At 61.8% G+C, this 114,905-nt stretch carries 96 protein-coding genes, 1 tRNA gene, 2 pseudogenes and 1 CRISPR repeat array (1 of these 100 cut by a window edge); of the genes and pseudogenes, 53 read left to right on the forward strand and 46 right to left on the reverse strand.

All coding sequences use genetic code 11. From position 1 onward, the window contains the following. On the forward strand, positions 1–875 hold the 3' end of the coding sequence (locus tag H2509_RS12685) for an acetyl-CoA carboxylase biotin carboxylase subunit (RefSeq protein ID WP_182165924.1). Its footprint begins 1,072 nt before the window's first position; only the last 875 of its 1,947 coding nucleotides appear in the window; its start codon lies beyond the left edge, outside the window; it ends in the stop codon at positions 873–875. Here the strand turns inward: H2509_RS12685 and H2509_RS12690 are convergent. Then, the gene (locus H2509_RS12690) at positions 872–1,798 is read right to left on the reverse strand and encodes an NAD-dependent epimerase/dehydratase family protein (RefSeq protein ID WP_182165926.1); all 927 of its coding nucleotides are present in this window, start codon (positions 1,796–1,798) and stop codon (positions 872–874) included. The two genes, H2509_RS12685 and H2509_RS12690, sit on opposite strands and share 4 nt — an antisense overlap. Before the next feature lie 137 nt (positions 1,799–1,935). Between H2509_RS12690 and H2509_RS12695 the strand changes: the two genes are divergently transcribed. Continuing rightward, positions 1,936–2,373, forward strand: coding sequence for a DUF1489 family protein (locus H2509_RS12695; RefSeq protein ID WP_182165928.1), 438 nt, complete (start codon positions 1,936–1,938; stop codon positions 2,371–2,373). Positions 2,374–2,498: 125 nt separating this feature from the next. Here H2509_RS12695 and panC read toward each other — a convergent pair whose 3' ends face one another. Continuing rightward, the gene (gene panC / locus H2509_RS12700; protein ID WP_182165930.1) at positions 2,499–3,341 is read right to left on the reverse strand and encodes a pantoate--beta-alanine ligase; all 843 of its coding nucleotides are present in this window, start codon (positions 3,339–3,341) and stop codon (positions 2,499–2,501) included. 127 nt (positions 3,342–3,468) lie between these two features. Beyond that, a complete protein-coding gene (locus tag H2509_RS12705) occupies positions 3,469–4,026 on the reverse strand; it encodes a hypothetical protein (protein WP_182165932.1) in 558 nt (185 codons plus the stop codon). Positions 4,027–4,370: 344 nt separating this feature from the next. On the opposite strand from H2509_RS12705, the gene H2509_RS12710 reads away from it, so the two are divergent. Both H2509_RS12710 and H2509_RS12715 read left to right on the forward strand, forming a co-directional pair. Then, positions 4,371–5,096: a VWA domain-containing protein gene (locus tag H2509_RS12710; protein WP_182165934.1), complete on the forward strand. Its 726-nt coding sequence runs from the start codon at positions 4,371–4,373 to the stop codon at positions 5,094–5,096. Between the two features lie 143 nt (positions 5,097–5,239). Further along, positions 5,240–5,947 (forward strand): DnaJ domain-containing protein, encoded by a 708-nt coding sequence (locus H2509_RS12715; protein ID WP_182165936.1) that lies wholly within the window; start codon positions 5,240–5,242, stop codon positions 5,945–5,947. Between the two features lie 17 nt (positions 5,948–5,964). Here the strand turns inward: H2509_RS12715 and H2509_RS12720 are convergent, their stop codons facing one another. Continuing rightward, positions 5,965–7,512 carry a D-alanyl-D-alanine carboxypeptidase gene (locus H2509_RS12720; RefSeq protein ID WP_235974911.1) on the reverse strand — a complete coding sequence of 516 codons (1,548 nt, stop codon included), beginning with the start codon at positions 7,510–7,512 and terminating at the stop codon, positions 5,965–5,967. An 810-nt stretch (positions 7,513–8,322) separates the two neighbouring features. Between H2509_RS12720 and H2509_RS12725 the strand changes: the two genes are divergently transcribed. From H2509_RS12725 to clpA, 3 genes are all read left to right on the forward strand, one after another. Beyond that, positions 8,323–8,655 (forward strand): phasin family protein, encoded by a 333-nt coding sequence (locus H2509_RS12725; protein ID WP_182165940.1) that lies wholly within the window; start codon positions 8,323–8,325, stop codon positions 8,653–8,655. A 487-nt stretch (positions 8,656–9,142) separates the two neighbouring features. Further along, positions 9,143–9,478 carry an ATP-dependent Clp protease adapter ClpS gene (gene clpS / locus H2509_RS12730; protein ID WP_182165943.1) on the forward strand — a complete coding sequence of 112 codons (336 nt, stop codon included), beginning with the start codon at positions 9,143–9,145 and terminating at the stop codon, positions 9,476–9,478. A 10-nt stretch (positions 9,479–9,488) separates the two neighbouring features. Then, on the forward strand, positions 9,489–11,921 hold the full coding sequence (clpA, locus tag H2509_RS12735) for an ATP-dependent Clp protease ATP-binding subunit ClpA (RefSeq protein WP_182165945.1): 2,433 nt from the start codon (positions 9,489–9,491) through the stop codon (positions 11,919–11,921). Positions 11,922–12,486: 565 nt separating this feature from the next. Here the strand turns inward: clpA and H2509_RS12740 are convergent. The 6 genes from H2509_RS12740 to H2509_RS12765 all read right to left on the reverse strand — a co-directional run bounded on the left by H2509_RS12740 (position 12,487) and on the right by H2509_RS12765 (position 17,720). Then, positions 12,487–12,894, reverse strand: a complete 408-nt coding sequence (locus tag H2509_RS12740; RefSeq protein ID WP_182165947.1) for a hypothetical protein — start codon at positions 12,892–12,894, stop codon at positions 12,487–12,489. 184 nt (positions 12,895–13,078) lie between these two features. Beyond that, positions 13,079–13,810 (reverse strand): ABC transporter ATP-binding protein, encoded by a 732-nt coding sequence (locus tag H2509_RS12745; RefSeq protein WP_182166103.1) that lies wholly within the window; start codon positions 13,808–13,810, stop codon positions 13,079–13,081. Beyond that, positions 13,801–14,532 carry an ATP-binding cassette domain-containing protein gene (locus tag H2509_RS12750; RefSeq protein ID WP_182165949.1) on the reverse strand — a complete coding sequence of 244 codons (732 nt, stop codon included), beginning with the start codon at positions 14,530–14,532 and terminating at the stop codon, positions 13,801–13,803. Before H2509_RS12750 ends, H2509_RS12745 begins: the two co-directional genes overlap by 10 nt. Next, the gene (locus H2509_RS12755; RefSeq protein ID WP_235974924.1) at positions 14,532–15,587 is read right to left on the reverse strand and encodes an ABC transporter permease subunit; all 1,056 of its coding nucleotides are present in this window, start codon (positions 15,585–15,587) and stop codon (positions 14,532–14,534) included. Before H2509_RS12755 ends, H2509_RS12750 begins: the two co-directional genes overlap by 1 nt. After that, positions 15,584–16,450, reverse strand: coding sequence for a branched-chain amino acid ABC transporter permease (locus H2509_RS12760; RefSeq protein WP_182165951.1), 867 nt, complete (start codon positions 16,448–16,450; stop codon positions 15,584–15,586). Before H2509_RS12760 ends, H2509_RS12755 begins: the two co-directional genes overlap by 4 nt. A gap of 31 nt (positions 16,451–16,481) precedes the next feature. Continuing rightward, positions 16,482–17,720 (reverse strand): urea ABC transporter substrate-binding protein, encoded by a 1,239-nt coding sequence (locus H2509_RS12765; RefSeq protein ID WP_182165953.1) that lies wholly within the window; start codon positions 17,718–17,720, stop codon positions 16,482–16,484. 264 nt (positions 17,721–17,984) lie between these two features. Between H2509_RS12765 and H2509_RS12770 the strand changes: the two genes are divergently transcribed. Continuing rightward, positions 17,985–18,731, forward strand: a complete 747-nt coding sequence (locus H2509_RS12770; RefSeq protein ID WP_182165955.1) for an AzlC family ABC transporter permease — start codon at positions 17,985–17,987, stop codon at positions 18,729–18,731. Between the two features lie 26 nt (positions 18,732–18,757). After that, positions 18,758–19,075: an AzlD domain-containing protein gene (locus H2509_RS12775; RefSeq protein ID WP_182166107.1), complete on the forward strand. Its 318-nt coding sequence runs from the start codon at positions 18,758–18,760 to the stop codon at positions 19,073–19,075. Between the two features lie 37 nt (positions 19,076–19,112). Here the strand turns inward: H2509_RS12775 and H2509_RS12780 are convergent, their stop codons facing one another. The 4 genes from H2509_RS12780 to H2509_RS12795 all read right to left on the reverse strand — a co-directional run bounded on the left by H2509_RS12780 (position 19,113) and on the right by H2509_RS12795 (position 22,455). Next, entirely contained in the window at positions 19,113–19,541 is a 429-nt protein-coding gene (locus H2509_RS12780; protein WP_182165957.1) for an HIT family protein, read from the reverse strand. 123 nt (positions 19,542–19,664) lie between these two features. After that, entirely contained in the window at positions 19,665–20,975 is a 1,311-nt protein-coding gene (locus tag H2509_RS12785; RefSeq protein WP_235974912.1) for a GNAT family N-acetyltransferase, read from the reverse strand. A gap of 120 nt (positions 20,976–21,095) precedes the next feature. Next, a complete protein-coding gene (locus H2509_RS12790) occupies positions 21,096–21,881 on the reverse strand; it encodes a glycerophosphodiester phosphodiesterase family protein (RefSeq protein ID WP_182165961.1) in 786 nt (261 codons plus the stop codon). A gap of 109 nt (positions 21,882–21,990) precedes the next feature. Continuing rightward, positions 21,991–22,455: a RidA family protein gene (locus H2509_RS12795; protein WP_182165963.1), complete on the reverse strand. Its 465-nt coding sequence runs from the start codon at positions 22,453–22,455 to the stop codon at positions 21,991–21,993. Positions 22,456–22,634: 179 nt separating this feature from the next. On the opposite strand from H2509_RS12795, the gene H2509_RS12800 reads away from it, so the two are divergent. After that, complete coding sequence (locus tag H2509_RS12800; protein WP_209001944.1) at positions 22,635–23,495, forward strand: cell envelope integrity EipB family protein; 861 nt, start codon at positions 22,635–22,637, stop codon at positions 23,493–23,495. A 30-nt stretch (positions 23,496–23,525) separates the two neighbouring features. On the opposite strand, the gene H2509_RS12805 is transcribed toward H2509_RS12800, so the two are convergent. Genes H2509_RS12805 through H2509_RS12815 form a run of 3 tightly spaced genes read right to left on the reverse strand, consistent with a single transcriptional unit; the run spans position 23,526 to position 25,865 of the window. Then, positions 23,526–24,857 (reverse strand): DNA polymerase IV, encoded by a 1,332-nt coding sequence (locus tag H2509_RS12805; RefSeq protein WP_182165965.1) that lies wholly within the window; start codon positions 24,855–24,857, stop codon positions 23,526–23,528. Positions 24,858–24,889: 32 nt separating this feature from the next. Further along, positions 24,890–25,555 carry a hypothetical protein gene (locus H2509_RS12810; protein WP_182165967.1) on the reverse strand — a complete coding sequence of 222 codons (666 nt, stop codon included), beginning with the start codon at positions 25,553–25,555 and terminating at the stop codon, positions 24,890–24,892. Between the two features lie 7 nt (positions 25,556–25,562). Next, positions 25,563–25,865, reverse strand: coding sequence for a DUF3572 domain-containing protein (locus H2509_RS12815; protein WP_182165969.1), 303 nt, complete (start codon positions 25,863–25,865; stop codon positions 25,563–25,565). Positions 25,866–26,118: 253 nt separating this feature from the next. Here H2509_RS12815 and H2509_RS12820 point away from each other — a divergent pair, with 253 nt between their 5' ends. After that, positions 26,119–26,487: a response regulator gene (locus H2509_RS12820; RefSeq protein ID WP_182166111.1), complete on the forward strand. Its 369-nt coding sequence runs from the start codon at positions 26,119–26,121 to the stop codon at positions 26,485–26,487. 22 nt (positions 26,488–26,509) lie between these two features. Further along, positions 26,510–27,877 carry a PleD family two-component system response regulator gene (locus H2509_RS12825; RefSeq protein ID WP_182165971.1) on the forward strand — a complete coding sequence of 456 codons (1,368 nt, stop codon included), beginning with the start codon at positions 26,510–26,512 and terminating at the stop codon, positions 27,875–27,877. Between the two features lie 473 nt (positions 27,878–28,350). On the opposite strand, the gene rpmG is transcribed toward H2509_RS12825, so the two are convergent. The 10 genes from rpmG to H2509_RS12875 all read right to left on the reverse strand — a co-directional run bounded on the left by rpmG (position 28,351) and on the right by H2509_RS12875 (position 40,356). Then, the gene (gene rpmG, locus H2509_RS12830) at positions 28,351–28,518 is read right to left on the reverse strand and encodes a 50S ribosomal protein L33 (protein ID WP_182165973.1); all 168 of its coding nucleotides are present in this window, start codon (positions 28,516–28,518) and stop codon (positions 28,351–28,353) included. A 143-nt stretch (positions 28,519–28,661) separates the two neighbouring features. Then, positions 28,662–29,849: an MFS transporter gene (locus H2509_RS12835; RefSeq protein WP_182165975.1), complete on the reverse strand. Its 1,188-nt coding sequence runs from the start codon at positions 29,847–29,849 to the stop codon at positions 28,662–28,664. Positions 29,850–29,917: 68 nt separating this feature from the next. Further along, on the reverse strand, positions 29,918–30,661 hold the full coding sequence (locus tag H2509_RS12840) for an NUDIX hydrolase (RefSeq protein WP_182165978.1): 744 nt from the start codon (positions 30,659–30,661) through the stop codon (positions 29,918–29,920). Beyond that, the gene (locus tag H2509_RS12845; protein WP_182165980.1) at positions 30,658–31,125 is read right to left on the reverse strand and encodes a DUF983 domain-containing protein; all 468 of its coding nucleotides are present in this window, start codon (positions 31,123–31,125) and stop codon (positions 30,658–30,660) included. The genes H2509_RS12840 and H2509_RS12845 overlap by 4 nt, the downstream gene beginning before the upstream one ends. After that, positions 31,122–33,443 carry a ribonuclease R gene (gene rnr, locus H2509_RS12850; protein ID WP_235974914.1) on the reverse strand — a complete coding sequence of 774 codons (2,322 nt, stop codon included), beginning with the start codon at positions 33,441–33,443 and terminating at the stop codon, positions 31,122–31,124. Before rnr ends, H2509_RS12845 begins: the two co-directional genes overlap by 4 nt. Further along, the gene (gene topA, locus H2509_RS12855; RefSeq protein WP_182165982.1) at positions 33,440–36,151 is read right to left on the reverse strand and encodes a type I DNA topoisomerase; all 2,712 of its coding nucleotides are present in this window, start codon (positions 36,149–36,151) and stop codon (positions 33,440–33,442) included. Before topA ends, rnr begins: the two co-directional genes overlap by 4 nt. Before the next feature lie 159 nt (positions 36,152–36,310). After that, positions 36,311–37,420: a DNA-processing protein DprA gene (dprA, locus tag H2509_RS12860; RefSeq protein WP_182165984.1), complete on the reverse strand. Its 1,110-nt coding sequence runs from the start codon at positions 37,418–37,420 to the stop codon at positions 36,311–36,313. Further along, positions 37,417–38,037 carry a glycerol-3-phosphate 1-O-acyltransferase PlsY gene (gene plsY / locus H2509_RS12865; RefSeq protein ID WP_182165986.1) on the reverse strand — a complete coding sequence of 207 codons (621 nt, stop codon included), beginning with the start codon at positions 38,035–38,037 and terminating at the stop codon, positions 37,417–37,419. Before plsY ends, dprA begins: the two co-directional genes overlap by 4 nt. Before the next feature lie 24 nt (positions 38,038–38,061). Continuing rightward, positions 38,062–39,366, reverse strand: a complete 1,305-nt coding sequence (locus H2509_RS12870; protein WP_182165988.1) for a dihydroorotase — start codon at positions 39,364–39,366, stop codon at positions 38,062–38,064. A 9-nt stretch (positions 39,367–39,375) separates the two neighbouring features. Beyond that, positions 39,376–40,356, reverse strand: coding sequence for an aspartate carbamoyltransferase catalytic subunit (locus H2509_RS12875; protein WP_235974916.1), 981 nt, complete (start codon positions 40,354–40,356; stop codon positions 39,376–39,378). Between the two features lie 75 nt (positions 40,357–40,431). Between H2509_RS12875 and H2509_RS12880 the strand changes: the two genes are divergently transcribed. Continuing rightward, positions 40,432–42,282 carry an acyl-CoA dehydrogenase family protein gene (locus H2509_RS12880; protein WP_235974918.1) on the forward strand — a complete coding sequence of 617 codons (1,851 nt, stop codon included), beginning with the start codon at positions 40,432–40,434 and terminating at the stop codon, positions 42,280–42,282. A 7-nt stretch (positions 42,283–42,289) separates the two neighbouring features. Here H2509_RS12880 and H2509_RS12885 read toward each other — a convergent pair whose 3' ends face one another. After that, positions 42,290–43,216 carry an AEC family transporter gene (locus tag H2509_RS12885; RefSeq protein ID WP_182165990.1) on the reverse strand — a complete coding sequence of 309 codons (927 nt, stop codon included), beginning with the start codon at positions 43,214–43,216 and terminating at the stop codon, positions 42,290–42,292. Between the two features lie 7 nt (positions 43,217–43,223). Further along, a complete protein-coding gene (ruvX, locus tag H2509_RS12890; protein WP_182165992.1) occupies positions 43,224–43,706 on the reverse strand; it encodes a Holliday junction resolvase RuvX in 483 nt (160 codons plus the stop codon). A 135-nt stretch (positions 43,707–43,841) separates the two neighbouring features. Here ruvX and H2509_RS12895 point away from each other — a divergent pair, with 135 nt between their 5' ends. The 5 genes from H2509_RS12895 to H2509_RS12915 all read left to right on the forward strand — a co-directional run bounded on the left by H2509_RS12895 (position 43,842) and on the right by H2509_RS12915 (position 47,268). Continuing rightward, on the forward strand, positions 43,842–44,549 hold the full coding sequence (locus H2509_RS12895) for a metal-dependent hydrolase (RefSeq protein ID WP_182165994.1): 708 nt from the start codon (positions 43,842–43,844) through the stop codon (positions 44,547–44,549). Between the two features lie 117 nt (positions 44,550–44,666). After that, positions 44,667–44,954 (forward strand): Asp-tRNA(Asn)/Glu-tRNA(Gln) amidotransferase subunit GatC, encoded by a 288-nt coding sequence (gene gatC / locus H2509_RS12900; RefSeq protein WP_182165996.1) that lies wholly within the window; start codon positions 44,667–44,669, stop codon positions 44,952–44,954. A 3-nt stretch (positions 44,955–44,957) separates the two neighbouring features. Further along, positions 44,958–45,419 carry a GNAT family N-acetyltransferase gene (locus tag H2509_RS12905; RefSeq protein WP_182165998.1) on the forward strand — a complete coding sequence of 154 codons (462 nt, stop codon included), beginning with the start codon at positions 44,958–44,960 and terminating at the stop codon, positions 45,417–45,419. An 18-nt stretch (positions 45,420–45,437) separates the two neighbouring features. Then, positions 45,438–46,919: an Asp-tRNA(Asn)/Glu-tRNA(Gln) amidotransferase subunit GatA gene (gene gatA, locus H2509_RS12910; protein ID WP_182166000.1), complete on the forward strand. Its 1,482-nt coding sequence runs from the start codon at positions 45,438–45,440 to the stop codon at positions 46,917–46,919. Positions 46,920–46,962: 43 nt separating this feature from the next. Then, positions 46,963–47,268 carry a phosphatidylglycerophosphatase gene (locus H2509_RS12915; RefSeq protein WP_182166002.1) on the forward strand — a complete coding sequence of 102 codons (306 nt, stop codon included), beginning with the start codon at positions 46,963–46,965 and terminating at the stop codon, positions 47,266–47,268. A 1-nt stretch (position 47,269) separates the two neighbouring features. Here the strand turns inward: H2509_RS12915 and H2509_RS12920 are convergent, their stop codons facing one another. After that, a complete protein-coding gene (locus H2509_RS12920) occupies positions 47,270–47,524 on the reverse strand; it encodes a DUF6455 family protein (protein ID WP_209001945.1) in 255 nt (84 codons plus the stop codon). Positions 47,525–47,712: 188 nt separating this feature from the next. Between H2509_RS12920 and fliK the strand changes: the two genes are divergently transcribed. From fliK to H2509_RS12960, 8 genes are all read left to right on the forward strand, one after another. Beyond that, the gene (gene fliK / locus H2509_RS12925; RefSeq protein WP_182166004.1) at positions 47,713–48,948 is read left to right on the forward strand and encodes a flagellar hook-length control protein FliK; all 1,236 of its coding nucleotides are present in this window, start codon (positions 47,713–47,715) and stop codon (positions 48,946–48,948) included. Next, positions 48,945–49,217, forward strand: a complete 273-nt coding sequence (locus H2509_RS12930; RefSeq protein WP_182166006.1) for an EscU/YscU/HrcU family type III secretion system export apparatus switch protein — start codon at positions 48,945–48,947, stop codon at positions 49,215–49,217. Before fliK ends, H2509_RS12930 begins: the two co-directional genes overlap by 4 nt. A 129-nt stretch (positions 49,218–49,346) precedes the next feature. Continuing rightward, on the forward strand, positions 49,347–50,828 hold the full coding sequence (gene gatB, locus H2509_RS12935) for an Asp-tRNA(Asn)/Glu-tRNA(Gln) amidotransferase subunit GatB (protein WP_182166008.1): 1,482 nt from the start codon (positions 49,347–49,349) through the stop codon (positions 50,826–50,828). A 339-nt stretch (positions 50,829–51,167) separates the two neighbouring features. Beyond that, positions 51,168–52,745: a glucan biosynthesis protein gene (locus tag H2509_RS12940; RefSeq protein WP_182166010.1), complete on the forward strand. Its 1,578-nt coding sequence runs from the start codon at positions 51,168–51,170 to the stop codon at positions 52,743–52,745. Then, a complete protein-coding gene (locus H2509_RS12945) occupies positions 52,742–53,080 on the forward strand; it encodes a hypothetical protein (RefSeq protein WP_182166012.1) in 339 nt (112 codons plus the stop codon). Before H2509_RS12940 ends, H2509_RS12945 begins: the two co-directional genes overlap by 4 nt. A 7-nt stretch (positions 53,081–53,087) precedes the next feature. After that, positions 53,088–54,902 (forward strand): glucans biosynthesis glucosyltransferase MdoH, encoded by a 1,815-nt coding sequence (gene mdoH, locus H2509_RS12950; RefSeq protein WP_209001946.1) that lies wholly within the window; start codon positions 53,088–53,090, stop codon positions 54,900–54,902. A gap of 75 nt (positions 54,903–54,977) precedes the next feature. Further along, on the forward strand, positions 54,978–55,427 hold the full coding sequence (locus H2509_RS12955) for a GNAT family N-acetyltransferase (RefSeq protein WP_328805079.1): 450 nt from the start codon (positions 54,978–54,980) through the stop codon (positions 55,425–55,427). A 175-nt stretch (positions 55,428–55,602) separates the two neighbouring features. Continuing rightward, positions 55,603–56,316: a glutathione S-transferase N-terminal domain-containing protein gene (locus tag H2509_RS12960; protein ID WP_182166014.1), complete on the forward strand. Its 714-nt coding sequence runs from the start codon at positions 55,603–55,605 to the stop codon at positions 56,314–56,316. A gap of 68 nt (positions 56,317–56,384) precedes the next feature. Here the strand turns inward: H2509_RS12960 and H2509_RS12965 are convergent, their stop codons facing one another. Beyond that, positions 56,385–56,831 (reverse strand): DUF2147 domain-containing protein, encoded by a 447-nt coding sequence (locus H2509_RS12965; RefSeq protein WP_182166016.1) that lies wholly within the window; start codon positions 56,829–56,831, stop codon positions 56,385–56,387. A 482-nt stretch (positions 56,832–57,313) separates the two neighbouring features. Between H2509_RS12965 and H2509_RS12970 the strand changes: the two genes are divergently transcribed. The 9 genes from H2509_RS12970 (at position 57,314) to cas2 (ending at position 65,864) form a co-directional block, all read left to right on the forward strand. Continuing rightward, positions 57,314–57,583, forward strand: coding sequence for a hypothetical protein (locus tag H2509_RS12970; protein WP_182166018.1), 270 nt, complete (start codon positions 57,314–57,316; stop codon positions 57,581–57,583). 262 nt (positions 57,584–57,845) lie between these two features. Then, positions 57,846–57,935: transfer RNA gene (locus tag H2509_RS12975), tRNA-Ser, on the forward strand. Between the two features lie 270 nt (positions 57,936–58,205). After that, positions 58,206–60,455 (forward strand): CRISPR-associated endonuclease Cas3'', encoded by a 2,250-nt coding sequence (locus tag H2509_RS12980; RefSeq protein WP_182166020.1) that lies wholly within the window; start codon positions 58,206–58,208, stop codon positions 60,453–60,455. 9 nt (positions 60,456–60,464) lie between these two features. Then, a complete protein-coding gene (gene cas5c, locus H2509_RS12985; protein WP_182166022.1) occupies positions 60,465–61,133 on the forward strand; it encodes a type I-C CRISPR-associated protein Cas5c in 669 nt (222 codons plus the stop codon). Continuing rightward, the gene (gene cas8c / locus H2509_RS12990; RefSeq protein WP_182166024.1) at positions 61,130–62,878 is read left to right on the forward strand and encodes a type I-C CRISPR-associated protein Cas8c/Csd1; all 1,749 of its coding nucleotides are present in this window, start codon (positions 61,130–61,132) and stop codon (positions 62,876–62,878) included. The genes cas5c and cas8c overlap by 4 nt, the downstream gene beginning before the upstream one ends. Then, positions 62,878–63,828, forward strand: coding sequence for a type I-C CRISPR-associated protein Cas7/Csd2 (gene cas7c / locus H2509_RS12995; RefSeq protein WP_182166027.1), 951 nt, complete (start codon positions 62,878–62,880; stop codon positions 63,826–63,828). The genes cas8c and cas7c overlap by 1 nt, the downstream gene beginning before the upstream one ends. Before the next feature lie 28 nt (positions 63,829–63,856). Beyond that, positions 63,857–64,534, forward strand: coding sequence for a CRISPR-associated protein Cas4 (cas4, locus tag H2509_RS13000; protein ID WP_328805078.1), 678 nt, complete (start codon positions 63,857–63,859; stop codon positions 64,532–64,534). Next, positions 64,531–65,565 carry a type I-C CRISPR-associated endonuclease Cas1c gene (cas1c, locus tag H2509_RS13005; RefSeq protein WP_182166031.1) on the forward strand — a complete coding sequence of 345 codons (1,035 nt, stop codon included), beginning with the start codon at positions 64,531–64,533 and terminating at the stop codon, positions 65,563–65,565. The genes cas4 and cas1c overlap by 4 nt, the downstream gene beginning before the upstream one ends. 8 nt (positions 65,566–65,573) lie before the next feature. After that, positions 65,574–65,864, forward strand: a complete 291-nt coding sequence (gene cas2 / locus H2509_RS13010) for a CRISPR-associated endonuclease Cas2 (protein WP_182166033.1) — start codon at positions 65,574–65,576, stop codon at positions 65,862–65,864. 318 nt (positions 65,865–66,182) lie between these two features. Further along, positions 66,183–68,141: direct repeats of the CRISPR family, unit length 32 nt; unit sequence GTCGCCCCCTGCGCGGGGGCGTGGATCGAAAC. A gap of 56 nt (positions 68,142–68,197) precedes the next feature. On the opposite strand, the gene H2509_RS13015 is transcribed toward cas2, so the two are convergent. The 6 genes and pseudogenes from H2509_RS13015 to H2509_RS13040 form a co-directional block, all read right to left on the reverse strand. Further along, positions 68,198–69,286 (reverse strand): tyrosine-type recombinase/integrase, encoded by a 1,089-nt coding sequence (locus H2509_RS13015; RefSeq protein ID WP_182166035.1) that lies wholly within the window; start codon positions 69,284–69,286, stop codon positions 68,198–68,200. A 65-nt stretch (positions 69,287–69,351) separates the two neighbouring features. After that, the gene (locus H2509_RS13020) at positions 69,352–69,768 is read right to left on the reverse strand and encodes a helix-turn-helix domain-containing protein (RefSeq protein WP_182166037.1); all 417 of its coding nucleotides are present in this window, start codon (positions 69,766–69,768) and stop codon (positions 69,352–69,354) included. Positions 69,769–69,772: 4 nt separating this feature from the next. Further along, positions 69,773–69,979 carry a helix-turn-helix transcriptional regulator gene (locus tag H2509_RS13025; protein ID WP_182166039.1) on the reverse strand — a complete coding sequence of 69 codons (207 nt, stop codon included), beginning with the start codon at positions 69,977–69,979 and terminating at the stop codon, positions 69,773–69,775. Between the two features lie 132 nt (positions 69,980–70,111). Further along, on the reverse strand, positions 70,112–71,062 hold the full coding sequence (locus tag H2509_RS13030) for a hypothetical protein (RefSeq protein ID WP_182166041.1): 951 nt from the start codon (positions 71,060–71,062) through the stop codon (positions 70,112–70,114). Between the two features lie 6 nt (positions 71,063–71,068). Then, a complete protein-coding gene (locus H2509_RS13035) occupies positions 71,069–72,229 on the reverse strand; it encodes a tyrosine-type recombinase/integrase (protein WP_328805080.1) in 1,161 nt (386 codons plus the stop codon). A 303-nt stretch (positions 72,230–72,532) separates the two neighbouring features. After that, positions 72,533–72,958 (reverse strand): annotated as a pseudogene (locus H2509_RS13040) (integrase core domain-containing protein); the annotation flags it as partial. A gap of 522 nt (positions 72,959–73,480) precedes the next feature. Here H2509_RS13040 and H2509_RS13045 point away from each other — a divergent pair. The 10 genes and pseudogenes from H2509_RS13045 to H2509_RS13085 form a co-directional block, all read left to right on the forward strand. Next, positions 73,481–74,128 (forward strand): annotated as a pseudogene (locus H2509_RS13045) (transposase); the annotation flags it as partial. Further along, positions 74,061–74,273 carry an IS3 family transposase gene (locus tag H2509_RS21330; protein ID WP_456243049.1) on the forward strand — a complete coding sequence of 71 codons (213 nt, stop codon included), beginning with the start codon at positions 74,061–74,063 and terminating at the stop codon, positions 74,271–74,273. The pseudogene H2509_RS13045 and the gene H2509_RS21330, both read left to right, overlap by 68 nt. A 349-nt stretch (positions 74,274–74,622) precedes the next feature. Beyond that, the gene (locus H2509_RS13050) at positions 74,623–77,055 is read left to right on the forward strand and encodes a glycosyltransferase family 2 protein (protein WP_182166045.1); all 2,433 of its coding nucleotides are present in this window, start codon (positions 74,623–74,625) and stop codon (positions 77,053–77,055) included. A gap of 86 nt (positions 77,056–77,141) precedes the next feature. Beyond that, positions 77,142–78,197, forward strand: a complete 1,056-nt coding sequence (locus H2509_RS13055) for a hypothetical protein (protein ID WP_209001948.1) — start codon at positions 77,142–77,144, stop codon at positions 78,195–78,197. A 70-nt stretch (positions 78,198–78,267) separates the two neighbouring features. Continuing rightward, positions 78,268–79,260: a glycosyltransferase gene (locus H2509_RS13060; RefSeq protein WP_182166049.1), complete on the forward strand. Its 993-nt coding sequence runs from the start codon at positions 78,268–78,270 to the stop codon at positions 79,258–79,260. A 41-nt stretch (positions 79,261–79,301) separates the two neighbouring features. Beyond that, entirely contained in the window at positions 79,302–79,991 is a 690-nt protein-coding gene (locus H2509_RS13065) for an acylneuraminate cytidylyltransferase family protein (protein ID WP_182166051.1), read from the forward strand. After that, positions 79,988–80,971, forward strand: coding sequence for a phosphoglycerate dehydrogenase (locus H2509_RS13070; protein ID WP_182166053.1), 984 nt, complete (start codon positions 79,988–79,990; stop codon positions 80,969–80,971). Before H2509_RS13065 ends, H2509_RS13070 begins: the two co-directional genes overlap by 4 nt. Positions 80,972–81,068: 97 nt before the next feature. Next, positions 81,069–85,820, forward strand: a complete 4,752-nt coding sequence (locus H2509_RS13075; RefSeq protein ID WP_182166055.1) for a 6-hydroxymethylpterin diphosphokinase MptE-like protein — start codon at positions 81,069–81,071, stop codon at positions 85,818–85,820. Beyond that, positions 85,817–86,629, forward strand: coding sequence for a sulfotransferase domain-containing protein (locus H2509_RS13080; RefSeq protein WP_182166057.1), 813 nt, complete (start codon positions 85,817–85,819; stop codon positions 86,627–86,629). The genes H2509_RS13075 and H2509_RS13080 overlap by 4 nt, the downstream gene beginning before the upstream one ends. Before the next feature lie 297 nt (positions 86,630–86,926). After that, positions 86,927–87,196: a hypothetical protein gene (locus H2509_RS13085; protein ID WP_182166059.1), complete on the forward strand. Its 270-nt coding sequence runs from the start codon at positions 86,927–86,929 to the stop codon at positions 87,194–87,196. 31 nt (positions 87,197–87,227) lie between these two features. On the opposite strand, the gene H2509_RS13090 is transcribed toward H2509_RS13085, so the two are convergent. The 9 genes from H2509_RS13090 to H2509_RS13130 form a co-directional block, all read right to left on the reverse strand. Beyond that, entirely contained in the window at positions 87,228–88,862 is a 1,635-nt protein-coding gene (locus H2509_RS13090; RefSeq protein ID WP_182166061.1) for an FGGY-family carbohydrate kinase, read from the reverse strand. 14 nt (positions 88,863–88,876) lie between these two features. Then, positions 88,877–89,551: an HAD family hydrolase gene (locus H2509_RS13095; protein ID WP_182166063.1), complete on the reverse strand. Its 675-nt coding sequence runs from the start codon at positions 89,549–89,551 to the stop codon at positions 88,877–88,879. Positions 89,552–89,555: 4 nt separating this feature from the next. Further along, positions 89,556–91,034, reverse strand: coding sequence for a mannitol dehydrogenase family protein (locus H2509_RS13100; protein ID WP_182166065.1), 1,479 nt, complete (start codon positions 91,032–91,034; stop codon positions 89,556–89,558). Between the two features lie 34 nt (positions 91,035–91,068). Then, positions 91,069–91,842 (reverse strand): L-iditol 2-dehydrogenase, encoded by a 774-nt coding sequence (locus tag H2509_RS13105; protein WP_182166067.1) that lies wholly within the window; start codon positions 91,840–91,842, stop codon positions 91,069–91,071. After that, on the reverse strand, positions 91,842–92,840 hold the full coding sequence (locus H2509_RS13110; RefSeq protein ID WP_182166069.1) for an ABC transporter ATP-binding protein: 999 nt from the start codon (positions 92,838–92,840) through the stop codon (positions 91,842–91,844). Before H2509_RS13110 ends, H2509_RS13105 begins: the two co-directional genes overlap by 1 nt. A gap of 11 nt (positions 92,841–92,851) precedes the next feature. Further along, positions 92,852–93,682: a carbohydrate ABC transporter permease gene (locus H2509_RS13115; RefSeq protein WP_182166071.1), complete on the reverse strand. Its 831-nt coding sequence runs from the start codon at positions 93,680–93,682 to the stop codon at positions 92,852–92,854. Between the two features lie 3 nt (positions 93,683–93,685). After that, positions 93,686–94,558, reverse strand: coding sequence for a carbohydrate ABC transporter permease (locus tag H2509_RS13120; protein WP_182166073.1), 873 nt, complete (start codon positions 94,556–94,558; stop codon positions 93,686–93,688). A gap of 320 nt (positions 94,559–94,878) precedes the next feature. Then, positions 94,879–96,186, reverse strand: coding sequence for an ABC transporter substrate-binding protein (locus H2509_RS13125; RefSeq protein WP_182166075.1), 1,308 nt, complete (start codon positions 96,184–96,186; stop codon positions 94,879–94,881). A gap of 132 nt (positions 96,187–96,318) precedes the next feature. Next, positions 96,319–97,263, reverse strand: a complete 945-nt coding sequence (locus tag H2509_RS13130; RefSeq protein WP_235974922.1) for a sugar-binding transcriptional regulator — start codon at positions 97,261–97,263, stop codon at positions 96,319–96,321. 269 nt (positions 97,264–97,532) lie between these two features. Here H2509_RS13130 and parA point away from each other — a divergent pair, with 269 nt between their 5' ends. The 8 genes from parA to H2509_RS13170 all read left to right on the forward strand — a co-directional run bounded on the left by parA (position 97,533) and on the right by H2509_RS13170 (position 114,852). Then, positions 97,533–98,177 (forward strand): ParA family partition ATPase, encoded by a 645-nt coding sequence (gene parA / locus H2509_RS13135; protein WP_182166079.1) that lies wholly within the window; start codon positions 97,533–97,535, stop codon positions 98,175–98,177. Positions 98,178–98,737: 560 nt separating this feature from the next. Beyond that, a complete protein-coding gene (locus tag H2509_RS13140) occupies positions 98,738–101,749 on the forward strand; it encodes a PAS domain S-box protein (protein WP_182166081.1) in 3,012 nt (1,003 codons plus the stop codon). Positions 101,750–101,853: 104 nt separating this feature from the next. Next, positions 101,854–102,873, forward strand: a complete 1,020-nt coding sequence (locus H2509_RS13145; protein WP_182166083.1) for an HlyD family secretion protein — start codon at positions 101,854–101,856, stop codon at positions 102,871–102,873. Then, positions 102,870–105,611 carry a ribosome-associated ATPase/putative transporter RbbA gene (gene rbbA, locus H2509_RS13150; RefSeq protein ID WP_182166085.1) on the forward strand — a complete coding sequence of 914 codons (2,742 nt, stop codon included), beginning with the start codon at positions 102,870–102,872 and terminating at the stop codon, positions 105,609–105,611. The genes H2509_RS13145 and rbbA overlap by 4 nt, the downstream gene beginning before the upstream one ends. A 3-nt stretch (positions 105,612–105,614) precedes the next feature. Beyond that, a complete protein-coding gene (locus tag H2509_RS13155; RefSeq protein WP_182166087.1) occupies positions 105,615–106,739 on the forward strand; it encodes an ABC transporter permease in 1,125 nt (374 codons plus the stop codon). Between the two features lie 81 nt (positions 106,740–106,820). Beyond that, entirely contained in the window at positions 106,821–112,307 is a 5,487-nt protein-coding gene (locus tag H2509_RS13160) for an alpha-2-macroglobulin family protein (RefSeq protein ID WP_182166089.1), read from the forward strand. A gap of 3 nt (positions 112,308–112,310) precedes the next feature. Next, positions 112,311–114,419, forward strand: coding sequence for a penicillin-binding protein 1C (gene pbpC / locus H2509_RS13165; RefSeq protein WP_182166091.1), 2,109 nt, complete (start codon positions 112,311–112,313; stop codon positions 114,417–114,419). Positions 114,420–114,708: 289 nt separating this feature from the next. Continuing rightward, positions 114,709–114,852 carry a hypothetical protein gene (locus H2509_RS13170; RefSeq protein ID WP_182166093.1) on the forward strand — a complete coding sequence of 48 codons (144 nt, stop codon included), beginning with the start codon at positions 114,709–114,711 and terminating at the stop codon, positions 114,850–114,852. Positions 114,853–114,905: the final 53 nt, after the last annotated feature.

The raw sequence follows: 114,905 nt of genomic DNA on the forward strand, positions 1-114,905 counted from the left end.
GCACGCTGGAGGTGCTGGACCTGCCCGAGGGCGGGGCCGTGCGCATCGATACGGGCGTTGTCGAAGGGGCGGCGGTCTCGCCATTCTATGATCCGATGATCGCCAAGGTGATAGCCTGGGGCGCGGATCGCAAGCAGGCCTTCGACGCCCTTTCCTCGGCGCTCGGCGCCAGCGCCGTGGCGGGGCCGCGCAGCAACCTCGCCTTCCTGAAGGCGCTGGTGGACCACGCGGAGGTGCGGGCCGGTGGCTTCGATACCGGATTGATAGACCGCGAAATCGGCGCGCTGACGCAAGGCGCCGTCAGCGATGCGGCAATCGAGGCGGCGGTTGCCGAACTGGTTGGTGGCGAAGCGACGCCCCAGCAAGTGGCCGGCTGGCGCGATCCGTGGACGCTCGCCGATGCCTTCCAGTTTTCCGGCGACCGCAGGATCGGCATGAGCGTCGAGATCGACGGCGAGCCGCGTCTCGTCGAGATCTGCTGGTCCGCCGGCAAGCTGCTGCGTCAGGGCGGCGCTTTGGCCGCGGAAGGCGTGCGGGTGCTGCGCCGGGGTGATGCGGTCTGGGCGATCGAGGGCGGCCGGGCACTCAAGGTCGCCCGTCTTGATCCGCTATCGCGCACGATCGAGGACGAGCACGGCACGGCCAGCATCAAGGCGCCGATGCATGGCAAGGTGATCGCCATCGACGTCAAGCCCGGCGACCATGTCGCCAAGGGTGACCGGCTTGCCGTGGTCGAGGCGATGAAGATGGAACATGCGGTCGTTGCGCCGCGCGACGGCGTGGTAATGTCGGTGCCGGTAACCGAAGGTGCGCAGGTGGGGCAGGGCGAGGCGATCGTCACCCTGGCTGAGGAAACCGGCGAAGCCGCGGTTTAAAGCGCCAGCGCGAACTGGGTGTTTCTCGGTACGCAGTCGCCGTCGCCCAGGATGCGGGCGACGAGGTCATCGGCACTCGTTGCCTGCGGGCGCCAACCGACGAGGCGTGTAGCCCTTTCGTGGCTGAAGCGCTGCGAACGTGCGTAGCCGGCGCGCCAGTCGGCGGCAGGGCTCACCCCCGCATCCGGCAACTGGGCTTTCAGGCGAACGGTCAGGCCGCTTTTCTCGGCAACGAGTGCGGCAAGCCTGCCAACCGCGACCCCTTCTACTCCGCAGCCGACGACGCTCAGCCGGTAACGTTTCTCCTCGACGACGCGCAGATAGAGGTCGGCAAGATCCTCGGCATCCACCAGCGGCCAGATCGTATCTTCCGATGCTCGTGTGGCGAAGGGCAGGCCTTCCTCGGCCAGCCGCTGCATGTCCGAGACGGGGCCCGCCACCTTCGAGCAGACAAGCGCGGGATGGATCACAGAAAGGGCGACCGTGCGCACGGCCTGCAGGGAGCGGATCGTTTCGGCCATGAAGGCGAAGGCCGGCAAGGGGCGGAACGAACTCGTCTCGGCCACCGGCGCATCGGGAGAGGGGCCGTAGAGCCAGATACCGCCGGTATAGACCACGTTGAAGGGGATTTCCCTCCGGTTGGTGGCGCGGCGCAGCGCATGGGCGAGCTTCTTTTCCGCCGGCGCCATCGTCTCGTCGAAGGAAGCACCAGCATGGACGAGGGTGTCGCAATAGACGGCGGCTTCAACCCAGGCATCCGGGTCGCAGAGGTCGCCGCGCACCACGTCCACCCCTTCGTCGCGCAGGATGACTTCGGTGCGTTCCGACCTGGCGAGCGCGGTCACCCGGTGCCCCGCCTTGACGAGGCGCCTGAGCACGTGCTGGCCGATCGTTCCGGTGCCGCCTGTCAGAAAAATGTCCATGCCGCAATGAAACGCCCGTACGGGCGAGTCGTGCAAGCCCCTTCGAATCATCTCGGGCGGCGGGATCGGCTGTGAAAAACGTGCGGCATTGCCGCCACATTGTTTCGGGCGGTGTCTTGGCCTGATAGAAGGGAACCATGACCCTTCATCTGGTGAAACTGTGCGTGGGCGCGGAGTCCGTCGAAGACCTGCAGGCCTGGATCGACGAGCGGCAGGCGGACCGTCGTGCCAAGGGCATGCCGGCCGAGCAGATCCACACCACCCGCATGGTGCCGACCCGGACGGAGGAACTGACCGATGGCGGCTCGCTCTACTGGGTGATCAAGGGCTTCGTGCAGGCCCGCCAGCGGCTGGTCGAGATCCGCCCCTTCACCGACGATGCGGGCATCAAGCGTTGCCATCTGGTGCTGGAGCCCAAGCTGACGCTGACCCAGCGCCAGCCGCGCCGGCCGTTCCAGGGCTGGCGTTACCTGAAAGCCAACGAAGCGCCGGCCGATATCGGCAGCCGCGCCGCGCGCCAGGGCGACATTCCCGAAGCCATGCGGCGCGATCTGGCGGAACTCTGCCTGATCTGACCGGGATCGCGAGAGCATATCCCGCCAAATCTGAATCGGATTTGGCGATAAGGATATGCTCAAAGCATTGATCCTGGAGCGATTTCTTGATCCACGAAAGCGATCCCGCTTTCGTGGAAAGCGCTCTAGACGGCGATATTGTCGATGAGGCGGGTTCGGCCGAGCCAGGCGGCGACAAGCAGGCGGCGGCTCGCTGTCCCTGCCGTGACGGCGGCCAGCGTATCGGCGTCGCGCAACTCCAGATAATCGACCCGGAAGCCGGCGGCGGCCAGGCGCTCGCGTCCGGCCGCGAGGATGGCTCCGGCATCGCCGCCGTCGCCGATCGCCGTGGCCGCTTCGGTCAGGACAGTCTGGATGAGGGCGGCTGTGCGGCGTTCGTCCGGCGACAGGTAGACATTGCGCGACGACATGGCGAGGCCATCCGCCTCGCGGACCGTTTCTGCGCCGACGATGCGTGTCGGCAGGTTGAGGTCGAGCGCCATGCGGCGGACGACGCAAAGCTGCTGGTAGTCCTTCTCACCGAATACCGCGACATCCGGCAGGGCGGCGAGCAAGAGCTTCGTCACGACCACCGCGACGCCGTTGAAAAAATGCGGACGAAAGTCGCTTTCAAGCCCCACGGAAGGACCGCCAACGCTGACGCCTGTGGCAAAGCCCGCCGGGTACATTTCGCCGACAGACGGCGCGAATACCGCCTCGACGCCGAGCGTGCGCAGAAGTTCCACGTCCCGTTCCTCGGTGCGTGGATAGGCGTCGAAATCCTCGGTGGGTGCGAATTGAGTCGGATTGACGAAGATCGAGACGACGACCCGATCCGCTTCCTGCCGCGCCCGGCGCACCAGCGACAGATGCCCCTCATGCAGCGCGCCCATGGTCGGCACCATGGCGATTCGCTCGTCCGCCATGCGGGCGGGCTTGAGGGTATCGCGCAAGGCAGCGATGGAGCGGCAGATCGCAGGCTCTGTCATGGACGTTTCCGGCTTCGCGTCTTCTTGGTTTCTTGCGGCAGCGCGTGCTGCACTGCAGCGTGTTCTAGCAGAAACCGAAAAGGCGCGCACCCCGATCATGGGAGCGTCCCCGGAAAGCGTTTCAGGCTCACACTCCGCCGAGTACCACGAGCGGCGGCGGGGGAACCTCACTGGCGATCGAGGGAGCCGTCGCCGGTCGCGGTGAGTGCGCCAAGTCGTCCCTACGGATTGGCGTGGTGCCATGTTCGGCGGCATAACGCCTGGAGAATTTATAGGCCAGTTCCGTCGCCAGCCTATCGAAGCTTGCACCCGCACGGTAATATCCCGAGAGGTTGAGATAGTCCCCGAGGCCGGACTGCCGCCGATTCCTGGCGCCGAACTCCAATGTCTGGCTGGCATGGGATGATTGAACGACGATCTGTCCCTCCAATTCCCCTTTCCCCAGCAGGAGCGGCCCGGTCGGGGGAACGTAGTCGACGCTTTCGACGCGCACGATCAGGTCGCGGGACTCTGCCGTTGCGGGGATCTGCCTGTTGATGTCATCGGCAACAGCTTGAAACCTGGATTTCAGCCTGGCCTTGATGATCGGTCCGTAGCTATGCGGGACCGGCTCGACGACCACCCGGTCGATTCTGTAAGCCGTGTCGGTGTTCAGCTCATGCTGGCAGGCAGTCAGAAGCGCCAACAACATGGCTCCAGCAAACAGTCGGAGCATTTTTACCCTCAAGTCAATAAGTTGCACAAACCTTGATAGCAACCTAGGATCAATTTCTTTGAAAAGCTGTTAAGCGGCGAAATACCATCACAGGTATGCGCGGAATGCTGGTGATATTGCCGCCTTTGCGCGAGAGCGAGGCCTGAAGCGGGGAAGCGCGCCCCTTGAAACGGCGACCCGGAAGAGGCCGCCCAACGAGAAATTAGCCTTGCCGTGACAGGATCCGGCCCATCTTTATGTAATGGAAGGCCGAAAAGGGCGATTGAAGCCCCTGTTGGCGGCCGGACCACAGCGGACCGGAGGAGACGAAACCCTTGCCGGACAGGAAGGACATAACGGACAGGCCGGAGCAGCAGGTCAAGGGCGAGGAATCGTCGTCCAGCTCGGATATCGCCGCCTTTCTGGAGGCTGCGAAGGCCATTCCCAAGACGACCGGGCTTGGCCGTCTGGTCATCGGCCTCGACGCCACCATGAGCCGTCAGCCGACCTGGGACCGCGCCTGCCAGCTTCAGGCCGAGATGTTCGAGGCGGCCGGCCGCGTCGGCCAGCTTGCCATGCAACTCGTCTATTTCCGCGGTTTCGGCGAATGCGCCGCATCGAAATGGGTGACGAAGGCGGATGACCTTGCCCGGATGATGAGCCGGATCGATTGCCGGGGCGGACATACGCAGATCGGCAAGGTGCTGCGCCATACGCTGGAAGAGACGCGGCGGGCCAAGGTGCAGGCGCTGGTCTATATCGGCGACTGCATGGAGGAGGATGTCGATCTCTTGTGCGCAAGGGCCGGGGAACTCGGACTGCTCGGCGTGCCCGGCTTCTTTTTCCAGGAGGGGCGCGATTCTCACGCGGAGAAGGCATTCAGGGAGATGGCGCGGCTGACCAAGGGCGCCTATTTCCGCTTCGACAGCGCCTCGGCCCGCGAACTGGCCGAGCTTCTGAAGGCAACCGCCGTCTATGCCTCCGGCGGCCTGACCGCGCTGGAAAACCTTACCCGCAGCGGCGACAGCGGCGCCCGCCTGCTGCTGCAGCACCTGCGCTGAGCCGTCACCGCCCCGGTGGCCGATTGCACCGGCCACCGCCGGGATGTTATCGCCATCTCGCTCTAAATAATCAGAATCGATCACGTTTCATGAGAGCGGGTCAGTCCGGCCCGATCCTGCCGTGATCTGGCGGAAAGGGATCGATGGGATATCTGGTGTTGGGGATCGCGGTACTTGCGATCTTCCTCCTGCTGGGGCAGGCATTTACCAAAGCCAATCCGGCCAGGCTGGCCGAGCGCATGAAGATGGCAACGGGCGTCGCCCTGCTGCTGATTGCCGGATTCCTGCTGCTCACCGGGCGTTGGGTGCTGGCGCTGCCGATCGGCGGTTTCGCCCTGACGCTGCTTGGACTACGGAAGATCCCCGGCTTTTCGCCGGCGGGAAGCAGTTCACCGTCGGGCGGGGGCGCATCGAGCGTGCGCTCGCGCTTCCTGGACATGCGTCTGGATCATTCGAGCGGAAAGATGGACGGCCTTGTGCTGGAAGGCCGCTTCCAAGGGCAAATGCTCTCCGGCCTTGCCCTGGGAGAGCTGAAAGAGCTTTGGCGCGACGTCATGGGAGACGACGACAGCCGGGCCTTACTCGAAGCTTATCTCGACCGCCGGCAGGCCGGCTGGCGTGTAGACTTCGAGGCGGATGCCGCAGGCCGGCAGAGTGGCCCGGCGCGCTCGGGCGCCATGACCGAGGAGGAAGCCTACCAGGTTCTGGGGCTTTCTCATGGAGCCGGCGAGACGGAAATCCGGGCGGCCCACCGGCGACTGATGAAGCGGCTGCACCCCGACCATGGCGGCACTTCTTTTCTCGCTGCCAAACTCAACGAGGCTAAGGACGTGCTTCTCCGAAGACATTGAATCCACCCGTTACGCAATTACTCATAGATGGCGTAGCACTTGAACTTCGCCTGTTTCAGGCTCTTGCACGCATTCCACGCCTCGGACTTGGTATCGAAGCCGACGAAGCGGGCGCGGTAGAGCGTGGCGCCGCCCGCAGCGACCGGCTCGGTGTAGGGATCCTTGCCGCGCAGCGCCCGGCCGACCGAGGTCTTGGCCTTCTTCAGCATGGAAACCGCGAGATCCTCGCTTTCCGCGGCCGCGATCTGCACCTGCCAGCCGGGCTGCGGATCGGCGGAGTTGTTTGAGGCAAGCGTCACCGTCTCGTCGCCGCTGGCGGCTTTCGCCACCGCCTTCGGCTTAACCGGCGCATTGTCGTTGGCAGCCTTCGCCGCAACCTGCTGAGAGGCGGGCGAGGGGATTGGCTGACCCGGGACGATCTTGATCGTCTTGACCACGCGGCGCTCGAAGACCGGCGAGCCGGCGATGCGGGCATTGACGTTAATGTCGGACTTGGCCGTCGGAATGCCGGCGCCTGTCGCGGATGCGACCTTGATGGGCGCAGTGTCGGCCTTTGCCGGGGCAGGCACCGGGATGGCGCCGGTCACGACGGGCTCCTCGAGGGCCGCTTCAATCGCCGCAATCTCCGGCTTCTGGTCCGGCACCGGCGCCTTGGCCAGCGCTAGCAGCGGATTTGCCGGCGTGCGCGCCGCACTTGCCACAAGGGCCGGAGCGGTTTTGCGGCCGCGCGATGCCTTGGGCAGATAGGTCTCGATCAGTTTGGTCATCTGGGCATTGCGGGAGGCGCCCGTGCGCCCTCCCATGACCACGGCAACCACTTCGCGCCCGTCGCGCTTGACGGAGGTGACGAGATTGAAGCCGGAGGCGCCGATATAGCCGGTCTTGATGCCGTCCACGCCCTTCACGCGGCCGAGAAGGCGGTTGTGATTGGCGTATTTGCGGCCCTTGTAGCTGAACACCCGCGTGCCGAAGTAGCGGTAGTATTTCGGGAAACGCTCCTGGATGGCGCGGCCGAGTTGCGCCATGTCGCGCGCCGTCGTTACCTGACCGGAGTCGGGCAGGCCGGAAGCGTTGCGGAACGTGGTGTTGCGCATGCCGATGCGGCGGGCGGTGTCGGTCATGCGGCGGGCAAAGGCCGCCTCCGAACCGGAAATGTTCTCCGCAACCGTGGCGGCGATATCGTTGGCCGACTTGGTCACCAGCGCGAGGATCGCATCCTTGGCGGCAATCGTCGAACCGGGCCGCAGGCCGAGCTTCGATGGCGCCTTGGCCGCGGCGGTGGAGGAGACCTTCAACGGGCTGTTGAGGCTGAGGCGACCGGCCTCCAGTTCCTCGAACAGGATGTAGAGGGTCATGATCTTGGTCAGCGAGGCCGGATAACGTTGCGTGTCGGCCTTGTAGGAATAGAGCGTCTCGCCGGTCTTGGCGTCGACGACGATGCCGGAATATTTCGGATTGGCCTCCGCGTCGGAAGCGATGGCAATAGTGGAGGCGAGAAAACCGATCGCAGCGCTCCACGCGATTGATTTGACGAAACGTACCGCGCGCCTGGCACCCTTACTCAACACGACCACACCCCGTTCTGGGACAAATTGCACTGGAAGACGGCGGAGAAAGCGTTGCCGAAGGACAGAAAAAGAGTGACCTGCGACGATTTCGACTACCCGCGCGTCTGATTTCCCCAACCATGATCGAAACGCGGTTACCATTGTGTAAATGGCCGGGATTCAATCTTCATGGAAAATGGCTGAAATCCGCGGAATATCGCCGGAAATACAGATATGAAAACCTTTTTGATCATGGTTAATACTTCGTTTATCTGCCGATAGCAGGCCGCGACTATCGGGTCGGCTACGGATGGACGGAGAGGGCGCTTATCGAGATAACGCAGGCATTGTTGGCCATAATTTGGTGAAGAGGTCGGGTCGGGTATTTTGCCGCTGCGTTGTGGCTTTCGGGTCAGGCCGGCGGAGGATTAGCGCCCGCGGCGGCGTGGAGAGGCGGCCGTCCGGCAAGCCAGGCTGTATTCCTCAAAGTTCCGTTCCCTCCATGGTTGTATCATGCTTTTGCATTGCAAAAAATGCCGCACCTATGGGCAAACACCGCCTGGGCGTAATGTAAATGGAGTTCAGATCTGCCGAATAGGTATATTTCCGGAGGCATGAGGCTGCCCATCGAACCGGCAATGGTGTCGGTGTTTCTCACATGAAGCTGCTCATGACGTGGCGTTATATTGCGTTGCAAAATGAATGTTGACTTTATTTTGTGCACTGCATATAGTCCGGACAGTGCAGCGCGGGCCTCGAACCGGCTTTCCCAATCTCATGACGGTCACGAGGCGAGTCGATGGATCGGCTTGTAAGAGGAAAACTGAAATGATGAATAACTTCGATGACCTTCAGAAGCTTGGCAAGGACAACATGGACGTCATGATGCAGAGCTTCGGCACTGTGACCAAGGGCTTCCAGGCGATTGCTTCCGAGGTTGCCGACTATCAGAAAAAGTCTTTCGAGGAAGGCTCCGCCGCCGTCGAGAAGTTTGCCGCCGCCAAGTCGCTCGACAAGGCCTTCGAGGTCCAGTCCGACTACGCGAAGTCGGCCTACGAGGGTTTCGTCGGTGAAGTCACGAAGCTTGGCGAGATGTTCTCCGACATCGCGCGCGAAGCCTACAAGCCCTACGAGAGCGCCTTTGCCAAGGTTGCCAAGTAAGAGGCTATCGGGTTTCAAACCCCGCTTCAGGAAGGCCCGGTGATGAACCGGGCCTTTTTTGTTGTTTCGAGCCATAAGCCGCGTGCGTCTCGCGGTTCATCCCTTTCCGGTTGTTCTTTGCAGCTCGCATTCGTTCAATTTGTTTTGTAGCCGCTTTTTCGCCCGAAACCGGGATTGAGGTGGGAGGCTGACGACATACATATCCTGCAGGGCCGGCAGGCGATCCCTGGCGTTGGAGCAGCAAGGCCCCGCCCTTCCCAACGGCGTGCAGACGAGGTCGCCGAAAGGGAAAAACGGGGCGAATTCCTGTGACCGAATGCGATGTTTGCGCCTTTGGGCAAAGAAAGTTGGCTTTCGCCGCGGGGACGGGATTGATAGACTCAAGTGATCCGGACGATCCTTCTAACCGAAGGGCAGGAAGCAAAATAGCCGGGAATTCGATGTAGGGCCGTCGCCCTTCGGGCAAGGCCACGATGAGTAAGCGGGAATGACGAACGGATCGCAAAAGGGCGGCGGCAACGGGTCGGGAACAGGCACGATCGTTGCGCCGAAATCCAAGACGGCGACGAAACGGCCGAGCCTTTATCGCGTTCTGCTTTTGAACGACGACTACACGCCCATGGAGTTTGTCGTGCACGTGCTGGAGAGGTTTTTCCAGAAGGGCAGGGACGAAGCCACCAGGATCATGCTTCACGTCCATCATCACGGCGTCGGGGAGTGCGGGATCTATACCTATGAAGTTGCCGAGACCAAGGTGACGCAGGTCATGGATTTTGCCCGCAAGCACCAGCACCCGCTGCAGTGCGTGATGGAAAAGAAATAAGGGGTCGCTTGTGCCATCATTTTCGCGCAGTCTCGAAAAAGCCTTGCACCGGGCGCTCGCTTACGCGAACGAACGGCAACAGGAATACGCGACGCTGGAGCACCTGCTTCTGGCGCTGATCGACGATCAGGACGCGGCCGCCGTCATGCGCGCCTGCAATGTCGACCTCGATCTGCTGCGCCGCAATCTCATCGAATATATCGACACCGAACTCGACAACCTGGTGACCGACGGCGACGAGGATTCCAAGCCGACGGCCGGGTTCCAGCGTGTCATCCAGCGCGCCGTCATCCATGTGCAGTCCTCCGGACGCGAAGAGGTGACCGGCGCCAACGTCCTGGTGGCGATCTTCGCCGAGCGCGAGAGCCACGCGGCCTATTTCCTGCAGGAGCAGGACATGACCCGTTACGACGCGGTCAACTATATCTCGCATGGCATCGCCAAGCGGGCAGGAATGTCGGATTCCCGCCCTGCACGCGGCGTTGAGGATGAGGCGGCCACCGTGGAAGACGATGACAAGGCGAAGAAGAAGAGCGACGCGCTCGAAGCCTATTGCGTCAACCTCAACGAAAAGGCGCGCTCCGGCAAGATCGATCCGCTGATCGGCCGCGACAAGGAAATCCAGCGCACGATCCAGATCCTCTGCCGCCGTTCGAAGAACAATCCGCTCTACGTGGGCGATCCGGGCGTCGGCAAGACGGCGATTGCCGAGGGACTGGCGCGCCGCATCATCAACGGCGACGTCCCGGAAGTGCTGAAAAAGGCGACGATTTTCTCCCTCGACATGGGCTCGCTGCTCGCCGGCACGCGCTATCGCGGCGATTTCGAGGAGCGGCTGAAGCAGGTCGTGAAGGAGATCGAGGAATATCCCGACGCGATCATGTTCATCGACGAGATCCATACGGTGATCGGCGCCGGTGCGACCTCGGGCGGCGCGATGGATGCGTCGAACCTGCTGAAGCCGGCGCTCGCCTCCGGCACGATCCGCTGCATCGGTTCGACGACCTACAAGGAATACCGCCAGTTCTTCGAAAAGGACCGGGCGCTGGTGCGCCGCTTCCAGAAGATCGACGTCAACGAACCGTCGATCCCGGATGCGATCGAGATCCTGAAGGGTTTGAAGCCCTATTTCGAGACCTTCCACAAAGTGCGTTACACCAACGAGGCGATCCGCTCGGCGGTGGAATTGTCGGCGCGCTACATTTCCGACCGCAAGCTGCCGGACAAGGCGATCGACGTGATCGACGAGACCGGCGCCTCGCAGATGCTGGTGCCGGAAGCCCGTCGCCGCAAGACGATCGGCGTGAAGGAGATCGAGAACACGATCGCCTCCATGGCGCGCATCCCGCCGAAGTCCGTTTCCAAGGACGACGCCACCGTGCTGTCGAACCTGGACGCGGAACTGAAGCGCGTCGTCTATGGCCAGGACGCTGCTATCGAGGCGCTCTCGTCGGCAATCAAGCTGGCGCGTGCCGGCCTGCGGGAGCCGGACAAGCCGATCGGCAGCTATCTCTTCTCCGGCCCGACCGGCGTCGGCAAGACGGAAGTCGCCCGCCAGCTCGCGTCCTCGCTTGGCGTGGAACTGTTGCGCTTCGACATGTCGGAATACATGGAGCGCCACACGGTATCGCGCCTGATCGGCGCGCCTCCGGGCTATGTCGGCTTCGACCAGGGCGGCCTCCTGACCGACGGCGTCGACCAGCATCCGCATTGCGTGCTGCTGCTTGACGAGATCGAGAAGGCGCATCCCGATCTCTTCAACATCCTCCTGCAGGTGATGGACCACGGCAAGCTGACCGACCACAACGGCAAGCAGGTCGATTTCCGGAACGTGATCCTGATCATGACCACCAATGCCGGCGCGTCGGATCTGGCCAAGGAACCGATCGGCTTCAACCGCTCCAAGCGGGAAGGCGACGACATGGAGGCGATCAACCGCCTGTTCACGCCGGAATTCCGCAACCGGCTCGACGCGGTGATCGCTTTCGGCAACCTGCCGATGGAAGTCGTCTACAAGGTCGTCGAGAAATTCGTCATCCAGCTCGAGGCCCAGCTTGCCGACCGTGGCGTAACCTTCGAACTGACCGAAGATGCCGTGAAGTGGCTGGCCGACAAGGGCTACGACGACCGGATGGGCGCTCGCCCGCTCGGCCGGATCATTCAAGAGCATATCAAGCGGCCGCTGGCCGACGAGGTGCTGTTCGGGCGCCTGCAGAAGGGCGGCACCGTGAAGGTGACCGTGTCGGAAGATGGCGCCGGCCTGTTGCTTGAAAGCGTCGAGGACAAGGTCGTCGCGCCGAAGCCCGAAAAGCCGAAGACTGCGGCAAAGCCCAAGCGTAGCCGCAAACAGGCCGCCGCGAAGGCCGCTGCCGCCGAAACCGGCAAGGGAGAGGGCTCCGGTCGCAAGCGCAGCAGCGTGCCGAAAGTGCCTCTGGCCGACTAGGGTCAGGACCATTCATTTGACTGGAATGGCGGTCGAGATGACGAGAGATGGAAGGAAAAGCTCGAAGAGCGGGGTTATTCCCCCGGTCGAGGGCTTTGACGCGACAGGTCGAAGTCAGCTCGATCGTCCTTTGGATCGGGCGGATCCGCACGGACTACTTTGTCGCAAACCCTTGAAAGGCTTTAGCCTTCCTGTGGGCTTGCTCCTTGTATCCGCACGAATCCGCTCCGACCATTCCAGCCAAATTAATGAGTCCTGACCCTAGATCACGATGAGGTTGGATCGAGCCGATCCAGTCTCATAAAATATGATCGGATCTATATATTTAGAGCGGGGATGCGAAAACCGCTCACGTTTGTCGCCTCCCCGCTCTAGATGTGAGAGCTTTCCACGAAAGCGGGATCGCTTTCGTGGATCAAGAAATCGCTCCCGGATCAATGCTTTGAGCATATCCTTATTGCCAAATCCGATTCGGATTTGACGGGATATGCTCCAGGTGAAAACGACCTGCCGGAAGAAGGAAAGGGCGATCATTCGCCCCTTTTGCATTTTTTCTGGCTAGTTACTAGATGCGCTCGGCTTCCGGGAATGGATGTAGTTTCAGGCCATGATTCACGAGCATCTGGCAAGAGTTCTGATCTTCCCAATACCAGATGATTCGGTTATATACCAAATTGAATTCGACCAATTTCCGACCGGCATAGGCGCCAAAGCTGTTTTTCGAGTTCAAGTAAACGCAAATCATCTTCCTTCCTTTAAGGCCAACTATAGTATCCGAAATTTCCGCATCTCGAATTGAATAGGGGTCGTTGTAGTTGTTGCGGAAATAATTAATTATTAGCTTTTTGTCTTCCTGCGTTGTTCTTTCTGCAAACGAAAGCAGAGTTCTCGCTCGTTCCGCTGTTATGCAGCCGGTCAAAACGGTGCAGGCGATGACAACGCCGAAGAGGCGTGACCAGTTTCCTGTTTTCATTGCCTATTCTCTGGTTGTAAATTTATTCAATGATAAATCTATAGTTGCATAGGCGCCCAGGTAAACTCAACCGGATTCTGGAACCGTGGCGTGCCGCGCATAAGTATCTGATTTATATCAGGTCCTGAAGCCGCTCCCACGAAAGGCCCGCAATGGTTGCAGGATATGGTGGGGCTTCCGCGACCTATGCCTGTTCAGCCGCGTGGCTGTCCATGCCGGCATAGGCGGCGATGGCGCTGGCGAAGTCGGCGCTTTTCGGGTCGAGCTCGCCTGTGATGCGGCCCTTCTGGATCGTCAGGATGCGATCCGAGAGCGCGGTGATGAATTCCAGGTTCTGCTCGACGAGGATCATCGACAGGCCGCCTCTGGCCTTGATGCGAAGCAGCGTCTCGATGATCTCCTCGATGATCGACGGCTGGATCCCTTCCGTTGGTTCATCGAGAAGAATGAGGCGCGGCCTGGAACACAGGCAGCGGGCAAGCGCGAGCAATTGCTGCTCGCCACCGGACAGCGCTCCGCCCTTGCGGTCCAGCAGCCGGTGGAGACGGGGGAACTCCTCAAGTACTTCATCAACAACCGCGGCGTCCTCGCGGGCTGCCGCGGCAAGCCCCATGCGCAGGTTTGCCATCACTGTCAGGTCCGGAAATATGTCGCGGCCCTGCGGTACAAGGCCAAGGCCGAGACGCGCCCGCCGGTAGACGGCGGCCTTCGAAATATCCGCGCCAGCCAGGATCACCTTTCCCGCAAGCAACGGCAGGCTGCCTGTCAGGGCGCGCATCAGCGTCGTCTTGCCCATGCCGTTGTGACCGAGGATGCCGAGAAACTCTCCCTCCGCCAGTTGAAAGTCGATGCCCGTCAGAATGGGGATGCGGCCATAAGCGACATGAAGACCGGATACCTCGAGCATCAGGCGTATTCCTTCTTGCCGAGATAGACGTCCCGTACCCTTTGGTCCTTTAACACCGTATCGGCCTTGTCCTCCATCAGGATGCCGCCCTGGTGAAAGACGGTCACCTTGTCGGCGATCATGCGGATGAACTGGATGTCGTGCTCGACGATGATGAGGGCGCGGGAAGCGTTGATCTCCCGGATGAGCTCGGCGGTGAGGCGTGTCTCCTCGTCGGTCATGCCGGCCGCCGGCTCATCGAGAAGCACCAGTTCCGGGTCGCCGGCCAGCACCATGCCGATCTCGACCCATTGCCGCTGGCCGTGGGACAGATGGCCGACGGGCACCATGGAACGATGCGACAGGCGGATGCGCTCGAGAATGTCCCGTGCGATCCTCCGCGCCGTGGACGGCGAATTGCGCCGTCTCGCCGCAAGCCAGATGTTTTCGTGGACATCGAGGCCGTTGAAGACGTTGGGAACCTGGGTCTTGATGCCGATGCCCAGGCGGGCGATCTCATGGGGGGCGGAGCCGGCAATGGAGCGGCTACGAAAGGTAATTTCGCCGGCAGTCGGAACATATTGGCCGGACAGCATCTTGAAGAATGTGCTCTTTCCGGCGCCGTTCGGGCCAATGAGGCAGCGCAGTTCCCCGGGAGCAAGCGAAAAGTCGACCGCGTCGACGGCGACGACACCGCCGAACAGCATGGTCAGCGAACGCGTGGAGAGGAGAGGGGCTGCGGTATCGGTCATCACTCCGCCCCTGCCGGCCGGTCGGCAATGGCGCGGCCGGCGTTGTCCCGGCTGAACATGTAAGCCAGGCGCGAGCCTGCCTGAGTGGCGATGTGCTGCAGAGTCGGCATCAAGCCGCGCGGCAGGAGAAGAACAAACCCGATCAGCACCGCGCCGAGGATGAGATTGGCGTTGAAGGTCTGCTGGGTGCCGATGCGACTGACGATGTACTGAACGAGAATGCAGCCGACCACCGGCCCGATCAACGTGCCGAGGCCGCCGATGGTGACCCAGATGATGATTTGCGCCGACAGCGCCAGGCCGAAGATCGTGGGATTCACAAAGGCGCCCCAGTTCACATAGAGGGCACCGGCAAGCCCGGCGACCGCGCCGCCAATGACAAACACGATCAGCTTGATGAGCCTCGGATCGTAGCCGAGCAGGGAGGCGCGGACTTCGTTCTCCTTCACCGCAACCGCAATACGGCCGAACGAGCTGGCAAGGAGCAGGCGCAGCAGCACATAGACGGCGACCAGCGTGCCGGCGGCGACATACCAGCTGGCCTCCGGTTCGAGCACGGCGGCGGGGTCGAACGGCATGTTGAAGGTCGGTACCGCCGGCATGCCGTTGAAGCCGCCAAGGGCAGCGTCGCCGATGCGGTATTCGTCACCGGCGGTGGAATTGACGACGTTGAAGAGGATCAGCGTCACCGTCAGGGTGATCACCGAGAAATAGACGTCGCTCACCCGGCCGTAGAACGTGAAATAGCCGAGCAGCGCGGCGAAGGCTGCCGGCAGCGCGATGGCGAGAAGGATCGCCGGGGTGGAATCGCCGAAGTTGATCGCCGCGACCGCATAGGCGTATCCGCCCAGCCCGAAGAATGCCGTCTGACCGAAAGAGAGGATACCGCCGAATCCCCAGATAAAGCCGAGACTGAGCGCCAGTACGGCCATGGAGGCGAAGAGGGTCAGCTCGATCAGATCGAAGAGATCGAGCAGCATCGGCGCCGCGGCGATGGCAACGACGGCGAGGATGAGGGCGGTCAGCTGCGCAGCGGTTTTTACGGCCAAGGTCAGAGGCTCCCTTTGAAAAACCTTGCGGAAATGCCCTGGGGCAGAAGACGGATCAGAACGATCGCCGACAGGAACACGATGACTTCGCCGAAGACGGGCGTGGTAAAATAGGAACCGGTTTGATTGATGAAGCCGAAGACGCTGGAGGATGAAGCGGTGCCGGCCAGGATTGCCGAGCCGCCGCCGACGACGGTGATGAAGGCTTTGGCGACAAAGGCGGCGCCCATTTCCGGTCCCACGCCGGACACAGGCGCCAGCACGCCGCCGGCGAGCCCGGTCAGGGCGGCTCCGATGCCGAAGGTCTGCATGTAGACACGGTTGGGATTGACGCCGAGCGCGGCGGTCATGCCGGGGTTCTGCATGGTGGCGCGCGAGACGAGGCCGAAGCGCGTCCGCCGCAGGAATATAAAGACCAGTCCGAGCAGCGTGGCCGACAGAACCACGAGAAAGAGCGTGTAGTAGCTCGACCGGTAGTCGCCGATCTCGAAACCGCCAAGCGGTGTGGGCACACCCTGGATCGTGTTGCCGAAGGCGGTGGTCACCGCGCCGGTGATGAAGAGGCTCAGCCCCCAGGTCGCCAGCATGGTATCCACCAGCCGGCCATAGAGAAAACGGATCAGGCAGCGCTCGATCACGATGCCGATCGCACCGACCGTGAGCGGTGCGATGACGAGCATGGCGATCCAGATATTGATGCCGGCATTGGCGGACAGGACCGTCGCGTAGGCGCCCAGCATGACGAATTCGCCATGGGCCAGGTTGATGATCCGCATCATGCCGAAGATCACCGCCAGCCCCAGCGACAGAAGCACCAGGGTGGCGATGCCGCTCAGCACGTCCAGGGTCAGGACCGCCGCAAGATCCATGCTTCGAGGGCTCCCTTCGATCCGGCCGACGTCAGATGTCGATGACGTATTGCTTGTTTTCCGAAGGGTTCTTGACGAGGTCGCATACACCGGCCGTGTCGAGCGGCTTCTGCTGCTCGTAGCGCTCGCGCACCGCCCACTTGCGGTCTTCCACCTCGGCGATATAGGCGTTGCGCGTCACGTGGTGCGTCGCGCGGTCGACGATCACCTTGCCGGTCGGCCCGTCGACGGAGAGGCCTTCCTCCAGCGCGGCGATGATCTTCTCCCGGTCGAGGCTGCCCACGGCCTTGACCGCTTCCGCCCACAGCATGAAGCTTTCATAGGAGACCGCCCCGGGCTCGCTGACATAGGGCACGTCCGGGAAAGCCTCCTTGAGTTTCGACAGGAAGGCGTTGTTGGCGGGGGAATCGAGTTCCTCGAAATAGCCGTAGGAGGCGACGACACCGGTGCTTTCGGCGTCGTCCAGCGTCGCCTGCTCGTTGACGATGCCGAATGTGGTCGAGGCGATGGGGATCTGCGTCTTCATGCCGGCGGCCGTCCACTGACGGTAGAACGACGTGTGATTGCCGCCGACCAGCGCCGAAAGGATGATGTCCGGCTTGGCCGCCTGGATCTTGCTGATGGTCGGGCCGAAATTGGTGACGTCGAGCGGGAAGAAATCGACCGCCAGCGTCTCGCCGCCATTGTCCTGCACGTATTTGCGCATCCATTTGGCGGTGATCTGGCCGTAATTGTAGTCCGCGGCGATGATATAGGCCTTCTTGCCCCACTTGTTCATCGCGAAGGGCACGAGCTTTTCCACCGTCTGGGCCGGCGTCGTGCCAAGGCTGAACGAATTGCGGTCGCAGACGCCGCCTTCGTAAAAGGTGCTGTAGAAATAGGGCACCTTGTAGCGGTTGAAGGTCGGCCGGATCGCTTCGCGAGAGGCGGAGGTGACGCCGCCGAAAACCACGGAAACCCTGTCCTTCAGCGCGAGCTGGCGCGCGAATTGCGAATAGAGCTGGATGTTCGACTGCGTATCGTAGTGGACAAGCCTGAGAGGCCTGCCGAGCAGGCCGCCGGCCGCATTCGCCTGGTCGATCGCCAGCGTCAGGCTGTCGACCATGGGAGTGCCGGTTGCGGCGATCGGTCCGGACTGGTCGTGCAGGCCACCGATGACGATCGGATCATCGGCGCCGAAGGCGCTGCGGGTGAAAAGAGCGGGAGCGGCGAGCGCGAGGCCTGTTCCCGACAGGGTTGTCTTCAGAAACGTGCGCCGTGAAAATGTCATCTCAGTGCTCCCTTCCGCATCTCCCTAACGGAATTGTATTTGAAAGCACGATATCTGAAAATGCAAATAAATTATTTGCGCTCAATTTTTGCGTGTATCTGGCGCGGTTTATCATACCAGCTATGCAGGCTTCGATATTGAGCGGGATGCGTAAGCTGATAGGGTCGTCGCGCTTGCCTCCGACGGGAGGATCGGGCGAGTTTCGTCCGACCGATCCGCTTCCCCCAACCAGACGCTCGACCGAGTGCACGAACTGAAGAATTCATGACCGCATTGAGCGAGCCACCGACCGAGGTCGGGCCTTCCTTTTTCCAATCCTTCTTTCGCGGCATGCAATCGATGGTGTCGATCCCGGCGCTTATTCTTACCGCCGCCTTCGTGGGGTATGCCGGACTTGCGCGCGAAAGCGGGCTGACACTCGGTCACACGCTCGTCCTCGCCGGTCTCGTCTGGGCGCTGCCGAGCGTGGTGGTTCTGACGGGAGCGCTGACATCCGGAGCTTCCATGCTGACGGCGGCGATCGCCGTCGCGCTCGCTTCCGTTCGCCTGATGCCGATGACGGTGGCGCTGATGCCGATGCTGCGGGTGGAAGGCAAGACCAAGCGCTGGCAGCTGCTGATCGCGTCCCATTTCGTGGCGGTGACGGCCTGGGTCTATGCGATGAAGCACATGCCCGACATGCCGCGGGAGGCGCGGCTGCCGTTTTTCCTGGGCTTTGCGGGCGGCCTTTCGAGCTTCGTTGTAATGATGACGGCCGTGTCCTACCTCGTCATCAGCGACATGCCACCGATGGTCGCCGGCGCGCTCTTCATGCTCACGCCCGTCTATTTCACCTGCTCGCTCTGGGGTGCATCGAGGCTTTCCTACGACAAGGCGGCCATGATCCTGGGGCTGTTTCTCGGCCCGTTCTTCCATGTCTACGCGCCGGGGCTGGATCTTCTCTGGACCGGGCTGGTGGGCGGCACGCTCGCCTATGCCGGCGTCAAGGCCTATCGGAGGGCGGTCCAGTGAGCGAGACCTGGTGGTGGCCTTACCTGATGATCATCGTGGCCGGATGGCTGGCCACGGATATCTGGCGCTGGCTCGGCGTCCTGGTGGGGGGCAGGCTGCGCGAAGACAGCGAAGCGCTGATGTGGGTGCGGGCGGTCGCGACCGCGCTAGTCGCCGGCGTCATTTCACGGCTGATCCTGTTCCCGACAGGTGCGCTCGCCGGCTCGCCGCTTGGCCTGCGCATTGCGGCGGCATCCATCGGCTTCGTTGCATTCCTGCTTTCCCGGCAGAAGGTCGTGGTCGGGGTGCTGACCGCCGAGGTGGTGCTCGTCGTCGGCTGGCTGGCAATCGGTGGGGTCCGGTAGGATGCGGGGGCAAGTTGCCCCCGTTGCCGCTTCCTGTTCAGCCGATGACTGCCCGGATCTTGGCCGTGTGCTCGGCCAGAAGCTCTTGCGGTGCCATTTCGCCGGTATGCGGCTTCAGCTTCACGCCCTCGAACCGGGGAATGACGTGGACATGGGTGTGGAAGACGATCTGCCCGCCTGCAGGCTCCGAAAACTGCTGGATCGTCGTGCCGTCGGCGTTGAACGCCTCGACCACTGCGCGGGCAAGCTTCTGCGCGGTCGCCATCACCGCGAACAGGTCCTCTTCCGCGATGTCCAGAATGTTGCGTGATGCTGCCTTGGGAATGACAAGGCAATGGCCGTCGCCGCGCGGCATGATGTCCATGAAGGCCAGTGTCTTGTCGTCCTCGTAGATCTTGTGGCAGGGCAGTTCGCCCCTGAGGATCTTGGCGAAAACATTCTGGTCGTCGTAGGCGGGTTTCGTCATCTCAGCGGTCTTTCCGTGATGCGCTCTTCAGGTCCCGGCGCTGCAAGGCCAGGGGCCTGTCTGTTGTTGAGGAATAGATTCAACGCCTTCCCAATTCGATTCAAGAATGCGGAAAAAGATGAATCATTGGAGTCCCTTATCCGGCGGTGTTTCAGTCTTTCGGAAAGGCGAATGTTCGGAGAGTACCTCGCTCTCCACCTGCACGGCCGCGCGCTCGTGTTCCAGATAGTCCGCAACCGCGCGCCGCAATCCGCCGTGGGCGATCCAGTGGGCTGAACGGGTGATGGTGGGAAGGTACCCGCGAGCCAGCTTGTGGGCACCCTGGGCGCCGGCTTCCACGCGCTTCAGTCCGCGCGAAATGGCGAATTCGATCGCCTGATAATAGCAGACCTCGAAATGCAGGAAGGGGTGGTCTTCGAGGCAACCCCAGTTGCGGCCGAACAGCGTATCCGAGCCGATGAGGTTCAGTGCGCCGGCAATCGGCCTGCCGTCCCGCTTCGCCATGATCAGGAGCACCCGGTCGGCGAGTTTCTCGCTGAGAAGAGAGAAGAACAGGCGATTGAGATAGGGGCGGCCCCATTTGCGGCTGCCCGTGTCCATGTAGAAGGCGTAGAAGGCGTCCCAGTGGGCTTCGGTCAGATCGGTGCCGGTTACCCACTCGATCTCGATGCCGGCCTCAAGCGCCTCCCGCCGCTCCTTGCGGATCTGCTTGCGCTTGCGCGAAGCGAGGGCCGCGAGGAAGTCGTCGAAGTTCCCGTAGCCTTCATTCTCCCAATGGAACTGCTGGTCGGTGCGAAGCAGATAATCTTCCTCGCCCAGGATCTCCCATTCTTCCTCGGTCATGAAGGTGATATGCGCCGAGGAAGCGTGCGTGTGGCGGCAGAGTTCGGCAAGGCCGCCAGACAGGGCGCGGATCGCCGCCTTGCGGTCGATCGTCGGGCCGGTGAGGAACCGGCGGCCGGTGGCCGGCGTGAAGGGGACCGAGCACTGCAGCTTCGGATAATAGTTGCCGCCGGCACGAAAGAAGGCGTCCGCCCAGCCGTGGTCGAAGACATATTCGCCCTGCGAATGGTTCTTCAAATAGCAGGGGAGCGCTGCATGAACAGGGCCGCCGATCTCCTCCAGAAGCAGATGCTGACCAAGCCACCCGGTTTTCTGCGTCGCGCAGCCGGATTCTTCCAGCGCGGATAGAAAGGCGTGCGAAATGAAAGGGTTGAATGCGGGTACTTGTCGAGGTGATTCAGCTCCTTCGCAATCCGATTCAAGAACTTCAGATCCTGATTCAGAAAGCGAACCGGCGGGTGCGAGCCTGCCGCGGGGCTCAAGCTTCCAGCCGGGATTGGCAAGGCCGTCCCAGACGTTGGCCGGAACCTCGGCAAGCGAACTGACGACCCTGAGCTGGAAATCCCGGGTATCCTCGGCTTGGGCGGTCAAGCGGGTGCCTCGTTGGATTGGTCTGGCGGTGGAGGGAGCATGGACGACCATCTACGCTCCCGCAAACGCCATTAAAACTAAGCCGCTCCGCGGGAACCGCAAGGCGGCATCAGTGCGTAACTATTGCGCAATCGTCTTTTCCGGCTGTCCGGCCTCCGGATCGAAGCCTTCGAAGACGATCTGATCGGCGAAGAGCTCAGCGCGTTGGCGGTCTGTCTGATTGCGCACCGTCCAGGTGATCAGCGGCTTGCCGAACCAGCGATTGAGGATCGCCGGGCCGGGGGCAGGCAGATCGCGGACGCTGTAGGAAACGAAATGCGGCCTCGTGCGCGGCGCGTGCAGCAGATGGCGCAGCATGAAGCGCTCTATCCGGCTGAACTGCCCCCAATCCTTGGGGTCGCGCGTGGAGTCGGCGACGATGCCCCGCGGCAGGTCCGGAGCAACCTCTCGCAATACGCTGAGCATGTCGGGATCGAAGGACTTCACCACTACCGGTCCGTCGTAGCGGGCGAGCCGCTCGGCAATCCGCGTGACGAAGGCGCGCTGCGAATCCCGCCGGTTATGCGACTTGATCTCGATGCAGAGCCCGACCTTGCCATCCACCAGGGCAAGCAGGTCGTCCAGGCGCCAGAGCTTGTCGGTAGTGCCGCGCATCGGCACGTCCTTCAACTCGTCGAACGTCCTGGCAATGACCGGTCCGGTTTCGAAGGTCAGCCGGTCGAGATCGTCGTCGTGAAAGACAAGCGCGTCGCCATCGGCCAATTCCTGCACATCGACCTCGATGTTGAAATTGCGCTCGATCGCCGCCGCAACGGCGGAAGGCGTATTCTCGATGCGGCCCTCGGCGGCATTGTGGTAGCCGCGATGCGCGATCGGGCGGGCGGTAAGCCAGGATATGTCAGGCATGGGTGCGGAACCGGAAAGGCAGGTTGTGAAAGGCGCGCCAATGAAGCGTCGCGCCGGGCTGGCCGGGCCAGAATGGGCCGGCGCCGGGAAAAGGGCGCCGGCCAGGAGGTCAGGAGACCTCGAAGATCGCCTCGACTTCAACGGCGACGCCGAATGGCAGGGCGGCAACGCCGACTGCGGAGCGGGCATGGCGGCCCTTTTCGCCGAGCGCCTCGACCATGAAGTCGGACGCGCCGTTGACGACCTTCGGCTGATCGCCGAAATCGGGCGTGCAATTCACGAAGCCGACAAGCTTGACCAGCCGTACGACCTTGTCGAGATCGCCGAGGGCGGCTTTGGCCTGGGCAAGCAGGTTGATGGCGCAAAGCCTGGCGGCCACCTGGCCCTGCTCGACACCGTAGTCGGCGCCAAGCTTGCCCTTGTGTTCAATACCGTTCGGCCCCATGGGAATCTGACCGGAAATGAAGAGCTGCGAGCCGGTGCGCACGAAAGGCACGTAATTGGCGGCAGGTGCCGCCGCCTGCGGCAGCGTGACCCCAAGGGCGGCCAGCCGTTGTTCGATTTCGCCGGACATTGTGTCCTCCTCGATAATTCAACCGGGGGCGACCTTGGCGCAGAATCGGGGGGGCTTCAAGCGGCTGCCGGAGGGCTTTTTCAACCGTTGTCCCGCCCATGAACGGAAGTGCTGGCCTGTCGCCCGTATTTGAGCGAAAATCGGCGGTAAATCGGGATTTCGGCGTTCAGGAGAAATTGATGGGAATTGGTGATCAGGCGTACCGGACACTTCTGGCGCTGGGCCTTGCGATCGGCGCGATGGCGGGTGCCGCTCCGAGCGCATTTGCCGGCATCGAATTGATGCCGCATCGGGCCATCTATGACATGGAACTGGGCCAGGCGGACGACGACGCGGGCATTGCCGGCCTTTCCGGCCGCATGGTCTACGAATTCACGGGCGGCGCCTGCGAGGGCTACAGCGTTTCATTCCGGTTCGTGACCGAGCTATCGAGCGCGGAAGGCGGCGTGCGGGTGACCGATCTGCAGACGACCTCGTTCGAGGAGCCGTCCGGCAAGGGCTACCAGTTCCTGACGAAGACCTTCATCGACCGCCAGTTAGCCGAGGAAACGCGCGGCCGCGCCGAACATGCGAATGGCGGCGTCGAGGTGGAACTGAAGAAGCCGTCCGAGAAGACCGTGGACCTCAGGAACAAGGTGCTTTTCCCCACGCAGCATCTGCAGGCACTGCTGGCGGCCGCCGAAAAGGGCGATGCGGTCTTCGTGGCGGATGTGTTCGATGGCTCGGAGACCGGCGAGAAGGTTTATTACACGACCTCGATCATCGGGCAGCAGCGCAAGGGCGCGGGCAAGCCACAGGAAGATGCGGAAGCCGCGGTCTCCAAGCTGGATGGGCTGACGCACTGGCCGGTGACGATTTCCTATTTCGAGGACGACACGGATGCGGGTGGCGAGAAGACGCCGGTCTATCAGCTCGGCTTCCTGCTCTACCAGAACGGTGTGAGCCGCCGTCTGGTCCTCGACTACGGCGAGTTCAAGATCCGCGGCCATCTGGTCGAGTTGGAGCCGCTCGAGCCGGCGGATTGCGCCAGGGCGAACTGAGCAGGTCCAAATCCGCAGGACACGGAAGCTTCAGGCCTGACCCGGATCGCGGCGGCGTTTCTGGCCAAGCGTCAATCCGAGTTCCACCGATCCCTTGCCGAAGCGGGAACGCAGATCGTCGATCGCGCGTTCCGCCTTGGCACGCTGGCCGGATTGCCGGTCAACCAGATCGTCCGGATCGGCAAAGGCCGCATCCGCCAGATCGCTGACGCCGATGCCGATCAGGCGGAACCGGCGGCCATTCGTCTCCGCCCGCAGCAGTTCGTCGCCGACCCGGCTGATCCGGTCGGCAAGCTGGGTGGGGTCGGCAAGCGTGCGCGAGCGGGTGATCGTGCGGAAATTGTCCGTCTTCAGCTTCAGGGTGATGGTTCGGCCCGACAGGCCGGCCGTCTTGCAGCGCTCCGAGACCTTTTCCGCAAGCCGCCGCAACACCGGCCGCAAGGCCTCGTAGGCGGCAAGGTCCACGTCGAAGGTCGTTTCCGCGCTGACGCTCTTCGTCTCGCGCTCCGGGGATACGGAGCGATCGTCCTTGCCCCGGCTGAGCTTGGCCAATCGCAGTCCCATTGCACCGTAGCGGCGGGCGAGATCGGTCGCGTCCATGCCCTGAAGCTGGCCGATCGTATGGATACCGTCGCTCGCAAGCCTCTCCTGGAAGACCTTGCCGACGCCCCAGATGAGGCCGACCGGTTTCGTCGCAAGAAAGCTTTCGGCCTCCGCAGCGCCGATCACCGAGAAGCCGCGCGGCTTTTCCATGTCGGATGCGATCTTTGCCAGGAACTTGTTGGGCGCGAGGCCGACCGACACGGTCACACCGACCTCGGCCTCGATAGATCTGGCAAAGCGGCCGAGCGTCTCGGCGGCACTGGCATGGTGAAGACGCTCGGTACCGGACAGATCGAGGAAAGCCTCGTCGATCGACAGCGGCTCGACCATCGGGGTGAGGGCACGCATTCTTTCGCGGATCTCGCGACCCACCCGGACGTATTTTTCCATGTCCGGCTTGATCACCACCGCATCCGGGCAAAGCTCCATTGCCTTGAACATCGGCATCGCCGAACGCACGCCCGAAATGCGGGCTATGTAGCAGCAGGTCGAGACGACGCCACGTTTTCCTCCGCCGACAATCACCGGCAGATCGCGCAAATCCGGATTGTCGCGCTTTTCCACCGAAGCGTAGAAGGCGTCGCAGTCGATATGCGCGATGGCGAGCCTGTCCAGCTCCTCATGCTTTACGAGACGAGGGCTGCCGCATGCCGTGCAACGATGCGCGGTGACCGGTGGCCGCGCGCCGCAATCGCGGCAGAGCGCTCGGCTGGAGGCTGCGCTTTGCGAAGGTCCGATCGGTCCGCCAGGCGATGTCATCTGCGCCCGAAAGCAAGGGGTTGCGTGCCGACTCAGCCGCCGAGCACGCCCTCAATATAGGTCCGGGTCTGGTGCCAGTCATTGGTTTTCAGTCCCAGTCCCTCCAGTGGCTCAGCGGTCGCGAGGAAGCGGGCGTCGGCAATGAACTGGATCAGCACCGCATTGGCCAGCGAGGCGCGCACCGAACGCAGGTTCGACGGGCTATCGTCGATGAAGATCACGCCTTCCCGGCGGCCGGCGGCAAGGGCCGCAACCGCGCCGCCTTTCGGTCCGCGGTTGGTGACGAGCGGAAAGGAAATGCCGTTTCTTTCCAGCAGGGAGGTGCGCACCGGCTTGTTGTGGCCGCCCGGAAGATTGGTCAAAAGCACGATGTCGGCGAATTCGGAAAGCGCGTTGAGGCTATCGGCCGCGCCATCCACCAGTCTTTGCTCTCCGGCGTGCGCGTCGAAAAAGCCCTGGATCATCGAGCGGACGGTTTCGTCGTTCGCGGGACTTCCGTCCAATGCGCTGATGTTTCCGATCAGTTTGTAGACGTGGCTGTCGAAGCGATAGCCGCGCTGGCCGATATACTCCTCCAGGTGGGGAATGAAGTGCAGCACGACTTCGTCGATGTCGCAGACGATGAGGGGACGCGTGCCTTTCGGCAACACCGAGATCTGGGTGAGCGTTGCCGGTTCGACGGGATGAGGTTCGGCCATCTTCGGGTCAGATCTCGTTGCGTTGCTGGGCTTCGAACAGGATGTGATGGGCGGCGGCCACCATCGTCGGGCGGTAGCCCTTGGTTTCGCTGAACGCCAGGAGCAGCGCCTCATGCTCCATGTAGAATTCCAGGAGCCCCAGCAGGAACTCGGGATCGCCGGCGGCCTGGCGCAATTCGCGCGGGCCAATGCCGGACAGTGCGAGGAAGCGACCAAGGTGCTCAAGATCCTGGGCAAGATATCCAAGGGCGTCGGTCGCAAGCGCCTCGGCGCTTTCGAGCGTCAGGGACTTGTGGCTCCCGGTGGTCATTAATGTTTGCCTTTCCGAAACGAATTCACCGTAGGATAGTCGCCAGTTCAGGAACCCTGGAGGTACCTCGGTCGCCCGATTTGCGACAGATGTTTTCCCTTTCAGGACCTAAACAGGGGGTGGGGCCAGCGCTACTGATGCCGGGTTCACTTTTCGCGGAAGGATCGCTTCCGCGCAAGCGGAACCGGCAAGCTCAAAGGGGGATCGGAGGCGATCCGCCGGCCGGCAAGGCGTTCAGGCGAAGGCGGGAATGATGCCGAAAACTGTGCTGATCGTTGAGGATAACGAGCTCAACATGAAGCTGTTCCATGACCTCCTGGAGGCGCATGGCTATGAGACATTGCAGACGCGGACGGGGATCGAGGCGCTTGAACTGGCGCGCACCCACCGGCCGGATCTGATTCTGATGGACATCCAGCTGCCCGAAGTTTCGGGGCTCGAAGTTACCAAGTGGATCAAGGAGGACGACGAGTTGAGGACCATTCCGGTCATTGCCGTCACCGCCTTCGCCATGAAGGGCGACGAGGAGCGAATCCGGCAGGGCGGTTGCGAAGCCTATATTTCCAAACCGATTTCAGTGGTGAAGTTCTTGGAGACGGTTCGCTCCTATCTGGGCGAATAGGTCTCGTTTCGGGGTCTGGGGAATGACAGGGCGCATACTGGTCGTCGACGATGTGCGGGCCAACGTCAGGCTGCTGGAAGCGCGGCTGCTCGCCGAATATTTCGAGGTGAAGACGGCTTCGCGCGGCGAGGACGCGTTGTCTGCTGTCGCGTCCTGGCCCTGCGACGTCGTGCTGCTCGACGTGATGATGCCCGGCATGGACGGCTTCGAGACCTGCCGCCGGTTGAAGGCCGATCCGCGCAGTGCGCACATACCCGTCGTCATGATCACTGCGCTGGACCAGCTGGAGGACCGGATCAAGGGGTTCGAAGCCGGGGCGGACGATTTCCTCACGAAGCCGATCAACGACATGGCCCTGGTCACGCGCGTGCGCAACCTGATCGCGCTGAAGCGGGCCACCGACGAGCTTCGCATGCGTGCCCAGACCGGATCGGCCTTTGGTGCGGACGACGCCGACGACTGCGCCAGAGGCGCGCCATGCGCGAAGCTGCTTCTGGTTGACGATCGCGCGAGCTCGTCGGAACGCATTACCGCAATGCTTGGCGATGATCATAACGTCGACGTCGAAAGCGACGCACAGCAGGCTTTCTTTCGTGTCGCGGACCAAAGCTACGACGGCGTTCTGGTCAGCCTGTCGCTGAACGACTTCGACCCCTTGCGCCTCTGCTCGCAGCTGCGGGATCTGGAGCGGACGCGGCAGGTGCCTATCATGGTGCTTGCGGAGCCCGACGATCAGCCTCGCGTTTTGCGCGCGCTCGAACTTGGCGTGAACGACTATCTGCTCCGGCCGGTGGATCGCACCGAACTGAAGCTGAGGGTCCGCTCCCAGGTTGCCCGCAAGCGCGCCAACGACCGCCTGATCAACGACGTCCAGAAGACGATCGCGCTCGCGGTCACGGACGCCCTGACGGGGCTCTACAATCGCCGCTATCTCGAAACGCACCTGCGTACGCTGCTTCGCCAGGCGAGGGAACGCGATGCCGAGCTTTCCGTGCTGACGCTCGACATCGATTACTTCAAGACGGTCAACGACACGCACGGCCATGACGCGGGCGACGATGTGCTACGCGAGTTCGCCCGCCGCATCCGCGCCAACATCCGCGGCCTCGACCTTGCCTGCCGTTTCGGCGGCGAGGAATTCGTGATCGTCATGCCGGATACCGACCTGTCGATCGCCAACAAGGTGGCCGAGCGGATCCGCCGGCTCACGGCCTCGGCTCCCTTCCTGATCGGCAGGGACGGCGCCAAGCTAGATGTGACGGTGAGCGTCGGCGTTTCAAGCTATCAGGGCGAAACGGATACGCTCGACGAATTGCTCAAGCGGTCCGACAGGGCGCTTTATGCCGCCAAGCGCGAAGGGCGCAACCGGGTAGTGTCCCTTGCCGCGTAGCGAGCGTGTGTGCAAGTTTCTCCCCCGGTGAACGACGGGCCGTCTTCTGGGTCGGGAATTAACCGTGTTGCTTTACTAAAATTCTAAATAGCTTTTAGCCAATTTCGTTCTTTTATTGATTCGCCAGCTCATCGCGCTAATCTGCAGATAATCAAAGGGCGCAACGCTCAATTCACTCCGAATATTCGGGTGAAAGCTTTGCGAACCCTTTAGATGCCCTACGGTGATCTCAGGTCCGCCGCATCTCCTGGATTCCGTGGGGTGGGTCGGCAGCGGTGCAGGTATGGAGTGGCCTCCTCGTGTCGCCTGCATCGCGCCGACCGCCTCTTTTGCCCAGAAAAATCAAATCGGTAAGCGGGTGCCTTCAGCAAGGTACGCCTTGGACCTTGCTGTTTCGGGCAGGGCTTTTCCGAAAAGCAAAAAGGGCGCCTGAGCGCCCTTTCATCAAACCCGGGACAACAGGTCCGGGACGATTACTTGATTTTCGCTTCACGGAACTCGACGTGCTTCTTCGCGACCGGGTCGTACTTACGCTGTACCATCTTCTCGGTCATGGTGCGCGAGTTCTTCTTGGTCACGTAGAAAAAACCGGTATCAGCCGTCGAGACGAGCTTGATCTTGATGGTGGTCGCCTTGGCCATCGCCTTGATTCCTGCCTGTGTCGCTGCCTGGAAGGCAGACTGCATCCTGCCCGATAGTAAGAGAATGTCGCAAGATGGGCGACGCGCTCGGCCGGGCGATTGGGTGAAAAACTCGGCGCACCATAAGGATCACCGGAACAAAGTCAAGCGGCTTTCCGCGCACGCCTGCTGCTTATCCGCAGCAGGGCAAACAGGGCGAAGACGCCGAAAAAGGCGGCAGCGACAAAAGGCAGACCTTGCGCTCCGAAAAGGGTGAGGCCGGCACCCATCGTAGAGGGGCCGAGAAGCATGCCGGCCGAATACATCATGACGAAGGCGGCATTGGCTCCGGCAAGGGCTTTGCCTCTGTAGCGGGCGCCAAGGTGCGTCAGGCCGATCGTATACAGGCCGGCGATGAAACCGCCCCAGATGAAGAGCACCGCGATCAATAGCCAGAGGTTTCCTGACACGGTGGGCATGAGAAGGGCCCCGGCGGCGCCGATGGCCGCGCAGAGAAACAGCAGCCAGCGCCGGTCGAAACGGTCGGCGGCGAGGCCGAGGGGGATCTGAAGCACCACATTGCCGAGTGCGACGGCGGAGACGAGAAGGGCGGCTTCCGACGGCGCAAGTCCGATCCTCACGCCGAATACGGGCAGGAGCGACAAGGAACCCGATTCCACGGCGCCGAACACGAGGCCCGCCAGTGTTCCCAGCGGAGCGCCCACCAGATAGGTGAGAAGCGGCAGCGAGCCGCCTTCGCCGTGGCTGGGCGGCTCGTCGTTGCGGGCGAGGAGCACGGGAACCGCGGCCGCGACGAGCAGGGCCGCGCCAGAGACAAAGGGAACCAGCCCCTGCGTTCCCGTCAACGTGAAAAGGAGGGGCCCCGCAGCGAAGCCGATCGATAGCACGGTCGCATAGATGCCCATCACCAGCCCGCGCCGGCTGTCTGGCGCCAGCGCGTTGATCCAGTATTCCGAAAGGATGAAGGCGACCGTCACGGCTCCATGAAACAGGAAGCGCAGGGGAAACCACATCCAGAAGGCCGTCGCGTAGTAAAAGCCGATCAGCGCCAGGGCCGCGAGGGCAACGGAATAATAGGTGGCGCGGGCCGTGCCGATCCGGAACGCGAGGGCGGGTGCCAGCGGCGTCACCAGAAGTGCGGAGATGCCGGCTACCGCCGTGTTCAGCCCGATCCAGGTGCCGGATATGCCGCGCGCTTCCAGCGTCAGGGCAAGAAGCGGCAGGCTGAGGGACAGGCCGATGCCGACGGCGGTGATGGCGGAAATCGCGGCAGTGATGCCGCGCAGGCGGCTGGCCGAGAATGCTCCGCTTCCGGATGAGGATGCGTCCATCGATCAAACACTCCAGCAGCCAGGGCGGATTCGACCGTCAGGGCGAGCCGTTCCGAATGGGCGGCATCTTAAATCAATTCGCGGATGAAACCGGTGCGTCGCCAGTAATAGAAGGGAACCGCGGTTTCGGGAGCAAGGTCCGGGTCGGCGGAAAGGCGGTTCTGCAATTCCTCGATGATCGTCAGCGTGATCGTCGGCAGGTCGAGAGATTTTGCCGCATCGAGCGTCAGCCAGTCGACTTCCTCAAGCTCCCCGGACGGGCCGGTTCCCTCGGGCAGGCGGTCGGCGATTTCGTCCGCGAATACGGCCAGGAACCGCGTGTCGAAACGCCGTGGGCGGCGCGGCGGCGTGATCGCGCGGGCAACCATGCGGAACGGCGACAGGTCCAGGGCAAGGCCGCGCTCGGAAAAGGCGGCGAAGTCGCCCTCGCCCTGCCAGGGATCGCCTGCCCGGCGGGCAACGAAAACGCCGGCCTCCTCGAAGGTCTCGCGGATGGCGGCCACGCCGAAGGCGCGCTGGCGCGCTTCGCTCCTGGGGCCCTTCATCTCATGGGCGAGTTTGGCCGCGACCTGCGGGTGATAGGAGGCCGCGACCGGCACGCGGGAATCCTGCGGGTCGACCCGCCCGCCCGGAAAGACGAACATGCCCGGCATGAACTTGTGGCGTTCGTGCCGCCTGCCCATCAGCACCTTGATGTCGCCATTTCGCTGACGGTCCAGAATGAGCAAGGTCGCCGCATCCTTCGGACGAAGGTTCGGAAAGTCCATCTTCCGCTCGGCGGAGGAGAGGCGGGCGACCAGGCCGTCGCTCATTGAGAAGCAGCCCCTTCGGGTGCGGAATAAAATACCTCGTCCGGGTCGCCGGCTTCGGGGTCGAAGCCGTGCATGTAGAGACCCCACTGCAATCCGATTAGCGCGCCCTTGATCGGCCGCAGGAAGAAAAGCGCAGAGAAGATCGTGAGCGGCAGCCACAGCGCCATATGGATCCAGATCTCCGGGCGATAGGCGATTTCAACCGCCAGCGACAGCGGAATGATGATGTGGCCGACGAGGAAGATCGTGAAATAGGGAGGCGCGTCGTCGGCGCGATGGTGATGGAGCGCCTCGCCGCAAGCGTCGCAATTGGTCCGGACCTTAAGATAGCCGTCGAAAACGCGGCCATTGCCGCAGGCGGGGCACTTGCACATCGTGCCGCGCAGTACGGCCTGGCCGGTATTGCGTTTCGGCTTCGCGGGCAGGGTTCCGGCGGGTTCGCCGGTTTCGATGATAACGCTCATGCGCGTCGGCCCTTCTTCTGACGGTGCCTGCCGGCGCGTGCCGGCGCCTTGCCTGCCCGTCGCCCGGCCGACTGCCGGCCTGTCTTCGATTTGTCCGACAGATAGCGGCCCTCGCTCAGAAGTTCAAACCGCAACGAGCCCGCGAAGGGGGCCGCCTCGACCAGGCGGACCTCCACGGCATCGCCAAGTTGGTAGGTTTCCCCTGTGGAACGGCCGATCATGGCGTGCGACACTTGGTCGTAGTGGTAGTAGTCCTCGCCGATGGTCGAAGCCGGCACGAAACCGTCCGCCCCGGTATCGTTCAGTCGCACGAAGAGCCCGGACTTGACGACGCCGGAGATGCGGCCCTGGAAGATGGCGCCGACCTGGTCCTTGAGCCACAGCGCGATCAATCGGTCGATCGTGTCGCGCTCCGCCAGCATTGCCCGTCGCTCGGCGGCGGAGACTTCCGCGCCGATCGCTTCGAGCTTCGCCTCGATCCCGGCGGGCAGCCCATCCTCCCCGAAGCCGAGCGCACGGATCAGTCCGCGGTGGACGATCAGGTCAGCGTAGCGGCGGATCGGCGAGGTGAAATGCGCATAGCGGCGCAGGTTCAGGCCGAAATGGCCGATATTGACCGGCGCGTATTCGGCTTGCGCCTGGCTGCGAAGAATGACCTCGCTGACAAGCTGCGAATTCGGCGTTCCCTCCACCTGCTTCAGGATGCGGTTGAACGCGGTGGGCCTGAGGCCGCCGCGCTGGGCGAGCTTGATGTCCAGCGTCGACAGGAAATCCTTCAGTGCTTCCAGCTTTTCAGGGCTCGAAGCGTCGTGGACGCGATAGAGCAGGGGCGTTTTCTTGCGTTCCAGCGCCTCCGCCGCGGCGACATTCGCCTGGATCATGAATTCCTCGATGAGCTTGTGCGCATCGAGGCGTTCGGGAACGTAGACGCCCTCGACAAGGCCATTCCTGTCGAGGCGGATCTTGCGCTCCGGCAGATCGAGTTCCAGCGGTTCGCGGGCGTCGCGTCCCCGCTTCAGTGCGGCATAGGCCCTCCACAGGGGCTTCAGGACGCCATCGAGCAGCGGATCGGTCTTCTCGTCCGGACGCCCGTCGATCGCCGCCTGGGCCTGTTGGTACGAAAGCTTGGCGGCGGAGCGCATCATGACGCGGTGGAAGCTGTGGGTGAGCTTCTTGCCATGCGCGTCGAAGGTCATTCGGACGGCAAGCGCCGGCCGGTCTTCCTTCTCGCGCAGGGAGCAGAGGTCGTTGGAAATGCGCTCCGGCAGCATCGGGATCACCCGGTCGGGAAAATAGACCGAATTGCCGCGTATATGCGCTTCGCGATCCAGCGCCGAGCCCGGCGTCACATAGGCCGCGACATCGGCGATGGCGACGCTGATGACGAAGCCGCCGTCATTGTCTGGATTGTCGTCGTCGGCCGCGTGTACGGCGTCGTCATGATCTTTCGCATCCGGTGGATCGATGGTGATGAGCGGGAGGCTGCGCCAATCCTCGCGGTTCGCCATCGCGACCGGCTCGGCCTCTTCGGCCTCTGCCAGGACCTTGGCCGGAAAGCGGTGCGGAATACCATGTGTGTGCAGCGCGATTTCGGAAACGGCCATTTCCGAATTCATGGAACCGATGCGGTCCAGCACCCGGGCGCGCGGCATGCCGTAGCGGCCGACGCGCGTCACCTGAACGGAAACGAGATCGCCGTCTTTGGCACCCTTGAGATCGGACGTGTCGACTTCCAGCTCGCGCTGCTTGCGGTCGACCGGCTCAAGCCGCGCCGGCACTCCGGCTCCCCGCAGGTGCAGCACCCCCAGAATTGCCGTCTGCTGGCGTTCCAGCAGCTTGATGATGCGGGCCGTACGTGCCGCCTCCCGGCCCGCCGGCTGGTCGGTCAGGCGGACCAGCGCGCGATCGCCGACGCCGCCGGCGGGCCCGGGCCGGCGATGGCGCTCGGGCAGTACGAGGATCTTTGGCGGTGTGCCGTGTTCCTCTTCGTCCCACTGGACCGGCTCGCCAAGCAACTCGCCGTCGGCGTCGCGCCCGATCAGGTTGACGACGAGAACCGGAGGCAGGTCGCCGGGGCGGAACAGGCGCTTCTGCCGCGTCTCGACAATGCCTTCCTCGGCGAGTTCCTTCAGCAGGCGCTTCAGATGGATGCGCTCGCCACCCTTGATGCCGAAATGCTTGGCGATCTCGCGCTTACCGACCTTGCCTGGCTGTTCGGCGACGAAGGCGAGGATTTGCTCGCGGCTTGGCAGGCCGTCATCCGCACCGCCGGTCGACGACCGGGCCTTCTTCTTCTTAGAGGGACCGGAGGTCTTCAAGATGCTCCTTCCGCTGCGCCTTGCGCCTTCTTGCGCCCGCCGGAAGCGGCCTTGCTCGCGGTTGTCTTTTTGGCCGTGGTCTTTTTGGCGGTTGTCTTTTTCGCGGCAGGCTTGTCGGAAGAAGCGGCCTTTCCGTTCGCCTTGGCCTTGGATGCCTTGGCCTTGCCCTTTCCGGAACTTGCCGCCTTGGCATTCACCAGCTCGACGGCCTTCTCCAGCGTCACCGTTTGCGGGTCGCTGCCCTTCGGCAGGGTGGCGTTGACCTTCTGCCATTTGACGTAAGGCCCGTAGCGGCCGTCATAGACGGCAATCGATCCGCCGTCCGGATGGTCGCCAAGCTCCTTCAAAGGTGCAGCCGTGCCGCGGCCGCCGCCGGTCTTCGCCCGCTTTTGCGCAAGCAGGTCAACAGCCCGGTTGATGCCGACGGAGAAGACCTCGTCCGCACTCTCCAGATTTGCATAGGTCCCATCATGCAGGACGAAGGGACCGTAACGCCCGATACCTGCGGAAATCGGCTTGCCGTCTTCGGGATGCGCGCCGATTTCACGCGGCAGCGAGAGCAGGCGAAGCGCCTTTTCCAGGTCCAAGTCGGCCGCCGACCAGCCGCGTGGCAGCGATGCCCGCTTCGGCTTGGCATCCTCGCCCAGTTGGACATAGGGGCCGAAACGGCCGCTTCGCAGCGTGACGTCTTCGCCCGTTTCCGGGTCCTGGCCGAGGAGCTTCGGTCCGTCGCTGGCCGCATCGTCCTCGCCATTGCCATTGGCCGAAAGCTGGCGCGTGTAGCTGCAGGGATTTTCCTCGTTGCCGTAGTTCGAGCAGCCGATAAAGGCGCCGAATCGGCTGACCTTGAGCGAAAGCGTGCCCTTGCCGCAGGCCGGACAGACGCGCGGGTCCTTGCCTTCCTCCATCACGGGGAAGATATGCGCGGCAAGCAATTCGTTCAGCGCATCGAGCACTTCCGAGACGCGCAGGTCCTTGATGTCCTCGACGGCACCGGAAAAATCGCGCCAGAAGTCGCGCAGCACGTCGCGCCACTGCAATTCGCCGGCCGAGATGCGGTCGAGCTTTTCCTCCAGGTCCGCCGTGAAATCATATTCCACGTAGCGGTTGAAGAAGCTTTCCAGGAAGGCGGTGACGAGACGGCCCTTGTCCTGTGGCACGAGGCGCTTCTTGTCGAGTTCGACATAATCGCGGTCGCGCAGGGTTTGCAGTGTGGAGGCATAGGTGGAGGGGCGGCCGATCCCGAGCTCCTCCATCTTCTTCACCAGCGTGGCTTCCGTGTAGCGCGGCGGCGGCTCGGTGAAATGCTGGCTCGCCTCGATGAACTGCCCTTCGGAATTGGCGCCCCGGCCAAGCGTCTCATTGGCGGTAACGGCCGGCAGACGGGCGTTCTCCTCGTCTTCCTCGTCGTCGCGGCCTTCCTGATAAAGGGTCAGGAAGCCGTCGAACCGCACGACGGAGCCTGTCGCGCGCAGATCCGCGCGGCGGGAGCCGGCGCTGGCCTCAACATCGATCGTGGTGCGCTCCAGCAGGGCGGATTCCATCTGGCTCGCGATGGTGCGCTTCCAGACGAGTTCGTAGAGGCGCGCCTGATCCACGTCGACGAAACGGGCAACATCGCGCGGCCGGCGGGAAAGCTCTGTCGGGCGGATAGCCTCGTGCGCTTCCTGTGCGTTCTTGGCCTTCGAGGAATAGTGCCTGGGCTTTTCCGGAACGTATTTGTCGCCGTAGTCCTGGCCGATCACCTTGCGCGCGCCGGCAATCGCCTCGCCGGCGATCTGAACGCCGTCGGTACGCATGTAGGTGATGAGGCCAACCGTCTCGCCGCCGATATCCACGCCCTCATAAAGCTTCTGCGCGATCTGCATGGTGCGCTGGGCGGAGAAGCCGAGCTTGCGCGAGGCTTCCTGCTGCAGCGTCGAGGTGGTGAAGGGTGGATAGGGATGGCGCTTCTGCGGCTTCGATTCGATCGAGGCAACGCGGAAGGAAGCGCTCTCGAGCAGAGCCTTCAAATCGTCGGCCTGGGCCTTCGACTTGATGTCGAGGCGGCCGAGCTTCTTGCCGTCGGCGCCAACGACCCGGGTACGCAGCGCATCGCCGGAAGAGGTCTTAAGATTGGCGGCAATCGACCAGTATTCCTGCGATACGAAGGTCTCGATGTCCTGTTCGCGGTCGCAGATGAGCCTGAGAGCCACCGACTGCACACGGCCGGCGGAGCGTGCGCCGGGCAACTTGCGCCACAGTACCGGCGACAGGGTGAAACCGACCAGATAGTCGAGCGCGCGGCGGGCGAGATAGGCATCGACCAGCGGCGCGTCGATCGGGCGCGGGTTCTTCATCGCCTCGAGGATCGACTGCTTGGTGATCGCGTTGAAGACGACGCGCTCGACAGGCTTGTCCTTGAGCACCTTCTTGGCGAGCAGCACCTGCAGAACGTGCCAGGAAATCGCTTCCCCTTCGCGATCCGGGTCGGTCGCGAGGATGAGGCGGTCGGCATCCTTCACCGCCTTGGCGATATCGTTCAGCCGCTTTTGCGACTTGGCATCGACATCCCACGTCATCTCGAAATCGCGATCAGGCAGCACCGATCCGTCCTTGGCGGGCAGGTCGCGCACATGGCCGTAGGAAGCCAGAACCTGATAGCCAGAGCCAAGGTACTTGTTGATGGTCTTTGCCTTGGCCGGCGATTCCACAATGACGATATTCATCGATTTCCAAACTTGAAACTGATTGACGAAGGCCTTGCCGCACGGTCACGGACGCCGTCCGGGACGCGCGACGATCCCCAATTGAGGGCCGGCTGTCAAATGGACTGTGGTCGACCGCCGGTCAAGAGGCTGTCTTGTCCCGGGGGGGAATGCGCCGCCTCAGCGGGCGTCGACGAGGGATACGGTACCGCCGCCGTGACGCTCCAGCCGGCCGGAAAGCTCGAGCTCCAGGAGCACCACGTTGATCTTGCGCACGGGCAGACCGACATGCACCGCCAATTCGTCCGGATCGACCGGGACGGGGCCGAGAGCAGAGAGCACCACGCCTCTTTCGCTGTCATCTAGGAGAGAAAGCGGCGCCTCTACAGGCTCGTCCTCGCGCAGATCGAGCCGGGGGAAGGCGAGTTGCCGGTTGCCGCGATGCAGGGTCTCGATCACGTCGGATGCATTGGCGACGAGGGCCGCTCCCTCGCGGATCAAAAGATTGCCGCCCTCCGAGCGTGGATCGAGCGGCGACCCGGGAACGGCCATCACTTCCCGGTTCTGTTCGAGCGCGAAACGGGCAGTATGGAGCGAGCCGGAGGCTCGGGCGGCCTCGATCAGCACCACGCCGAGGGAGAGCCCCGAAATCAGCCGATTTCGACGCGGGAAATCGCGCGCCCTTGGCTTCCAGCCAAGCGGCATTTCGCTGATCACCGCGCCGCCCTGATCCACGATCGATCGCAGCAAGGGGCCGTGTTCCGGCGGGTAAAGGATGTCCACGCCGCCGGCCAATACCGCTACCGTGCCGCCCTTTAGCGACGCGCGATGGGCGGCACCGTCGATGCCGCGTGCGAGGCCCGAGACGATCACGTAGCCTGCGTCGGCGAGGCTGCCGGCGATTTCCGAGGCGATTTTCTCGCCACTCATCGACGAGTTGCGCGCACCGACGATGCCGACGGTTTGCTCGCGGGCGAGGACTTTCCCGCTACCGATGGCGGAAATCAGCGGTGGCGCGGCGTCGATCTCGCGAAGATGCGGCGGGTAACCAGGCTCGTCCAGGGCGATCAGCCTGCCCCCGAAGCGATCGAGCGCCTCCCATTCGCGAAGGGCGTCCTGCTCGCTGGCCGGCTGCAATATCCTGCCGCCACCGCGTCGCGAGAGGTCGGGAAGTAGGTGGATCGCAGCTTCCGCCGAGCCGGCGTGCCTGAGCAGGCGATGGTAGGTTGCGGGGCCGATATTCTCGCTGCGGATCAGCCGCAGGCAGCTGAGCTTCTCCCGCTCGTTCATCCCTTCGATCCGATCCGGCTTTCCTTGCCGGAGAGAAGCCTGCGGATATTGCCCGCATGCTTCACCCAAAGAAGCGCAGTCAGAAGCGCCATCATTTCGGTCAGCTGCGGTTCACGGAAGACGAAATACAGCAGAAGCGGCGTCGCAAGGCTCGCGACGAGGGCGGACAGGGAGGAATATCGGGTCGCAAACGCCACGGCGATCCAGATCGCCGCGAAGGCGAGCGCCGCCTGCCAGTGAAAGCCGAGCAGCACGCCAAGATAGGTGGCGACGCCCTTGCCGCCGCGAAATTTCAGCCAGACGGGAAAGAGGTGGCCCAGGAACGCCCCGAATCCCGCTACCAGCGAGATGTCGACGCCGAAATAGCGGTTGGCCAGGAGCACGGCGGCGGTGCCCTTGAGTGCATCGCCAAGCAGGGTCAGCGCGGCGAGACCCTTGCGCCCGCTGCGCAGCACATTCGTGGCGCCGATATTGCCCGAACCGATCCTGCGAATATCACCAAGGCCGGCAATGCGCGTCAGGATTACGCCGAAGGGTATGGAGCCGAGCAGGTAGCCGAAGGCGAGGGCCGCCAGATAATACGGCCCCGACAGAGACCAGCTTATGGGATCCGGCACGCTGCATCCTCCGGTTGCATATCGTCAGGAAGGGTAGTTGTAGACGCTGCGCCCCGCAACAACCGTTCGCAGAACCCGGCCCGAAAACCGCGCATCCTCAAACGGGGTGTTCTTCGAGCGGGAATGGATCGTCGCCTTGTCGAGCACCCAGGGAAGATCGGGATCGAAGACGACGATGTCGGCCGGAGCACCGGGGGCCAGCGTGCCGGCCTCAAGGCCGAGCCGGCGCGCCGGGTTCACGGTCATCGCGGCGAGCAGGCGGCTCAGCTCGATGTCGCCGGAATGGACGAGCCTGAGTGCTGCAGCCAGCATGGTCTCAAGGCCGATCGCACCGTCCTCCGCTTCTGCGAACGGATGACGCTTGGTCTCCACATCCTGCGGATTGTGGTCGGAGACGATGATGTCGATGGTGCCGTCGGCAAGCGCGGCCACCATGGCGGCGCGCTCGTCCTCGCCGCGCAGGGGCGGCGACATCTTGAAGAAGGTTCGATAGGGGCCGATGTCGTTTTCGTTGAGCGTCAGGTGATTGACCGAAACGCCCGCCGTGACGTCAAGGCCGCGCGCCTTGGCGCGGCGGATTGCGCCAGCGCTCTCCGCGCAGGAGATGAGCCTTGCATGGTAGCGCGAGCCGGTCAGTTCGACGAGGCGCAGGTCGCGCTCCAGCATGATGATCTCGGCTTCCAGCGGCGCGCCTGACAGGCCCTTCCAGCTTGCAACCAGCCCCTGGTTCATCACGGTGCCGCCGGTGAGGTCCGGGTCTTCCACATGATGGACGACGAGAGCCCGAAAATCGCGCGCATAAGTGAGAATGCGGCGCATGACCTGCGCATTGGCGACGGAATGGCGGCCGTTGGTGAAGGCCACCGCTCCGGCCTCCGACAGCAGGCCGATTTCGCTCATCTCCTCGCCCTTCAGCCCCTTGGTGAGGGCAGCCATGGGCTGGATACGCACTTTCGCCGTGTCGCGGGCGCGGCGCAAAACGAAATCGACGAGGGCCGGATCGTCGATCACCGGATCGGTTTCCGGCATGGTGACGATCGTCGTGATGCCGCCCGCGGCGGCCGCGTCGCTGGCGCTGGCAAGCGTTTCGCGATGTTCTGCACCCGGTTCGCCCACTGAAACGCCGATGTCCACGAGACCGGGCGCGACGACAGCGCCCATGACGTCAACGACTTCCGCGCCATCAGGTGAAGGCTCGGACAGCGCCTCGGGTCCGGCACTCAGGATCTTGCCGCCGCGCGAGATGACGGCGCCCGGTCCGTCGATCGAGCGCGAAGGGTCGATCACGCGGGCATTGGTCAGGACAAGCGGTCGCGGTTTGTCGGCCATGCCGGTCCCTCAATTGTTGGGCAGGTGTGCGGCAAGGGCTTCGAGCACCGCCATGCGGACGGCGACGCCCATTTCCACCTGCTCGCGGATCAGGCTCTGCGGCCCGTCGGCTATTTCCGGATCGATCTCCACGCCCCGGTTCATCGGGCCCGGATGCATGACAAGCGCGTCCGGCCTCGCATGGGAGAGCTTTTCGCGGTCGAGGCCCCAATAGCGGAAATATTCGCGCACTGACGGAATGAAGGAGCCGGCCATGCGCTCGCGCTGCAGGCGCAGCATCATGACGATGTCGGCGTCCTTGAGACCGTCCGCCATCGAGGTATGGACCTCGACGCCCATCTGCGAGATGCCGGTCGGGAGGAGCGTGGAAGGCGCGACAACGCGCACCCGTGCGCCAAGCGCGTTCAGGAGCAGGATATTGGAGCGGGCGACGCGCGAATGCAGGATATCGCCGCAGATCGCGACGGTCAGTCGCCCGATGTCGCCCTTGTGCCTGCGCATGGTGAGCGCGTCGAGCAGCGCCTGGGTCGGATGCTCGTGCGCGCCGTCGCCGGCATTGATCACCGAGCATCCCACTTTCTGGGCAAGCAGGTGAACCGCGCCGGCTGCATGATGCCTGACGACGAGGATATCCGGGTTCATGGCGTTGAGGGTGGCGGCCGTGTCGATCAGCGTCTCGCCCTTCTTCACCGAGGAAGAGGAGACGGACATGTTCATCACGTCGGCGCCAAGCCGCTTGCCGGCGATCTCGAAGGAGGATTGCGTGCGGGTGGAGGCTTCGAAGAAGAGATTGATCTGGGTGCGGCCGCGCAGCACCGCCTTCTTTTTCTCGACCTGGCGGCTGACGGCGACCGCTTCCTCGGCCCGGTCGAGAAGGGCTGTGATCTCCGGCGGAGACAGGCCTTCGATGCCCAGCAGATGACGATAGGGGTAACCGGCCATGGATGGCGGCGTCAGGCTTGGGCCATTCTGGGGATCGTTCGCGCTCATTAAAGCCATCGCTATAGGCGTTTCATGACGATTGGGCAAGCAGGGCGGCCAAGGCGTGCTACCCTGTCCACACCAATGGACCTGATTCTGGCGGGCCAGATTCTGGAGACGACCATGACGGAAGACGGCGGACAGATCGGCGGGCCGGGCGAGCAGCCGGCGGAGCGGAATTCGGAACAGGGCGAGACCGTGAAAGCCGAGACGCCGATAGCGGAGCCGCCGAAGGAATTGGTCGACGTTGCGGCGGAAAAGACCGTCGAACCGCCAGCAGCGCAGGAGCCGCCCATTGCGGTATTCCGCACACACCGGGTGACGAACCAGCCGGAGCCTTATCAAGGCTACAATCTCTTTGATAGCGATCCGCTTCTCGTGGCCGCCCTCGGCAAGACGCTGGATGAAGGGGTTGAGGTCGAGCTTTCGGCGCATGGCCGGTTCTGGGGCTCGCAGGAGGCGCAGGATTTCGGGCGCCTTGCCAACCGCAATCCGCCGGCCTTGAACAGCTATGACGCCTACGGTCACCGGCTCGATACGGTCGACTTCCACCCGGCCTATCACGCGATGATGCGGCGCTCGGCCGAGGCCGGGCTGCATATGGTCCTTGCGGATGACGGCGAGGAGCGCCGCGGCAGGCGGCATGCCCTGCGGGCGGCGCAATATTACGTGACGGCGCAAACGGAGATCGGCCATCTCTGCCCCATTACCATGACCAACGCGGCTTGCGCCGTTCTGCCGCATGAGGCCTCTGTCGCCGAGGAATGGCTGCCGCGCATCCGGACCCGCAAATACGATCACCGCTTCCGCCCCGCCTCGCAGAAGCTGGGGGTGACGCTCGGCATGGGGCTGACCGAGAAGCAGGGCGGCACGGATCTCCGGCAGATCACCACCCGTGCCGAGCAGGTGGAGGACGGCAGCTACCGGATCGTCGGGCACAAATGGTTCTTCTCGGCGCCGATGTCCGACGCTTTCGTAGTTCTTGCCAAGACGAAAGCAGGCCCGACCGCCTTCCTGATGCCGCGCTTCAAGCCGGATGACAGCGTCAACGAGCTTCGTGTCCGCCGGCTCAAGAACAAGCTTGGCAATCATTCCAACGCGTCGTCGGAGGTGGAATTCGAAGGCGCCTATGCCGAGCGGATCGGCGAGGAAGGCAAGGGCATCCGCACCATTCTGGACATGGTGACACCGACGCGGATCGATTGCGCGCTGGGCTCCGCCGCCCTGATGCGCGCGGGGCTGGCGCGGGCGGTTCATCATGTGCGCCAGCGCCAGGCCTTTGGGGCGCCGCTTGCCGATCTGCCGTTGATGGCCCGGGTGATCGGTGACATGAGCCTCGATGTCGCGGCCGCCACCGCGCTCGTGATCCGGCTGGCGACAGCCATGGACCGGGCAGGGGAAAGCCCCGCCGATGCCGCCTACCTCCGGATCATGACGCCGGCGGCGAAATACTGGATCTGCAAGATGGCGCCGGCCCTGCTCTATGAGGCGATGGAATGCCTTGGCGGCAATGGCTACACGGAGGACTTCGATCTCGCGCGGCTTTACCGCGAGGCGCCGGTCAATGCCATCTGGGAAGGATCAGGCAACGTCATGGCGCTCGACGTGGTGCGGGCGCTGGCGAAAGAGCCGGACACGCTGGACCTGTTGCTTGAGGAACTTGAGCACAGCCTCGGGGCGACCGGGCCGGTGTCGATCAACGTGCTGCGCGCCGCCGCCAAGGCGTGTATCGACGATCCGGGCTCCTCGCGCATCCTGACCGAGCAGCTGGCACTGACGGCGGCGGCCTCGGCGCTGCGGGAGATCGCGCCGGCGGTGCTGTCCGACGCCTTCATCGAGAGCCGGCTGGCGGGGCAGTGGCGCACGACTTACGGCATGCTCGATCCGCGTTTCGACCTGACCGGCCTGATCGACTGGCTCTATCCGGAGAAATAGCCCGCCTCTAAAATGCGAGCAGAAAAACGATCGGCATGGTGATCGCCGCCAGCACCGTCTCGAAGGTCAGGATTTCCGCCATCAGCTTCGAATCGCCGCCCATCTGGCGGGCGAGCAGATAGGAGCCGCTCGCCGTCGGCACCGACATCGCGATTATGACGGCAACGAGCGCCTTGTCCTCGATGCCGGCCAGTCCGGCGATCGTGAAGGCAACCAGCGGCATGACGCCGAGTTTCAGGATCGCCGATGTGGTGAGCGATGGTCCCGGCCGCCGCAGAGCGCCGAGATTTAGGCCCGCTCCGACGCAGACGATACCGATGGGAAGCGCCGCGCTGCCGAGGATCTTCAGGGTCGACATGAAGAATGTCGGCAGCGGCAATCCGGTGAAATTAAGAAACAATCCGGTCGCGGTGGACCAGATGAACGGATTGCGGACGAGATCGAGCAGGATCTTGCCGGCGCCCGGTGCCGTGCCGTGGGCGAAGCGTGCGAGAACCAGGACGGAGATGACGTTCAGCACGGGGATCATGGTGACGACGGCCACGGCGAGGAGCGCCACGCCGTCCGGGCCGATCATTTCGTCGGCGAGCGCCAGTGCCACGAACGTGTTCCAGCGCACGGCGCCCTGGAAGATCGAGGTGAAGCGCGGCCCGTCGATGCGAAACCGGCTTTGCAGGAGCGGGCGAAGCGCGAGGGCGAGCGTTGCCGTGACGAGGATGGAACAGAGCAGCGTTACCGCCATGCCGACAGCCGGAAGCGCGCCGAAGTCGGTTCGTGCGACCGTATGGATGATGATGGCGGGGAAAAGCAGGAAATAGGCGACCTTCTCAACGCCGCGCCACTGCTCCTGCGTGATAATGCCCATGCGCGCCACCACGTTGCCGGCGGCGATGACGAGCAGCACCGGGAGCAACGCGTTGACGATGAGCATCATCGGGTTGTCACCTCTCGCTCATATAGGAAAGCCGGTCGAGCAAACCCTGAAGGATGTAGGAAGCCGCCAATTTGTCGACCAGTTCGGCGCGCCTTGCGCGCGAGCGGTCCGCCTCGATCAGTGTCCGGGTGACGGCGACGGTCGAAAGGCGTTCGTCCCAATAAGTGACGGGAAGCTCGGTAAGGGCGGAGAGGTTGCGCACGAAGGCGCGGGTCGATTGCGCGCGCGGTCCTTCGCTGCCGTCCATGTTCAGCGGCAGGCCGAGAACGAGGCCGCCGACGCCGTGCCTGGCGCAGAGCGACAGCAATTTATCCGCGTCGACGCTGAACTTGGTTCGCTTGATGGTTTCGAGCGGCGAGGCGATGCCGAGGCCGAGATCCGACAGCGCAAGACCGATCGTCTTGGTGCCGAGATCGAGCCCCATGAGGCGGGTGCCGGGTTTCAGCGCGGCGGCGAATTCTTCGTGCGACAGGGCGGGATCAATGGCCATTTTCGCGCTCTACCATGTTTTCCGGATTGCTGCCATCGCGGCTGCGATTGCCGCCGCTCCGCGCACGGGCTTCGCCTTGCATAGACCCCTCTGCAGGGTAGAGTGTGGCCAAACAAACAACGGGAGCACGTCACGATGAAAATCACCTGGTACGGCCATTCGGCCTTTCGTATCGAAATTGCCGGCGCGACGATCCTGATCGATCCTTTTCTTTCCGGCAATCCGACATTTCCGAAGTCGCTGAGCGTCGAGAAGGTCGCTGAAGGCGTGACGCATATCCTGCTCACGCATGGCCACGACGACCACACCGGCGACACGGTCGCCATCGCCAGGCAATCCGGAGCGCAGGTGACGGCGAGTTTCGAAGTCGCCATGTGGGCGAATTCGCAAGGGGTGGAAAACATCAACCCGATGGGCTGCGGCGGCACGGTTGATGTCGGGCCCTTTGCCGTCAGCCTGACCCAGGCGCACCACTCCTCATCGAGCCTTGCCGGCGGCTGGCCCCCCGTCTATCTGGGCAACCCGAACGGCATCGTCGTGAAGCCCAAGGACGGGCCGGTGCTCTATCACATGGGCGACACGGATATCTTCTCCGACATGGCGCTGGTCAACGAACTCCATGCACCGAAGATCGGCATGGTGCCGATCGGCGACCGCTTCACGATGGGCGCCCGCACCGCCGCGCTGGCCTGTCGCCGCTATTTCGATTTCGATCGCATTTTCCCTTGCCATTTCGGCACCTTCCCGATCATCGACCAGACGGCCGACCGGTTTTTGAAGGAAATGGGCGAGGACGCCGGGAAGGTTGCCGTCCTTCAGCAGGGTGGATCGGTCGAGTTGTGATTGTTGCCGGGTGTCTGGGCTTTCGCTTGCCGGGCGCGAAAAGGCGGTGATATAGCCGGAGGCTGAAATTCGCGTCGCTGGCGCCTCCCGCCAGCCAAATACCCAACGGAGTGGATCATGTCCGTCGATATCGGCACGGTGAAACGTGTCGCGCGTCTGGCGCGCATCAAGGTGACCGACGAGGAAGCGGAGCGGATGACCGGCGAATTGAACGGCATCCTGCATTTCGTCGAACAACTCGACGAAGTGGATATCTCCGGCGTCGAGCCTCTGACTTCTGTCGTCGAGCAGGTCATGAAGAAGCGCAAGGATGGCGTGACCGACGGCGGCATTGCGGCGGAAGTGGTCGCCAACGCGCCCGCCTCCGAAGACAATTTCTTCATGGTGCCGAAGGTCGTGGAGTGATTCATGCCGGTGGCGGTAGCCGTTGAAAGCCCGCTGACCGACGAATTCCGCTCGCTGATCGGCGAGTTGAATACGGTTTTGCTTGCGCTTTCGCCGCCTGAATTCTGTTTCCATATGACGGCGGAGCAAATGGCTGAAGCCGCCACGACTGTGTTCGTTGCTCGCGAGGGAAGCGAGGCAATCGGTTGCGGTGCACTCCGCCGGCATGGCGACGGCATCGGCGAGGTCAAGCGCATGTACACACGCCCGGGCCATCAAGGCCGGGGCGTTGGTGGCCTCATCCTGACCGAGATCGAAGCACTCGCCAGACGCGAGGGACTTTCCCGACTGGTGCTGGAAACCGGACATCGCCATCCTGCCGCATGGCGCGTTTACGAACGCGGCGGCTTTTGTCGCTGCGGACCGGTGCTCGACTATCCTGATTCACCCTTTTCGGTTTTTTACGAAAAACCGCTCACCGCCTGAAACCGAAGAAGAAGCCCGATGACTGACCTGACCAGCCTGACGATCGCCGAAGCCCGCGACAAGCTGAAGGCCCGCGAAATAACCGCAACGGAATTGGCCGATGCGTTTCTCGGTGCGATCGAGACGGCCAATCCGCACCTGAACGCCTATGTGGCCGTGACGCCCGACAAGGCGCGGGAGATGGCGAAGGCTTCCGACGAGCGGCTTGCCAGGGGCGAGGGCGGTGCGCTGGAGGGCATTCCTCTCGGCATCAAGGATCTTTTCGCGACCAGGGGCATCCACACGCAGGCCTGCAGCCATGTGCTCGACGGGTTCAAGCCGCCCTACGAATCGACGGTGACGGCGAACCTCTGGGCCGATGGCGCGGTGATGCTCGGCAAGCTCAACATGGACGAATTCGCCATGGGCTCGTCGAACGAGACCTCCTATTACGGCCAGGTCGTCAATCCCTGGCGCAAGGAAGGGTCGAACAAGGCCCTCGTGCCGGGCGGTTCTTCGGGCGGTTCGGCGGCGGCCGTCGCGGCGAAACTGTGCATGGGCGCGACGGCGACCGATACCGGCGGCTCGATTCGCCAGCCGGCCGCCTTCACGGGCACGGTCGGCATCAAACCGACCTATGGACGCTGCTCGCGCTGGGGTACCGTCGCCTTCGCCTCGTCGCTCGATCAGGCCGGTCCGATCGCCCACACGGTGCGCGATTGCGCGATTCTGCTGAAGTCCATGGCGTCGGTCGACCCGAAGGACACAACCTCCGTCGACCTGCCGGTGCCGGATTACGAATCCGCGATCGGCCGTTCCGTGAAGGGGCTGAAGATCGGCATCCCGGCCGAATACCGCGTGGAAGGCATGCCGGCCGAAATCGAGGAGCGCTGGCAGCAGGGCATCGCCTGGCTGAAGGACGCGGGCGCGGAGATCGTCGACATTTCCCTGCCGCATACCAAATACGCGCTGCCTGCCTATTACATCGTGGCGCCGGCGGAAGCCTCGTCCAACCTCGCCCGCTACGACGGCGTGCGCTACGGCTTGCGCGTGCCGGGCAAGGACATCATCGAGATGTACGAGAACACCCGCGCCGCCGGCTTCGGCACGGAAGTGAAGCGGCGCGTGATGATCGGCACCTATGTGCTGTCGGCCGGCTACTACGACGCCTATTACCTGAAGGCGCAGAAGGTTCGCACGCTCATCAAGCGCGACTTCGACCTTGCCTGGGCGAATGGCGTCGACGCGATCCTGACGCCGACGACCCCCGACGCAGCCTTTGCGCCAGGCGAGATCACCGACCCCGTCACGATGTACCTGAACGACATTTTCACGGTCACGGTGAACATGGCCGGCCTGCCGGGCATCTCCGTTCCGGCCGGGCTGAATTCCTCCGGCCTGCCGCTCGGCCTGCAACTGATCGGCAAGCCCTTCGAGGAAGAAACGCTCTTCCAGCTCGGTCATGTGATCGAGGAGGCCGCGGGCCGCTACGAACCGGGGAACTGGTGGGCCGCGGCCTGACCCTGACGTGGTTGTAGAAAACAGATAGGCCGCGAAGTCGCTCATGACCGATCCCAGCCAGGCACTTACCGTACTTCTCGGCCTTCCGGGCCTGCTCAATCCGTTCGCGCTGCTGATCGGCGCGGTTCTCGGCTGGTACGCCAATGCCAGGGCCAAGCTTTTCATTGCCGGATTTGCGGCGGCCGCATTGAGCGTGTTGCTGGATGCGGCGATGAATACCTCGGGCATATCGCCGATCGGCGGCTATCAGGGTGGGGCGCTGGCCGTCTTTCCCTTGCGTTTCCTGGGCGCCGGGCTGATGGCTTCCATCGTCTTTGCGGTGCGGCAAAGGATCCGCAACTCGCGCTGATCTATCCGGCTGTTTTCCACTCGTCGAAGAGCGCTCCGTTCGGGCAGAAACCTGGCGCGTGGTCGGCTCCCGCCTGATGCTCTTCGAGCCACTCTGCGCATTCGCCCGGCTTGCCGCAGCCCATGCAGCGCGTTGCCGCCCGCCGCAACTGCCCGTCGCCCGATTGCGATGTCGGGATATGATCGATCGCGCCGACGGTGGTGATCATCCGGCCCATCAGCGAGGCCTTTTCGCTCATCCTGTCCAAAAGACCCATATTCTTCCCTCCGATTGGCTTTGACGCGTCTGGCTATCTCGTCAACCGACAGATTAGTTGCACATAAAACCGGTTCCCTTGATTTGCATCAACGGAAAGCCGGGTTCGAATACTATCGTTACGTAAGTTGATCGAATCCGGCATACTGCGTCGCGAGGCAGACGAATCGCTTTCTCGAGAGGACGCGCATGGTCTCTCGCATTTCCACGCCCTTTGCCGTGGTGCCGGTGGCGCCGACCGAGCGCTCGGCAAGGCTGAGGGATGGGGAAAGTTTCGAGGGGCGCGTGACCCGGCATCTGGGTCGGTCGAGCGTGCGGATTTCGGCCAATGGTAGCCATATTGACCTGACCATCGATCCCCTGCTGCCTGTCGGGGCGAGAGTCAGCCTGACGGTGCTTCGTGGCCCGGACGGCCTGCATTATCGGATCGACGCGGCCGCCGATGAAGTCCCGGGATCGTCTTCGCCCGCGGCATCCACGCAGGCCGCCGTACAATCGTCCTCGCAGGCGACAGCCACCACGGATACGACAATTGCGCGCCTTGCTGCCGTTCAGGGCGGCCTGGCGCAGTTGTTCGCAAGCCTTTCCGCCGTGCAGGCTGGCGGCGGCGCGCAGTTGCCGCAGACGGTGCAGGCGGCGATTGCGGATCTGTTGGGCCTTCGTCTTGCCGGGGATGGGCAGCCAGGAGGCGAAGCGCTGCGCCAGGCGATCCTGGGGGCTGGATTTCTCGGCGATCCCGCAACCTTGCAGACGCTTGGAGCCGTGTCTCTTCGGTCCGCCTTGTCGAGCCTTCGCGCCGCCCTTGCCGAATTTTCGGGTGCGTCCGCGCCTCCCGAAGGCGAAGCGCCTGACTTGCCGAGCGTCTCCCGGCACCCTCGCGGGCAGGCGCCGGCCAACCTGTCGCATGGCGTCTATCAGGCGCTGGCAGGCGGGAATGCCGCATCCTTGCTTTCCCACCTTCTTGGACAGACCGACGGGGCTTTGGCCCGTTTGGCGCTGTCTGCGCTCGCATCTTCGGGCCGATTGGGAGACGGCGCCGAAGCGGCGCGCAACGGGTTCGATGTCACCGTGGAGGTGCCGCTGGCCCTTGGCCCCGAAACCGCTGTCATTCCGTTGCAGATCGGCAGGGACGAGACGGAAGGCGGAGGCGAGAACGGCGAACATGCGGCGTGGCGCTTGCGCTTCGCGCTGGACTTTCCCGAAACAGGTGCGGTCGAGGCGCTTGTCGGCCTCGACGTCAATCGCCTGTTCGTCACGCTGTGGGTGGAACGGGCCGATACTTTGGCCGACCTGCGGCGGGATCTGGATGCGCTCACGGCCACGCTCAGCGACACAGGTCTTCTTGTCGAAGACGTCAGGATCGTCCAGGGCCGCCCGAGCGATCCGCCGGTTCGCTCCGGCCTGCTTGTGGATACGCGCTCATGACGAACGAGGAAAAGGACCGTTCGCTCGCGGTCGCGCTTCACTACGATCATGCCGGGGCGCCGCGCGTGACGGCCAAGGGGCATGGCAAGTTCGCCGAGAGGATTGTCGAGGCGGCGAAAGAACACGGCGTCCCGATCGAGGAGGATCCGGCGCTCGCCGCCGCGCTTTCCGTTCTGGAGATCGATCAGGAAATCCCGCCGGAACTCTATCAGGCGGTCGCCGTCATTATCGGCTTCATCCTTCGCCAGCGGGAACGACGGCTGACCTAGCCCTTTCTAAGCCTGTTGTCGCTCAAGAAGCGCTTGCAGCTTGACAGCCGAGCGACTACCCAACAACAAAGCGACAGATCAGCGGCCCCTTGCGTGGGGCCGGCAGGGTAAGACAGGAAAAGGCACGCAATGGCGATCGTCGACACTCGGACCCCCGACCCGAAAAAATTCATCAAGGGCGCGACCGGCGACTGGGAAATGGTGATCGGCATGGAGGTTCATGCCCAGGTGACTTCCAAGGCCAAGCTTTTTTCCGGCGCGTCTACCGAGTTCGGCGCGGAGCCGAACGCCAATGTCAGCCTCGTCGATGCTGCCATGCCGGGCACGCTGCCCGTCATCAACGAGGAATGCGTCGCCCAGGCGATCCGCACCGGGCTCGGCCTCAAGGCCGAAATAAACCTGAAATCCGTCTTCGACCGGAAGAACTATTTCTATCCCGACCTGCCGCAGGGCTATCAGATCTCCCAGTTCAAGCAGCCGATCGTCGGTGAAGGCAAGATCCTGCTCGATATGCCGGAAGAGCAGGTGGAGATTGGCGTCGAGCGGCTGCATCTTGAGCAGGATGCCGGCAAGTCGCTGCACGACCAGCACCCGACCATGTCCTTCGTCGACCTGAACAGGTCCGGCGTCGCGCTGATGGAGATCGTCTCCAAGCCCGACCTGCGCTCATCCGACGAGGCGAAGGCTTATCTCGCCAAGCTGCGGATGATCCTGCGCTATCTCGGCACCTGCGACGGCAACATGGATCAAGGGTCGATGCGCGCCGACGTCAACGTCTCCGTGCGGCGCCCGGGCGGCGAGTTCGGTACGCGCTGCGAGATCAAGAACGTCAACTCCATCCGTTTCGTGGGGCAGGCGATCGAATACGAGGCGCGGCGCCAGATCGGCATCCTCGAGGACGGCGGAACGATCGACCAGGAGACCCGCCTCTTCGATCCGGTCAAGGGCGAGACCCGCTCCATGCGCTCCAAGGAAGAGGCGCATGACTACCGCTATTTCCCGGACCCGGATCTGCTGCCGCTGGAGTTCGACCAGGCCTATGTCGACAGCCTCGCCCACGATCTGCCCGAGCTGCCGGACGAGAAGAAGAAGCGCTTCGTCGCCGATTACGGTTTGACCGCCTATGACGCCGACATCCTCGTGGTGGAGAAGGCGTCCGCGGATTTCTTCGAGGAAGTGGCGAAGGGGCGTGATGCCAAGCTCAGCGCCAACTGGGTGATCAACGAATTCTTCGGCCGCCTGAACAAGGAAGGCCTGGATCTCGATCAAAGCCCGGTTTCGGCTGCCCAGCTCGGCGGTATCATCGACCTCGTTCGCGATGGCACGATTTCCGGCAAGATCGCCAAGGACCTGTTCGAGATCGTCTGGACCGAAGGCGGCAGCCCTGCCGAAATCGTCGAGACGCGCGGCATGAAGCAGGTCACCGACCTTGGCGCCATCGAGAAGGTCGTCGACGAGATCATTGCCGGCAATCCGGACAAGGTCGAGCAGGCGCGTGCCAAGCCGGGGCTTCTGGGATGGTTCGTCGGCCAGGTGATGAAGGCCTCCGGCGGCAAGGCGAATCCGCAGGCAGTCAACGACCTCCTCAAGGCCAAGATCGGCATTGAGTAACTTTGCCGTTTTTCTGTCACGATTTGTGAACCGGGCAGGGCAATTGCCCGGTTGACCATTGCACATGCGCAAAGCTCAGCGTTTTTTGCATGTGCGAAGCCTGATGATGCAAAAAATGCATAAGTCGCTGAAATAAAAGCATTAAAGTGCGTGCTGGCATGCAAGAATTCAGTTTTCGCGAACCTGAATTCGCGGTAATGGATTTTTGATGCGCGGCGTGTTGCCGCAATGCTACGCCGCCGCATTTTTCGCATAACCGGGTTCTATATATCCGGTTGCAGGCGAGCCGGACGACATGTCGGCAGCATGCGGGTGTCAAACGGAATCTGGAAAGTGACAATGGATCGTCGTGCCTTTCTGGCGCTTGGTTCTGCAGTGATCGGTCTGGTTGCGGGCCGCAAGCTCATGCTTGGATTGCCCGCACAGGCCGCCGAAGCCGATCCGGGCGAGGGCGTCGACTTTTCGTGGGAGCATCTCGTCGAGCGGGCCCGTGCCAAGGCGGGCGAGGAATATAGCGACGAGCCGATGCCGTTGCCCGAGGTCATCACCGATCTCGACTACGACCAGCATCGGGCCATCCGCTTCCGGCCTGACCATGCCCTTTGGCGCGACCGGGACACGGACTTCACGCTGCAGGCCTTTCATCCCGGCGGGCTTTTCGATCAGCCGGTGGCGATTCATGAAGTGGCCGGCGGCAAGGCGACGCGGCTGCGGTTCGCGTCCTCCGATTTCGAATATCGTCCGCCGCTCGATGCAGCAGCCTTCAAGGACGTCACCATGCCGGGCGTCGCGGGCTTTCGCCTGCACTATCCCCTCAATCGGACGGACTATCGCGATGAGCTGATTGCCTTTCTCGGCGCGAGCTATTTCCGCGCGCTCGGGCGCGGCAACGTATATGGCCTTTCCGCCAGAGGTCTTGCCGTCGACACGGCAGCCGGCCAACAGGAGGAGTTTCCGCGCTTCTCCACCTTCTATATCGAGCGGCCGCAGCCCGGCGACCGGCAGATGAAGATCTATGCCGAGCTCGACAGCCCGCGCGTTTCGGGAGCCTATGCGTTCACGATTTCCCCCGGCATCGAGACGGTGATCGATGTGGATGCGCGCATCTTCATGCGCGGCGATGTGACAAGGCTCGGCATCGCGCCGCTGACTTCGATGTATCTGTTCGGCGAAAACGACCGCATCGGCTTCGACGACTACCGTCCCGAAGTACATGACAGCGACGGATTGGCGATCCGGCGCGAGAGCGGAGAGCGGCTCTGGCGTCCGCTCATGAACCCCTCGCGCCTGGCACTTTCCTTCATCGGCGAAGTCAATCCGCAAGGCTTCGGACTGATTCAGCGCGACCGCGCTTTCGACAACTACCTCGATACCGAAGCCGACTATGAGCGGCGCCCCTCGCTCTGGATCGAACCGGTTGGCGATTGGGGGCGCGGCACGGTAATGCTCGCCGAGATTCCTTCCGAGAAGGAAATTCACGACAATATCGTCGCCTTCTGGATCCCCGAGGCGCGTGCGAAAGCGGGCTCCGAGCACAGTTTCCGCTATCGCATGACGTGGGCAAGCGACGTGGAGGGCGAGGATGTCCTGGCGCGCGTGCTGCGCACGCGGACAGGCCACGGCGGCACGGCGGCGTCGGACCCCGATCCCGATCATCGCAAGTTCGTGGTGGAGTTCGCCGGCGGTGAGCTGGAAAATCTCGGCGTCGAAAGTGCGCTTGAGGCGAGGATCGAAACCGGCAATGCCGATATCCGACACCAGGACCTGCAGAAACTCGGTGATAGCGGCAGGTGGCGACTTGTCCTCGATGTGATGCGCGCGGATGCCGACAAGCCGGTAGAATTGCGCGCCGCTCTGGTGCTTGACGGCAGACCCCTGTCAGAAACCTGGCTCTATCAATGGAATGGAGACGTATGATGCAGTTGGCTCGCGATGATAGGGCAGCGGACGATCGCGTCATCTCCCTTCCTGACGGGCTTGCGCGGATCAGGCACGATATCCGCAGGCCCGACCTTTCCGACGACCTGTTGTTGACCCTGATCGGCGATGCAATCGCGGATCTGGCTCTCGACTTCAGTGCGGAAGAATTCGCCTGCGAAAAGGCCGGGCCGGAACTTCGATCGCAGATCTATGCCGCTCTCTGCCTGCCGTCGCCCGTGTCGCCCCTCGTCATGCCCGAGCAAGCGCTGGAGCGGTCGCGGCTGACCATGCTCGAGAGGCTGCGTCTGACCTTCCGTCGCCTGGCGAGCTGACCGAACGATGCCCAAAGCCGATACTGCCATGATTTCATCCACCAATGGCCGGCTGCGAATAGTGGTGCGTCGGTTCGGGGCGTTCGTGCTTGCCGGCGGGCTGACCTATGGCGCCGTGATGATGTTCGGGGCAGTCGCGGTCGCGGACGGCTTCGACTGGCTGGACGTCGTCCGGCTCGCGCTGGTGGCTCTTTCCGCCTTCTGGCTCGCATGGGGTGCGTGTACGGCGTTGTTGGGGCTGCTTTTCGGGGCCGAGCAGGTCGCGCGCATCGAAGGCCTGCCCGCGGGCAGGACGGCAGTTTTGATCCCCGTCTACAACGAAGCGACTGGACCGGTCTTCGCGCGATTGGAGACGATGTACCGTTCGCTGGATCGGCTCGGGGTGCTCCCGCTTTTCGAATTCCACGTGCTTTCGGATTCAACGAGGGCAGAGTGCGCGGAACAGGAGAAGGCGGCTCATCGTCGCCTGTTGCTGCGGCTCGGCGCCGGCGGCCGGCTCTTCTATCGCCATCGTTCTCCCAACACCGGGCGCAAGGCGGGCAACATCGCGGATTTCCTGCGCACGTCCGGCGGCGCCTATGACTACATGCTCGTGCTCGATGCCGACAGCCTGATGCGCGGCGAAACCATTCTGGAAATGGTACGCCGGATGGAGGCGGAACCGGGGCTTGGCCTGCTTCAGACGGTGCCGCAGATCATTGGCCGCCGCACGCTGTTCGGCCGCATGCTGCAATTTTCCGCCTCCTTCTACTCGCCGATCTTTTCGCGCGGCGTTGCAGCCTTGCAGGGCGGGGAAGGGCCGTTCTGGGGGCATAACGCACTTGTGCGCGTGCGCGCCTTCGCTTCCTCCTGCGGCATGCCGAAACTCAAGGGCAAGCCGCCCTTCGGTGGAGATATCCTCAGCCACGATACGGTGGAAGCCGCGATGCTTGCACGTGAAGGCTGGCAGGTGCGCCTCGATCCGGACCTGACCGGTTCCTACGAGGAAGCGCCGGCAAACCTGATCGAATATGCCAAGCGCGATCGACGCTGGTGCCAGGGAAATCTGCAGCATCTGAGGCTGGTTGGCGCGCCGCGGTTCAAGCTGTGGAGCCGCATTTCCATCCTGCAGGGCGTGTTCGCCTATCTCGGCTCGCCGATCTGGCTGCTGTTCCTCGTTGCCAGTGTCGTGGCGCCCGTTTTCGCGCCGCCGCCTGTCTATTTCAATGGCCAGTCGCCTTTTCCGGTCTTTCCGCATCCGGAAACGGAAAAGGCCCTGGCACTGCTCTTCGGCGTGGTGGCGCTGCTGATCGCGCCGAAGATACTGCTGGTCTCCCGCGCGGTTTTTTCCGGCGGAACGCGCGGGTTTGGCGGTGCCATGCAGGTGGTGGCCAGCGCCGTCTTCGAATTGGTGCTCACCTCGGTTCTGGCGCCGATCCATATGATGTTTCAGAGCCGTTCGGTGCTTCAGGTTGTTTCCGGCGCGGACTTCGGCTGGCCGGCAACCGATCGCGAGGACGGTTCGCTCTCGCTTCGTGAAAGCCTCAGTGCCACATGGTGGATGAGCCTGTTCGGCGCGGGCGTGCTCTGGCTTGCCATTGCCTGGGCGCCGGGGCTCGTTGCCTGGCTCCTGCCGGTCGTGTTGCCGCTGGTCGCGGCGCCCGTTCTGGTGTGGGGGACGGCATCCGTGGGCATGGGCGGCGTCTTTCGCAGCCTTCGGCTGTTTCTCACGCCCTGCGAGGCGGAGCCGGAACCGGTATTGCGCGTCTATCAGGCGATCGCCTTGCATGCCGAGAAAGAGCAAACCGACGCAATGTCCCCGGCAAGCCCGAAGGCTGCGTAGCGCCGCATCTCCTTGTTTCCTTTTCGATGCCATGAAACACGGCCCCGGTAAAAAGGGAGGGACGCTTTGGCGATCGTGACTGTTGAACGGGCGCGTGAGGACGATCTGCCGGCGATGATTGCGCTGATCGAGGCCGGCTCGGTCGGGGCGAGGGCTCCTGCCGAGACGGGAGACATCGGTCCCTATCTCGCCGCATTCCGGCATATGGATGCCCACCCCGATACGGAGCTTTACGTCGCCCGATCCCGGGATGGCGATGTGGTCGGCATGCTGATCCTGAGCTTCGTCTACGGGCTTGCGTTTCAGGGCAAGCCGCGCGCACAGGCCGAAAGCGTGCATGTGCGTGCCGATTTTCGCAGCCAGGGGATCGGGACTCAACTCATGGCGCACATTATCCAGCGCGCGCGGGAGAAGGGCTGCTGCATGGTGCAGCTGACTTCCAACAAGGCCCGCGACAATGCTCACCGCTTCTACGAGCGGCTCGGGTTTGTGCCGAGCCACACCGGCTTCAAGTTAATGCTCTGAGTTCGTAGCACTATCCCGAACGTTCCGGATGCGTCCATCCGGCCAGTTCCGGAGCCGGTGACAATTGCGGGTGGTATGCAGGCACCCTAATTGGAAAATCGATTTGAGGCTGGCGGGCGCACTTGCTGACGCGACAATCCCGCTTGGCCGATCGTTCCGCAATGAGGAGCCTGGAATGTCGCAGACCCAGAATGCGCCCATCGAACTGCACTACTGGCCGACGCCGAACGGCTGGAAGATCTCGATCATGCTTGAGGAACTCGGCGTTCCCTACGATCTTCGCCTCGTGAACATCGGCACGGGAGACCAGTTCAAGCCGGAATTCCTGCAGATTGCCCCGAATAACCGCATGCCGGCTATCGTCGATCCGGAAGGACCGGACGGCAAGCCGATCTCGCTCTTTGAATCCGGTGCAATCCTTCAGTATCTCGGACGCAAGTTCGGCAAGTTCTATCCGCAGGACGAGCGCAAGCGGGCCAATGTCGACCAGTGGCTGATGTGGCAAATGGGCGGTTTCGGCCCGATGCTGGGTCAGAACCATCATTTCCGCATCTATGCGCCGGAAAAGCTGCCCTACGCCATGAACCGCTACCTCAACGAGACGCATCGTCTCTATGGCGTGCTGAACAAGCAGCTCGAGGGCCGCGAGTATGTCGCCGACGAATATTCGATTGCCGATATGGCGATCGTCGGCTGGGCCAAGCTCTGGGAGCGCCAGGGCATGGAACTGGAAGCCGAATTCCCGAACGTGAAGCGCTGGCTCGACACGCTTCTTGCCCGGCCGGCGGTAGAGCGCGGCCTCGCCGTGGGCAAGGAAGAGCGCGAGCGGATCAATATTGCGGCTGACAAGGACGTTCAGTCGGTCCTGTTCGGTCAGCGGGCCCGCTGATAGCGCCTCGCCATGGCTGGCTGAGAACAAGGGCCGCGTTCGGCAGGAAACCGAACGCGGCCTTTCGATTACTTCACGCGGCTCCAGGTCTCGCCCTTGCAGATCAGCCCGCCCAGAACGCAGCCTTCCAGCTTCATCTTGTTGCTGCCTTCCAGCGTGATGAAGCCGGTATAGGTCTTGCCGTCCTCGGCATTATAGACCTTTCCCTTCCAGCTCTCGCCCTTGCCGGTCGGCACCATGCCGAGCACGATCTGGGTGCCGAGAAGCGGGTTCGCTCGCTTGGCCGGATCCGGATTGTTCACGTCGTTGCGCGGTTCCTTCAGCCAGATGATCTTGCCGCAGAGCGCATTGCCGCAACTCGCAATCTCGATACGCGACGAGCCGGACGGCCGTGCCCAGACGCCTTCGGCGCCAGCTGCGAACGCGTTGGTTGCCAGAATGGCCGGAAGCAGTGTCGCCGCGCCGATGGCGGCCGCTCCCAGGACCCGTCTTGCAGCATGCAGGGCAAATTTCATTGGCATTTCCTCCTCGTTTCCCATGGCGGGTTCGTATTGCGGATGTCCCCGTTTACGGGGAGCCGGTTCGTTGACCTTTACGCAAACGTTACGATACGCGCCCGGAATGCCGGGCGAAAGCCGTGTCCTAACGTCATGAGGAAGCGAAACAGGAAGAATTGATCGACTTTTCCCGGTTGGCGATTTTTTGTGTAAATGGTGGCTTGGTAAAGAAACTCTAAGTACGAAGGACCGCCGCTTTTCTTTCGGCCATTGAATTGAAAGGGATAATTCGGCTTTCAGCCTTTCGATTGCGTTAAATTTACAGAAAATTTTGAAAGTGTTTGAGTCTTGTTAATTTAAAATCTTAAAGAGCGATTCAAACAAGCGCGACAAACTCCACTGCAGAAACGGATCATAACGCGAGTTTCCAAGAATAGATATTGGAACAACTTGATCCGGTAAGTCGAATATACAGTTTCTGCAATGACAGGAGAGATGTCATGGCTCGTTATGAAATCGGATCGGCCGAACTGGCGATCATGGGTGAAAAGCCGGCTGGAGCGGAAATCCTGCTGCAACTTGGTCTGGATAGTGCCTGCGGCCGCAATGGTGTCGCGGATCTCGTCGCGGCCCATAAATGGTTCAATCTGGCGGCGATGAAGGGCAATCGGGAAGCTGCCCGTCACCGGCAGGAAATCTCCCGCGAAATGAACCGCGAGGAAATTGCCGAGGCGCAGCGTGCGGCTCGCGAGTGGTTGAAGCTGCACTGAGTGGTCCGCACGGCTGCGACATCCCGCAATTCGGCAAGAGGCGTTGCTCCCTGTTCGCCGCGGCAGGCGGTGTTCGATCAGAATGCCCAGGGCGTGCAAACCCGGGACGGGACCGGACGAGACCTGTACGGGAAATGGCTGCTCTTCCGGGCATGTTCCCGTCGGCGACCGCGGGAGCTTTCCGGCCTTGATGGCGTTCTCCACAGGCGGCCTCGCCAAAACGCCTTGCTTTTGTGCGATTTTGCGATATCACGAAGCCCGTGGAGAGGTGGCCGAGTGGTCGAAGGCGCTCCCCTGCTAAGGGAGTAGACGGGAAACCGTCTCGAGGGTTCGAATCCCTTCCTCTCCGCCATTGAAATTCATAACTATATGAATTTAAAAAGATTATTATTTTTCTTCGCTGTGTGCCCCACAACAAAGCCCACATTTTTTGAGCGCCGCAATTACGTGGGAATTTGCATAGTGCTGCCGCCGTGGTTAGCGAAGCGCGCAATTCCAACTTTAGCGCGTAAAGAATTTCGATTTATAATCCCGTTTACAATTACCGACCGCGCTGCAATGCTGGCGGCCTCATTTTGAATTTTTTCATCCTTAATTGGTTGGCGCCTGGCTGCAAACAGAAATGTATTTCGCACATTCGACGAACGATCCATCGAAATCGGACTGGCAGTTGCTGCCGGAACATCTTATCGGGGTAAGCGAAATTGCCGCCGCATTCGGCCAACCGTTGGCAATTGAAAAGTCCACGCGATTGGCGGGGATCCTGCACGATGCGGGAAAATACACGCCGCAATTTCAACGCCGGCTCGAAGGCGCACAAGCCAAGGTCGATCATGCAACAGCGGGCGCAGAGCTTGTGTTGTCCTTGGCGAACGGGGAAGACCGCTATGTTGCCGAACTGATTGCCTACGCCATCGCAGGCCATCATGGCGGCATGCCGGATAAGGAGGGTGAAGGCGAAGCGCCCTTGGCAAAGCGCGTCAAGCGGGGCGAGGCGGCAAAGCTAGATCCGGCCTGGGTGCGTGAGATCGTACCGGACGCAAGCGGGCTGATGCCCGCGTTGAAGCCCGGTTCGAAGGAGGAGCAAGCCTTTCAGTTCGCCTTTCTCGGCCGGATGATCTTTTCCTGTCTTGTGGACGCAGACTACCTCGAAACGGAATCATTTTACGCGAGGGTGGAGCGCAGGAACGTCGACCGCACCTGGCCGGCTCTGTCGGATATCATCGAAGGGCTTGTCGCGCGCTTCAATGCCTATATGGCAGATAAGGCGACGAAGGCCGAGGCGACGCCCGTCAACAGCCTGCGCGGCGAAATCCTGAGCCATGTCAGGGGGCGTGCAAGGGAGCCTAAAAGGCTCTACACGCTGAACGTGCCGACCGGCGGCGGCAAGACGTTAGCTTCACTTGGCTTCGCGCTCGACCATGCCCGCCACCACGGCATGCGCAGGATCATCTACGCCATCCCCTTTACGTCGGTGATCGATCAGACGGCGGCGATCTTCCGCGATGTCCTGGGCGAGGACGTTGTGCTGGAGCATCATTCGGCAATCGACGAGGAAAAGGAGGGGTTCGAGGGGCGCGAGGGCAGAGACAAGCTGGCGCTGGCGATGGAGAATTGGGCGGCGCCAATCGTGGTGACCACCAATGTCCAGCTCTTCGAGAGCCTATTTTCCAATCGCCCGTCGCGTTGCCGCAAGCTGCATCATATAGCGGGCAGCGTGATCGTCCTCGACGAGGCGCAGACCCTACCGCGCCCGCTGCTTGCGCCAACGGCGCGCGCCATCGAGGAACTGGTGCGCAACTACGCTTGTTCCATCGTCTTTTGCACCGCGACGCAGCCGGCGTTGGACGCAGGCAATTTCCCCAAGGACCATGCGATGGGCCTGCCATTGGCAGGAGGTGAGCTTGCGCCCGATCCGTCACGGCTCGCCCGGGAGCTGAAACGGACCACGCTCCGCCATGACGGGGAGAAGAGCGACGGCGATCTTGTCGAGGCGCTGTCTGACACGGATCAGGGCTTGGTGATCGTCAACAGCCGCGGCCATGCGCTAACGCTCTATGAACAGGTGAAGGAGAAAGGTCTGGCAGGGCTCACACACCTGACGACCCGCCAATATGCCGCCCATCGGCGGGAGATTCTTGAGTCCGTAAAGCGGCGGCTGAAGAACGGGCAGCCCTGCCGCGTGATCGCGACGAGCCTGGTGGAAGCGGGCGTGGATTTCGATTTTCCGCGCGTGTGGCGCGCGGAAGCGGGCCTCGACCAGATCGCGCAGGCGGCAGGGCGCTGCAATCGGGAAGGACTGAGGAGGATAAAGGATAGTATCGTTACCGTCTTTTCCTGCCCCGATCACCCGGCGCCCACTGAAATTAGTCAGTTGACGGCCGACATGCGGCATATCGCCGGCAGGCACGAGGACTTGCTGTCTCCGGCGGCGATCGAGGATTTTTTCGCCGAGGTCTATTGGCGGCTCGGCGAGCGGACCGACCGTCATGAAATCCTGAAATGTTTCAATATGGATCGCACCGGCACCAGCTTTTTCTATCGTATTGCGGCGGAAAAATACCGGATGATCGAAAGCGGATTGGCGCCTGTCGTCGTCGCGCGTGACAAGGCGGCAAGGGGTGTCCTTGGTCGGTTGCGCAGCGGCGATATATCGGCCGGTCAGCTTGCCCGAAAGTTACAGCCTTTCATCGTCCAGGTGCCGCCGGCGGCGCGTGCGTTGCTGATCGCCGCCGGACATGTTCGTTTCGAACGCCCTGATGTTTATCGCGATCAGTTTGCGGTTCTGCTGAACGAGAGCCTTTACCGAGAAGATGTAGGCCTTGTTTGGGAGGATGGAGGCTATCTGGGTTTAGAGAATTCAATAATTTGAGGGGAGAGGATGGCTTTTGGTATTCGTTTGAAAGTTGCAGGCCCGCGCGCCTGTTTTACCCGGCCAGAAATGAAGGTCGAACGAGTCTCCTACGATGTCATGACGCCCTCGGCGGCGCGCGGTATCCTGGAGGCGATTCACTGGAAACCTGCCATCCTTTGGGTGATCGACGCGATCCATGTCCTGAAGCCGATCCGCTTCCAGTCGATCCGCCGCAACGAGGTCGGTCAAAAGGCGCCGGCGAGCAAGATCAAGACGGCGATGAACCGCCAAAGCCTTGAAGGTCTTGCCCTCATCGTCGACGAGGACCGCCAGCAACGCGCTTCCACGGTTCTTACAGATGTCGCCTATGTGATCGAGGCGCATTTCGAGATTACGGCAAGGGCCGGCCCCGAAGACAGCGAGGGCAAGCATCTTGACATTTTCAACCGCCGAGCCCTACGCGGGCAATGCTTCCATCAGCCCTGTCTCGGCACGCGGGAATTTGCGGCCGATTTCGAGCTGCTGTCGCCCGACGGGCCATTGCCGGCGGCGATCGGGGAGACGCGCGATCTCGGCTTCATGCTGTGGGATATCGACCATGCTGCAGCCGGCCGGCCATCGCTCTTCTTCCGGGCAAAGCTTGAAGAGGGAGTTCTTCGCGTTCCCGCGCCCGGTTCCACGGAGATCCGCCGATGAGCATCCTTGCCTCGCTCGTCCGCGCTTATGACAGGTTGCCCGATGCGCCGCCTTATGGCTTTTCGGTCGAGAAGATCGGTTTCCTGATCTCATTGAACGAAGACGGCACGCCGGCCGGTGAGCCGCGCGACCTTCGCGACGGACAGGGAAAAAAGAAAGTGCCGCGGCAGATGCTTGTACCACAGGCGGTTAAGCGCACTGCCGGCATAGCGCCGAATTTCCTATGGGATAAAACGGCCTATGTTTTGGGCGTAAGTTCGGGGCCTGGGAAGCGGCTGGCCGACGAACATTTCGCTTTCGTCGAATTCCACAAGGAGTCATTGGCGGATTCCAATGATCCGGGCCTTATTGCCCTTCTTGCGTTCCTGACTTCATGGCGGCCCGAGGATTTTGAGCGCCTGAAATGGCCCGAGGAAATGTTCAACGGGAATGTCATCTTCGCATTGGAAAGCGAGCGTCGGAGGCAGGTTTACCTGCATGATCGCGAGGCGGCGCGGGCGCTCTGGTCGCGGCTTTCGGCAGAAAAGGCGCGGGAGGCCGCGATTTGCCTTGTGACGGGCGAGCGGGGCAGCGTTGCCAGGCTTCATCCGTCAATAAAGGGCGTGTGGGGCGCGCAGTCTTCAGGGGCGGCACTTGTGTCCTTCAACCTGGATGCTTTCGCCTCCTATGGCCACGAGCAAGGCGACAACGCGCCGGTTTCCGAAGAAGCGGCGTTCAAATACACGACCGTCCTCAACCGCTATCTCGCGTCAAGCAGCAGCAACCGCATCCAGGTCGGTGATGCCTCGGTGGTGTTTTGGGCGGATGCCTCCGACGCGCCGCTGGCTGAACTGGCTGAAGGCACCTTCTTTGCCGCGTTTGCCGAAGTGGACGAAGGCATGCAGTCGGAGAAAGTTGCAAGCCTTCTGAAGGATGTTCGCGCGGGCCGGCCGCTGCAGGAATTCGCGCCTGACCTGGCGCAAGGTGTGCGGTTCCACGTGCTGGGCCTCGCGCCCAATGCCGCGCGGCTTTCCGTCCGCTTCTGGTTCGATAACGATTTCGGCGTGCTTGCCGAAAACTACCGGCGTTTCGTGGAGGACATGCGCATCGAGCCGCCACCGCGCGAGCCTTATCCGCCGCTTTGGAAATATTTGGCTGAGACGGCTGTTCTGCGCAAACGGGACAATGTTCCGCCGAACCTTGCCGGTGATTGGATGCGATCGATCCTCACCGGCAACCACTACCCGCTGACGTTGCTATCCACCGTGCTGCTGCGCATTCGCGCGGACAAGCAGGTGAATGGGCTGCGCGCGGCAATGCTGAAAGCCATTTTGACCCGCAATTTCAATAAGGAGGTTCCCGTGGCGCTTGATGAAGAAGCAAACAGCAAGGGATACGCCTTGGGCAGGCTGTTCGCCGCCTACGAACAGATCCAGGCCGTCGCGCTTGGAACCAAGGTAAATGCGACCATACGGGACAAGTTCTACGGCGCCGCATCGGCGCAGCCGAGGAAGGTGTTTCCCCTGCTCGACAAGGGCTCTGCCAATCACCTGTCCAAGATAGGTAAACAATCACCCGGCCGCAGGGTCGTGCTGGACAAGTTGGTCAGTTCGATACTGGAGAAGATGAGCCCGTCCGACGATCCGTTTCCCACGTCACTTTCCTCGCAAGAACAAGGGATGTTCGTGCTCGGTTACTACCACCAGAGGAATGAGTTTTTCAAATCCCGCAAGAACGACGTCGGTGTTGAAAAGGAAGCTATTTGATGACCACGCTGGCCAATCGGTATGAATTTGTACTTTTGTTCGATGTGATCAAGGGAAATCCTAATGGAGACCCGGATGCCGGCAACTTGCCGCGGCTCGATCCGGAGACCAACCATGGCCTTGTCACGGACGTAAGCCTCAAGCGAAAGATCCGCAATTATGTGGAGCTTGCAAGGGATGGTGCCCCCGGCCTCAACATTTACGTTCGCGAAGGCGCGATCTTGAACGAACAGCACCGCAAGGCTTACAAGGACCTGCGCCCCGACGATCCGAAGGTCGATAAGGAAGCGAAGCTCAACCCCAAGGGTGACGGGGAGGCGCGTGCTCTGCGCGATTTCATGTGCCGGAACTTCTTCGACGTGCGAACCTTCGGCGCGGTCATGTCAACCGGCATCAATTGCGGACAGGTGCGCGGGCCCGTGCAGATGACCTTTGCCCATTCCGCCGAGCCAATTGTACCGCTTGAAGTCAGCATCACTCGCATGGCGGCAACCAGCGAAAAGGAAAAGGTCGAGCGTGAGGCGGGCGACGACGGCAGCGACCGTATTGAAAACCGCACCATGGGCCGCAAGCATGTCGTGCCTTACGGCCTCTATCGCGCCCATGGCTTCGTCTCGGCAAAGCTCGCCGAACGCACCGGCTTTGGCGAAGACGATCTGGAACTGCTTTTCGAGGCGCTGGAGAACATGTTCGAGCATGACCGTTCCGCCGCGCGCGGCGAAATGGCCTCGCGCCGGCTTATCGTATTCAAGCACGCCAGTTCGCTGGGTCACGCTCACGCCCACAAGCTCTTTGAGCGGGTTCGGGTGGGCCGCAACGTTGATGGCGAATTCCATGAGATCGATGACCGGCTGAATAATTTCTTGCCGGCCCGCAAGTTCTCCGATTATGCGATCGAAATCGACCGCGACGGCCTGCCGGACGGGGTCGAGATCATCGAACGGTTGTGACGCCTTGACAGGCGGGGGCCGCGAACCTGTGGCTGAAGCAAACGCAGGGGAGGGGGAAGGGGATCCAATTCCGCTCTCCGCCTTGCAGCATGCGGTCTTTTGCCTGCGGCAGGCAGCTCTCATTCATCTGGAACGCATGTGGTCGGAAAACCGCTTCACCGCCGAAGGCCAGGTCTTGCATCTCAATGCCGACAAGGCGTCGAGCCGCAAGGCGCGCGGCGTGCGCCGGGAAACGGCGCTTGCAATCTCTTCGCGACGGCTTGGAATTTCAGGCGTCGCCGATCTTGTCGAATTTCATCCTGGTGATGACGGCGAGGTGCCTTTTCCGGTGGAATTCAAGCGCGGAAAGCCGAAACTGCACCGGGCGGATGAAGTCCAGCTTTGCGCGCAAGGCCTTTGCCTCGAAGAAATGACCGGCGTTGCCGTGCCGGAGGGCGCGCTCTTTTATGCGGAGACCAAGCGGCGGTCGACCGTGCCCTTCGATGCCGATTTGCGTGCGCTAACGGAAGCCACCATCGGTGAACTACGCGCGATCTTTGCGAGCCTTGAAACACCATCGGCCATTTATCGCGCCAATCGCTGCCGGGCCTGTTCGCTCATTGACCTGTGTCGACCCAAGGCTTCTGCGAGATCGGCTGCTTCCTGGCGCAGCCGCATGGTGAAGGACGTCCTCGCCGGAGGAGACGGTGCAGGGGAGGAAACGTGAAAAAGCTGCTCAACACCCTCTATGTCACCACCGAAGGGGCGGGCTTGCGCAAGGACGGCGAAAATCTTGTGGCGGAGATCGACGGCGAGGAGCGGGCGCGAGTGCCGCTTCATATGCTGGCATCCGTGGTCGTATTCGGGGGCATTTACCTGTCGCCGCCGTTGATTCAGGCTTGCGCAGGGGCAGGCATCACGCTCGTCCTGCTCGATCGGGCGGGCCGCTTCCAGGCGCGTATCGAGGGACCGATCGCCGGCAATGTGCTTTTGCGCCGCGCGCAATATCGCCAGTCCGACATGCCTGACGATATCGTTCGCGGTTTCGTTCTGGGAAAGGTCGCCAATCAACGCACGGTGCTGATGCGGGCGCTGCGAGACCATGGTCAGGCGGCGGACGGGGAAGGTCGCACGGCGATCTCTGCGGTCGTGGAAAGGCTGGCGCGCATCTTGCGGCGGGTCGAGCTTGCCGATGAGAATTCGGAAGCCTTGCGTGGTTCGGAAGGGGAGGCGGCGAACCTCTATTTTTCGGTCTTTGACCGTCTCATCCGCTCGCCTGATCCTGAAATCCGCTTTCGTGGCCGCTCCCGCCGCCCGCCGCTCGATCCCGTAAACGCGGTTCTTTCCTTCCTCTACACGCTTTTGACTCACGATTGCCGCAGTGCGGCCGAGAGCGTCGGCCTCGACCCGGCTGTTGGCTTCCTGCATCGCGACCGCCCCGGCAGGCCGAGCCTTGCGCTCGATCTGATGGAGGAATTCCGCCCCGTCTTGGCGGACCGGTTGGCGCTGTCGCTCTTTAACCGCAGGCAATTGCGGGCAAGCGACTTCGAAACGCGCGATGGCGGCGGCGTGACCTTGACGGATGATGGGCGCAAAGCGGTCCTGACCGCCTGGCAGGAGCGCAAGAAGGAGGAACGGCAGCACCCTTTTCTGGAGGAAAGGGCGCCTCTCGGTCTTATGCCTTATCTGCAGGCGCAAATGCTGTCGCGGCATCTGCGCGGAGACCTCGATGCCTATCCTCCCTTTTTCTGGAAATAGGAGCGGCGATGTTGGTACTCGTCACCTATGACGTCAATACCACGGAGACCGATGGCAAGGCGCGGCTGCGCCGGGTTGCGAAGGCTTGCCGCGATTTCGGCCAGCGCGTGCAGTTTTCCGTGTTTGAAATCGAAGTCGATCCGGCGCAATGGGCGAAGCTGAAAGCGCGTTTGGAAGCAATCATCAAGCAGGATGTCGACAGCCTGCGCTATTACTATCTAGGCTCCAACTGGCAACGACGGGTGGAGCATGTCGGCGCCAAGCCGGCTGCGGACCTGGGCGGGACCTTGATCGTGTGACAACGAAGGTAATCGAGCGTTTATCCTGATCACGGGACTTTTTTGTGAACCGGGAAATCGAGCCCGGATCAAGATGTTGTTGGTTATTTCGCTGCCAAATTTGCTCTCGGTATAGCTGGATTAGCTTCGGGAATTGCGACGCGCGAACCGCAAGCGTGCCGGATTTTCCGGTAAGGTTCGCGGATCGCTCAGTTCTTTGAAATCGTTTTTCTTTTTTTTGTTCTGCCATTCCGGCTGGCGGTCGATGGCCGGTGCGTGGGCAGGTCCGCGCGGCCGGACGGCTTTCTGTTGTTGTTTCAGCAGGCTATGAAAGAGACGGTCGCCCCCTGCGCGGGGGCGTGGATCGAAACTTGCCCTTGCGCTCGAAACGATCGTGCATGGCGCGGTCGCCCCCTGCGCGGGGGCGTGGATCGAAACTTCGCCTCGCAGGCATAGGCGATGCAGTGGAGTCGTCGCCCCCTGCGCGGGGGCGTGGATCGAAACCTCGCCCTCGTTGATGAAGCCCATGATCCAACTGTGTCGCCCCCTGCGCGGGGGCGTGGATCGAAACCAACTCGTTCTTGATCTGCTCAAGAAACGGTCGAGTCGCCCCCTGCGCGGGGGCGTGGATCGAAACTGCCCATAGCGCCGGATGCGACGCCGCTGATGGTCGCCCCCTGCGCGGGGGCGTGGATCGAAACCGTTCTTACAGCGGCATCGGGAAGCTGATCCGGGAGTCGCCCCCTGCGCGGGGGCGTGGATCGAAACTTCGTACCCGGCGCTTATTTCACCGCCATGCTGCGTCGCCCCCTGCGCGGGGGCGTGGATCGAAACAAGAGGATGCCTAGGGATGGCGCCGCGAAACAACGTCGCCCCCTGCGCGGGGGCGTGGATCGAAACCTGCGTCCTGCTGGCGCCCGTCGACGGGCTTGGCCGTCGCCCCCTGCGCGGGGGCGTGGATCGAAACGACTTGATGAAGCCGAATTGCGTGGCCTTGGCCGGGTCGCCCCCTGCGCGGGGGCGTGGATCGAAACCTCGTCGCCGCGGATGGCTCTTGGCAATTCGAAGAGTCGCCCCCTGCGCGGGGGCGTGGATCGAAACCTGATCGACCTGACCAACAAGGAAATCGACCTCGTGTCGCCCCCTGCGCGGGGGCGTGGATCGAAACGTCAAATCCGGACTCTCTCTACGTCCAGGCCTTGTCGCCCCCTGCGCGGGGGCGTGGATCGAAACCCCGACCTGGTCGAGGCCCTTTGCAAGATCGCCAGGTCGCCCCCTGCGCGGGGGCGTGGATCGAAACTCTCGCCACGTCCGAGGCTGATGGCGATATCGACGTCGCCCCCTGCGCGGGGGCGTGGATCGAAACCTGGGTTCCCCGCATTCGCGGGCCAGGACGCGACGGTCGCCCCCTGCGCGGGGGCGTGGATCGAAACATGCAATGGCTGCACACTCTGTTGCCGGAACGATGTCGCCCCCTGCGCGGGGGCGTGGATCGAAACACGTCACGCGAGATTGGCCGGCGCGTTCGCGTGACGGTCGCCCCCTGCGCGGGGGCGTGGATCGAAACCACGTCGGGGCGCAGAGATCCGCAAGCAGTTCCGCGTCGCCCCCTGCGCGGGGGCGTGGATCGAAACTCTTGCAATGAGCGCTCCATGAACGGCGAACCGCGTCGCCCCCTGCGCGGGGGCGTGGATCGAAACCCTTGCCCCTCCAGACTGGATTTCCTCAACCCTGTCGCCCCCTGCGCGGGGGCGTGGATCGAAACTTCACCACGCCATCGGCGAGAGCGTCCTTGAGCCATGTCGCCCCCTGCGCGGGGGCGTGGATCGAAACCTGCTTCGCCGCGGCCCGTCCCATGGCCTGCAAGGTCGCCCCCTGCGCGGGGGCGTGGATCGAAACCACGTCTATGACAAGCGGCGGCCCGGGCAGACGCGTCGCCCCCTGCGCGGGGGCGTGGATCGAAACTGGATCGCCGGGGAAAAGTATCGGCTGGCCTGTGGTCGCCCCCTGCGCGGGGGCGTGGATCGAAACCGAGCCGGAAGTGGTGCGCCCCGCCGGTCAAAAAGTCGCCCCCTGCGCGGGGGCGTGGATCGAAACACCCCGCCGATCAATGCCCTGATCTCTCCAGGGCGTCGCCCCCTGCGCGGGGGCGTGGATAGAAACCCTCACGACCGGGAGCTGTTCTTTGGTAAGATGGGCGTCGCCCCCTGCGCGGGGGCGTGGATCGAAACCTGCGGCCGATCTCGATTGCCTTCCGCATTCGCGGGTCGCCCCCTGCGCGGGGGCGTGGATCGAAACCTGACGGAAGCGCAGCGCCGCGATCTGAACGCCGCGTCGCCCCCTACACGGGATGCTCATCGACGCTGTACTGCATCGAGCGCCGCTTGCAGGCATTGTTCCAGCGCATCGTTCGGACCCATGGTACTTGCAAGCTTTCGAATAATTTCCACCTGCTGGTGATCAGGAATGTTGCCGTAGCTACTGAAGGTCGTTATCACGCCTTCGTGGCCAAGGTTCTGCGACCACGCCTTGAATGCTTCCGGGCCCTTGCAGCGCTCCATGCCGATCCGAACCAGCATGTTGCGGAACGCATGTGGATTGAAGGGAGGAAGTGCCGCGTTTTGGAACGCAGCCGAAAAAATCTGCCGGATACGGTTTGCCGAACTCCAACATGCCCGATCAAGGCCGATCGCTTGCAGGCCCTTTCCTTTCACATGCTTCATTCGGGTGCGCGGAAACAACGGATCGTCGGGGCCGAAGTGTAGATCGTTGGTGAGGAATTCGACCCATTCACGGACGATTGCCTCGAGCTTGTCGCTCACCGGGAAGAAAGCCGTGGTAATCGTCTTGGCGAACTTGGTTTTGACCTCGCGTGGGTCTTGGAAAACGACGCCTGCCTTCAGGTCGACGTGCTTCAGTTTCAAGGATGCCACTGCGCCATCGCGGATGCCGGTAATGGCGATGAAGGCGATCATTGCCCGGTCGCGTTTTTCGATCGCCGTGGAATACGGCATGACGTCAACGCACCGCTCGACCTGCGAAATCTCCGGTACGGGCTTTTTCCGCGGCGCCGTCGCGATGCGTTCGTCCCTGGCTGTAAGGGTGAAGTATTCGGCGTCGCAATAGCGGATTCTCGACCGGTAGCCGGATTGATCGGCCAGCCAGACGAAAAACGCCTGTACGGCCTTCAGCCTTGCCCGAACCGTGGCAAGCGACAGCACTTTGCCGGTGTCAGAATTGCTTCCCTCGAGAAGCTGCGTTTTGTAGTTCGTTGCATGTTGCACGTGGAAGACGGAAAACGGCTTCTTCCCGTTAAAGGTCTCGAACTCATCGATTGCGGCGGCCGCTTGATCGATTGACTTTTCGGACAGGCCCTTCGCGTGCTTCAGATACTCATAATAGCGGCGCTTGAGGCGGACGTTTTCGGAACGGGAATTCGGCATGATGTGTCTTTCCCTTCAAACCGGAAGTTTAAACGGTGCTTGGCGGAAACAGTTAATGTTCCCGGCTACCATTTGAACGACACCTTGAGAGACGACCATTTCCCGGCCAGATCGGTTTCCCGCGTGTGCTGCGACATCACCGTGCTGCAGGTCCCGCAGAGCGCTATGATCCGTCCTGCACCGTTATTGCCGGGATGGAAATCCGCCTCGCCGAAGGCCGGTTTGCGCGGTGCCTTACAGCCGAGGCAGAAGAACTCACCGGCACCACACGGGTGGCGCCTGCGCCTGCGCTTCGCCTTAAGGTGCGCCTTCAGGGCATGCCCTTCGATCAGGTGTGGGCGCTGATCCGATATGGCCGGCAGGCCGTCTTTTACCCACGAACGGACGGTGCGCTCGTCCACGCCGAGGGTCTTGGCGGCCTCGGCGTATGTGTAGGATCGGTGGGACTTGAGCCGGTGAGGCGACGGGTATTTCCGGCCCATCGCCTCACTCCACGCCGTTCTTTATCAGGTCGTGAATATCCGCAGCGCGCCAAGCGGTGATGCGCGGCCCAAGCTTCACGGGTTGAGGATAGCGCCCGGACTTGACGCCCGCCCACCAGGTCGATTTCGACACGGGGATCGGGCCATTGGGCGCGAGAAGCGAAGACAGGCGGAGAACGCCGGTCTTCGGCAGATCGTTGTCGTATTTCATTGGTCCGTTTCATCCTATTTCGGATGAGCCGGACGTAAGCGACGTACGGATGACTTAGTCCGAATTCGGATCCCGTGAATCCGAACGAAAATCGGCCTCCCGAATTCAGGCGGGTTGAGGATTTGAAATCGTTCAGTTTTTCCGGGAGATGCCCGGCAGCAATTCACGGGCTTTTTTTAGATGGTTGCGCACCGTATCGTCGGAGACATCGAAGCCGAGCTCCGCCATATCCTCCGCGATTCTCCTGGGCGCAGGTCCTGGTGTGCCATTGGGGTCATAGCGGTACTTCTTCACAGCCATCGTGATGAGCAATTTAAGAAGTGTCTCTCTTTCGCGTGCACCGAGCGGCTTTTCGTTGTCCGCAGGTGACGCGCCCGAAACGTTGGTCGGCGGCAAGACACCAGCGGGGTGTTCGGTTGCGGTTTCAAGTTTCGCGCGAAGTAGCCGATTTTCTTCATCGACCCATTCATACTCCGCTTTCCAGTCGCGCATTCTGTCCCCGTATTCGGCGAGCTTCGTCTTCATCTCTTCCGGCAGGCCGAACTGCTTGGCTTCCGCCCAGGACACAAAATCGATCGGCGCAAGCGGATCTTTGATTAGATGCACCCTCTTGGCCGTGAGTGCAATGTCGCGCCGCACAATGAATTCACGGGCGGAGGGGGACGTCGATGCATGCCGCTCCAATTTTGACGCCGTCGCGAAATGCGGCGATAAGCCAAGAGACAGTGCGACCGCTTCTTCGATTGTCCACCGGTCTTTTCGGCACCAATGGTCCCAATCAGGCCGGTTCTGCGGCGAGTTCCAGGGCATCAGGCTTTCCTGCCGATCGATTTGCGCTCGCATCTCGGCGGCCCACGTTCCTCTTGTCTGGCGGTACCGTTCGGCAAGTTCTTCGTCGGAAAGTGAGGAAAGCAAGCGTTTGTGTTCTTCGTAGCCCGACGCCAAGCTTTGATGTTTGCGTAATAGACGCGAGACCGCGAAAGCATTGGTCGGCGGCGGTGTTGCACGGCCTTTGAACCATCCTAGCGCGAGGGCCGCAATCATTTCCTCCCGTGAAGGAAACTGTTCCCCATCGTCCGACATTTCTCGTCACACCCGCATCGGCACCACGTTGTCCGATGCAGCCTCGCAGAAATTCGCCCACGCCTCCATAAGTTCTCGCCGCTTTTCCAGAAGGTCGCCGCGGCGGTATGCGGCTTCCGCCTTGTTCGGGATGGTATGCGCAAGGGCCATTTCGCAAACGTCCCTTGGGAAACCGGTGCATTCCGACGCCCAGTCCCGGAAGGTTGACCGGAAGCCGTGAGCCGTGGCTTCACGCTCCATTCGGCGCAAAACCATCAAGAAGACCATGTTGGACAGGGGTTTGTTCGCCGAGCGACCCGGGAAAAGGTAGGGGCTGTCACCTGCCAGCAGTCTCGCTTCGCGCAGGATCGCCAAACACCGATCTGACAGGGGAACGCGATGCTCGCGGGACCCCTTCATACGGTCGGATGGGACGGTCCAAATTTTCGCGTCGAAGTCGATCTCATCCCAACGCGCCTTCAGAACCTCGCTGGTTCGACACGCCGTGAGGATAAGGAATTCAAACGCGAGCCTCGTCGTGGGCGAAACATCGCTTGACCGTAACTCCTTCACGAACCCTTCTATTTGCCTATAGGGCAATGCGGCATGGTGGCGCTGCTTTGCCGGCTGTTTCGGTAGGCCCTTTATGACGCCGGCGGCAGGGTTTTCGCCGTCACGAAAGCCCGAAGCCTTCGCCCAATCGAGAATGGTCCCGATCCGCTGCTTCACGCGCCTCGCGGTTTCGGGCTTCGTCAGCCAGATCTGCGACAGCGCATGCAGAACATTGGCCGGCTCGACTTGATCGACGCGCTTCGATCCGAAGACCGGGAAGACGTGCTGTTTGAGCGTATTGATCCACTGCTGACGGTGTTTCTGATTACGCCAGCTACCGCGGTAGCTCTCGTGAACGAGAAGCGCCGCTTCCTCGAAAGACGGGATGGTCTGATTTTGCTTGCGTCGCTCGACAAGTGGATCGCCGCCGGACCGGGCGATGTGCCGCATTTCCTGCGCCTGTTCCCGAGCCTGCGCGAGCGAAATAAGACGAAGGCTCCCGAGGCCAATGTCGCGGCGCCGGCCATGGACGACCGTCCGCAACAGCCAGCGCTTGGCTCCAGACGGATCGACGACAAGGTAAAGGCCATTACCGTCGGCATAGCGTCCCGGCTTGTTCTCGTTCCGGACCTTCACCGCCGTCAATGCGTTCTTCGGATGAGCGCCCTTGGGCATGATGCTGTTCGTATAATTCGCCACCCCACGTTTTATACCACAAAATATGTGGGATGTGGCGCGCTTTCAACGAACGCTATTGGACAACTGAAATCGTTAAACGTAAGGAAAATATATGATTATCAATCTTCCTCGGATGGTGTTGGACGTTAATTAGGCGGACTTCCTCTCCGCCATTTTCCGCCTGTACGGCTTGGAGACATGGGTGACAGATCGTACCTAAGACATGGGTGACAATCTCGTGCCGAACGGATTGTCGGTGGTCTACAGGGTTCTCTGTTCCAGGTCGATATATCCCAGATCATAGTTCATGAAGCTGACGAGCCAAATGCCGTCGTCGACTTCCTTGATGTCCGGACTCCGACCGGCGAGCACGGTCAAGACGTTGATCTTCTTTCTGGCTATGCAGATACGGCCGCAGGCGGTGACCAGGATGTCCTTGTCATGGAACGGATAAGTCAGTTCCGGAAGTCCGACATAGGGCCTTGAAGCGGGCGCGTAGAGCTCGGCCGGCATCCTCATGGCGATGCCTTCGTGCGGCCTTTCCTCGTCGAACTCGTTGACGAAATCGTCGAACCGGCCCTGCCGTTGGAGCGCGTTCATGCCCGGCGCGCGCGCCGTCTCCTGCTTCAGTGTCCGGTGCATGCGCTCGTGGCAGCCGTTCTGCTGCGGATGGCCGGGCCTGGTGCGCATGACACGCAGGCGGTGGGTCGGTCATCAATACGTTCACCAACGACGGCGATGATAATCTCACCCTGCGAACGGCAACCTCCGCCTTGCCAACCAACGTGGCGGTCGATCTCATTTCCTGCCGCGCCGTGGCCACCGTCGGCAGTGGAGACAGCGCCGCGTTTACCTTCACCTATTCAACGACGAGCCCTAGCGCCTAATCTTTCGCCCTCTCCTTCGTCAACAACGATGCCGACGAGGACTCCTTCGACCTGATTGTCAGTGGCGCGGCGACCGGGCCTGGCATTATTTGGGCTGTTTCGGCTCGGGTCGGTCTGCTGAAATAGAAGCCGGTTTCGCAGCCCCAGGTTGCGGCCGTCGTCGATATAAACGTGAATGCCGCAGCGGTGTGAGTGTCGTGTTATCCGCGCCATTCTCCGGCGCCGCAGTGATTTTTTCAGGATCCGGCACGAACACGGAAACCGTGGTAACGGACGCCAACGGAGATGTGACAAGCTTCCCTATTTTTGAGGTAAGGAGGCAATGATGGGCATAGCCAATTCCAGCGATGAGTTCAAACGGGAAGCCATGGCACAGATTACCGAGCGGGGTATCCGGTCGCGTCGGTCTCGAAGCGGCTGGGCGTCAGCGTGCACTTGCTCAACAGGTGGAAGAGGAAGTTCTCACAGCCACCTGACGGCGATGACAAGGACGCCGAGATCAGACGGTTGAAGCGCGAGCTGGCAAGGGTCACCGAGGGGTGTGATATCCTAAAAAAAGCCACTGCGTATTACGCCAAGGATGCAAAGTGAGATACGCGTTCGTCGCCGAGCGTCGCCTGCTGTTCTTGGTACGGATGACGTGTCGTCGTTGCCCTGCGCATCCTCCGAGCGGTTTCTACGGCTGGCTGAAGAGCCCTCTGAGTAAGAGGTGAAGGAGGGCGCCTGCCAGACCGAACTCATCAGCAAGTCCTGGATGGAAAGCGGCAAGGTGTATGGCTTTCGCAATCTGCACGACGATCTGTTGGATCAGAGCGAGACGTGCTGTTCGAACCGCGTTGCCCGACTGGCCAGACTGGCTGGTATCAAGGCCCGGATCGGCTACAAGTGACGACCGGGCAGCTATGGTGGTAACCCGTCATTGGTCGTCGACAACACATCGGACCGGCAGTTCGTTGTGGACGCGCCGGACCTACAAAGTCCGCGTCGAGGTCAGGCAGGATGTGTTCGACCACATCGAGATGTTCTACAACCCGAAGCGCAAGCACGTCAGGCACGGGACGCTGTCACCCGTCGAGTTCGAATGGCAGCAGGAAACAAGAACCGAGCGCGTCTAGAAAACTCGGGGCTATTCACAACCACTTAGAGCAGTCAGATCGCAAAAGGTTGTGAATTGCCAAACGCGAACGGGTGATCGCACGATGAAGGCTGGAGTGCGCCATGCTAGGGAAAGTTGGCTCTGTGGGTGTCGTCGATTGCTTCGCGGAGTTCTCGCAGCCGCGCTGCCAGCTTCTTTATCAGGGAAGGGTGTACTGCGTCCAAGCGTCCGTAGGATAAAGGTTCTGCGCCCGCTTTTGTAAGTAAAGACCGGATCGAAAATCTGTGCGGATGTAAATCCATATATATGTTGTGTCATGCGTTGCAAGCCAACATTTGGTCGGGTTTTTCGAAGAAGTTTGGAATGCCATGTTGTCTCGTTACAGAAAAATAATCTTCGTTCTTCCAGAGATTGTCTCGGTCGGGAACATCGAGGACGATTTCTACAGAATGTTGTACTTCGCCGGCGCGGCGGATGAACCAGACACGGGCTACGTTCTGTTTTCCGACCTAATGCCGGAGATTCCGCAGGTCGACTGCTCTCCATATCTGGACGGGCAGGTCATCCAGGTCCGAAGGAAGCTGGAAGAGCGAACGCACATATTCAAGACGGGTCAGATTGCCGAGACGGTAAAGTCATTCGGCGGCGAAAAGGTGCTCTGGTTCTGGGATGAGAAATCCCGGCTTGGCGAGTACCGGAGCCTGGCAACCGAACGCGACACGCGATCTGTTCGGGCTGATCATCGAACGGTTCAACATGCGGCGAGTCTTTGCCTGAAATTTTCATCGAATGACGGAAAAGGGACGCAAGAGCAATTGAACCTTTCCAAGGGGCGTTTCGAAAAGCTCCGCGCCTCGATAGATACCGACAATATTTACATATTCGGCACCGGGACGTCGCTTGGGTCGGTCGATTTCGACAGGCTGGACGACGGCGAGTTCATCGCCACCAACAGCATGATCAGAAACCGCGAGGTGCTTGAGAAGATGGCACCGCGCATCATCGTCGCCTCGGATCCGATCTTTCACGCGGGACCTTCCACATATGCCGCCAGGTTCAGGCAAGACCTGATCGATGCGATGCGCACTTACGGCTCCTGCTACATATTCCCCATGCGGGACTACGGGGCCTATTGCGCATATCTGCCAGAGGATCTCCACGAGAAGCTAATTCCGGTGCCGATCAGCAGTTCACACGGAATGAACCTTCGCTTTCCGGAGGACTTCTTCGTCGGTGCCACTTCGAACGTGATGACGTTGTTTCTGCTGCCGCTCGCGGCTTCACTGGGAAAACGGATCACGCTTGCCGGCTTCGACGGCCGCCCGATAGGAAACAACGAATATTTCTGGTCTCATTCAAAGGCGTTCCAGTACGATGCGGAGATGGGTGCAATACAGGATGCTCATCCCGCGTTCTTTGGCATCGACTATGACGAATACTACGAGATACATTGCCGGACCTTGAAGACATATCTCGGCGAAATCGAGAATGCCGGCATCGAGGTTTCGAGCATTACCGATTCATTCATTCCGGCGATCAAAGGGCGTTATGTCGCGCGCATTGGCGAAGTGGCGGCTTCACCCGCACGACCGCTGGTGAGCATCATAATGCCTGCCTTCAACGTCGAACAGTATATCCGGTCCACAATCGAGACGATACGCTCTCAATCGCTGAAGGACTTTGAGATTGTTTGCGTCGACGATGGCTCCACCGACAATACCCTCGAGATAGTCAGGGAATTGTCGAGGCAAGATATAAGAATAAAGGTTATCGAAGGGCAGCGTCAGGGGGTGTCGGGCGCCCGGAATGCGGGATTGGAACGGGCGAATGGCAAGTACATCTGCTTTGCGGATGCCGACGACCCCATGCCGGCGGAGTCCCTGGCCGTTCGGGTCGCTGGTCTCGAGCAGGCGGAGGACGGCTGCATCTGCTTCGGCCGAACCGAAATTATCGGCGATGATGGCCGGAAACTGGGTATCGAGTTCGGCGCACGCTCCGAGATCGGCTTTGAAGGCATGTTCGACAGCCGTTTTCACCTGAACTCCGTGATTGGACCCGCGCACATCATGAAGATGGAGCGCTTTCCGCTTGGTGTGCAATATGGCGAAGACTGGCTCTACCTAGCTAGCGTGATGCGGCATGGCGTCAAGGCGGTGCCCGTCGAGCGGGTCGTGGCGACCTATCGCTGGCATTCCGACTCGGCGACGGGCTCTGCGTTCAGGCGCCACTCGATGGGCCTATTGGAGGTACTCGATGTGCTTGGCAAGGACGAACCGTCGAATATCCACCTGCCATGGAAATATCGCCTCGGGCTCGCCGGCGAGCGTATCTCTGCTGAGAAGCTGCGGCGCCTCTCTCTTTTAGCGATTTATGAAGCGCTCAAGGGGAGGGAGGTTCCCGATCCGCGGCTGCTGGATCAGATCCGGCTGTATTCCGGCCGCGTGAAGAAGGTCGAATTCTCGGTTCGCAGCTTTGAGGCGATCGCGGCCCGTGTATTCCTTCTGCCGGTCGGTTCGGGTGAATTGAAATCGGCGATAAGAGGTCGGAGCGAAGCCTTGATGCTCGTGCAAAAAGAGCTCCCATCCATCACCATACTGGCGAACTTCAGGAACGAAATCCTGAAGTTGTTGGGGCTTAAGATGGAGGCAAACTCAGAAGGCCGAACCGGAAGAACGAAAAAAAAGCTCGCGAAAAAAGCGCATAATTGGTTGTTGCGGATACATCGCGCAACGCGCGACAAACCGCTTGTATCCAGAATATCAAACGAACTCGCGCGGCTTTATGACCGCCATTTGGCATGAACTCAATTCAACCGATACATAGAAGCTCCAAACCGCAATCGACTAGCGTGGAGGCTGTCCGCCAGACATTCCGAGACCTCACGGTCGTGGTGCCGATAGGGTTTGTCTATCGTCCCGCGGGAATTCTGAGGCGGCTGCGGCAGTTGGTTCACTCAGGGCTTTTTGACGGAGCGGAGCTCATCGTTTCGGTCGCGGTAAGGAACAGGTACGATGATCGCCTGCTAAGCTCGTTTATCCCGCGAATTTCCAAAGCCTGCCGCGTCATCTATGTGCAAGAGAGCGAGGCCGAGATCTCCATCGCACGGCTCAGACACGAAGGGGCCAGAGCCGCGTCGCGGGAACTGCTTCTGTTTTACGATGTCGATCTAATTTGTTCTCAATCCGTCGTTGAAAAGGCGATCGCGTATCTGAAAGGCGACCGCAACCCGTTTGTTATAATTCCTTCAATCTATACTAGAAAGAAAGCGCTATCGGCAGGGATAGCAGCGGGCGACGGGCCGGTTGACCAAGTTTGGAAGGGGATTCTCGCAAAGCGAAGATACGACTTAGTTTATCATGTCGCTCTGTATACATCGACGATATTGATAGAGCGAAGAGTATATTTCCAGTCAGGCGGGTTCGATCCTAATTTTTCTTCCCATGGTCTCGAAGATCTTGAGTATATATGCCGACTCTGCATTCAGGAAAGAGTGTTTGAATTGAGTGATATTGATGAATTTCTTAAGGATGGAAGGGCAGTATCTCCGTTATTTACTGAAGGATTTAGAAAGTATTTAAATCTTATCACAATTCCGATTTGGTTGGAGGGGATTTTTACAGTCCATTTGTGGCACGCCCGCCCGAAGAGAATGCGCTATTTCAAGGAGAGGAAGCGGAATTACCGCATATTTTCTGAAAATATTAAAAGGGAATATAATAGAAAATGTGCTGAGAATGGAGAATATCAATTTCAAAGCAGTTTTCTGAAATCATATTATGAAGCGCCACTTGCGGAAATAGAAAAAATTTTCAAATCACGCGGGGTAAGATTAGAGAGTCATGGGATATTATTTCTAGATAATCCGGCAGACTTGTATCGAACGCGGATTGAGCGATTTATCATTGACGTTTTGCGCCGATTGGACAAGAAAGTCTCTGATTGAGCCCTATCAATAGGCAGGCGGCCGTATTGATGCGTGACGCCTTAAAGTGAAAGCGACAGACATTTCTAAGATGAGCCAGGCCCCAAAAGTTTCAGTCATAATTCGTAGCCTCAACGAAGAGTTGCACATCGGCAAGTTGCTGATTGGGCTGGAGCAACAGGATTTTCGCGATTTCGAAGTGATTCTAGTGGATTCCGGGTCGAGCGACCGGACAGTCGAGATTGCCAGGAAATTCAACGTCAAGATCGTGGAGATCGCCAAGTCCGAATTTTCCTTCGGTCGATCCCTTAATCTGGGCTGCGCGGCGGCCCGCGGCGAGATACTCCTTGCGGCTAGTGCTCATGTTTATCCAACTCGCCGAAACTGGATCTCCAGAATCATCGAACCATTCTCCGACCCGCAGGTTGTCCTTAGTTACGGACGGCAAGTCGGCAATGATGCGACCAAATTCTCCGAGCACCAGATATTCAAGGCGTGGTTCGGCGAGGAATCCACGAACAGGCAGCGGTCTCATTTCTGCAACAACGCCAACTGTGCGGTCCGGCGGTCCGCCTGGCTCCGGCTCCGGTATGACGAGACCCTGACAGGCCTTGAAGATCTTGCGTGGGCCAAGGAAATGCAGAAGACAGGCGGTCGGCTTGCCTATGTTGCGGACGCTGAAATCGTTCATGTGCATGACGAGACATACGCTGGCATTCGCAACCGCTATCGCCGCGAGGCAATCGCAATGAAGCATATCGAGCCGACGATCCGTTTTGGCGCAGGTGAACTCGTCACCGCTTCAGTGCGAAATATTGCCTCGGACGCAATCGAGGCCTTCCGGCAGGGCCGGCTTTCGCGGGAGGTCGCGAGCATACTGCTTTTCCGGCTCAACCAATTCTGGGGAACGTATGTCGGTCACCGGCAGGGCGGTGAGGTGAGCGAAGCCCTGAAGGAACGGTTTTACTACCCCGCGGCACAATCGAGTTCCTCTAAAGAGGTATCGAAATGCGGCGCCGGACAGGATCGGGCGCTCGAAATCGACTATGCGGCACTGCTTGGCGCCCAAAGCGGCTCGAAGTAGGTAGCCGGATCAAGATCAGACAAACATGTGAGGAACATTCGATGGTTCATCGCCTCGTGGCGCTAATGCCTATGCGACACTCTTCCGAACGGGTAAAGGGCAAGAACTTCCGGCCGTTCGGCGACGGACGGCCGCTTTACCAGCACGTTCTCGACATTCTGGAGCAGTGCCCGCTGATCGACAGGGTGGTCATCGACACCGATTCGCCTGTTATTCGGGAACAATGCGCCGAGCACTATCCGGATGTGATCCTACTGGAACGGCCCGAACACCTGCGCGCGGGCGAAACGCCCATGAATGAAGTTCTGCTGCATGACATTGCCCAGGTGCCGTCGGAGTTCTATCTCCAGACACATTCGACGAACCCCCTGATAACCGTGAAAACGGTGAATACGGCGATTGAGACCTTCTTCCGCAACTACCCAACATATGACAGCCTGTTTTCGGTGACCCGATATCAGACAAGGCTGTGGGATCAGCTTGTTCGGCCGATCAACCACAATCCGGATATACTGCTGCGCACGCAGGACCTGCCGCCTCTCTACGAAGAGAATTCCTGCATCTACATCTTTAACGGCAAGACTCTGCAAGAGAAGAAGAACCGGCTGTCTTCGCGGCCGTACATGTATGAAATGTCGCCCTGGGAGGCGATCGACATAGACGAGGAAATCAATTTCCGTATCGCAGAGGTGGTCTACCGGGAACGCGCCGAAGGACGCCTCGCCCAATGAGCAGCGTTCTAGTTACCTGCGGGCATCTGATACGTCATTTCTCGAAGTTCGCTACCGTATTTGAAGCGCATGGCGTATCCGTCACTATCCCCGAAATCAAGGGACAGCAACTCGGCGCCGAAGAGATGCTTGTCGCGATCCGCGGCCATTCGGTGGTTATCGCTGGCGATGACTTCATAGATCGGGCAACGCTTGTGGCCGGCAAGGCCGATGGCCTGAAGGCGGTCGTGAAGTGGGGGATCGGCACTGACAGCATCGACAAATCGGCGGCGAAGGAACTCGGCATTCCCGTCTACAACACGCCCGGAGTGTTTTCCGAAGAGGTCGCCGATCTCGCCATGGGCTACGTTATCGCCCTGGCGCGCGATTTCCTGCGCATTCACGAGTCGGTCAAAGCCGGCGGGTGGCTCAAGGTCGAGGGTACCACGCTTAGCGGCAAGGTCGCGGGCGTCATTGGGCTTGGCGGTATCGGCCGCGCGGTCTGCCGCCGCCTGAATGCCTGCGGAATGCGTGTGATCGGCTCGGACCCGGCAACGATCAGCGACGACGGTATGCGCGAAGCCTGCGCGACACAGGTGAGTTTTCCGGAACTGCTCGAGCGGTCGGACTTCATCGTCGTTACGTGTGCATTGACCGAGAGCAGCCGCCATCTTCTGAACGCAGATGCGTTCGGTGCGATGAAGGAGGGTGTGAGACTTGTGAATGTAGCACGAGGGCCGATCATCGACGAAGCCGCGCTCGTTCAGGCTCTACGCAGTGGACGCGTATCTTCCGCCGCCCTCGATGTTTTCGAGGATGAGCCGCTTTCGCCGCAAAATTCGCTTCGTGAGTTCGAAAACCTCATCTTTGGCTCGCACAATGGCTCTAACACTGCGGATGCGGTTCACAAGGTGAATTCCCTGACCGTCAACCTCGCACTGGACATCCTCGGATTGAGTGGGCAGGCGCCGCGAATTGAGCCGTTGGTACCAGCGCAATAACCGTCCTTCAATTAGACGGCAGATTTCGCCCACCAAGATATACCCAATAGCGGCCTTCATGCATGGCTGAATTGATATGTGGGGACAGTAGCCAAGTATGAAAATACTTATTTTTACCGACAGTAGAGGTCAACATAAGCCGCGCGGGCAAGACCATGATATGTTTGGCGACATGTTGAAAAAGACGTCGGATTTTGACGTAGAGATGATTTTATGTCCAATGAAATGGACTACCACGCTTGATTTCCTCGAATATATAGAAAGTAGGGAAAAACAATATTACGATAAGATAATACTCCAGACAGGTATTGTCGATTGGTCTCCGCGGCCGCAATCAAATGCTATCAACGATTTGTATAATCGTCGAGAAGAATTGAATGTTGAAAACATTTCTCTGAATACCAGAGATTACAACAAAAAAATTGTAAATAACAAGAAAAAATTATTCGATCGTTTGTTTACTGAAGAGCGTATTGTGAGTCATCTTAACAACCCCTTCGGAACGATTTTCGAGGGGGAGGATACTATAAATATGTATAGTGAAAGAATGCTTGAAGATTGCCTTTTACCAAAACTTATGGACATCGAGAATCTTATTTTTATCAATTCGAATATTTTCGTGCCAGGTTGGGAGGGTGACTTTAAAAGAGGGCGCCCTGCCAATATTAAACTAACAGAAAATTATTCGAGAATAATGCGCGATGCATTAGGCCCGGAACGGGTGGTCGATTTGTTGCGTTGGTCGGAAGAAGAAACGCAATTATATACTTGTGACAACATACATCTCACAAAGTCAGGTAATGAATATATTTACGCAGATATAATGAAAAAGCTCCATGTGCGAAAGCTGGTAAACGGTCGATCTTTGGATCCTCTGCTTTCATATGGAAAGAAAGTAAATGTCAATAAGAGTGCGATGAAAAGAAGTGAAGAGATGAGTACCGATAAATCAATTCAAAGCATCACTGATATTGCAGCATTATTCTCCTCTGATAATAAGCGTCCCATAGAGACGCCTGAGATAATAAATGCATCAAAGAGAGAAAAAATACTTTATTCTGTTGGGAAATCAAGCAAAGATGTCCTGGCTACTCTGATAATTGGTGTGCGCATAGAAGGGATTGGCGATAAACGTCACGATAATCTCTTTAGGTTGTTGAATTGGATTGCGCATTTTTATGGAAGTCTTTTTGACGTCTTGATAGTTGAGCAAGATGAGGCGCCGAGATTAAATGAGAAGGATTTTGTAAAATACGAGAACGTTCGGTATCGGTTCTTATACAATCCGATGGCTTATAATCGAGGTTGGGGATATAATGTAGCTGTTCGACACTATACTAAAGAAGAAATTGTTGCTTGTCTTGATACTGACGTTTTAGTTGGCCGTAATTTTGTTCGTGAAATTATGGATTGTTTCAGTAGGTTTGATGTTATCTCTCCATACTTAAACGTTTATTATAGTGATGAAGAGGAGGCGGAAAAAATCGTTGCTGAATATGAATTGTTGCATGCCAGGGATGAATCAAAGGTATTTAGGCCGACGACTATTTGTGGCGGAATAGTGATATTTAAGAGAAATGTTTTTGAACGGCTTGCAGGATTTGAGCAATACACTGAGTATGCCGGGGAAGATCGTGCGCTTGATGTAACGATTTTAAATCATTGCGATAAGGAGCGCATAAGGATTGCCCCATATACGTACGTTCATCTTTATCACCCGCCCGCTCACAGAAACAAGTCCAAATCCCAGGAATTACTGAAGCACTTACGCCATAGTTATGGATGCACATATGATCCTGTGCTTGGCAAGAATGACTTCATTCACGAGAGTTGTAGCCATGTGCCAGAAATTGTAACTCTGAGTAATCTTATCCAGAGAAGAAAAACATATGGCCTGGTGGATTTATATTCATGCGGCAAACCTCTGACGATAAATGGCTTGTTTGTAGAGGACGAAGAAGAGAAAAACGATAATAGTGAGGTGAGTCGCGTGGAAAATCGCGATTTGGCGAATTACCGTACTAAAGAGCTATATAAGGCCGCGGATCCTGATCGCGAGGAAATTTCTGCGTTCTTCAATGCATATAAGGGAAAGAGATGTTTTATCATCGGTAACGGGCCGTCGCTGAACAAGCACGATTTAAGTTTACTCGAAAACGAATATACGTTTGGTGTAAATTCCATATATTACAAAACAAGGGAGACGGGATTCGTCCCGACTTTTTTTGTTGTCGAAGACAATGCAGTGATGAAGGAGAATATTGAAGAGATACGAAACTACGAAGCGCCATTTAAATTTTTTCCGACAATCTATCGTTCACTTCATCCAAAGACGCAGAATACATTTTTTTTCCGGATGAATCGCGGTTTTTACGAAATAAGTAGTCCGAATTACTGCATCCCGCGCTTTTCGACGGATGCGTCGGAGGTGTTGTATTGTGGGCAATCCGTGACTTACATAAATCTTCAACTTGCATTTTTTATGGGCTTTGAGGAAGTATATTTGATTGGAATGGATTTTGATTATGAAATCCCGCCAGAGCATGGCAGACGGGGTGATTTGATTATCTCCACGACTGATGATCCGAATCATTTTCATAAAGACTATTTTGGAAAGGGAAAGACATGGAAAGATCCGAAGCTGGACCGCGTCGGCTTAAATTATCGGCAGGCGAAGTTGTCCTATGAGGCTGCCGGCAGAAAAATATATAATGCTACCATTGGCGGAAAATTGGAGATATTTGATCGTGCTGACTATGGAATGCTTTTTGAAGGTGGGGCGAGTGAAAAGGCTTCCATAGGGCGATCCAGCCTGGTCGACTGCTCAGATGAGGTGGTTGAGGATTGCGTCGGGCCTGCGGCGGCTCGATTCGAGAGACCGTCAGTTACATCAAGAAGCGACAGGAACACTGATAAGTTTCCGACCGCCACGGCTTCGAAAAACGAAGAGGCATTTCCTACCTTTTCCCTGATCATTGGGGCTTTGAATTTTGGACGTCTGTGGATCTCAAAGCGCATTCTCGGCTGGGGTGGCGTTTGGCTTTTGAGCTTCGCAGGCCTCGTCGCAGGTTATTTCATGTATCCGGAACTGCGCTTTCCTTGGGGCGCGGTGGCGGCATCCGTCTTTGCCGGATGGAGTGTGCTGTTCCTGGCCGTGGCGCATGCCCAGTATCTCGGGAACCGCAATCGACGGGAAAGGCGCATTGCCATTAACGACCTCCGTGAAACGGTGAAGGGACAGCAGCGGGATATCGACCGACTTTCACGGGCGTTGGACAAGGCCAAGGGGGAAATCGCGGATTTGGTCAAAGGGGATGACGCCAAGCAAGTCGTTTCCGACTTGAGCCGTCAGATCGAACTATCAAGGTTGGGTTCCGAGGATTTTGCCAGGAAGCGGATCGATGCCGCCGTTGAAGAGTTGAAGAGGCGGATTGCGGAAGTCGAAGGGCGCGACCTCGAAGACGATTTCGAAAAGATCGCCGCGGAATTGAGTGAGCGAATTGACCTTGTGGAAGGACGTTTCGCGGAAGTCGCAGATATGAAGATCGAAGCGAGTCTGAAGGGCCTCGAAAGCCGGATCGCTGAGATCGAACGCACCGACATCACCGCTCGGTTTGAGAGTGACCTGACCGAACTGCGGCAGCGGATTGCGGAAGCCGGGAAGAATGCTGCCGAATCTGCGATAGCGCGAGTGGAGGAAATTGCTGGCGATCTGCGTAAGCGGATTTCGACCTCCAGCGCGCAAAGCATGGAATCCGTGAAAATGTTGAACGATGCGTTCGAGCGGCTCGACGCCGTGGTGAAGCGCGAAGTTGAATATATGAATCGGTCGATGCAACTTGCCTTGGGCGGTGGGGACGCAGGAAAGGCAACCGATCCGGCTCTCGGGCCGGATGGATGGGTGAAACGTGCGATCGATAAAACGGATGCGGAACTGAACAAGGCGACCAAACGCTTAGACGAGCAGATTGCGATGGTGGCCAAAGACATCAAGAGTAACGCTGATGTTCAAAATAGGAGATTCTCTCTTTTGTCCGGGGCGAACTCCGCCAGTACGAATGGGCATCTAAGATATCTGAACGACACCGATATCAAGCGGATCATGGAATTCTGGATTCCGACTTTCGGGCTTTCGCGAAACCGGAAGGCGCTCAGTTACATTGCCAACAAGATCTGTAATGTCGAACAGGCCTGCGACGGGCGGCTTGCTACAACCATCCAGGCTGCGATGCTGCGCACGCTTGCGTTGCGATCCATAGGCAAGAGGAGTATCGAAGTTCTGGAGATAGGCACCCTGTTCGGGATAGGTGCCGCCGCACTATATAAAACGGCCGAGTTTGGCACACGCGTTTCGCTCACGCTGATCGACCCGCTCGAAGGCTATTACAATGCCGGTGCCGATCCCGCGACAGGCTTGCCGGTAAACCGGGATGTGCTTGAAGGCAATCTGTCGGCCCTTTCAATTCCTGAAAGCGACTACAGGATTATCCAACATTATAGCGATAGCGAAGAGGCCATAGAGAAAGCTGGCGACAGATCGTATGACTTCGTCCTTATCGACGGCGACCATAGCCTTGCCGGTGTGACGAGAGACTTCGAGCTTTACGGAGATATGGTACGGCCTGGAGGTTTGCTCGTATTCGACGACTACGACACGACCGACTGGCCGGCGATCAAGCCTTTCGTGGATGATGTCGTGCGCGCGGACGAACGCTGGCAGTGGATCGGCGGCGAATGGCGGACCGGCATTCTCCGACGCGTTTCTTACTCGCAAGATCGGGAAGCTGAGCCAAGAACTGCCGATGGCCCTCTGGACGGGCGGACCGGAAAATCCAGGAAGGCGAGATGAAAGTGGCAGCACCAACGTCTTCCGCCCGTGGAGTTATGGATGTGGAGCACGCCTCAGGTCCTGATTATGCAAGCGCGCCGAACTGTATCGTCTTCTTCGGCCATCATAAATGCGCGTCCCGCCTATTCAGAGCTGAAATCTTCACCCGCATTGCGAGGAAGCTCGGTGCCCGCGTGAGAAGCTACAAAATCAAGCAAGCGCCATTCAGGTTCGGTTTGAATTTGGATGACCTTGACCTTCAGAATATCGACTTTGCGAATATCGGCCGTGACGGCAGTGATGTCATTATGTTCTCGAATTCCACCGTTAGATCCCTCGCCCGGATCAAGTCGGAGACGGATAATTGGAAGGGGGTCAGAATAATCCGTGATCCGCGACAGGTGCTTGTCTCCGATTATTTTCACCACAAGGTAGGCCACAAAATTGAAGGCACCGGTTGGGTCTGGGAGCAACTGAAGCAGGATAAGCCTGTGCTGCTCAACGCTTCCAAGGAAGACGGCATCCTGCACGAACTTGACAACATAAGCCGTGTGGTTATCGAGGATCAGGTGCTTGGAGAATTCGATGATGAGCGGATCCTAAACATCAAGCCCGAAGATTTCTCGCGCGACCCGCATGAATATCTGCAACGGATTTTCAAATTTCTCGGTATTCCTGAAGTGGAGGGCATCGATCTTTCCAGGACCTTCGCCAATTCGGAAAGCGGACCGTGGCAGGAACATTTCACGGACAGAATTCGGGAGATCTTCAAGACGCGTTATGGCCGCGCGCTGATCGACATTGGCTATGAAAGAGACCTGAATTGGTAAGCCAAGGCAAGGTTTGAGTGCATATAAATCCCGGAGCAATGTCCTCTTTCGGGACGGTGAAGGCGGTGACCTGCTCCCTGATTGTCCGCGATTTTGAGTTCGTTCTGTTCGCGGTTTGTGCTGCGCTCCATGTGGTCCAGGCTCATTGTAATTCCTGCGCCAATCCTCTTCCTTAGTCGCAAGCTCAATTCGTTCGAGATCCGCTTTATTTTCTTCAGATTGATCATCCAGCCCTCCCGGCGCGGCAAAACACGCACGCACCGGTATCCGAACCGAACATGGGTCTGACAGAATTCTTTGATCTGCTGTTCCAAACCGGCGCACGACCGGATCGACCAGCTGGCCCGCTTCATCGGCAAAGTGCGGACCGGGATCGGTGCGCTGGTCGCCGAGGCGCTTCGGGAGGACCCGCGGTCGAATGCCGTGAGGGTCGTCACCGCGCTCGCCGATTTCATGGTCTGGCGCACCCTCCGGAGTGCCGGCACCGACGCTCGCGGTCGCAGGGAACTGATGGTCGCGATCGTCGAAGCGGCCCTTCGGCAGGATGAGACCGGACCTAGCGAGTAGTCCCGCGAGCGGACCAGCCTGTCCCGATTTGTTAGAGGTCGCGCGGTTGCAACGGATCGGAAAGCGCTTCAGCGGGCTGGTTCAGTTGCAGCTGCATCGCCTCGACTTCCCGCCGGTGTTCGTGCATGCGCAGGAAGATTGCGTAATCGCGATCGTAGGCCGGTCGTGCGGCCATATCCGGTTCGATGACCCGATGGGGCCGCTGCATGGCGCGGCAGGCTTCTGGCAGGTTTGCGTACAGGCCGCAAGCGGTCGCCGCCGCCATGGCCGTTCCGGCGAGCACTGCGTCCTCCGTCTCGCTCTGATGGACCGTGAGCCCCGTCGCGTCGGCATAAAGCGCGGTGATCAGCGGATTGCGCGTATGTCCGCCGGCGATATGCAGCGTATCGATCCCGCTGCCGTTCGCCGCCAGGTGGTCGAGGATATGCCGCAGTCCGAGCGCGATCGCGACGGCGGTCCGCCAATAGAGCCGGCACAGTCCGTCGAAGGATGAATCCAGCGCGAGTCCGCTGATGACGCCGCGCGCCTGAGGCTCGGCGAAGGGAGAGCGGTTGCCGTGAAAATCGGGCAGGACATGAAGGCTTTCGCCCAGGTCGGCATGCGGATCGGCCCGCATTTTCGCGATGCGCTCCGCAAGGCGGCGATGGGTGGCTGCGTCCGGCTCCAGTCCGCCGCCATGGATGCGGATGACATGGTCGAGCAGGGCGCCGGTCGCCGACTGGCCGGCTTCGAATAGCCATTGGCCGGGCAATGCCGCGCCGAAATAGGGGCCCCAGACGCCGGCAAGATGCCGTGGCGACGGGGAGAAGCCCATCAGGCAGCTCGATGTTCCGGCAATCAGGGCAAGCTGGCTGTAGAGCCTGTCGTCGTCACGGCCGCCAATGACGCCAAGGGCACCGGCGAAGGCATCTATGAGGCCGCTTGCCACCCTGCAGGCCTCGGTCAGGCCAAGGTCTTCGGCAGCCTTCGCGGTCAGCGTTCCGACAGGCGCGCCGACCGGTATCGCCTCGTCCGGCAGGCCGCCTTGCGCGAGCATGTCATCCAGGCCAAGTCCGCGAAAGAAGTCGTGTTGCCAGCCCCCGTCATGGGCAAGATAGGTCCATTTGCTCGTCAGCGTGCATTGCGAACGGGCGGTCGAGCCGGTCGCCCTGAAGGTCAGGTAATCGGCAAGATCGAAGAAATGCCGCGCCGCACGCCAGCTTTCCGGCCGATTGCGCTTCAGCCACAGCAGCTTCGGCGTCTGCATTTCCGGCGACATGACGCCGCCGATATAGTCGAGCACCCGATGGCCGGTTGCCGTGCATTCCTCGGCTTCGCCGATTGCCCGATGGTCGAACCAGGCGATGGTGTCGAACCGGTCGCCGCCCGAGGCGGAAATGCCGATGCCGGAGAGGTTTTCGCCGCGCACCACCAGCGAGCAGGTCGCGTCGAAGCCGATGCCGGCGATGGCGCCCGCCGAAAGGCCGGTCTCCGCGCGCGCCGCCTTGACGGCAGCGCAGACCGCCCGCCAGATTTCCTCGGAATCGTATTCCCCGTGGCCGGCTTCGGGCTGGTAGGCCGTTATGGGATGGACCGCGCGGGAAAGCAGTTGGCCCCGGTCATCGAAAATGCCTGCGCGTGCGCTCGCTGTTCCAACGTCAACCGCACAGACATAGGCACGCGCCATGGAGGTTTCTGCAATCAGGCCGTCGAGGCGATGAGACGTGGCAGGTCGCGCATGTCGGAAAATATCCGGTCGGGACCAAGGGTGCTGACCGTAGCGCCAAGACCGCTTGGCCCGGCATGCGAACCGCCGGTGAAAGCGAAGACGGACATGCCGGCGCGCTGGGCCGCCTCGATGCCTGCCGGACTGTCCTCGATCACAAGGCAGTCGCGCGGATCCGCGCCCATCGAACGGGCGGCGAGCAGGAAGAGATCAGGGGCCGGTTTTCCGTTTTCCACCATGCTTGCACTGTATATGTGCGGTTCGAAGCATTCCAGTAGTCCCGTAACGGAGAGGGACAGGCGGATGCGCTCCGGCTGGCTGGAAGAAGCAACGCAAAAGGCCGGACCGATCGTCTCAAGCACCTGCCTTATACCGGGTATCGGCCTCAATTCCGTCCGGAACCGCTCATAGAGGCGGGCGCGCATCGCCTCCAGATGCGCTTCGGTAACGGCAAGGCCGTAATCTTCCGCCATGATCCGGGCCATTGTCGCCAGGGACCGCCCGAGAAACCGGCGGTAGGCGGTTTCCGCGGTCATCGGCACGCCGGCCTCGTTGATCACCTCGATCAGCACCGCGATCGAGATCGGCTCGCTGTCGACGAGCACGCCGTCGCAATCGAAGATCAGGAGGCGGGGCGGGCGGAGGGCCATGCTTTCAAAGCGTCCCGTCGAGATATCGCTTCAATGTCGCCTCGGTTCCCTGCGCCCAGAGCCTCTTCAGCGCATGGGCGAACGCTGCCGCGAAAGGCTCGGATTTGCCGACATCGCCATAGATGTCCTCCATGGCAAGCCAGGCGGCGGGATCGTTGCGGGCGTTCGAGGCGACGTCCTGCAGCCGGTCCCAACCGGGATCGTTGGGGGCGATGATAGCGCCGCTGTCGCTCACGCCGAAGCAGTAACGGCACCAGAGCGCGGATTCCAGAGCGAGGCCATCGATGCTCCCGCCCCCGGCCAGGCGGTCGGCAATTGTCGGAATGATGAATTTCGGCTGCCGGTTCGAACCGTCGAGGCAGAGGCGGCGGACGGTATCGCCGATCTTCGGATTGGCGAAGCGCCGCTCGATCAGCGCGAAATAGTCATCGAGGTCGGTGTCGGGAACGGGCGGCACGGTGGGGATGATTTCTTCCTGCTCGACCTTTCGCAGGAACGCGCGCACGAGCGGATTTTCCATCGCTTCATGCACGAAATGGATGTCCATGAGGCCCGCCGGATAGGCGATGACCGCATGGCCGCCGTTCAGGATGCGGATCTTCATGAATTCGAAGGGTGTGACGTCCTCGACGAATTGCACACCGACCCGCTCCAGCGCCGGCCTGCCCGCCGGAAAATTGTCTTCAAGCACCCACTGCTTGAAGCCTTCGCAGAAGACCGGCCATTTGTCCTCGATACCGAATTCCTCCGCCAGGATTTCCCGCTCCCTCTCGCCGGTGGCCGGCGTGATGCGGTCCACCATGCCGTTTGGAAACGCTACGTCGGTCTCGATCCAGCGCGCAAGATCTTCGTCGCTCAGTCTGGCCAGCCCGACAATCGCCTCGCGCGTTACCTTGCCGTTGTGGGGAAGATTGTCGCAGGACATGACGGTGAACGGCGGCGTGCCCTTGGCGCGGCGCCTCGCAAGGCCCGCCACGATCAGGCCGAAGACCGTCTTCGGGTTGGCGGGATTTGCGGCATCGGCGGCAATTGCGGGGCTGTTCGGATCGAACTTGCCCGAGGACGAGTCGATGAAATAGCCGCCTTCGGTGATGGTCATCGAGACGATGCGGATCGCCGGGTCGGCCAGCCTGTCGATGATCGCGCCCCGGTCTTCCGGGCTCAGGTAGTCGATCATCGCCCCGGTGATCCGGGCGGCGCTATGTTCCGCTTCCTGCTCCACCACGGTCGTCAGGAAATTCTGCGCCGCCAGTACGTTGCGCATCGCCTCGTCGGAAGCGAGCACGCCGGCTCCGATCAGGGCGAAGTCGTGCCCGGCACCCAGATTGAACAGGTCGTCCAGGTAGACGGCCTGGTGGGCGCGGTGGAAGTTTCCGACGCCGAAATGCAGAATGCCGCCGGTGAGCTTCGACCGGTCGTAGGAGGGCACGGCGGCGCTTGAGCCCAGCGTCTGGAGGTTCTCTGCGGAGAGCCTGGTCGTCATGGTTTTTCGTCCTGGTCTGCAAGCGGATGGCGTTTCAGCTCATCCAGTTGCCGCCATCCACATTGTAGGTCTGGGCGAGGATGTAGTCGGCCTCCGAGGTGGCGAGAAAGATCGCCATGCCCGTCAGGTCCTCGGCCGTTCCCATGCGCCCGAAGGGCACGGCCTCGCCGACGAGGCGCTTCTTTTCGCCGAGCGGGCGGTTTTCGTATCGGGCAAACAGCGCGTCGACGCCGTCCCAGTGTTCGCCATCGACCACGCCGGGGGCGATGGCGTTGACGTTGATGCCATGCTTGATGAGATCGAGGCCGGCGGACTGGGTCAGGCTGATGACTGCCGCTTTCGAGGCGCAGTAGACGCCGACGAGCGGTTCGCCGCGGCGGCCGGCCTGGCTCGCCATGTTGATGATCTTGCCGCCCTTGCCGCGCTTGATCATTGAGCGCGCCACCGCCTGCAGCGTGAACAGCGTGCCGGCGACGTTGATCGCGAACACGCGCTCGTAGCTTTGCCGGCTGATCTCGACGATCGGCGCCAGATCGAAGATTGCGGCATTGTTGATCAGGATATCGATACCGCCGAAGGCGTCTTCCACCGCTTGCACGGCTTTCTCGATCGAGGCCCGGCTGGTCACGTCCATCTCGACGGCAATTGCGGCTTCGCCGATTTCGGCGGCCGCGCGGCTGGCGCGCGCAAGATCGATGTCGCCGATCGCGACCCCGGCGCCTTCCCGCACATAGGCTTCGGCGAAGGCGCGGCCGATGCCGCGCGCCGCGCCCGTGATCAGGGCCGATTTGCCTTCAAGCCTGCCCATCACAAGGCCTTTCCATCCGCGTCGAAGCGATGGATCTTGCCGTCTTCCGGAGTGAGGTAGACCGTGTCGCCATGGCGAACGGAAAACTCGCCGCCGACCCGCGCCGTCACATTGCCGACGCCCTCGGTGGAGATGTGCAGGAAGGTGTCGGATCCCAGATGCTCGGCGACGCCGACGGTGCCCTTCCAAAGGCCCTCGGAGGTCGACAGCGCGATATGCTCCGGCCGCACGCCGATCGTTGCCGCGTCATGGCCCTTCGCCGTCGCGCCGTTGATGAAGTTCATCTTCGGCGAGCCGATGAAACCGGCGACGAACAGGTTCTTCGGATTGCGGTAGAGTTCCAGCGGCGAGCCGACCTGCTCGATGCGCCCGGCGTTCAGCACCACGATCTTGTCCGCCATGGTCATGGCTTCCACCTGGTCGTGGGTCACGTAGATCATGGTCGTGGCGAGTTGCTGGTGCAGTTCGCTGATTTCCAGCCGCATGTTGACGCGCAGCGCGGCGTCGAGGTTCGACAGCGGCTCGTCGAACAGGAACGCGGTCGGCTCGCGCACGATCGCGCGGCCGATCGCGACGCGCTGGCGCTGGCCGCCCGAAAGCTGGCGCGGCTTGCGGTCCAGATAGTCGGTCAGGTTCAGCACGCGCGCGGCGTCGCCGACCTTCTTGTCGATGACCGCCTTGTCCTCGCCTGCCATTTTCAGCGGAAAGGCGATGTTTCCGCGCACGCTCATATGCGGATAGAGCGCGTAGGACTGGAACACCATCGCCAGGCGGCGCTTGGCCGGCGGCGTGTCGGTGACCTCGTTGCCGTCGATCAGGATGCGGCCGCCGGAGACGTCCTCCAGACCGGCGATCAGCCGCAGGAGCGTGGACTTGCCGCACCCCGACGGGCCGACGAAGACCACGAATTCGCCGTCCTCGATGTCGAGGTCGAGGGAAGGGATGACCGTCGCTTCGCCGAAGGACTTGCTGACGTTTTCGAGACGAATGCTGCCCATCTTTGTTGTCCTTATTTCACCGCGCCGAAGGTCAGACCGCGCACGAGCTGGCGCTGGGAGAACCAGCCGAGCACGAGGATCGGTGCGATCGCGAGGGTCGAGGCGGCGGAAAGCTTGGCCCAGAAAAGGCCTTCGGGGCTGGAATAGGAGGCGATGAAGGCGGTGAGCGGTGCCGCCTTGGCAGCGGAAAGGTTCAGCGTCCAGAAAGCCTCGTTCCAGGCGAGGATGATGTTGAGAAGCATGGTGGAGGCGATGCCGGGAACGGCCATCGGCGCCAGCACGTAGACGATCTCCTTGGCGAGAGAGGCACCGTCCATGCGGGCCGCTTCGAGAATGTCGCCGGGAATTTCCTTGAAGTAGGTGTAGAGCATCCAGACGATGATCGGCAGGTTGATCAGCGTCATGACGATGGTCAGTCCAAGCCTCGTATCAAGCAGGTTCCAGTCCCGGAAGATCAGGTAGATCGGCACCAGCACGCCCACCGGCGGCAGCATCTTGGTGGAGAGCATCCACATCAGGATGTCCTTCGTCCGCTTTGTGGGCGAGAAGGCCATCGCCCAGGCGGACGGAATGGCGATCAGCAGTCCGAGGATCGTGGATCCGAAGGAGATCACCACCGAATTCATGGCGTGCTTGAAATAGTCGGACCGGCTTTGCACTTCCGAGTAGTTCTCCGTCGTCCAATCGAAGAAGAGGAGCGAGGGCGGGCTTGCGATCGCTTCGCCCTCCGTCTTGAAGCTGGTCAGGAAGGTCCACAGGATCGGGAAGAAGATCGCGAGGCCGATCGTCCAGCCGATGAGGGTGAAGAACGCCTTTCGGCGGGGAGAGATTGCGCGGGCCATCGTTCACGCCTCCAGGTTCTTGCCGATGAGGCGGATGAGGAAGAAGGCGACGATATTGGCCAGGATCACCGCGATGATGCCGCCCGCCGATGCGCCGCCCACGTCGAACTGCAACAGCGCCTGCGTGTAGACGAGATAGGTGATGTTGGTCGATTGCGTACCCGGGCCGCCGCTCGTCGTCACCAGGATTTCGGCGAAGACGGAGAGCAGGAAGATCGTCTCGATCAGGATCACGACGGTGATTGCGCGCGCCAGATGCGGCAGCACGATATAGACGAACTTCGAGAAGAAGCCGGCGCCGTCCATTTCGGCGGCTTCCTTCTGCTCCTCGTCGAGCGACTGCAATGCGGTGAGCAGGATCAGGGTGGCAAAGGGCAGCCACTGCCAGGCCACCATCATCGTGATCGAAAACAGGGGAAGGCTTGCCAGCCAGTCCACCGGCTCCAGGCCGAAGAGCTTCCAGACATAGGCGAAGAGCCCGTAGACCGGATGCATGAACATGTTCTTCCACACGAGCGCCGAGACGGTCGGCATCACGAAGAACGGGGCGATCACCATCAGCCGCACGATGCCCTGGCCGAAAAACGGCTGGTCGAGCAGCAGCGCCAGCATGGTGCCGCCGATGACGGTGATCAGCAGCACGCCGCCGACGAGCAGCAGCGTATTGACCAATGCGTCGCCAAAGGCCGGATCGGTCAGAAAATACTTGTAGTTGAAGAAGCCGACCCATTCCTCGAGCCCCGGCGTCAGCAGGTTGTAGCGCAGGAACGAGAAATAGAGCGTCATCGCCAAGGGAACGGCCATCCACACCAGCAGCATGATGACGGCGGGCGCCATCATCAGCCGGGCGGAAGAGCGGGTATGCAAGGTTGCCATCGGTCGTCCCGCTGTAAAGGAAGTAAGGAAAAAATCGGGCCCGCCGTTTCGGGAGTGGTCCGCAGCCGGAAAATCCGGCCGCGAACCGTCCCTGCCATCGGGAGTACTTCCCCGTTTATCCGCCGCAGGCTTCGAGGCCTGCGGCGGAAAGGTGGGGCAGGCGGGCGGGCCCAAGTTGCTTCGCGGTTTGTCCGGACCGTCCTTTGTGCCTCTCCCGGGGCGGGACCGACACGGCATGGACATCCGAAACTTGATACTCCGGCTTCCCGCGCCTGCCGGCCGGTAAAGATCGGCAGGCGCGGCTTGTCCGGATCGGCCGATTACTTGATGTAACCACCCTTGGTCATTTCACGCGTCGTCAGTTGCTGCGCATTGGCGAGCGCCTGGTCGACGGAGACCTGACCGGCGAGCGCGGCCGAGAACTGCTGGCCGACCGCCGTGCCGATGCCCTGGAATTCGGGAATGGCGACGAATTGCACGCCGACATAAGGCACGGGCTTCACGCTCGGCTTGGTCGGGTCCGCGGCGTTGATCGACTGGAGCGTCATCGCGGCGAAAGGCGCGGCCTTCTGGTATTCCGGGTTCTCATAGAGCGAGGTCCGGGTTCCCGGAGGCACGTTGGCCCAGCCTTCCTTGGAGGCGACGAGGTCGAGATAGCCCTTGCCGGTTGCCCAGGCGATGAACTTCTCGGCCGCTTCCTGCTTCTGGGAGCCGGCCGGGATCGCCAGCGACCAGGCCCACAGCCAGTTGCCGCGCTTGCCGAGGCTGTTGTCCGGGGCCAGAGCGAAGCCGACCTTGTCGGCGACCTGGCTTTCCTTCGGATTGGTCACGAAGGAGGCTGCCACCGTCGCGTCGATCCACATGCCGCACTTGCCGGACTGGAACAGCGCCAGGTTCTCGTTGAAGCCGTTGGAGGAAGCGCCCGGAGGGCCGGCTTCCTTCATCAGGTCGACGTAGAAGCCGAGCGTGTCCTTCCATTCGGGCTGGTCGAACTGCGGCTGCCAGTTCTCGTCGAACCAGCGCGCGCCGAAGGAGTTGGACATGGCCGTCAGGAAGGCCATGTTCTCGCCCCAGCCGGCCTTGCCGCGCAGGCAGATGCCGTAGACCTCGTTTTCCTTGTCGGTCATCTTCCGCGCCGCGTCGGCGATGAAGTCCCAGCTCGGCGCATCCGGCATTTCCAGGCCGGCCTTCGCCATCAGGTCCTTCCGGTACATGACCATCGAGCTTTCGCCGTAGAACGGCGCGGCATAGAGCTTGCCGTCGATCGAAAGGCCGCCGCGGATTGCCGGCAGCAGGTCGTCGACGTCGTAGTCGGAGCCGAGGTTCTCCAGCGGCACCAGCCAGTTCTGCTTGGCCCAGATCGGCACTTCATAGGTGCCGATGGTCATGATGTCGTACTGCCCGCCCTTCGTGGCGATGTCGGTCGTCACCTTCTGGCGAAGGACGTTTTCCTCCATCGTCACCCACTCCAGGTCGATACCCGGATTCTTGGCGGTGAAATCGTCCGCCAGCTTCTGCATGCGGATCATGTCGCCGTTGTTCACGGTGGCGATCGTCAGCGTTTCGGCCTGGGCATAGCCGGCCGCGCCAAGACAGACTGCTCCGAGGAGCAAGGACTTGAGCTTCATGAAATCCTCCCAAGATACCGCTTTGAGCAATTGCCTTGCGGATGGGCAAATACTCACGAATGGCGACGCATAGTCAACCGTGAATCGTTGCTGCGGCGCAGCGAGATCTGCGGCGGTCGGCGAAAACGCGTTTTAGTTCAGTTCGTTAAGTAGGGCCTGGGCGGTCGTCTCGTCGGTGATCAGGCCATTGATGAGCTTGCCCTTGATGGCAGCCCTGATGCCGGGGAGCTTCTTTCCGCCCTTGGCTATGGCGATGACGAGCGACGTGTCGCGGGCAGGAATTGGTGCGCTGGCGACGCGGTCGTTGGTGATCCCGTCGATAAGGCGGCCCTGCGCATCGAATGCCCATCCGACAATCTCGCCGACGGCGCCGGCCTGCTGCAGGGACGCGAGGTCCTGTTCCGAAATGAAGCCGTCCTCGAAGAGCGGGGCCTGGGGGCCGAGGTCGCCGATCCCGACGAAGGTCACGGCGGCCGTCGACGCGAGCTCCAGCGTCGAGCGGATCATTGGCTGGCTGTGAAGCATGCTCCGCTCGCTTTGCGAGGATGCAATCACGGGAAGCGGCATCGGGAACGAGCGCGACTTCACTGTATCGGCCATGGTGAAGACGACGTTGTAATAGGCGGCCGAGCCGTCCGGCGCGATGTTTCCGGTAAGCGAAACCACCTTGTGGCGCGGGCATTCGATGGAAGGAAGCTGCTCGATCGCCGCCTTCAGGGTGCGGCCGGTTCCCATGGCAATCACGACGGGCTCTTCCATGCGCAGCCAGCGTTCGATTTCGGCAGCCGCCGCCTGCGCCACGCCAAGCGTCGTCGAATCGGAATCGGGATCGCTCGGCACCACTTCGCAGCGGACGAGGCCGAAAGAGTCGCGCAGCTGCTTCGCCAGATCCATGCATTGCGCGATTGGATGGTCGATGCGGAACTTCACCAGGCCCTCGGCGACGGCAAGCGAGACCATGCGCTGGGCGGATTGCCGGGATACGCCAAGCTTGGCGGCAATCTGGTCCTGGGTATTGCCGGCCACGTAATAAAGCCAGGCCGCGCGTGCCGCTTCGTCCAGTCGATTGCCGTTCATCGTCATAGGTCGTCTTTCTGTTTGGCGGTAAAGGAGGTCGCACCGACACCTGCCCGCCGAAGCCATGCCACTGATCTTGTTATGCCTGCCATGTGCGGAGCAAGGCAATTTCTCCGGTCGATATTTGCGGCGCCGCGATGTCGGTGGACGATCCTTACGCATGGCCGCGCTGCCAGCCGTTCGAAGGTTGAGGGGGACGGAAGCATAGCTTGCCGAACGGAGTTGCGGAGCGCATTTTGCGATGCAACAATGCGGCAGGAGGCCCTTCCATGACCGGTAAGATCATTACAATCGCCCAGCAGAAGGGCGGTTCCGGAAAGACGACGATCGCCGCGCATCTGGCCGTCTCGCTGATGCTGCGCGGCGCCTATCCGGTGGCGATTCTGGATGTCGATCCCCAAGGCAGCCTCGGCTCGTGGTTCGAGGTGCGCGAAGCCGCTTTTGGCGATCAGGGAACAGGCCTGAGCTTTCGCACCTCCAGCGGCTGGGGCGCGCGGCGCGAGGCCCGCAGCATGGCGCGCGACCACGGTATCGTCATTCTGGATACGCCGCCGAAGACGGATTCGGACGTCAGGCCGTCGATCGAGGTGGCCGATCTTGTCCTTGTCCCGATTCAGCCCACGCCGGTCGATCTTTGGGCGACCGAACAGACGTTGACGATTGCCGACCGGGAAGGCACTCCCGCCATGCTGGTGTTCAATCGCGTGCCGCCACGGGCCGCGCTGACCGCGGAGATGCAGGCTGCGATTGCGGAGAGCCGGTTTCCCCTGGCTGAAGCGCGGGTGGGAAATCGAACCGCGTTCGCCTCCAGCATGGGGCTGGGAAAAACGGTGGTCGAGACGGAGCCTTCCGGCAAGGCGAGCGCCGAAACCGATGCCCTCCTGGCGGAAGTGCTCAGGTCACTGGAAAGATAGCGAAGGGGCGCGGGCGTTCAGCTCAAAGAAATCCGCCTGCCGGTCCAGTGGACGCAAGACAACCTGGAAACGGCAGGCGATTTTTCAGTTTTTGTATTCCGCGCTTGTTCGGCCGATGGGGCACGCGGTTGTTTTTCGACGCCGCGGCTGGGCTCGATTGAGAGCAGGCTGACGATCTGCCCCTCATCGATGTCCGCGACCCGCCATCCAACAAACAAGGGTTGTGCCACTTTCGCGAGATTTGCATCGCGGATTCCAGTTCGTTGAAATCATTGCAAATTTTCAAACATCGCCGCGGCGAGAGGGCCTGCCTGGAGGTTTCCGGTCCCTGCTTTTTTGCAATTCGCGAAGTTTCTCCCGTTGCAAAATGCGAAATTTCGGCGTGAAGTTGTATTTCGCGAAAAAATTGCATGGCGGGCAGGCGCCCACGGATCGCCATGGGATAGTCCCTGAAATTGGGCTTTATGGACCGGATTTAGCCACAAAACTCGGTACTGCTGGTATTCGGCAGCTTCCCCGTGTCAAGGGGTTGTGTGAAGAACGACAGCCCGGAGGTGCAGATGGCGAAACGGTGTTGGCATTCGGGCAGGCGATATTCGCTGCTGGCCTGCGGCTTGCCCGTACATCTTGCCCTGCTGCCGGCCATCGCCCATGCGGCGGACACCCAAATCCCTGCATCCGGCGGTCAGGCCGGCGTCTTCGCCCTGGCCGACCTGATGGTTCCCGGCCTTGGGCTCGCATTGCTGATGCTTGGCTTCGGCCTCGGCATAGCGCATTCCAGATGGCGCCTTGCCTGCCGCCTTCGCGAAGAGGAAAGCCGCCGGCTCACCGATATTGAAATGCCCCGCCGGCGGGCCGAGGACAGGGAAGCCCGCCTGCAGGCCATCCTCGACTGGATGGGCGAGGGGCTCGTCACCTTCGACGAACTTGGGAAGATCGAATTCGTCAATCCGGCGATCGAGAGGATGTTTCGCTGTTCGGGGACGGAATTGGTTGGTGCCGGTATCAGCCGCCTGGTTCCGGTCGAGCGGCGCGATCTGTTGAAGATCGTCGCCGCCAAACCTCCTGCGAGCGGTGTCGCGGTAGCAATCGACGCGGAAGGCGTGCGGGGGGAGGGAGAATACTTCCCCTTGGAAATATCGCTCACCGAGTACCGTTTTGGCGGCAGGCGTCTCTTTGCCGCCCTGTTTCGGGATGTGTCCGAACGCCGGACCGCTGAAAACCGCGTGCATGAAGCCGAGGCGCGGCTGCGGGAGGCGATCGAGTTTCTCCCCGATGCCTTCGTCCTGTATGACGCCGACGATCGCCTCGTCATCTGTAACGAGCGCTACCGCGAACTCTACCGTACAAGCGCCGACCTGATCGTGCCCGGAATGCGGTTCGAGCACATCATCCGCCAGGGCGCCAATCGCGGGCAGTACCGCATTCCCGAGGGAGATCGGGAGGCCTGGATAAGGCGGCGGATGGACATGCACCGCAACCCGCCCGAGGAGCCGCTGGAACAAAATCTCGATGACGGGCGCTGGCTGCGCGTCTTCGAGCGGCGCATGCCCGACGGGCGCACGGTCGGTTTCCGCATCGATATTACCGAGTTGAAACTGCGCCAGGCGGAACTGGAACGAAGCGAAGGCAGGCTCAGGGCGCTGGTTTCCGGCGCGCTGGATGCAATCATCATCCTCGATGAAGCCTGCCATGTGGTCGATTTCAATCCCGCCGCCGAGCGGATTTCCGGTTATCGCCGCGACGAGATCGTCGGGAGACCGGTGGTCGGCACGCTGGTGCCCGAGCGGCATCGCGAAATGGCCGAGGCTCGATTCCGCCGCATCATGAACGAGGAGGGGGGAAGCGAGGCGGATCGGCGCATCAACTCCAGGGCCCGTCGCCGCGACGGTTCGGAGTTTCACTGCGAAATCGCGATGAATTGCGCCATGGGTCCGAACGGCAAGTTGTTGATCGCCTTCGCGCGGGACGTCACGGAGGAGCGCGCCAAGGCTGCCGCGCTTCAGGAGGCGAAGATCAGGGCGGAGGACGCCAATCGGGCGAAGGCCAATTTCCTGGCCATGATGAGCCACGAGATCCGAACGCCGCTGAATGCCGTGATGGGTATCCTGGATTTCCTGCGCGACAGCCCGCTGAACTCCCGGCAGCGGAGATATGTTCGCACCGCGACCGATTCCGCGACGGCCCTGCTGAATATCCTCAACGATATCCTCGACCTTTCCCGCCTGGAGGCACGCAGGCTGGATTTCATCAACAAGCCTTTCGCCCCGCGCACGCTAGCCCAGGGCGTTCGCGACCTCTTCATGGCGCGGGCGGAAGAGAAGCGCCTGACCTTTACCGTCACGGTCGATCCCGGCGTGCCTGCGCGCCTGGTGGGCGATGCAGGCCGCATCCGCCAGGTGCTCATCAATCTCGTCGGCAACGCGATCAAGTTTACCGAGGCAGGCAACGTCAATATCCATGTTTCGGCGGCCGATGAACGCGAAGGAAGGGCCAATGTCAGCTTCGTCGTCTCCGACACGGGTCCGGGGATCGCTCCCCAACTGACCGAAGTCGTCTTCCAGAAGTTCACGACGCTCGACAATTCGCGCGCCGGGAACGCGGATGGGGTTGGCCTTGGTCTGGCGATCTGCCGCGAGCTCGTCGAGGGCATGGGCGGCACGATTGCCCTGGAGTCGGCGCTTGGAGAAGGCTGCCGGTTCTCGTTCGCTCTCGATCTTGCGATCGCTGCAAGGCCCCTGGCGGACGAGGACGAGCGCAAGGTTGATTCAGCCGATATCGAGGCGATCGCCGGTGCGCGCGTTCTGCTGGCCGAGGACAATCGCACCAACCGGATGATGACCGTCGACCTGCTCGAGCGCTGGGGCTGCCGCGTCGATTGTGTCGCCGACGGCCGGGAGGCTTTGCAAGCCCTCGACAGGAAGACTTATGACGTCGTTCTGATGGATGTTTCCATGCCTGTGCTCGACGGCGTGTCGGCGACGCAGGCAATCCGGGCCCGCGGCGACAAGGTGGCCGAAATCCCGATCATTGCCTTCACCGCCCACGCCCTGGTGGAGGAACGCGATCGGGCGCTTCAGGCAGGCATGTCGGATTTCGTGACCAAGCCGGTCAGCCCGCCGGACCTGCTCCGCCGGCTTGTGGATGCCTTGCAGCTCAGTCGTGAGGCCGAAGGGGAAAACGCGCCGCTTATCGACCGTGAGGTATTGAAGGACGTCCTCGACAACCTCTCGGGCGAGACACGCAACAGGGTGCTTGCCCAGTTCATGCAGGACATGCGGGAAAAGCGGCAGGACCTCATGACGTGCGGCGGCGATATCGCGAAAGTCGAGCGTGCGACCCACGTATTGAATTCGCTGGCGGGCACTTTCGGGGCCGAGGCCCTTTTCCGATTGTCCGATGAGGCGAATCGAGCGGCTCTCGCCGGCGATGCCGGGGTGCTGGCCGAGGCGCCTCACCTCGTCAATCTGATCGACGCGACCCTGGCGGCGCTTATCGAGGCCCTTGCGATCCTTGAAGCGGACGTAGGGGAAATCGATTGGGATCCGATCCTTTCCAGTCGCGCGTCGTAAAATCGATCAATATCTTATGAGATAGATCAACAGGGCGCGGCGGATTCAATGCTATCCGCGCTTCCGTTCTATGCTGCCGTCCGCGCGTGAATGGAGCCGACCTCATGAACTTTCGTTATGTCATCGTTGCGGTGGCGGTCCTTGCGGTCGGCATTGGCGGTTTCAGCTATATCCAGCGCCTCAGGTCGTCGGACGCACCCGAAGGATTTTACCGGGTGAACGGTCGTATCGAGGTGAACCGCGTCGACGTGGCGGTCAAATATGCCGGACGCGTGGCGGCGATCGAGGTCGACGAGGGCGACATCGTTGCCAAGGGCACCTTCGTCGCGCAGATGGACGCGAGCGAAACCCTGGCGCAGAAGGCTTCCGCCGAAGCGGCTGTTTCGCGCGCCTTGCAGCAATTGTCCGAGGCCAGGGCGACCGTCGAAATCCGCGAGGCGGACCTGCGGCTTGCCGAGGTCAATCTCAAGCGCGCGGCCGGATTGCGGGTTGGCGACACGGTGGCTCAGTCGGAACTCGACCGGCGTCAGGCGGAGCGGGACGTGAAGGCCGCGACACGCGATGCCGCCAGGGCCGCCGTCGGCAGCGCGGAGGCCGCGGTAGAGGCCGCGAAGGCCAATGTGCAGGAAATCTCGGCCGTTCTGGACGATATGCGACTTATTGCGCCCGTTACGGCGCGCGTCGAATATCGCCTCGCCGAACCCGGCGAGGTGCTGGGAGCGGGTGGGCGCGTCCTGACGCTGCTCGATCTGTCCGACGTCTACATGACTGTCTTCGTACCGACGGAATATGTCGGCCGCGTCGCCTATGGCGATGAAGCCCGGGTCGTCTTCGATGCCATTCCCGCCTACGTCTTCCCGGCAACCGTGTCCTTCATTTCCGGCGAGGCGCAGTTCACGCCGAAATACGTCGAAACGGAAGAGGAACGGCAAAAGCTGATGTATCGGGTGAAGCTTCGCTTCGCACCCGATCTTCTCAAGCGCTACCTCGATTACGTGAAGGCGGGCCTGACCGCCGACGCCTATTTGCGTGTCGCGCCGCAGGCGGAGTGGCCGGAAAGCCTGAAACCCAACCTGCCCGAAGCCGGCAGTCAGACGCCGGCAACCGCCGGAGGCAAGGGATGACAGGCGCTGCACCGGTCGTCCTGGCTGAAGGCGTCGGTCACCTTTATGCGAAGACCGTGGCGTTGCAGGCCGTCGACCTGACCGTCTCGCGCGGCGAGGCAATCGGCATCGTCGGGCCGGACGGGGTTGGCAAGTCGAGCCTCCTGTCGCTGATCGCCGGGGTAAAGCGCCTTCAATCCGGAAGGCTGGAGGTCTTCGGCGGTTCGGTGGAGGACGGCGCTCACCGCGATCTCGTTGCAACGCGCATCGCCTTCATGCCGCAGGGGCTCGGCAAGAACCTCTATCCCACACTGAGCGTCCGGGAGAACCTCGACTTCTTCGGCCGCCTCTATGCCGAGACCGCTGCGGAAAGGAGCAGCCGCATCGACCGGCTTCTGGCGGCGACCGGCCTCGCACCCTTCCCGGATCGCCCGGCAGGCAAGCTTTCCGGCGGCATGCGGCAGAAGCTCGCCTTGTGTTGCTCCTTGATCCACGACCCGGACCTCCTGATCCTCGACGAGCCGACGACGGGCGTCGATCCGCTGTCGCGCCGCCAGTTCTGGGAACTGATCGACGGGATCAGGGCCGAGCGGCCGTCGATGACCGTGCTTGTCGCGACCGCCTACATGGAAGAGGCGTCCCGCTTCCAGCGTCTGATCGCAATGAACGAGGGCCGCATTCTTGCCGATGGTCCGGTGTCGGAAATCCTGCGGCAGACCGGTGCCAGGACGCTTGAGCGCGCCTATGTCGCCCTGTCCTCCGGCAACGGCAACGACGACGGCGGGCAGGATTTCGAGATTCCGCCGCGTATCGAGCATGACGGCCCGCCGGCCATTCGGGCAAACGGACTGACGCGCCGCTTCGGTTCGTTCACCGCCGTCGATCACGTCAGCTTCGAGATCGGCAAGGGCGAGATCTTCGGCTTCCTCGGCTCGAACGGCTGCGGCAAGACGACCACCATGAAGATGCTCACCGGCCTGCTGGAGGCAAGCGAGGGGACCGCGGAGCTGCTGGGTCATCCGGTCGACGCGCGCGACATCTCGGTCCGCATGCGCGTTGGATACGTGTCCCAGTCCTTTTCGCTCTATGAAGAGCTGTCGGTGGAGGCCAACCTTGCGCTTCACGCCCGTCTCTACCGGCTTTCCGACAAGCTTGCCGCAGAGCGTATCGCCGATGCGATGGAGCGTTTCGGACTCGCGCCATTCGCGAAGATATCGCCGTTGCGCCTGCCGCTCGGCATCCGCCAGCGCCTGCAACTGGCGGCCGCCTGCCTGCATCGGCCGGAAATGCTCATTCTCGACGAGCCCACCTCCGGCGTCGATCCTTCGGCGCGCGATCTGTTCTGGAGGTTCCTGATCGACCTGTCGCGCAACGACGGCGTGACGATCTTCATTTCCACCCATTTCATGCACGAAGCCGAGCGCTGCGACCGCATCTCCTTGATGCATGCCGGACGAGTGCTCGCGGTGGGCACCCCGGCCGAGCTTGTCGCCGCCCGGGACGCCGACAGCCTCGATGCCGCCTTCATCAGTTATCTGGAGGAATTCGACGGCGGCGAAGGTGGAGCCGGAAGCGCCGGCGAACCCGGCGCCTCGCTCACGGAGGCTGAAGAAATAACCGGAAAGGCAGCCCTGGTGGGCCTTCGGCGCGTCCGCGCCTTTGCCCTGCGCGAGGCTCTCGAACTCATCCGCGACCCGATCCGGCTGTCCTTCGCCCTTCTCGGGCCGTTGCTGCTGATGGTCGCGATGGCCTACGGCATCTCCTTCGACGTGGAAGACGTTTCCTTTGCCACCCTCGACCGCGACCGGACGGTGGAAAGCCGGGAACTGGTCGAGAATTTCCGGGGATCGAGATATTTCGCCGAGAAAGCCGATCTCGCGACGGCCGACGAAATCGCCGGCCGCCTGCAATCGGGCGACGTCCAGCTCGTCATCGATATCCCGCCACGCTACGGCTCCGACCTTCTGGCCGGGCGGCGGCCCGAGGTGGCGTTCCTCATCGACGGCAGCAACCCGTTTCGCGCCGAGACGATCCGGGGCTATCTGAGCGGCGTCGTGCTCACCTATCTGCAGGCGCGCGCCCGGAGCGAGCACGGCAACAGCCTCGGCGGGCTGCCGATCAACATCGAGCCGCGGTTCCGCTACAACCAGGCATTCCTCTCCGTCTACGCGATCACGCCCGGTACGATCATGCTGCTGCTGGTGATGATCCCGGCCATGCTTACCGCCGTCGGCGTGGTGCGGGAAAAGGAGCTCGGTTCGATCCTCAACCTCTATGCCGCGCCGGCAAGCGTGCTGGAGTTCCTGATCGGCAAGCAGTTGCCCTATATCGCCGTCGGCATGGCCGCCTATGCGCTTCTTCTCTCCGCCGCCTGGGTGCTGTTCGGCGTCACGGTCAACGGCTCCTTTCTCGGGCTGACCCTTGGCGCGTTTTTCTACGTCTTCGCGGCGACGGCCTTCGGGCTGCTGATTTCAAGCTTCGTGACCTCGCAGATGGCGGCGATCTTCGCCACCGCGATCCTTTCCATCATCCCGGCGATCAATTTCTCCGGCTTTCTCTATCCGACCGCCAATCTGGAAGGCCCCGCCGCCGTCATCGGCCTCTTCTTTCCGTCCTCATGGTTCCAGACCGTGAGCATCGGCAATCTGGCAAAGGGAATGGGCTTCCTGCAGTTCGTGCCGGAATACGCGGCTCTTTTTGCCTTCGGCATCGTCTTTCTCGCCCTGGCGCGCCTGGTGCAGGCCAAACAGGAGACATGAGCGATGCGCTGGCTTCTCAACGTTTACTGGCTGGGACGCAAGGAATTCGCCTCGCTCGCCCGCGACACGGTGATGCTGTTTCTCATCGTCTACGTCTTTTCCGTAGCCGTCTATGTCGTGGCGAAGGGCGTGCAGACCGATGTCAAGAACGCCTCCATCGCCATTGTCGACGAGGACCGCTCGCTGCTCTCCCGCCAGATCGCCGATGCATTTCTCCAGCCCTATTTCAAGGAGGCGGTGACGATCCGGCGCGACGCGATCGACACCGTGATGGATCGCGGACTGCATACATTCGTCGTCGATATCCCGCCCGATTTCGAGGCCGATATCCTCGCCGGGCGCGAGACCAGCCTGCAGATCAACGTCGATGCGACGGCGATGACCCAGGCCGGCAACGGTTCGACCTATATCTACGAGATCGTCACGCAGGAGCTGACGAACTTCCTCAACGAGCGGGAACTGGCGGCAATCCTGCCCGTCGATGTGGTCGTCCGCGCCTGGTTCAATCCGAACCTCGATCCCGTCTGGTTCAACTCGGTGATGCAGATCATCCAGAACCTGACGATCCTGTCGATCGTGCTGGTGGGCGCCGCTGTCATCCGCGAGCGCGAGCATGGCACGGTGGAGCACCTGCTGGTGATGCCGGTCCGGCCGAGCGAAATCGCCTTCGCCAAGGTCTGGGCCAACGGCTCGGCGATCCTGTTCGCGACCTTTCTGTCGCTGCTCCTGATGGTGCGTGGGGTTCTCGGCGTGCCGGTGCAGTCGGGTGGCGCGCTCTTTTTCGCCGGTGCGGCGATCTATATCTTCGCGATCACGTCGCTCGGCATCCTGCTCGGCACCATTGCCCGGTCGATGCCGCAATTCGGGCTTCTGGCGATGCCCACATTCGTGATCATGAACATGCTGTCGGGCGCCATGACGCCGCCGGAAGGCATGCCCGAGCCGTTGTTCTACGCCATGCACGTATCGCCGACGCTGCATTTCGTCGCCTTCGCGCAGGCCATTCTGTATCGCGGTGCGGGGATCGCGACGGTCTGGCCCCAGATCGTCGGCATGGCCGCAACCGGCATTTTCTTCATGGCACTGGCGCTCGCCCGTTTCCGGGCAATGCTGGCGACGCAAGGCTGACGGGCCTTGGCGGCGTCATCAATGCATGCTCTTGTTACGTAAAGAGAGATCGGCGCAAAGCCGAACCGGGGAGAGGTAGTCATGCTCAAGCCGACCATCTTCGCAACCGTGATCGCGGGCGCCGCAATTCTTTTCGGGGCGACGCTTCCCGGTGCCGTTCAGGCGCAGGAGCGCCGCATCGTCACGGTGGAGGATGCGGACTATTTCGGTGCCGATTTCGAAACGCTGAAGGATGTCGATCTCGAAGCCTGCAAGGCGTCCTGTCTCGACAACCGGATGTGCCGCGCCTTCACCTATAATGTGCAGGCCCGCTGGTGCTTCCTGAAATCCGATATCGGCAATCTTCAGTCCTTTGCCGGCGCGGTTGCCGGCCGTGTCGTCGAGATCGAAGCTGCTGCCAGCGTTTCGCTCGACCAGCGCGAGCAGGAACTCGCCTTCGTGTCGCAGCCGTTCCGGGATGAAGCGAAACGGCTTTCCCGCCAGCTTCCGCGTCTTTTCAATCCGGGCGGCGAAACGCTCGCCTCTCTTCGCCAGCAGGGATATGGCGCGCTGGGCCAGAGCCTGAATTCGGAAGCGCAACGCGCCTTCAGCCAGGCGCTTGTGCTTGCTCCCGAAGACTACGACCTCTGGCGCGGACTGACCTTCTCCCTGCTGCGGCAGGAGCCTTCCGACTGGCAGCTGCGAGAGGAAGTCTACGAGCTTGGTACGTCCGCCGCGCAGAACGCCTATCTGCGGTCCCGCGCCTCCGCCGAACAGGCGGAAGCGCTCGATCTTCTGGGCTCGGCCCTGTCCCGCCGTCAGGCGTGGAAGCCGGTAATCAAGGCCTGGCGCCAGGCCCTTGCCCTGGACGAGCGGCCGGGCCTCAGGGAGCGGCTGCAGCGCATGGTGGACGAGCACGGCTTCCGCATCCTCGACCATCAGGTCGATTCCGATGCCGCGAACCCGCGCATCTGCGTGGTCTTTTCCGACGATCTGCCGCGAAATTCGGACATGTCCGCCTTCGTCCGTGTCACGGGCGAGGGCGCTGTCGCCGTCGAGGCGGAAGGCTCGCAGGTCTGCGTCGACGGCGTCAGGCACGGCGCGCGCTACAGCCTTCTCATTCGGTCCGGATTGCCCGCCGCCGATGGCGAGACGCTCGAAAGGACGGCGGAGCTGAACGTCTACGTGCGTGACCGCACGCCGTCGGTACGTTTCCTCGGCCGCGCCTATGTGCTGCCGGCCGGCAAGGACGCCACCATCCCGATCGTTTCGGTCAATACCGGCGAGGTCGAGACGGAGATCTACCGCATCGGCGACCGCGCCCTTGCCTCGGCCCTGCGCGACCGCAAGTTCCTCGTCCAGCTCGACGGCTATACCGCCGGCCAGGTGCGCGAGGACTATGGCGAGGCGGTGTGGAAAGGCGTCGTCGAAACCCGCTCCGAGCTCAATACCGACGTAACCACCGCCATCCCGCTCGACGATATCGGCCTTGAGAAGAAGCCCGGCATCTATGCGATGACGGCGCGCGCCAGGAACGACAAGGCATCCCAATGGGGGCCGTGGGCGACGCAATGGTTCCTGGTTTCCGACCTGGGGCTTGCCACCTATTCCGGTTCGGATGGCATCACCGCCTCCGTTCGCTCGCTGGCGAGCGCCGGCGCTGTCGAGGGCGCGAACATCCGCCTTGTCGCCGTCAATAACGAAATCCTTGGCGCGGCGCGGACCGATGCGCAGGGCTTCGCCCGCTTCGCGCCGGGCCTGGCGCGCGGGCGGGGCGGACAGGCGCCGGCCCTGCTTGTCGCGGAAACGGAAGTCGGCGACTACGCGTTCCTCGACCTCGGCAAACCCGCCTTCGATCTGTCCGATCGCGGCGTCGAGGGTCGCCCGGCCGCCGGACCCATCGATATCTTCGCCTGGACGGAGCGCGGCGTATACCGGCCGGGTGAGACGGTTCATGCCTCCGCGCTTGCGCGCGACGGCAAGGCCGATGCGCTTGGCGGTCTGCCGCTGACCTTCGTCTTTGAGCGCCCGGACGGCGTCGAGCATGCCCGAATGCAGGTCGCCGACGAGGGTCTTGGGGGCCGCTCGCACGCGCTGCACCTGCCGGCGGCGATCCAGCAGGGAGCCTGGACGCTGAAGGTCTATGCCGATCCGAAAGGCCAGCCCGTCGCCGAGAAATCGTTCCTGGTGGAGGATTTCCAGCCGGAACGCGTCGATTTTGACCTTGAGACCGATGTGCAGGCGCTCGATCCGCTGAACCTGCCGCAAATCGCCATCGATGCTCGCTTCCTCTATGGCGCACCGGCTGCCGGTCAGCGGTTGGAAGGCGAGGTGATCGTCAGTCCCTCGCATGAGAGCGATGCCTATCCGGGCTATCGCTTCGGCCTAGAGGACGAGGAAACCTATGCCTCGCGCGCGGCGATCGAGGACGGCAATGCGACCGACGGCGATGGCCGCCTGACCTTCGTGCCGCCCTTGCCGCAGCTTGCCGACACCACCGGCCTCAGGAACGCGGAGATCGTCGCCCGGCTGGTCGAGGCCGGCGGGCGTTTTGTCGAACGCCGCATCACGCTGCCCATCCTTTCCGACGGCCCGCGCATCGGCATCAAGCCCGCCTTCGAGGACGGGGTGGAAGAGGGCGGTCCTGCCGAATTCGACGTGATCGCCATCGGCGCCGACGGTGCGCGCGTTGCCGCCGACGGGCTCGCCTGGACGCTGCTGAAGGTCGACCGCCGCTTCCAGTGGTACCGCGTCGACGGACGCTGGAACTACGAGCCCGTCACCACCACCCGCCGTGTGGCCAATGGAACGCTGGACGTTGCGCCGGGCGAACCGTCCCGCCTGTCGCTGCCCGTCGAATGGGGCGGCTACCGGCTGGAAATCGTGCGTGACGGCGCGGACTCGATGGCGACCAGCATCTCCTTCAACGCCGGCTGGTATGTGTCCTCCGCGTCGTCCGAGACGCCGGATTTCCTGGACGCCGGCCTCGACAAGCCGCGCTACCGGGTCGGCGAGACGGCCCTCCTGCGCCTGAAGCCGCGCTTCGACGGTACCGCCGTAGTCAACGTCCTGTCGGATCGCCTGATCGCCACGAAGGTCGTCGAGGTCACCGGCGATAGTGCCGAGGTGCCGCTGGAGGTGACGGAGGAGTGGGGCGCGGGCGCCTATGTCACCGCAGCCCTCTACCGCCCGATGGATATCGAGGCGAACCGCATGCCGGCCCGCGCCATCGGCCTGCAATGGCTCGGCGTCGACCCGCAGGATCGCGCGCTTGAGGTCAGCCTCGACGCTCCGGAAAGGATCCTGCCGCAAACGACGCTCGATGTCGGCATCCGCATCGCCAATCTGTCGGCGGGCGAGGAGGCCTATCTGGCCCTCGCTGCCGTCGATGTCGGCATTCTCAACCTGACCGGCTATCGGGCGCCCGATCCCGAAGCATGGTATTTCGGCCAGCGCCGCCTCGGCATGGACCTGCGCGACCTCTACGGCCAGCTGATCGACCGCACCGCCGGCGAACGGGGCAGGGTGCGTTCGGGCGGCGACGGCGTGGGCCTGCGCCCCGGCGCTCCGCCGCCGCAGGAAGCGCCGCTTGCGCTGTTCTCCGGCATCGTCGCCGTCGACGACAATGGCGAGGCGCAGGTTTCCTTCGACATTCCCGACTTCAACGGTACCGTGAAGCTGATGGCGGTTGCCTGGAGCGCCAGGGGCGTCGGCAATGCTGAGCGCGACGTGATTTCCCGCTCGCCCGTCGTGCTGAGCGCTTCCCTGCCGCGTTTCCTTGCTCCCGGCGACCGCTCGCGCCTGCTGGTGGAGATCGACAATGTCGATGGTCCAGCGGGCGACTACAGCGTCTCCGCCTCCGTCACCGGTCCGTTGCTGGTCGACGACGGCAGGACGTCGCGCAGCCTCGCGCTCGATGCGAAGGCCCGCGATACGCTTCGCCTGCCCATCGTGGCCGGCAGCGAGGAGGGTGACAGTGAGCTTGTCGTCACCGTGGAGGGTCCGGACGGCATCCGCGCCGAAAAGCATCTCGCGCTCGGTATCCGCGACACGCAGCCGGACGTGACGCGCCGCTCCTATGTCAGCCTTGCGCCGAACGGCAGCCTGACGCTCGACGCGGATGCCCTGGCGGGGCTGAAACCGGCCTCGGCCAGCGTCAGCCTTTCGGCCGGCAACGCGGCGCGCATCAATATCGCCGGGCTGCTCGATCAGCTCGACCGCTATCCCTATGGCTGCACGGAGCAGCTGACGAGCCGCGCCCTGCCGCTGCTTTATCTCAACGAAGTGGCGGTTTCGGCGGGACTTGCGACGGATGCCGCCATTCGCGAGCGGGTGGAAAGCGCCATCGTCAGCGTCCTCGCCAACCAGTCGTCCAATGGCTCCTTCGGGCTGTGGTCCAGCTTCGGCGACAGCGACACCTGGCTCGACGCCTATGTGACCGACTTCCTGCTCAGGGCGCGCGAGCGCGGCTATGCGGTTGCCGAAGTCGCGCTGTCCTCGGCCCTCGACAATCTGGAAAACCGGATCGCCTATGCCTCCGATTTCCGCGAGGGAGGCGAAGGGATCGCCTATGCGCTCTATGTGCTGGCGCGCTCGGGCAGGGCGTCCATCGGCGACCTGCGCTACTACGCCGACCAGAAGCTAGCCGATTTCGCCACGCCGCTCGCCAAGGGGCAGGTGGGCGCGAGCCTTGCCCTCTACGGCGAAACGGGCCGGGCGGAGCGCGCCTTCGAGACGGCGGTTGTCGATCTCGAAGCCGGTCATTCGCCGCAATCGCGCGACGACTACGGCACGCCGCTCCGCGATGGCGCGGGCCTGCTCGGCTATCTCTCGGCGGCACGGCTGCCGGCCGTCAGTCCGGCGTCGCTCGCCCGCTATGTCGCCGCCCGTCAGGAGACGCGGCAGGCCCTCTCCACGCAGGACATGGCCTGGCTGCTGCTCGCCGCCCACGAACTGCAGGCCGATGCCGGCGCGCTCGACTTCGCCGTCGATGGCACGCCGCTCGGCGGGGCGCTGACGCGCCGCTTCGCCGGCGCCAACCTCGCCGCCAGCCCCGTCAGGGTCGAGAATCGCGGCACCGCGCCGGGGGACGCCCTGATCACGGTCACCGGCAAGCCGCTGGAGCCCGAACCGGCGGGCGGCGAGGGCTTCACCATCGAGCGCGAGGTGTTCGACCTCGACGGCAACCGCATCGATGCCGGCACCGTGGCGCAGAACGCGCGGCTGGTCGTGGTGGTCACGGTCACCGCCGATCTCGATGCCAACGGGCGCCTGCTTGTGGTCGATCGCCTGCCCGGCGGCATCACCATCGACAATCCGCGTCTGGTGCGCGCGGGCGATCTCGGCGGCCTCGACTGGCTCGATCCGCTCTCGGAGGTCGAACATGCGGAGTTTCGCGACGACCGCTTCGCGGTGGCCATCGACCAGCGCCGCGTGAGCGGCGACCGCTACACATTCGCCTATCTCGCCCGCGCCTCCACTCCGGGAACCTATGCCCATCCGCCCGCAACGGTGGAGGACATGTACCGGCCGGAGCGGGCGGCGCGGACGGCGAGCGGCACCTTCGAGATCGTCGGGCCGGACAGGTAAGCCATGGCACGGCTGCGGCGGAAGGGCTGGCGGAAGGCAGGACAGACAACCCTGATCGGCCTTGCCGTGCTCGTCGCCCTGTCGGCCGCCGGATATGCCGTCCTCGACCGCGCCGTTCGCGAGGCGGATCCTCTCGCGGAAGCGGGCCGGATCTCGCATTCGCGCATGGTCGTCGACCGTGAGGGACATCTGCTGCGGGCCTTCCAGACGGCGGATGACCGCTGGCGGCTGCCGCTTGCGGTGGATGAGGTCGATCCGCTCTTCTTCCGCATGCTGCTTGCCTATGAAGATCGCCGTTTCGACAGCCATTCCGGCGTCGATCCGCGTGCTCTCCTGCGCGCGTCGCTGCAGGCGGCGAAAGCGGGCGGCATCGTTTCCGGCGGTTCGACGCTGACCATGCAGGTCGCCCGCCTGCTGAAGGAACGGCCGACCCGCAGCTTCGGTGCCAAGGCGGGGCAGATCGTCGATGCGCTGGCGCTGGAGCGCAGGCTTTCCAAGCAGGAGGTCCTCGGCCTCTACCTGATGCGCGCGCCCTATGGCGGCAATATCGAGGGGTTACGTGCCGCCACGCTCGCCTGGTTCGGCAAGGAGCCCGGCCGCCTGACGCCGGCCGAGGCCGCGCTGCTGGTCGCCTTGCCGCAGGCACCGGAGGCGCGCCGGCCGGACCGGTTTCCGCAGGTCGCAACGCGAGCGCGCGACCGGGTGTTGGACCGCATGGCGCTGGCCGGCGTGCTCTCCCGCGAGGAAGCCGAGGCCGCCAAGCGTGATGGCGTGCCGAAGTATCGCCGCGATGTGCCGATCCTCGCGCCGCATTCCGCCCGCCAGGCGCTGTTGAACGATCCCGCAGCGGACGTGATCCGCCTGACGCTGCAGGCGTCCCTGCAGTCGGCGCTGGAGGGGCTGGCGCATGACCATGCAGCGCGTCTCGGCGGCAAGGTCTCTGCCGCGATCCTCGTTGCCGACCATGCCAGCGGCGAGATCCTCGCCCATGTCGGTTCGGCGGGGCTGCTGGAGGAAGCGCGCCAGGGCCATGTGGACATGAGCGAGGCGGTGCGCTCGCCCGGCTCCGCCTTGAAGCCACTGATCTACGGCCTTGCCTTCGAGGACGGCATTGCCCATCCCGAAAGCCTGATCGACGACCGCCCGTCGACCATTGCCGGCTATAGCCCGGTCAATTTCGACCGCTCCTTCCAGGGCACGGTGACCGTCCGGGAAGCCCTGCAACTGTCGCTCAACGTGCCGGCGGTGAAGCTGCTGGACGCGGTCGGTGCGCCGAAATTCATGAGCCGGCTGCGGGCCGCCGGCGTCAGGCCGCGCCTTTCGGAAGCCGCCCGGCCCGGCCTTGCCATCGGCCTCGGCGGCCTCGGCGTCAGCCTGCGCGAGCTTGTGCGGCTTTATGCGGGCCTTGCGCGCGGTGGCGAACCGGTGGCCCTGCGCGAGATCGCCGAAGATCCTGCGGCCGACACCGCCGACCGGCGAATCATGCAGGCACATGCCGCCTGGTATGTCGGCGACATCCTTTCCGGCACGCCGGCGCCGCACCATGCCATCGGCACGGGCATCGCCTACAAGACCGGCACGTCCTACGGCTATCGCGACGCCTGGGCGGTCGGTTTCGACGGGCGCCATGTCATCGGCGTCTGGCTGGGGCGGGCCGACGGTACGCCGGTTCCCGGAATATCGGGCTTCGATTCGGCCGCACCATTGCTGTTCGAGGCTTTCCAGCGGATCGGGCCGCAGCGTGTCCCGTTGTCGAATCCCCCTGCGGGCGTGCTGGAAGGCGCCTCCGCCAGCCTGCCGCCGCCGCTTCGGCTCGCCCGTGTGGCGGGCAGTCCAGCACCGGGAAACGCTGGCGACGGGCTGGAAATCGCCTATCCGCCGCAAGGCGCGCTGGTCGAACTGGGTCTCGGGCAGGGCGCGGGGTCTGTTCCGCTTGTCGTCAAGATTCGCCGGGGCAAGCCGCCCTTCGTCTGGTTCGCCAATGGCGTTCCGGTGGAAAACGGCACCTTGCGGCGCTCGCTCGCCTGGCTGCCGGACGGGCCGGGCGCCTCCACCATCTCCGTCGTCGATGCGGACGGCGAGGCAGCCAGCGTCAGCGTCACCCTGCGGTGAACGGGAGCGCGGGGTAGGTGGAGACGCCGCTTGGATACGCGGGTCGAGCCCGCGCATGACGAGCCGGGAGGATACGGCAGAAAGGCTGCCGCACACTCTGTCATGCCCACGCAGGTGGGCATCCAGTAACCGCTGGGGTTGAAGGTTCAGCCACTGAGTCTGGTGGCTACTGGATCCCCGGTCGAGCCGGGGATGACATCGGTGTGCCGGGCAGACGCCTGCCTGACTCGCGACCTTCGACTTGACGCACGGCCTCTCCCCCCATCTTCGCCGGGCCCGGAAATGGGGAATGACCCGGCGACCCACGGAAGGCTGCGGCAAGATCAGGCGCCGCCTGGATACGCGGGTCAGGCCCGCGCATGACGAGCCGGGAGGATACGGCAGAAAGGCTGCCACTCACTCTGTCATGCCCACGCAGGTGGGCATCCAGTAACCGCGAAGGCTAGAGATTCAGCCGCCAACGCATGCGTTTACTGGATCCCCGGT

Source organism: Stappia albiluteola (genome assembly GCF_014050225.1).
GTDB lineage: Bacteria > Pseudomonadota > Alphaproteobacteria > Rhizobiales > Stappiaceae > Hongsoonwoonella > Hongsoonwoonella albiluteola.

Coding starts and splice junctions, on each gene's coding strand:
- H2509_RS12690 (WP_182165926.1), bottom strand. CDS start 1,798: ATGGACATTTTTCTGACAGGCGGCACCGGAACGATCGGCCAGCACGTG.
- H2509_RS12695 (WP_182165928.1), top strand. CDS start 1,936: ATGACCCTTCATCTGGTGAAACTGTGCGTGGGCGCGGAGTCCGTCGAA.
- panC (WP_182165930.1), bottom strand. CDS start 3,341: ATGACAGAGCCTGCGATCTGCCGCTCCATCGCTGCCTTGCGCGATACC.
- H2509_RS12715 (WP_182165936.1), top strand. CDS start 5,240: ATGGGATATCTGGTGTTGGGGATCGCGGTACTTGCGATCTTCCTCCTG.
- H2509_RS12725 (WP_182165940.1), top strand. CDS start 8,323: ATGATGAATAACTTCGATGACCTTCAGAAGCTTGGCAAGGACAACATG.
- clpS (WP_182165943.1), top strand. CDS start 9,143: ATGACGAACGGATCGCAAAAGGGCGGCGGCAACGGGTCGGGAACAGGC.
- H2509_RS12740 (WP_182165947.1), bottom strand. CDS start 12,894: ATGAAAACAGGAAACTGGTCACGCCTCTTCGGCGTTGTCATCGCCTGC.
- H2509_RS12750 (WP_182165949.1), bottom strand. CDS start 14,532: ATGACCGATACCGCAGCCCCTCTCCTCTCCACGCGTTCGCTGACCATG.
- H2509_RS12760 (WP_182165951.1), bottom strand. CDS start 16,450: ATGGATCTTGCGGCGGTCCTGACCCTGGACGTGCTGAGCGGCATCGCC.
- H2509_RS12765 (WP_182165953.1), bottom strand. CDS start 17,720: ATGACATTTTCACGGCGCACGTTTCTGAAGACAACCCTGTCGGGAACA.
- H2509_RS12770 (WP_182165955.1), top strand. CDS start 17,985: ATGACCGCATTGAGCGAGCCACCGACCGAGGTCGGGCCTTCCTTTTTC.
- H2509_RS12775 (WP_182166107.1), top strand. CDS start 18,758: ATGATCATCGTGGCCGGATGGCTGGCCACGGATATCTGGCGCTGGCTC.
- H2509_RS12780 (WP_182165957.1), bottom strand. CDS start 19,541: ATGACGAAACCCGCCTACGACGACCAGAATGTTTTCGCCAAGATCCTC.
- H2509_RS12790 (WP_182165961.1), bottom strand. CDS start 21,881: ATGCCTGACATATCCTGGCTTACCGCCCGCCCGATCGCGCATCGCGGC.
- H2509_RS12795 (WP_182165963.1), bottom strand. CDS start 22,455: ATGTCCGGCGAAATCGAACAACGGCTGGCCGCCCTTGGGGTCACGCTG.
- H2509_RS12800 (WP_209001944.1), top strand. CDS start 22,635: ATGGGAATTGGTGATCAGGCGTACCGGACACTTCTGGCGCTGGGCCTT.
- H2509_RS12805 (WP_182165965.1), bottom strand. CDS start 24,857: ATGACATCGCCTGGCGGACCGATCGGACCTTCGCAAAGCGCAGCCTCC.
- H2509_RS12810 (WP_182165967.1), bottom strand. CDS start 25,555: ATGGCCGAACCTCATCCCGTCGAACCGGCAACGCTCACCCAGATCTCG.
- H2509_RS12815 (WP_182165969.1), bottom strand. CDS start 25,865: ATGACCACCGGGAGCCACAAGTCCCTGACGCTCGAAAGCGCCGAGGCG.
- H2509_RS12820 (WP_182166111.1), top strand. CDS start 26,119: ATGCCGAAAACTGTGCTGATCGTTGAGGATAACGAGCTCAACATGAAG.
- H2509_RS12825 (WP_182165971.1), top strand. CDS start 26,510: ATGACAGGGCGCATACTGGTCGTCGACGATGTGCGGGCCAACGTCAGG.
- rpmG (WP_182165973.1), bottom strand. CDS start 28,518: ATGGCCAAGGCGACCACCATCAAGATCAAGCTCGTCTCGACGGCTGAT.
- H2509_RS12835 (WP_182165975.1), bottom strand. CDS start 29,849: ATGGACGCATCCTCATCCGGAAGCGGAGCATTCTCGGCCAGCCGCCTG.
- H2509_RS12840 (WP_182165978.1), bottom strand. CDS start 30,661: ATGAGCGACGGCCTGGTCGCCCGCCTCTCCTCCGCCGAGCGGAAGATG.
- H2509_RS12845 (WP_182165980.1), bottom strand. CDS start 31,125: ATGAGCGTTATCATCGAAACCGGCGAACCCGCCGGAACCCTGCCCGCG.
- topA (WP_182165982.1), bottom strand. CDS start 36,151: ATGAATATCGTCATTGTGGAATCGCCGGCCAAGGCAAAGACCATCAAC.
- dprA (WP_182165984.1), bottom strand. CDS start 37,420: ATGAACGAGCGGGAGAAGCTCAGCTGCCTGCGGCTGATCCGCAGCGAG.
- H2509_RS12870 (WP_182165988.1), bottom strand. CDS start 39,366: ATGGCCGACAAACCGCGACCGCTTGTCCTGACCAATGCCCGCGTGATC.
- H2509_RS12875 (WP_235974916.1), bottom strand. CDS start 40,356: ATGAGCGCGAACGATCCCCAGAATGGCCCAAGCCTGACGCCGCCATCC.
- H2509_RS12880 (WP_235974918.1), top strand. CDS start 40,432: ATGGACCTGATTCTGGCGGGCCAGATTCTGGAGACGACCATGACGGAA.
- H2509_RS12885 (WP_182165990.1), bottom strand. CDS start 43,216: ATGATGCTCATCGTCAACGCGTTGCTCCCGGTGCTGCTCGTCATCGCC.
- ruvX (WP_182165992.1), bottom strand. CDS start 43,706: ATGGCCATTGATCCCGCCCTGTCGCACGAAGAATTCGCCGCCGCGCTG.
- H2509_RS12895 (WP_182165994.1), top strand. CDS start 43,842: ATGAAAATCACCTGGTACGGCCATTCGGCCTTTCGTATCGAAATTGCC.
- gatC (WP_182165996.1), top strand. CDS start 44,667: ATGTCCGTCGATATCGGCACGGTGAAACGTGTCGCGCGTCTGGCGCGC.
- H2509_RS12905 (WP_182165998.1), top strand. CDS start 44,958: ATGCCGGTGGCGGTAGCCGTTGAAAGCCCGCTGACCGACGAATTCCGC.
- gatA (WP_182166000.1), top strand. CDS start 45,438: ATGACTGACCTGACCAGCCTGACGATCGCCGAAGCCCGCGACAAGCTG.
- H2509_RS12915 (WP_182166002.1), top strand. CDS start 46,963: ATGACCGATCCCAGCCAGGCACTTACCGTACTTCTCGGCCTTCCGGGC.
- H2509_RS12920 (WP_209001945.1), bottom strand. CDS start 47,524: ATGGGTCTTTTGGACAGGATGAGCGAAAAGGCCTCGCTGATGGGCCGG.
- fliK (WP_182166004.1), top strand. CDS start 47,713: ATGGTCTCTCGCATTTCCACGCCCTTTGCCGTGGTGCCGGTGGCGCCG.
- H2509_RS12930 (WP_182166006.1), top strand. CDS start 48,945: ATGACGAACGAGGAAAAGGACCGTTCGCTCGCGGTCGCGCTTCACTAC.
- gatB (WP_182166008.1), top strand. CDS start 49,347: ATGGCGATCGTCGACACTCGGACCCCCGACCCGAAAAAATTCATCAAG.
- H2509_RS12940 (WP_182166010.1), top strand. CDS start 51,168: ATGGATCGTCGTGCCTTTCTGGCGCTTGGTTCTGCAGTGATCGGTCTG.
- H2509_RS12945 (WP_182166012.1), top strand. CDS start 52,742: ATGATGCAGTTGGCTCGCGATGATAGGGCAGCGGACGATCGCGTCATC.
- mdoH (WP_209001946.1), top strand. CDS start 53,088: ATGCCCAAAGCCGATACTGCCATGATTTCATCCACCAATGGCCGGCTG.
- H2509_RS12960 (WP_182166014.1), top strand. CDS start 55,603: ATGTCGCAGACCCAGAATGCGCCCATCGAACTGCACTACTGGCCGACG.
- H2509_RS12965 (WP_182166016.1), bottom strand. CDS start 56,831: ATGAAATTTGCCCTGCATGCTGCAAGACGGGTCCTGGGAGCGGCCGCC.
- H2509_RS12970 (WP_182166018.1), top strand. CDS start 57,314: ATGGCTCGTTATGAAATCGGATCGGCCGAACTGGCGATCATGGGTGAA.
- H2509_RS12980 (WP_182166020.1), top strand. CDS start 58,206: ATGTATTTCGCACATTCGACGAACGATCCATCGAAATCGGACTGGCAG.
- cas5c (WP_182166022.1), top strand. CDS start 60,465: ATGGCTTTTGGTATTCGTTTGAAAGTTGCAGGCCCGCGCGCCTGTTTT.
- cas8c (WP_182166024.1), top strand. CDS start 61,130: ATGAGCATCCTTGCCTCGCTCGTCCGCGCTTATGACAGGTTGCCCGAT.
- cas7c (WP_182166027.1), top strand. CDS start 62,878: ATGACCACGCTGGCCAATCGGTATGAATTTGTACTTTTGTTCGATGTG.
- cas2 (WP_182166033.1), top strand. CDS start 65,574: ATGTTGGTACTCGTCACCTATGACGTCAATACCACGGAGACCGATGGC.
- H2509_RS13015 (WP_182166035.1), bottom strand. CDS start 69,286: ATGCCGAATTCCCGTTCCGAAAACGTCCGCCTCAAGCGCCGCTATTAT.
- H2509_RS13020 (WP_182166037.1), bottom strand. CDS start 69,768: ATGGGCCGGAAATACCCGTCGCCTCACCGGCTCAAGTCCCACCGATCC.
- H2509_RS13025 (WP_182166039.1), bottom strand. CDS start 69,979: ATGAAATACGACAACGATCTGCCGAAGACCGGCGTTCTCCGCCTGTCT.
- H2509_RS13030 (WP_182166041.1), bottom strand. CDS start 71,062: ATGTCGGACGATGGGGAACAGTTTCCTTCACGGGAGGAAATGATTGCG.
- H2509_RS21330 (WP_456243049.1), top strand. CDS start 74,061: ATGGTGGTAACCCGTCATTGGTCGTCGACAACACATCGGACCGGCAGT.
- H2509_RS13050 (WP_182166045.1), top strand. CDS start 74,623: ATGTTGTCTCGTTACAGAAAAATAATCTTCGTTCTTCCAGAGATTGTC.
- H2509_RS13060 (WP_182166049.1), top strand. CDS start 78,268: ATGAGCCAGGCCCCAAAAGTTTCAGTCATAATTCGTAGCCTCAACGAA.
- H2509_RS13065 (WP_182166051.1), top strand. CDS start 79,302: ATGGTTCATCGCCTCGTGGCGCTAATGCCTATGCGACACTCTTCCGAA.
- H2509_RS13070 (WP_182166053.1), top strand. CDS start 79,988: ATGAGCAGCGTTCTAGTTACCTGCGGGCATCTGATACGTCATTTCTCG.
- H2509_RS13075 (WP_182166055.1), top strand. CDS start 81,069: ATGAAAATACTTATTTTTACCGACAGTAGAGGTCAACATAAGCCGCGC.
- H2509_RS13080 (WP_182166057.1), top strand. CDS start 85,817: ATGAAAGTGGCAGCACCAACGTCTTCCGCCCGTGGAGTTATGGATGTG.
- H2509_RS13090 (WP_182166061.1), bottom strand. CDS start 88,862: ATGGCGCGTGCCTATGTCTGTGCGGTTGACGTTGGAACAGCGAGCGCA.
- H2509_RS13095 (WP_182166063.1), bottom strand. CDS start 89,551: ATGGCCCTCCGCCCGCCCCGCCTCCTGATCTTCGATTGCGACGGCGTG.
- H2509_RS13100 (WP_182166065.1), bottom strand. CDS start 91,034: ATGACGACCAGGCTCTCCGCAGAGAACCTCCAGACGCTGGGCTCAAGC.
- H2509_RS13105 (WP_182166067.1), bottom strand. CDS start 91,842: ATGGGCAGGCTTGAAGGCAAATCGGCCCTGATCACGGGCGCGGCGCGC.
- H2509_RS13110 (WP_182166069.1), bottom strand. CDS start 92,840: ATGGGCAGCATTCGTCTCGAAAACGTCAGCAAGTCCTTCGGCGAAGCG.
- H2509_RS13115 (WP_182166071.1), bottom strand. CDS start 93,682: ATGGCCCGCGCAATCTCTCCCCGCCGAAAGGCGTTCTTCACCCTCATC.
- H2509_RS13120 (WP_182166073.1), bottom strand. CDS start 94,558: ATGGCAACCTTGCATACCCGCTCTTCCGCCCGGCTGATGATGGCGCCC.
- H2509_RS13125 (WP_182166075.1), bottom strand. CDS start 96,186: ATGAAGCTCAAGTCCTTGCTCCTCGGAGCAGTCTGTCTTGGCGCGGCC.
- H2509_RS13130 (WP_235974922.1), bottom strand. CDS start 97,263: ATGAACGGCAATCGACTGGACGAAGCGGCACGCGCGGCCTGGCTTTAT.
- parA (WP_182166079.1), top strand. CDS start 97,533: ATGACCGGTAAGATCATTACAATCGCCCAGCAGAAGGGCGGTTCCGGA.
- H2509_RS13140 (WP_182166081.1), top strand. CDS start 98,738: ATGGCGAAACGGTGTTGGCATTCGGGCAGGCGATATTCGCTGCTGGCC.
- H2509_RS13145 (WP_182166083.1), top strand. CDS start 101,854: ATGAACTTTCGTTATGTCATCGTTGCGGTGGCGGTCCTTGCGGTCGGC.
- rbbA (WP_182166085.1), top strand. CDS start 102,870: ATGACAGGCGCTGCACCGGTCGTCCTGGCTGAAGGCGTCGGTCACCTT.
- H2509_RS13155 (WP_182166087.1), top strand. CDS start 105,615: ATGCGCTGGCTTCTCAACGTTTACTGGCTGGGACGCAAGGAATTCGCC.
- H2509_RS13160 (WP_182166089.1), top strand. CDS start 106,821: ATGCTCAAGCCGACCATCTTCGCAACCGTGATCGCGGGCGCCGCAATT.
- pbpC (WP_182166091.1), top strand. CDS start 112,311: ATGGCACGGCTGCGGCGGAAGGGCTGGCGGAAGGCAGGACAGACAACC.
- H2509_RS13170 (WP_182166093.1), top strand. CDS start 114,709: ATGACCCGGCGACCCACGGAAGGCTGCGGCAAGATCAGGCGCCGCCTG.